Below are 115,343 nucleotides of genomic sequence, written 5' to 3'. Positions count from 1 at the left end.
CTGCACGGGTGCTAAGGTGGCGCACCAGCCGTTTGCCGAAAACCCCTGTGCCGCCAATGACCAGAATGTTTTTCAAGCTCATAGCACAAACCTGTCGCGCTGTTCTGCAGTGGGGGCGATGCAGGTCTTTGATTTGCCAAAAATCCTATACCGGTTGCGCGCAATGAGGCCATAGGCGGCGTCCCGTAGGGGTTTAGGGACAAAGCGCAGGGCAGGGGCCAGCCGCGCGATCCCGTTCAAATGGCGTGCCAGTGCAATCACAGCGTCCGAAGCCTCAAGCGCGCGGCCCTGTTCAATAAACAAAAAAACTGGTTGGATCATCAGGGTCTATCCCGTGCCTGAGAGCCAACGCGCGGCCCGCCTCTGATTGAATGGCGATAAACCGGATCTGTGGCGCTTTCTCATGCCGAAGCGTGTATTGAACCCCGCGGCCGCACAAAACGCAGTGGCTATCAAATACCCAGATCGGACCGGCCTGTGTGTCCATCATTGTTTCGCATCCTCGAATACGGCATCCTGAGACAGGATATTTCCAAGTATTTTGTGGTCCAAGCGCATGGAAAAGCGGAACTTGCCCGCGCCCAGATCGTGGTGGCCAATCACCAGCGCGCCGGGGGCGACCAGACGCGGAATACGCAGATGGCGGCCGAAAACGGAAAGGAAATAATGATCGCTTTTGAACAAAAGGGCGCTGGCCTCGACGCTGACTTTCAGAGCCATACCAATACCAAAACCGATATATTCCTCTAATCCGGTCGGACCGGCAAAGCGCTTCGAGCTATGGATCATCTGCGGAAACCCCGAGGCGCGGCCGTATTGCCGTATCCAGAATTGGCCGTTGCCAGCGACATCTTCGGTCACAATCACCACCGCGGGCTTGCCCAGGCAACTGAGGTCATAGGGCAGTGGTGCCCCGATCAGCCGCGCAGCATGGGCCAACAGCCTGCCTGCCGGATTCATCTTCATTTGGGTGACCACGCCCCTATATACGACGCTGCCACCGCGATGCACCCGTTTGCCAAACCGGCGGCGGATCGCAGGCGGAAGTTTGGCCCAGTTTTTGCGGCCCAGCAGCTTGCTGAAGCGGTGATCTTCCAGCGGAAGGTCGGGGTGGGGGATGTTTTGAAATTGCATTGGATCTTACCCGAAAAGAAAACATGAGGAGCGACGCGGCTGCGTCCTATTCCGATTTCTTTCCGGTGACCGTGAGGCGCGACAGCACTTTGCGGATCATCGAGAATCTATTTATGCCATTTATTTCTGTCATAACAGAAATAAATGGCATAAGAGGATCTAGGTCAAGAGAATACTGTGTTAGTCCGGTAATACCGCTTGGATTTGTTGTTGTGGGGCATGGCAAATGAGGCGTGCGCTGGCGGGTTTGGGTCTTTAGTCAGCGGTGCTGCGGTCATCGAACGGCCGAATGGAAATCCGCGATAATGCGATTGTGTGATACTTAAGTTTGCATTGCGCACAAGTATTGGGCATTTTGATCGGTATGGATTTTTTACACGTCACTCACAGCAATTTTTTGATTGTGATGGCCTGTGTTGTCGCACTGGTTGCGGGCTTCACTGGCTTATCGCTCACACGCGATTTGGCCAGCAAACCAGTGTTCCAAAAGAAAGCGTCAGTGGCGCTGGCCTCGATTGCGTTGGGCGGTGGTATCTGGGCGATGCATTTTGTCGCGATGCTGGGACTGCAGATGCCGATTATGTTTTATTACGATGCGGCGATTACGCTGGTCTCGGCGCTGACGGCAATTCTGTTGGTGGGGGCGGCGTTGATATTGCTGCATTTCGCCGAACGCACGCCAAGGATCATTACGCTGGCTGGTGTTATCGTCGGTGTGGGTATTTTGGTGATGCATTATATCGGCATGGCGGGGCTCGAGCTGTGCCGGGCGGTCTATACGGCTGCGGGGGTGGGGTTTTCCTCTGTTGCCGCGATTGCCCTATGTGTGCTGGCGTTTTGGGTAACTTATGCAAACCGTACAAAGCGCAACATCGTGCTGGGCACCTTCTGCTTCGCGGTGGCGGTTTCGTCGGTGCATTTCCTTGCCATGGCGGGCACCAATTTCGTGGCCACACCGAACGTACCGGATTTCGGCCCCACCATGAGCAACGAGACATTGGCGCTGGGCGTTATTTTCTTCAGCTTCATGATTTTCGGCGCCTGCCTATGGGTCAGCGTAACCTACCTTGTGGCGCCCGCTACGTCCCGACCCGTGCAAGAGGTCGAGGTGCAGCCGACACAGGCCCAGCCGGTCACCGGATTGCAGATCCCCTGTGAGCGGGATGGCGCAAAAGTCTTTGTCCGCTCCGACGATGTTTTTTTCCTGCGCGCTGATGGGCATTACACTCAGGTCTTCACAGCGGAAGGGCAACTGTTCTGCGCATGGCCTGTGACCGAAGCCTCCAAACGGCTGCTACCGGCCGGATTTTTGCAAACCCACCGCAGTTATCTGGTCAACCCGCACCACATCGCGCGGTTCGAACGGACAAAGGACAAGGGCCAATGCATCTTTGAGGGACGTGATATCCCCGCAGCGCCCGTCAGCCGTGCCAAGCTGAAGCCGATACAGGATGCGCTGGCGGCGCAGGTCGGCGCAATTCGTGCGTGATGGGGCGCATTTCGTGCAAATTAACTGTGTTTCATTGATTTTCTGATGCCATCGCATGCAGCCGTATGCAGCATTCTTTCCAAGAAGACATTGGCTTTGAGGGAGGAAGAAGCAGATGATTCCAGTCGAATTCGACTATTACCGACCCAAGGATATGGCAGGTGTATTGTCACTCCTTGAGGAACATGGCGATGACGCGCGTGTTATGGCGGGCGGGCACAGCCTGATCCCCATGATGAAGCTGCGCATGGCAGGTGTCCCGCATTTGATCGACCTGCAAGACGTGGGCGGACTGTCTGACATCGAGATCACGGGCGACACTATCAAGCTGGGCGCGCTGGTAACACAGGCAGACATTATTGATCACGTAGAGCTGGCCAAAACGGCCCCGATCCTACGCGAAGCGGCGTTGCAAATTGCGGATCCGCAAGTGCGTTATATGGGGACCATCGGCGGTAATGTTGCAAACGGTGATCCGGGCAATGACATGCCGGGCCTGATGCAGTGCCTTGATGCCACCTTTACCCTGATCGGCCCTGATGGTGAGCGCCAAGTGGCGGCGCGCGACTTTTATGAAGCGGCCTATATGACCGACCGCGAAGATGACGAGGTCCTGACCGCCATCAGTTTTGCACGGCCCCAAGGTGGCTATGCTTATGAAAAGCAAAAGCGCAAAATCGGTGACTATGCCACCGCTGCGGCCGCTGTGCAGATCGTAAAGCAGGACGGTAAATGCAGCAGTGTCTCGATCGCGATGACCAACCTGAGCGATACCCCGATTTATTCCGAAGACGCGGGCGAAGCACTGGTCGGTACTTCCGTTGATAAGGCGGCATTGAAAGCGGCGGTCGCAGCCATGCTGGGTGATATTGACCCTTCCGAGGATAACCGCGGACCTGTCGCATTCAAGAAACACGTGGCGGGCGTGATCCTGAGCCGCGCCATCGAGCGTGCGTGGTCGCGGGCCTAACCGGCTCCCGATTATCCGCCCGACAAGGCGCAATACCCCTCTAGTAGCGAAACGGCCGGGTCCTGACCCGCCCCGAGTAGCGAAGCGATAGGCAAATAAGGAAACGACCATGTCAAAGAAACATCACGTCACATTGACAGTGAACGGCAAACAAGAGGAGTTCCTTGCGGAACCGCGCGAACTTCTCATCTACACGCTGCGCGAGCGGCTCAATATCACCGGACCGCACATCGGCTGCGAAACCACGCATTGCGGGGCCTGCACCGTTACCATCGACGGCAAGTCGGTGAAGTCCTGCACCATGTTCGCGGTTCAGGCCGAAGGAACAGAGATCACAACCATCGAAGGTATCGGCACCCCTGACGAGCTGCACCCGCTGCAGGCCGCATTCAAGGAACACCACGGCCTTCAGTGCGGTTATTGCACACCGGGTATGATCACCCGCGCGACCAAGCTGCTCGAAGAGAACCCGAACCCGACGGAAGAAGAAATCCGCTTTGGTATGGCTGGCAACATCTGCCGCTGCACGGGCTATCAGAACATTGTTAAATCCATTCAGGCCGCGGCGTCGGAAATGAATGCAGCCAAGGAGGCCGCAGAATGAAGGACGAAATTACACGCGAAGAACGGGTCGATAACCTCAAAGGTATGGGGTGTTCACGCAAGCGGGTCGAAGATGCGCGCTTTACCCAAGGCAAAGGCAACTACGTTGATGACGTAAAGCTTGATGGTATGCTGTTTGGCGACTTTGTGCGCTCTCCCTATGCTCATGCGCGCATCAAAAGCATCAATTCCGAGGCCGCGCTGAAGGTTCCTGGTGTGATCGCGGTTCTGACCGCTGATGATCTGCGCCCCTTGAACCTGCACTGGATGCCGACACTGGCTGGTGACAAACAGATGGTGCTGGCAGACGGCAAGGTTCTGTACCAAGGTCAAGAAGTTGCATTTGTTGTGGCCGAAGATCGCTATGCGGCTGCAGACGGCATGGACGCTGTTGAAGTCGAATACGAAGAGCTGCCCGTCATCGTCAGCCCCTTTGAGGCGCTGGAAACGGATGTTGTTCTGCGCGAGGATCTGGTGGCCGAAGACGGCTCGATCCCTGATGGGGCCCACGGCCCACGCAAACACCCCAACCACATCTTCACATGGGAAGCGGGCGACCGCGCGCCCACTGAAGAAGTCATAGAGAACGCCGAAGTCGTTGCCGAAGAAAAGATGTACTACCACCGCACGCATCCGTGCCCCTTGGAAACATGCGGATCGGTTGCCTCCATGGACAAGGTCAACGGCAAGCTGACGCTTTGGGGCACCTTCCAAGCGCCCCATGCGATCCGTACCATCGTTTCGCTGATCTCTGGCCTTGAAGAGCACAACATCCGTGTGATCAGCCCCGACATCGGCGGCGGATTTGGTAACAAGGTCGGCGCTTATCCGGGGTATGTCTGTACCGTTGTGGCCTCTATCGTGACGGGCAAACCTGTCAAATGGATCGAAGACCGCATGGACAACCTGATGACCACCGCTTTTGCGCGTGATTATCACATGACCGGCAAAATCGCGGCGACCAAAGAGGGTAAAATCACCGGTCTGCACTGTCATGTGACAGCCGACCACGGTGGCTTTGACGCCTGCGCGGACCCGACCAAGTTCCCCGCTGGTTTCATGAACATCTGTACCGGTTCCTACGACATCCCGACCGCCTATCTAGAGGTCGACGGCGTTTACACCAACAAGGCACCGGGGGGCGTTTCTTATCGTTGTTCCTTCCGTGTGACCGAAGCTGTGTATTTCATCGAGCGCATGATCGAAGTGCTCGCGATCAAGTTGAACATGGATGCAGCCGAGCTGCGCCGGATCAACTTTATCAAGAAAGAGCAGTTTCCCTATAAGGCCGCGCTTGGTTGGGAATACGACTCAGGGGACTATCACACCGCATGGGACAAGGCGCTCAAGGCCGTCGATTATGACGGGCTCCGCGCCGAACAGGCCCAGCGTGTGGAGGACTTCAAAGCAGGTAAGACCCGCTCCATCATGGGCATCGGTCTGAGCTTTTTTACCGAGATCGTTGGCGCGGGTCCGGTCAAAAACTGTGACATCCTTGGTATGGGTATGTTCGACAGCTGTGAAATCCGTATCCACCCGACGGGATCGGCTATCGCACGACTGGGCACAATCTCCCAAGGGCAGGGGCATGCGACAACCTTTGCGCAGATCCTTGCGACAGAGATCGGCCTGTCTGCGGATAGCATCACGATCGAGGAAGGTGACACCGACACGGCACCTTACGGTCTGGGCACCTATGGCTCACGATCCACACCGGTTGCCGGTGCTGCGGCTGCTATGGTTGGGCGCAAAATCCGTGCCAAGGCACAGATGATCGCGGCCTATCTGCTCGAAGTACACGACAGCGACGTGGAATTCGATGTGGACCGCTTTGTCGTCAAAGGCGCGCCTGAGCGCTTCAAGACGATGAAAGAGATCGCCTATGCATCCTACAACCAGCCTATTCCGGGTCTGGAGCCGGGCTTGGAAGCGGTCAGCTATTACGATCCGCCAAACATGACCTACCCCTTTGGCGCATATGTCTGCGTCATGGACATCGACGTGGACACGGGCGTCACAGATATCCGCCGCTTCTATGCGCTGGATGACTGCGGCACGCGGATCAACCCGATGATCATTGAAGGGCAGATCCATGGCGGTCTGACCGAAGCACTTGCTGTCGCCTTGGGCCAAGAGATTGCCTATGACGAGCTGGGTAATGTGAAGACGGGTACATTGATGGATTTCTTCCTGCCGACGGCATGGGAAGTCCCCAATTACGAGACCGACTACACTGTCACTCCCTCACCGCACCATCCCATCGGTGCAAAGGGTGTCGGCGAAAGCCCCCATGTGGGCGGTGTGCCTTGTTTCTCGAATGCGGTGCAGGATGCCTTCCGCCCGTTCGGTAACACGCACACTGATATGCCGCATGATCACTGGCGTATTTGGCGCACGGCCAACCAGCTTGGCATGCACGACTAGTCGCAACTGGCGGGGTGCGTACACGCACGCATCCCGCAAGGATATATTTTATGACCTGGACTGACTTACAAACCGCTTTGGCGGAACAGGGCTATGTTGCCTCTGATGATCTGGCTGTTGCTTTGCAATTGGCGCTGTCGCTTGGCCGTCCCCTCCTGCTTGAAGGCGCTGCCGGTGTCGGCAAAACCGAGATCGCGCGCACGCTGTCTGTGGTCAAAGACACCCGATTGTTGCGCCTGCAATGCTACGAAGGGCTGGATGCTGCGCAAGCGATTTATGAGTGGAACTACCAGCGCCAACTGTTGACCATCCGCGCCGCCGCCGAAGATGGTGAAACCGGAAAAACCGTCGAAGACCGCATCTTCTCGCGTGATTTCCTGCTCGAGCGCCCGCTTCTGGCGGCCATCACCCAAAAAATGCCGCCCGTGCTGCTTATTGATGAAATCGACCGTGCAGACGAGGAATTCGAAGCCTACCTGCTTGAAATCCTATCGGATTTTCAGGTCTCCATCCCCGAGCTGGGGACAATCAAGGCCGTGACCCGCCCGATGGTGATCCTCACTTCAAACGGCACGCGCGATCTGTCGGATGCCCTGCGCCGCCGCTGCCTGTATACTTACGTGGAATATCCCGACCGCGAGACCGAGCTTGCCATTCTCAAGGCCCGCTGCCCGCAAATCGAGGCCCGCTTGGGCGATCAGATCGTGGGCTTTGTGCAGAAGTTGCGCGAAGAGGAACTGGAGAAAGTGCCCGGCATCGCCGAGATGCTCGACTTTGCCGCTGCTCTTATGGGGCTTGGCATTGCCGATCTCACCGCCGATCCGGCTGTGCTGCAATCAACGCTCACAACTTTGCTGAAAACCCAAAGCGATCAGGCCCAGATCACACGGGATGTGGCCGCGCGTATCGCAGGTAAAGCCGCATGAGCCGCGTGACGAAATTCGCAAGCCGCGACGCGGGTCCCGCCGCGCGGATTGTGGGTTTCATCGCGCATCTGCGCGAGAACGGGCTGCGCCTTGGTGTGGCTGAGGCGGATCTGGCCATGGCAGCCCTTGCCGAGGTAGAGGCCATCCGCCCCGACGACAGTCGCCGCGCCCTACGCGCCGTTTGTACGGGCTGTAAAGAAGAAGCCGAGCGTTTCGACGATTTATTCAACAGCTACTGGATGGACATGGGCCGCGTGCGGCAAAAATCTGTGCCCAGCCAGTCAAACCCGGCCAGGGACAGCATCCATTCTTCCCGCGATGCCAAGGGCGAAGACGCTGCGGCCTCCGGCTCCAGCACGGCCCCCGATGACACGGGCGGGGAGGCAGAAAGCGATGGCACCGGCAAACTTATCGCCAGTGAACAATGCAATCTGGCGCAAAAGGACCTGCGCGATCTGGTCCGCCCAGAGGAAATCGCGCAAGCCGAAGACGTGGCCCGCCGGATCGGGGCTGCCCTGCGCGACAAACGCTCGCGCCGCCGCATTGCTGCGCGCAAAGGGGACCGCCTGCATTTCCGCAAGACCATCCGTCAAAGCTTGGCCACAGGCGGAGAGCCTCTGCGCCTGCTGCGTAAAAACCGCCCCGACCGCACCCGCAAGATCGTGGCGCTTTGCGATGTTTCCGGCTCCATGACGGTCTATGCCCAAGTATTTCTGGCCTTTCTCGCGGGGCTGATGCGTGCGGATACGGCAGCGGATGCCTACCTGTTTCACACCCGTCTTGTGCGCATCACCGAAGCCCTGCGCGACAAAGATGCCATGCGGGCCATCGGACGTATGTCTTTGATGGCAGACGGTTTTGGCGGCGGCTCCAAGATCGGGCCATCGCTGATGCGCTTTGCGGAAACCTACGCCAAACGCTTCGTGGATGGGCGCAGTGTCGTGATGATCCTGTCGGACGGTTATGACACCGAAGATCCACAGATGATCGCGCAGGCCTTGGAAAAGCTCAAGAAACGTGGCTGCAAGGTGATCTGGCTCAACCCGCTCAAAGGGTGGAAAGATTACGCGCCTGTGGCGGCTGGCATGGCCGCGGCCTTGCCACATCTTGATCTGTTTTCGGCGGCAAACACCCTCGGCGATCTCGCCGGACTTGAGAAGGAGCTGGCCAGCCTATGACCCCAGCAGAAGTTCTTTCCACCGATCTGGCCGAAGCCGCGCAAGAACTGCGCGCGCGGGATGAAGCCTTTGCCTTTGCCACCATCGTGCGGACAGCCGGATCTACGGCGGCCAAACCGGGTGCCAAGGCTTTGCTGGGCGCGGATGGGACGATTGTGAACGGCTGGTTGGGCGGTGGCTGTACCCGCGGGGCGGTCAAACGCGCAGCGATGCAGGCCCTGCGGGACGGCACGCCACAGCTTATCTCGGTCGCTCCCGAAGACCTGCTGGCCGAACGCGGCGTGTCCGCCGGAGACGAGGTGGATGGCACCACATTCGCGCGCAATGGCTGCCCGTCTCGTGGCACCGTCGACATCTTTATTGAGCCGTGCCTGCCCACGCCTCAGCTGGTGGTGATGGGCGCATCCCCCGTGGCCGAAGCCATTCGCACGCTGGCCTCGCCTTTTCGTTTTGCGATGACGCATACCCCCGATCAGGACCGGCCTGACCGGCAAAGCTTTGTCATCATTGCCACGCAGGGGCAGGGGGATCTGGACGCGCTCAAGGCCGCTTTGACCTGCAATTCCACCTTTGTCGCCTTTGTCGGCAGCCGTCGCAAATACGCGACCCTTGCAGAAAAGCTGGCGGCGGCGGGGTTTGATCAAGCCGCGATCGACAGCGTGAAAGCTCCCGCAGGGATCGACCTTGGTGCGGTGACGCCCGAGGAAATCGCCCTGTCGATCCTTGCCCAATTGGTGCAGGTCCGCCGCGCCGCAGTAAAGCAATCCGATGGTTGAGGTCTGCGCCATTCTCCTTGCTGCCGGTCTCTCGCGCCGGATGGGCGACCGCAACAAGCTGTTGTTGCCTGTCGCAGGTGTGCGGATGATCCGGCGCATGGTCGATACCTACCGCGCAGCGATCAACGGGCCCGTGATTGTGGTCACAGGGCATGAGGCCGAGGCCGTGGCAGCCGCACTTGAGGGGAGCGAGGCGAAATTGGTCTTTAACCCCGATTTTGCCCAAGGTCAGCCCACCTCGGTGGCCTGCGGTCTGCGCCATGCACCAGAGGGCTATGACATTCTGATTGGCCTTGGCGATCAGCCGTTTTTGACAGGCGATGATCTGAACACCTTGATCGCAGCCCATGCCGCCGCAGACCCTACGCGCATCTCGATCCCGATGATGCAAACACAGCGCGGCAATCCGATCCTTGTTCCCTCATCGCTCAAGGACCGCCTGCTGGCCGATCCGCGCGCGCCGGGATGTAAAAAATTCACCCGTGAGAACCCCGATCACGTCCAGTTTCTCACAATAGCTGCGCAAGGCTTTTACGCCGACATCGACACGCCCGAGGCTTACCGCGCACTCACATCAACCTTGGAGACTTCGACATGAAAACGCTCAGACGGATCACGAACGGTTTGCGTCGCAAGATGACGTTGACCCCTGAACAAGCCGAACAGCTTGCCACCATTAAATTCCCCTGTTGTTAAAAAGGAAACACCCATGGAACTTTCAGACGAAATCATCATCAATGCCCCCAAAGAGCGCGTTTACGCGGCGCTAAATGACCCCGAAGTCCTGCGCCAGTGCATTCCGGGCTGTGAAGAGCTGATCAAACATTCCGATACAGATCTCGAAGCCAAGGTTGTGTTGAAAGTCGGTCCCGTTAAGGCAAAATTCGGCGGCGAGGTGCAGTTGGATACCTCAGGTGCGCCCGATGCCTTCTCTCTCACGGGGCAGGGCAATGGCGGTGCCGCGGGCCACGCCAAGGGCGGTGCGGATGTGACGCTGACGGCGGACGGACCGGATAAAACCATCCTGCGTTATGAGGCCAAGGCCGAAATCGGCGGTAAGCTGGCCCAGTTGGGCGGCCGCCTGATCCAGAGCACGGCGAAAAAACTGGCTGGCAAATTCTTCAAGTCTTTTGCCGAAGTGGTTGATGCAGACGTTGCTGCCTGACAGTCTCACCTATGCCGAGCACGCCTCGGATATCATCGAAAAGGCGGCCGCTCTGATCGGAGCGGCCCGACCTTTTGCTTTGGTCACCTCCCTGTCGATTGAGGGTGGCGCCGCACGCAACGTCGGATCGCTTGCCTTGGTCGAACAGGGCGGGGCCATGACGGGGTATCTGTCGAACGGCTGTATTGACCGCGACATCCAGCTACATGCCATGGATGCGCTTGAGACGGGGCAGCAAAAACTGATCCGCTATGGCGACGGGTCGCGCTATGCCGACCTGAAGCTGCCCTGCGGTGGCGCGCTGACCGTGCTGATTGATCCTGCGCCGGACACGAAAGCAATCGTGCAAGCACAAGCACAGTTTACAGCGCGGCAGCCCGCGACATTGACGTTTCGCCCTGACGGGCAGGACGTGGACCATAGTTTTACCTATACTCCGCGTCACCGTCTGGTTTTGGCCGGACGCGGTGCGATCTTTCGCTCTATGGCGCAGATCGGCCATGCGATGGATTTCGACATCCGCCTGCTTTCCCCCGATGTCGAAGACCTCAAAGCCGTTGGGCATCTGTCCAGTGCCGCAGCGCTTCACCTGACCACTCCGGTCGCAGTGCCCCGATTGGATATGCTGGATGCGGGCGCTGCCTTTTTGACGCTATTCCACGACCATGATTGGGAGCCATACCTGTTGGCCGCCGCGCTCGAGACACCCGCGCATTTCATCGGCAGCCTTGGCAGCAGGCGTACCCATGCGCTGCGATGCGCAGCCTTGGAGGAAATGGGGATTGCGCCAGCGTCGTTGGACCGGTTGCACGGGCCAATCGGACTGGTGCCTTCGCTGCGCGATGCCTCCTCGATTGCCGCTTCGACGTTGGCGCAAATCATCGCGGTTTTCCAACACAGCGGATAGCCGCTGCCGTCCCTGTCTATCCTGAAAACTGCCGCGCGCTTATTCGTTGGACCGATTGTGCCAATGTTGTTAATATCCCCTTAGGTTGTATCGGGACAGATGCGAAAGAAACGCTGCCCGATCATACTGTTCCGCAACAGTTCTGAACATGGGGATAATCATGAAATTAATCATTGGCCTTGATGGCCAAAGCACGGGCGAAAAAGCGCTCGACTTTGCTAAAACCGTTGCCGCGACCAGCTCGGGATGTGAGCTGATTGTAGTCTATGTTATTGAATGGTCTCCGTTTTCTTTCCATTCGGCAGAAGAGAATGCAAGACGTCACAAACGCCGTGAAGAAGAGATTCAGATCGCCAGAGAGCGCGTATTGGAACCTGCATTGGCGTCATTGGCCAAAGAGGGGCTCACAGCGCGCGGTATTGTACGCCACGGCGATGTTGCCGACACAATCGACAATATTGCCCATGCTGAAGGTGCCACACAGATCATTGTGGCGCGGACCGGTACAGGCGGGTTGAGCAAACATATCTTTGGCAGCTCAACCGCAAATCTCGTGATGAACGCCCGCGTTCCAGTCACTGTCGTCGCATAAGGAGCGCAAAATGACCCGAGTTTATTCCATCATCTGCGCGACGCTGGCCTTTATGGCTGTTGCGCTGCCCGCACAGGCCCAAGAGGCCGCTGCATCACTTGATGAGCGTGTTAATGCAGCCTTTGCCGGCGCTACCGGCTGGTTTGTGAACTTTATTTTTATGTCGATCCCGGGCACGAATTTCCCTTGGATCGTGATGTGGCTTGTTATCGGTGCCACCGTATTTACCATCTATTTCAGCGTCGTTCAGTTCCGCTTTTTCGGCCATGCCATCAGTCTGGTAAAAGGCGACTATTCCGATCCCGAAGACGCTGGCGAAGTCAGCCACTTTCAGGCGCTGGCCACGGCGCTTTCGGGCACTGTGGGCCTTGGTAATATCGCAGGCGTTGCGGTGGCTGTGGGCATCGGCGGGCCGGGGGCTACATTCTGGATGATCCTCGCAGGGCTTCTGGGCATGGCGTCCAAATTCACCGAATGCACATTGGGTGTGAAATATCGCAACGAAAATCCCGACGGCTCTGTGTCCGGTGGCCCGATGTATTACATCGCTAAGGGCTTTGACGAGCTGGGTCTGCCGGGCGGTAAAATCCTTGCGGTGCTGTTCTCGATCTTTTGTATCCTTGGTGCCTTCGGCGGTGGCAATATGTTCCAAGCGAACCAAGCCCACGCACAAATCACCCAGATCACTGGCGATTTTCCGGGCTGGATTACCGGCGTCATCTTTGCAGGTGTCGTGTTTGCGGTAATCGTTGGCGGTATCAAATCCATCGCGCGTGTCACCGAAAAGATCGTACCTTTCATGGGGATACTCTATGTCGGTGCGGCTCTTGTTGTGTTGATCGTTAACTACAACCTGATCGGTTGGGCCTTTGGCCAGATCTTTGCGGGTGCCTTTACCGGGCTTGGCGTTGCCGGTGGTCTGGTCGGAGCGCTGATCCAGGGCTTCAAACGCGCGGCCTTCTCGAATGAGGCGGGCGTCGGCTCTGCTGCCATTGCCCACTCGGCGGTTAAAACCAGCGAACCGATCACCGAAGGCTTTGTGTCCCTGCTTGAGCCGCTGATCGACACAGTGGTGATCTGTACCATGACCGCATTGGTTATTGTGATCTCGCAACAGCTGATCATCGACCCTGCGACAGGCAACTATGTCCTCAACGAAGCAGGCACAGCTATCGCAACTGTGGGCGATGCCAGCGGCGTTGCACTGACTTCTGCGGCATTCGGATCGGCCATCGGCTGGTTCCCTTATGTGCTGGCTCTGGCGGTGATCCTGTTTGCTTTCTCGACGATGATCTCGTGGTCCTATTACGGGCTCAAGGCATGGACCTTCCTGTTTGGCGAAGGCAAAATGACTGAGCTGGTGTTCAAGGTCATATTTTGCATCTTCATCGTTATCGGTGCGGCAGCAAGCCTGGGCCCTGTTATCGACTTCTCCGATGCGGCGATCTTTGCCATGGCGGTGGTCAACATCTTCTGCCTCTATTTCCTGATGAAAGTCGTCAAGGCCGAGCTGGCATCCTACAGCGCGCGCCTGAAATCAGGCGAGATCAAAAAGTTCACGCATTAAAACGCGGATAATATGAAATGCGAAAGGCCACCGTATCTACGGTGGCCTTTTTCATTCGGAATAGGGCGGGAAGCCTAGCGTTTGAAGGGCTCGATCCGGTCGGCAGACAGCGAATAGCCGATATCGGCCAATTGGGTCGAGGTAGAGGCCGTGCCGAACATGCCCACAACATTGACCGCCTCGAACATGCCAGAGCTCTCGTAAGGGTCAGCAGTGGTCACAAACACCAATTGGTTCGCAGGGGGCGGCGGCACATGTACGCAGGCCCCGACAAAGGGCACCAGAATGAAGGCGGTCACACCTGTGCCGGAATAATCAATCGGCACGATATAGCCCGGAATACGCACAACCTCACCGTTCCAGTCATTGCGCACCCCGCTGGAAGGGGGCTGGCGCACGGACATTGCCATGGTCTCGTCATGGGGCATCAGCGCTTCGATACCGGGCGGCGCAGCGACCTCGCCTTCGGGGATCAGATCGGTCCAGTTCAGATCGATATAGTCCTTGGCCCAGGCGAGGCGCGGGGCCAGACCCGTTGCGCCCAGCAGGGCAATCAGATGCCGCCTGTTTACCATTCGTAGACCTCCATCTCATCTGCGGTAAGCACATAGCCGGTTTCGGCCACCTCGGTGGTCTGGACTTCGTGGCGCATCTGGCCGGTGACCCAAACAGGTGCCCACAGGTCGTTCGAGGGCCATGGGTTTTTCGATGTCACAAATACCAGTTGGTTCGCGGGTGGCGGCGGTGTGTGCAAGCAGGCCCCGACATAGGGCACCAACACAAAGGCGGTTACCCCTGCGGTCGATTGCTCCATCGGGATGATAAAGCCGGGCATTTTGATATAGGCCCCGTTCAGGGTCGGGTTCAGTTTGGTCGCGTTGTCGTCAAACACCGGCAGCCAGATATCGTTGCGCTCATCCATGTAACCTTCGCCGATAATTTCGGAGTAGGGGACACCAGCGGGAATCAGATCGTCCCAACCGATTTCTTTAGCGCCGCGGGCAAAGACAGCCTGCGGAAGCGCCGCACCAGCGGCGGCAGTGGTAATCAAGTGGCGGCGTGAGATGTGCATCTACTGAACCTTTCGATCTATATGCGGACCATCATACCATCAGCCAGCGACATGCGGTAGGCTCTGACCGCAGGCACCATGCTCACAATTACGCCAGCGGCGACCACGCCCAACAACACCCAAAGCTCGCGCAGGGTCGGCGGCTCAATCGGCAGCCACAGACCAAAGGCGCTGTCGATCAGCGGTTGGCCCAGCCATAAAGCAACATAAACAACGCCTAGCCCCAGCACCGCACCAATGGCCGCCATCAGCGCAGCCTCCAGCACCAACAGCCCAACGATCACCCGCGGCCGTGCGCCCATGGCCCTGAAAATAGCCATCTCGCGCCGCCGTTCGTTCAGGCTTGAGAAGATGGTCGCCATCATTCCGATCAACGCAGTAACGACCACCATGGCCGAAACGCCGATCAGGGCCGTCTCGGCGATGCCCACGATCTGCCACAGCTCTTGCAGCGCCACACCGGGCAGAATGGCCAACAGCGGCTCTTGCGGATAATCATTGATCGCCCGTTGAAGGCCGAATACCTGAAGCCGGCTTTTCACCCCAACCAGCGCCGCAGTCACGGCTTGGGGCTGTAAATCCATCTGCCTGATGACATCAGGCGGGGTCGACTGGCCCGGAATTTGCGCACCACTGCGCCAATCCACATGGATCGCCTCAATCGCCTCAAGGCTGACGATCACCGTGCGGTCTACCGGCGTGCCGGTCTTTTCAAGTATCCCTGACACGCGGAACGGCTGGTCTTTATGCTCGGTAAATGAGGCCAGCCCATGCGCCACGACAATCGGATCCCCGACGCTATAGCCAAGCGTTTCGGCCACATCCGCGCCGATCACGGTATCGAACAAATCCTCCATGACAGCGCCCTCGCGCACCGCCAGCGATTGCCCAGAGCGGTATTTGTAACGCTCGAAAAAGGCGGGCGTGGTGCCCATGACGCGAAATTGCCGGTGACTATCGCCTAGCGAGATCGGCACGATCCAGTCAACATCAGGCCGCGCGGCAATGTCCTGATAGCTTTCCCACGTCATGTTGTTGGTGGCATTGCCGATACGAAACACCGAATACAAAAGCAATTGCACCGAACCGGACCGCGCGCCCACAATCAAATCAGTACCCGAAATCGTGTCGGCAAAACTGGCCTTGGCCCCGGTGCGTATCTTTTCCACGCCCAGAAACAGGGAGACCGACAACGCAATTGCCAGAATGGTCATTCCCACCGTAAGCGCACGCGCCAGTAAAGACGAAAAGGCCAGCCGCGCGATCATGCTGCGGCTCCTAGGGGTTGCGCAATATCTGTCATTTCGATCACGCGGTCAAATTGTCCGGCCAGCCGCGCATCATGGCTGACCATCAGCAAGGTGGTGCCATGGGCACGTGACTGGTTAAACAACAGCTCCAGAAACGTCGATTGGCTGGCGGCATCCAATGACGAAGTCGGCTCATCCGCGATGATGAGCGGTGGTGTCCCGATTAACGCACGCGCGGCGGCCACGCGCTGTTGTTGACCAACGCTCAGCGCGCCTGCGCGGGCCGAGGTGACCCCCTCGGGCAGGCTCAATGCGCGGCACAGCCTCTCGACCTCGAGATTGGCATCAGCCACTCGCTTGCGGCGCTGTGGGGCAAATTGCAGCGGCAACATGATATTATCGCGCACGCTGGCAAACGGCAGCAGGTTGAATTGCTGGAATATCAACCCGATCTGTTCGGCGCGAAACCTGTCGCGCTTTCCGGCCGATAGGGCCGCAATATCGTCACCGGCCACACAAACTCGCCCTGCCTGCGCGATGATCGTGCCGCAGATCAACGACAGCAGCGTGGACTTGCCCGACCCGCTTTCGCCCAACAACAAAACCGTCTCGGCCGGTGCAAGGTTCAACTCGGGCACATGCAGCCCGAATGTGTTTTGCCCCGGCCAACGGTAGCGCACATCGCGAAGTTCCAGAATGGCAGGTGTTGAGACCATGACAGTATTACAAATCGTCGCTTAAATCCAGAAACGGCGCGTCACGTGTCACCTCATAGGCATGCGCGCCACTCGCAGAGGCGACCTGTACATTGACCTTCACAGAGTTCGGGAAGGCGTCGAAATAGGCAAATGTGATGTTCGTTGCAGCCTGCGGTGCGGTGCAGGTCAACAGATACTCGGCGGCAAATTCGGTATGGCTTGTTTCTGCCGCATGCTCGTCGTGCCCGTGCTCATCCTCATGTGCATCGTGATCGTGGTCATCGTGCCCGTGTTCATCCTTATGGGCGTCATGATCGTGGTCGTCGTGCCCGTGTTCATCTTTATGGGCATCGTGATCATGCTCGTCATGACCGCCTTCACTCTCAAGCGCGGCACTGGCCTGTGTCACTTCACATCCAGCGGCCTGCGGTATCACAAAAAGCTGTAGGGGTTGGGTGAGCGAGGCAATCGCATCTTCGACTTTCGCTGTGTCTTCGGCGCTTTGGGCTGCATATTCAAAACCGACAATATCAGCACCCGGCGCATGCAGCGCCATAGCGATCTGACCTGCGTCAATGGCAATGTCCAATTGCCCTACACCGTGCTCATGGGCACCTAGATGCCGTGTTTCCTGGGCCGCAAGAGGCGTGGCGACAACAGCGCAAGCTGCGAGGATAGGGGTGAATTTCATCAATCGGATCCTTCGAAAACATGGGGCATGGATCGCACGGGTTTCCCGCTGCGGGTAGGTAGGTTACACGGGGTTAGATAACTGCCAAAGCGGGGGGCATGTAAAGTGCGAATGCCGCGGCCGGGAATACATCTTTGTAATCAAGCGCCACGCCTGCCGCCCCCCAAAGCTCAGCCGTGCTGCTGCGCTTTGTCAAAGCTCTCGCCAGCCGTGGCAACCCCGGGAACAATCTCTACGGCGATATCTTCAGCGAATAGCGCCCGTGTGTCGATATCGCTGCGTGGATCACCATTGCCCAGATATACCACGCGCGCGCCGTCTTGGGCGGCTGTAATCAATGTTTGCATGGTTTTTGCACGGGGCCAGCTTTCGCATCCGGCCTGATCGCCGACTAAAACCCGTGCGGCATCGCGCCGCGCGAGTTCCAGCACCTCGGTGTCAACGGAAGGCTCGTAATAGATAACATCCGCTTCCTGAAGGCGTTGTACACCACGCAAAGTGATCAGATCCTTGCCGCCGGGGCCTGCCCCTACCACAGCGATACTGCCACCGGCCTGCTGTCCGAATTCACCTGTGGCGATGGCCTGTTTGATCATCTGTGCCGCCTCACGTAAAGCGCCGCGCGCATGGGTCCGGCGCGGGGCGTCCGCAAACACCCAACGCCACAAATCCCGCCGCAGACGCGGGCCCAGCCGCATGGCTGCACTGTCACGCAAGCGACCCGCCAAGGCGGCCAAATCGCCAAGGTTCGGCTCAAGCACCTGTTCGAGTTGCGTTTTGATCTGACGCGCCAACACCGGTGCGGTCCCTTCGGTGCCGATGGCCACAACCACCGGATCACGGTCCACAATGGACGGGGTGATCACGTCACATAACGCCGGTTGATCCACCACATTCACATTCACCGCTGTGCATTTGGCCAAAGCATGAAGTGCCGCATCCGCGGCCGGACATCCCGTGGCGATAAATACCAACGCCGTATCTGCAAAATCATCTGCAACAATGGCACCGCGCTGATGCGTAATCCGCCCTGATGCGGCCAGCGCGGACAACTCGCTGTCGAGTGTGTCGGCATGCACTACAATCTGTGCTTGGGTCTTGAGCAGCAGCCGCGTCTTCTGGGCGGCCTGTTCACCCCCGCCGGCAATGACAACGCGCCGGCCTGCCATCTGGATAAACATCGGAAAGGTTTTCATGCATCCATCTCCACGACCTGAGCGCGGGCGGCCCAAAGCTGCTGCGCGCGCACTTGGGCTTGCGCCATGGTCATCGTCGGGTCAACTGTCCAAAGCGCAAGCGCTGCGGTGCCTGTCACGGTGGCCTCGGCAAAGGGATCTTGCAGCTGTCCTTCCCAAAGGGCAACCGGATCAACAACATCATCGACATCATGCAAACGCCGCGTCTCTGCTAAGATCGCGGGGGCTGTTTGCTGTATATGCAGGCCTTCGCGCAGGCCAAAACAGATGATGTCCTTGGACGGATGCCGCTCGAACTCGCCGCCGCCGCCTTTGATGATACTTAGGGTCTTTTGCCCCAACATTTCGGCGGCTTGCGCTTGGAGGCTGCGGTAGGACGGGTGGAACACACCCTGCACCGTGGCAGGGGCCTGTGACGGATTCCACATGCGCAACACGGTATTGAAACACGATCGCAGGCCAAGAACCGCGCGCAAATCCAATAGCTCAAAGGCGGTCTGGCTTAGCGCGGCAAGCGGGTCATAGCGGACCTGCGGCCCTACAAGCGCGCGGATGTCTTGCGTGCTGAGCTTTGCGTTTTGATAGGCGTTATGCCCGTGCATCGAAATGCGCACACCGCTTTGGGCCACCAACCGCGCGGCCAACAGATACAGCGGCGCACCACGGCTGCGCCCTGCGGCATAGCTGGGCCAGTCCAGATCGGCAGGTGGCAACGCGCCCTCTACATGGTCCCGCAGCGCGGCGGTAAAGCCGGCGATCTCCTGAGGTTCTTCGCCGCGCAACCGCAATACCATCAACAATGCGCCCACGGCCTCAGAGGCGGCGCGGCCCTCAAGGATGACGGTCATGGCCTCATGCGCTTCATTCAGGCTCAGCGCCCGTGCACGCCCCTTACCTTGGGCCACGATACGGACAAATGGCGCAAGCGTCATTCTGCTGCCACAGGCAGGCTGTTTTGTGCCAGTAGGCGGGCGAGTTCGGGTTTGCACGAGCCGCAATTCGTGCCGGCGTATGTAATGTCACCCAGTGCAGGCACCGTGCGTGCCCCCGCGTTAATCGCATCCATAAGCGTATTTTGCCCCACATTGAAACAGGCGCAGACAATCGTGCCGGGATCGGGTTGATCCTGCCCCATGCGCCCGGCCAATGCGGCCAGCGGCGCGGTTTGAGTCCCAATATGGCTGATTGCGGCACTGCGTGACAAGACGACAGGTTCTTTCGCGGTGTAGAAAACGGCGCGGATGGTGCCGCCTTCGGTCAGCGCAATGCGCAGCGTACCCCCGGCAGTATCGTTGAAAACAGAGGCTTCGGCGTCGGGCAGTCCTGCCATACTGCGCGCAAAGGCGACCCAATCGCATGGTGCGTCGATGCCGGCTGTTTCTGCCTGCCACCCTGTCGCGGTGCGGGCAATGGCGCCATAGGACGTTTGCGGGCTTGGTTTTTGTTCGCAGGCCATGAACCCGTACCATTTGGCCGCAAATAAACGGACCTCGGCCTGTCCACGCTTAAGCGCAGGTTGGCCGGAAAATGGATCAGTCACTGGCGGCACAAGACTGTTGATCACCCCGCCGCGCGCTGTCTGGCGGGTCCAGTGGATCGGAGCAAAAAGATGCCCCAGCGCCACGCGATCGGTGACCACGGCCCGCAAGATCGCCTGTCCAAAGTGGTTATCCACCTCCACAAGATCACCGTGAACCACGCCAAGCCCGGCGGCATCCTCTGGATGAAGCTCCAGATAAGGCTCAGCCAGATGCGCACCCAATTTAGGTGATTTCCCCGTGCGCGACATCGTGTGCCACTGGTCGCGGTTGCGACCGGTGTTGAGGGTCAGACCGCTCTGCGCGAGGGCAGGTGCCTGCACTGGCAGCATCCGTGCTTTGCCATCGGCGTGATAAAACTGACCATCGGCAAAGAAGCGTTTGTCGTTCTGCGGCCATTGCGTTGGCACCAGAGAGGCGTAATCCGCATCCGCAAAAATGCTCAGATCCAGATCGCGCCCAAAGGGCCGCACAGCCGCATCAAGGGCTATATATTCCGCAAAGACATCAGCAGGGCTGGTGTAGTCAAACGCCTCGGCAAATCCCATGCGCGCGGCAACATCGCTGATGATCCGCCAGTCGGGCCGCACAGAGCCGGGTTTCGGCAAAAACGCCCGTTGGCGTGACACGCGCCGCTCGGAGTTGGTGACTGTGCCGTCTTTCTCGCCCCAACCGGCCGCTGGCAACAACACATCGGCCAGATCGCCCGTATCCGTGCGCGCCATAATGTCTGAGACCGCAACAAAGGGTACGTTTTTGATCGCTTGCGCCACTTTATCCGCATCCGGCATCGACACGGCCGGATTGGTCGACATCACCCACAGGGCTTTGATCTTGCCCGAGGCACAAGCCTCAAACAGATCAACAGCCTTCAACCCCGCTTGGGTGCAAATTGAAGGGCTGTTCCAGAATGTTTGCACAGCTTCGCGGTGGGCGGCATCTTCAATATCCAGATGGTTGGCCAACATATTTGCCAACCCGCCAACTTCACGGCCTCCCATCGCATTGGGCTGACCTGTGGCGGAAAACGGTCCCGCACCGGGCTTGCCGATACGGCCAGTGCCCAGATGGCAATTGATAATCGAAGCGACCTTGTCAGTGCCACAAGCGGATTGATTCACCCCTTGGGAATAAACCGTCACAACCTTCGGTGTGTCGGCCCAGAGGCGGTAAAACTGTGTGATATCAGCAGGGTTGGCCCCGGATTCCAAAGGATCACTTGCGCGCGCGGCCTCAAGTGCTGCGACAAAGCCGCTGACATGGGCGGCCATATAGTCTGTATCCAAATGCCCGTGATTGGCCAGATAGGTGAGCAACCCGTTAAACAGCGCCACATCTCCGTCCGGTACAATGCGCAGATGCATGTCCGCCAGATCGCAGGTCGCTGTGCGGCGCGGGTCAACGTTGATCACCCGCATTTCGGGCCGTGCTTCTTTTGCAGCTGCGATGCGCTGGTAGAGGACCGGATGGCACCATGCGAGGTTCGACCCCACCAGCACAATCACATCGGCCTCTTCAAGATCGGCGTAAGTGCCCGGCACCGTATCCGTGCCAAAGGCCCGCTTGTGCCCCGCCACAGAGGAAGCCATGCACAGGCGTGAGTTCGTGTCGATATTGGCCGCGCCGATGAAACCCTTCATCAGCTTGTTGGCCACATAGTAATCCTCGGTCAGCAATTGCCCCGAGGCATAAAACGCCACGCTTTCAGGCCCGTGATCGCGGATCGCATCGCTAAAAGCCGTTGCAACAGCATCAAGGGCACTGTTCCAATCGGCCTGTTTCCCATCGACCTGAGGGTGCAGTAACCGCCCCTCCAGATCAATGGTTTCGCCCAACGCGGACCCTTTGGAGCACAACCGGCCAAAGTTGGCGGGGTGCTCGGGATCGCCTTTAATCGTGCCATCCGCTCCGGCGAGTACGCCACAGCCAACGCCGCAATAGGGGCAGGTGGTCCGCGTGAGGCTCATGCCGCTGTCCGCGCGGCAAGGAAATCCGCGTCCAGCTCGATCCGGCCTGCGACAACGCGGGCGGGGTAGGTGGCAACCTGACCTTCATCTGCGCCTTGAGCCTGTCCCGTCTCAAGGGAAAACACCCAATTGTGCAAGGGACAGGTCACAGACGTCCCATGGACGATGCCCTCTGCCAAGGGCCCGCCCTTGTGGGGGCAGGAATTGTTGAGCGCATAAACCTCGTCACCCGCTGTGCGGAACACGGCGACACATCCCTGCGCTGTCTTGACCACCCGCGCACCGCGCTGAGGGACATCTTCTAATGCGGCAATATCTACCCAGCTGCTCATTCTGCGGCCTCCATGCTCAAATTTGCGAGTGGTTTGTAGCTTTCGGATTTGTCGTCGATATGAGCGGCCCATGGATCATGGCGATAGATACTCTGGCTCAGCTCGAACCGCTCAACCAATGCGGCGCGCTCTTCGAGGTCATCGACCGTACGTTCCTTGATCCAATCCAGCCCGACCTTGCCCATCCATTTATAGACCCGATCCAGATACTTGGCGTTCTCGCGGTAAAGCTGTGTCACCGCCTTGATCACCTCAATGGCTTCATCCTCGGTGGGCACCTGCACCAGCGCTTCGGTCTCTTTGAGGTCCATGCCAGCGGCACCGCCGATGCTGATCTGGTAGCCGCTGTCGACGCAGATGATGCCAATGTCTTTGCAGGTCGATTCCGCGCAGTTGCGCGGGCAGCCCGACACAGCCAGCTTCAGCTTATGCGGCGTCCATGACCCATGCAGGGTTTTCTCAAGCTTGATGCCAAGGCCGGTGCTGTCTTGGGTGCCAAAGCGGCAGTGATCCGTGCCCACACAGGTCTTCACCGTGCGCAGACCTTTGGAATAAGCATAGCCCGATACCATGCCAGCGTCATTGAGGTCTTTCCAGATGTCGGGCAGATCCTCACCCTTCACGCCCAGCAAATCGATGCGCTGGCCGCCGGTGACTTTGACGGTTGGCACCATGTATTTGTCGGCAGCATCGGCAATCGCGCGCAGCTCGTTCGGGGTGGTGATCCCGCCCCACATACGCGGCACAACCGAAAATGTGCCATCTTTCTGGATGTTTGCGTGCTTGCGCTCGTTGATGAAACGGCTTTGCGGATCATCCTGATAGTCCAGCGGCCAATCGGCCAGCAGATAAAAGTTGAGCGCGGGGCGGCAGACGTGACACCCTTCATGGGTCTTCCAACCACACTCCTGCCAGACCGCAGGCATCGAGGTCAGACGCTGTGATTTAATCATGCGCCGCACGTCTTCATGGGTCATATCGGTGCAGCCACAAATGCCGGCGGCAGCAGGCAGCACAAAATCATCGCCCAGCGTGACGGCCAGAACCTGCTCCACCAAACCTGTGCAGGTCCCGCAAGAAGCCGAGGCTTTGGTTGTCGCTTTTATCGCTGCAAGGTCCGTGGAACCGGCTGCAATCGCGTCTTCGATCTGTCCTTTGCAAATGCCGTTACAGCCACAAATCTCCGCATCACGCGGTAAGGCTGCAACGGCTGCGAGCGGGTCCAAGGGGGTGCCCCCCTGATAAGCAGGGCCAAAGATCAACGTATCGCGCATGTCCGAGATGTCGGTCTTGTCGCGGATCAGGCCAAAGAACCAGTTGCTGTCGGCGGTATCGCCGTACATCACCGCGCCAATGACCACGTTGTTTTCGATCACCAAACGGCGGTAAACGCCACGTGCCGGATCGCGGAACACGATATCTTCGCGCCCTTCGCCATCGGCAAAATCACCCGCGCTGAACAAATCACAGCCTGTGACTTTCAACTTGGTCGACAGTTCTTTTTGAACAAATGTGGCTTCCTCGCCCAGCAATGTCTGCGCAGCTACTTTCGCCTGATCATACAAAGGTGCCACAAGGCCAAATATCGCGCCGTTATGCTCAACACATTCGCCCACAGCAAGGATGTCGGGATCGGAGGTGAGCATCTGATCATCCACATGGATGCCGCGCCCCACGGCCAAACCGGCCTCAGCGGCCAGCGCCACATTGGGGCGGATGCCCACGGCCATGACCAACAGATCACAGGGCAGTTCGGTCCCGTCATCCAGCAAAAGCGCGCGCACATGGCCGTCTTTGCCCAGAATTTCCTTGGAGTTGGCGGAACATTTGACCGTGATGCCCTTATCCACCAGCGCCTTGCGCAGCAAATACCCCGCAGCCTCATCCAGCTGACGCTCCATCAGATGGCCCATGATATGCACCACGGTCACGTCAACACCGCGCGCCGCCATACCCGCGGCCGCCTCAAGCCCCAGCAGGCCGCCACCAATGACAACACATTTATTGTCCGGCCCAAGGCCCATCATGCGCTCGGTGTCTTCCAGATCACGGTAGGCAATCACACCTTCCAGATCATGACCGGGCAGGGGGATGATAAACGGGTTGGAGCCCGTGCCAAACATCAGCTTGTCATAGCTCAAGACATCACCATTCTCGGCGGTGACCGTCTTGGCTTCGCGGTCAATTTTGGCAATCTTTTCACCAAAGCGGCAGGTGATACCGTTCTCGGCATACCACTGCGCTGTATGGGTCTCGATCTCGGCATAGGTTTTGTCACCGGCCAGAACAGGCGACAGCATGATGCGGTTATAGTTGCCGCGCGGTTCAGCATTGAACAGCGTGACGTCATAGGCGTCCGGCGCTTTGTCCAGCAATGTCTCCAGCGCGCGACCGGTGGCCATACCCGCGCCAATAATGACTAGTTTCTGTTTCATTGTTTTGCCTTTGGATAAGCTGCATCAATCATGACCGCGGACAAAATGCCGTAGGCCGTGATCCAGCTTTCTTTCAATTCTGTTGTGAATGCCGCGCCCAACCCCTGCGCAAGGGCATAGATCAGCGCCTCGCCCACAGGGGTGTAATCTTCCGGCTGTACGCCATAATCGACATGACGAACCGCAAGCGATTGCGCGACGGGCACAATGCGGTCCAGTTCATCCAAACCGACCACCACAGCGCCCAATGTTGCCATCAACTTGGCTCCCTGAGCCGTCATATCGCCCTTGAAATAGGGGCGGACCTGCGGCGCGATCTCAAACAGCCGCGCATAGAAAATGGCGGCAGCTTTATCGCGGATCGGGCTGACCTGATCAAAGCTTTGCTGGATCAATGTGATCTGGCGGGGCGAGAGCTGGCTCATTCTGCTGCAATCGGTTTGGGCTTGGGTTTGGGCTTTGCGCCATGCTCGTATTCCTCAAGGAAATCGAGCACCTCTTGCCGGTAGGTATAATAATCAGGATGCTCCAACAGCGCCTTGCGTGTGCGTGGGCGCGGCAGTTTCACATCCGTGATTTTACCAATTGTCGCTTGCGGGCCGTTGGTCATCATCACCACACGGTCAGCCAGCAAAATCGCTTCATCCACGTCATGGGTCACACATACGGCGGTGACTTTGGTGCGTGACCACACTTCCATCAACACTTCTTGCAGCTCCCACCGCGTGAGACTGTCCAACATGCCAAAAGGCTCATCCAACAGCAGCAGCTTGGGCGACAAAGCAAAGGCCCGCGCAATACCAACCCGCTGTTTCATCCCGTTGGACATCGAGGCCGCACCCTTATCCATGCTATCGGCCAGACCCACACGCTCTAGGTAGTATTCCACCACGTCCTGACGCTCGGCCTGGCTGGCTTTGGGATAAACCTTGTCCACACCAATCGCGACGTTCTCTTTGGCGGTCAGCCACGGGAACAGGTTGGGCGATTGGAACACAACCGCACGCTCGGGGTCTGCCCCCTCCACGTTCCAGCCATCCAGCTTGATCGCGCCCTTGGAGATCGGGTTCAGCCCGGCCGCCATCGTCAGCACCGTGGATTTACCACAGCCCGAGTGACCAATAAGCGAGATAAACTCACCCTTGTTGACCTTGAGATCAAAGTCTTCGACCACGGTCAGCGGCCCTTTGGGCGTGGGGTAGACCTTGTGCAATTGTGAAAACGTCAGATAACGCTCTTCGATCGGGCTTTTTTGCGCATCCGCGACAACCTTTGGCACCGAATGGATCGGCGTGACGGTTGGCAAGGCTTTGCTTTCCTCAACCTTCGCCTCAATGCCCACATCCATCAGGTATTTCGTGACCTGGGCGCGCAGGGCTTTGAAGACATCGTCATTGTTCATGGCCATCCGGTCACGCGGGCGCGGGATTTTCACGTCGATCGGATCGGCCAATGTCCCGTCAGGGTTCAAGGGCACAATACGGTCGGCCAGCAAAATCGCCTCATCCACGTCATTGGTGATCAGGATACAGGTCTTTTTGTCTTCTTCCCAAATCTCGAGGATCTCATCCGCCAGATTGGCCCGCGTCAAAGCATCCAGCGCCGACAAAGGCTCATCGAGCAGCAGCATCTCGGGGTTCATCGCCAATGCGCGCGCAACAGATACCCGTTGGCGCATCCCGCCCGACAGCTCGGCCGGGCGGCGCCCGATGGCATGGGGCAGCCCCACCATCGAGACATAGTGATTGATCTTGGCTTCGCGCTCGGCCTTGGACAGCTTGGGGTACACCGCATCTACGGCCAAGCCGACATTGCCACCCACCGTCAGCCACGGCATGAGCGAATAGCTCTGAAAGATCAGCCCGCGCTCTGGGCCTGGCTCGGTGATGGGTTTGCCGCGGTAGGTCAATGTCCCGCTGTCAGGCATCTCCAAACCCGCGATCAGGTTCATCAGCGTGGATTTCCCTGTGCCGGAAAACCCGAGGATGGCAAGGAATTCGCCCTCTTTGACTTCAAGGTTGATGTCTTTGAGGACTTCGGAACGATCCGTGCCGACACCAAAACCCTTATTCACGTCTTTGATAGAAAGAATGCTCATACCGATTACCTATTCGACGAGAAGGTGAACATGGACTGAAGCGCATACATCACGCGGTCCAACAAAAAGCCGATGATCCCGATGGTGAAGACCGCCACCATGATCTTGGCCAAGGACTGGCTGGAGCCGTTTTGGAATTCATCCCAGACGAATTTGCCCAAACCGGGGTTCTGTGCCAGCATTTCCGCAGCAATCAGAACCATCCAGCCCACACCAAGGCTCAGGCGCAGACCGGTAAAGATCAGCGGCAGCGCGGAAGGCAGCACCAGTTTGGTGATCTTGGTCCATGTGTTCATCTTCAGAACGCGGCTTACGCTCACCAGATCTTTGTCGATGCTTGCAACCCCGAGGGAGGTGTTGATCAACGTGGGCCAAAGCGAACACAGCGTAACCGTGATGGCGGAAATCAGGAACGACTTGGAAAACATGCCGTCATTGCTGGCATAAAGCGCCGAGACGATCATGGTCACAATCGGCAACCACGCAAGCGGCGAGACAGGTTTGAAAATCTGGATCAGCGGGTTCAGCGCGGCATTGGCCGTCTTGGACAGGCCCGCAGCGATGCCCAGCGGGATCGCAATGAAGGCAGCAATCAAAAAGCCGAAGAAGACGGTTTTGATCGAGGTCCAGATTTGCGCGTAATAGGTGGGGCGGCCCGTATAGACGCGCTCTTTGACACGGTCTTCTTGGCCGTCTGCAATCAGCTTGGCGTTGCGGGCGTCTTGGCGCTCATAAAAGGCGGCTTCTTTTTCGCGCTCGCGCACGGCGTCGGCATTCAGGCTTTTGGCCTGCTCCCAAACCTGCGCAGGGCCGGGAACCGCGCCCAGTGATGTTTGAACCTTGGGGGCCAATGTGCCCCATGCCATCAGGAAAATGGCAATCGCCAAAAGAGGCACGCCCAGCAGGCGCCAAATCTCGCCGACCTGCGCACGCGGGTTATCCCCTGCGGCGGCTTTCAGGATCGGGGTTAACCATGCAAGGCCAAGCACCTGAAACCAGCTGTCGGCCTTGTTGATGCGGGTGAACAAACGGGCGCGTTTTGCCTCGCGCTCGGCTGCGTTCAACTGTGATGGGTCAATAGCGGTCATGTCTGGGCCTCTCATGGCGGGTGAACAGTGCTGCGGTACAGCGATGTACATGCTGTGCACGGGCTGTGTACGGTGTGTGACTCTTGGTATGTCGTAAGTATTCCGCGCCGCAGCGTGCCTGCTTTTTGAGCAAAGGACAGTGCTGCGGCGCGGCGTTTAGGGAAGAAAGTTAGCCTTTGACTTCGTTGTTAACGATCGTCTGGTTCCCTTTCAGGCCGATTGGCAGGCTGTCGAGGTAGGCATTCGGGGTGCGACCGTCAAAGCCGATGCCGTCAATGATGTCGGCGGCTGGTGTCGGTGCCTTGAAGCCGTCGCTATCCATCGGGAAGTCGGCTGCATCGGCCAAGTCTTCATCAACCAACAGTTTGGCTGCCTCAACATAGATGTCAGGGCGGTAGACGGATTTAGCGGTCTCGATGAACCATTCGTCGGACTTGGGCTCTGCAATCTGGCCCCAGCGGCGCATCTGGCTCAGGTACCAGATCGCGTCGGAGTAGAAGGGGTAGGTTGCGTGGTGACGGAAGAACACGTTGAAGTCAGGCGCTGGGCGACGGTCGCCTTTTTCGAACTCGAAGAAACCGGTCATGGAGTTCGCGATCACATCTGCATCGGCTCCCACATACTCGGAGCGCGACAGGATTTCGACGGCTTCTTCGCGGTTGGCGTTGTCGTTTTCATCCAGCCACATGGCGGCACGGATCAGTGCTTTTGTCAGAGCCAGTGTCGTGTTGGGGTTTTCATCCGCGAATTCCTTGGTGATGCCAAAGACCTTCTCGGGGTTGTTCTTCCACATGTCATAGTCGGTGATCACCGGCACGCCGATGCCTTTGAAAACCGCCTGCTGGTTCCATGGCTCACCTACGGCGTAGCCATAGATTGTGCCGGCTTCCATCGTGGCGGGCATTTGTGGCGGAGGCGTCACGGAAAGGAAAACATCCGCGCCAATTGTGCCTGTTACATCTTCAGGAGAGTAGTAACCGGGCTGCAAACCACCCGCTGCCAGCCAATACCGTATCTCGTAATTGTGGGTGGAAACAGGGAATACCATGCCCATGTTGAAGGGTAGGCCCTCGTCTTTATATTCTTCTACAACAGGCAGCAGTGCTTCGGCGCTGATGGGGTGCTGTGGACGGCCGTCTTCCATCTTGGGAACATTTGGCTTCATCTTATCCCAGATCTCGTTCGAGACCGTGATGGCGTTGCCGTTGAGGTCCATCGAGAAAGGCGTGATGATATGCGCTTCGGTGCCATAGCCGATTGTCGCGGCCAGTGGTTGACCCGCAAGCATATGCGCGCCGTCCAGTTGGCCGTCGATAACGCCGTCCAGCAGAACTTTCCAGTTTGCCTGCGCCTCAAGGGTCACAAATAGGCCTTCGTCCTCGAAATAGCCGTTCTCATAGGCCACAGCCAGCGGGGCCATGTCGGTGAGTTTAATGAAACCGAATGTCAGCTCGTCTTTTTCAAGATCAAGCAATTCAGCGTATGAGGCCGTGGCCATCAGGCTGGTGGCCGCAAGGGCAAAGGAGAATTTTGAAATCATCAGTTGTGTCCTGTTGGTTAGAATGGGCAGGGCCCGCAAAACGAAAAAAGCCACACGTAAGCATCACGGAAAGTTCCATGTTTCTTACGAGCGGCTTTGCTCTCGGGAGGTTTCCGCCGTCATTGGCGGAATGAACTCGGGCAGCAGCGCCCGAGGTGTTGCATTGATGTTTTATGAAGCGTCGGACGAAATCAAATAATTTCCGCACTGCCGCATGGATTGCGGCGCCCGCATGGCAGGTTTGCCCATTTATTCACCGCTAGGTGCGGTGAAATCGAAGGTTCTGCCGTCAAAGAAAGCATCTGGCGCAAGAATCATCTCGCCGCGAGAGGAGGCAACCGCCGTCGGCTCGGCGATGGCACCTTCGACTTTTTCGGAGGCACCGGGCAGGTCGGTGCCGATAGGGCCAAGGTATGCGCGGTACAGATCGCTGCGGAAACATTGCTTAGCCTGCGCGATGCCTGCCTCATCCGCACCCAGCTGTGCCGCGATCCACGCCGCCTGACTGCGCCATGGGAAGGAAGCCGCATGGTTGTGGAACATCAAGAAACGCTCGACCACCGTCGGGGCACCGCCTTGCGCCAAGGTCAGCACGCCGGTCACCGCAGGTTCGATCACCTCGGGTGACAGGTTGAGGTGTTCGCTGCGGCCCAGAATTTCGACGGCTAATGGTTTGTTTTTGTCCATATCCAACCAGCGCGCCGCTTGGGATATAGCGCGCATCAGGCGGCGCACGGAATCGGGGTTCTCTTCAACCCAGTCATGGCGCGCGGCCAGTACCTTTTCGGGGGCAAAGCCCCAGACATGCCGCCCCGCCATCGCGATGGTGCCTGCATTGCGCCCGACAATGGCGCTGCCCCATGGTTCTCCGACCCAAAAGGCATCAACGTGCCCTTGGGCCACCGCATCGGCCATACGCGGTGGGGGAACTGTGATAATTTCGACCTGCAGATCAGGCGCAGAGGCGGTCCAATAAGACAGCAACAACCGGTGCATAGAATAGGGAAACGGCACGCCCACACGCAGCGGTCGGGGACCATTGGCGCAAAGCGCGCGCAGCAGGGCCTGCGGGTCGCCAAAAGGCACAGGGCCCAGATCCGCGGCCAGCCGCGTAGAGACACCAAAGACTGTCCCGTTTGCGGAAAGCCCCATCAGGCTGTCGATCTGCGCAGGCAAACCACCAAGCCCCAGCGACATAGCCACGGGCAGGGGCGACAACATTTGCGCTGCGTCCAGATGCCCCAGTGCAAGCATATCGCGCAGTGCCGACCATGACGGCTGACGGATCAGGTTCAAATCTAACCCTTCTTCGGAAGCAAACCCCAACTCGCGCGCGATGATCAGTGGCGCGCAATCAACTAGCGGGACATAGCCGCAATTCAGAACGGTATGGCTCATGACAGCAAATCCGATGCGGTAACCAAAGCCTGGGCCACGTCAATTACCTTGCGCCCCTGATCCATCGCAGTCTTGCGCAACAATTTATATGCGTCATCTTCGGTCACGTCGCGGCGACGCATCAAAATACCCTTGGCGCGGTCGATGGTTTTGCGATCCTCCAGCGCCTGTTTGGCCGCTTCCAGTTCTGATTGCATCTGACGCGTTATCTGGAACCGCGCGATGGCGGTTTCGATCACCGATTTGATACGGTTCATCTGCAACCCGTCGACAACATAGGCGCTGACCCCTGCGGCAAGGGCGGCCTGCGTCAGGTCCCGATCGGTTTGATCCACAAACATCGCAACGGCGCGTGCTTTGGTGTCGGACACGGCCCCGATATGTTCAAGCGTGTCGCGGTCAGGGTTGGCCATATCGATCAAAACAATATCGGGCGCATGTTCGGCGATGGACCGTTCCAGCCCGGACACTTGCGCAATCGCGTGTACATCGCTCCACCCTGCGTCCAGCAACGCGTCGGTGATGTTCTTTGCGCGGGTGCTATCTGCTTCAACAACAAGGATACGAAGATCTTTTCTCATGCCACCGAGGTATACGGCCCAAAGCGCAACGGCTATCTTTTGGGCGCTCAAAACCACACGTAATTTCAAGAACGTCCATTCTTTAGGCATTTGTGGTGCGGTAGGATCGGTTGCGCCGGTGGCAAGGCCACGAGCGGTGTTCAGCAGACGGGATTTTGTGCCGGCGCAGGGAGTGTTTGCGTGCAAGGCCACGACCGCTATGGTGCCACCAACACAAAGCTGCAAAATGCAGTGCCCTTGGGAGGGGGTCGTTATATGCCAGTGCTGGATGAGGACCGGTTGTTTCCGGTGGACGGCCATGTGCGCGGGATTGCCCGCAGGCTTTATCATGAGGTCAGGCACCTGCCGATCATCAGCCCTCATGGCCACACTGATCCGCGCTGGTTTGCGGAAAACGAGGCCTTCCCCGATCCTGCGCAATTGTTTGTCACGCCGGATCATTATGTCTTTCGCATGTTGCATTCGCAGGGCATCCCGCTGGAGGCATTGGGCGTGCCGCGCAGTGATGGCGGCGCGGTAGAGAGCGATCCCCGCAAGATCTGGCGTTTGTTCGCGCAGAACTATCATCTATTCCGTGCGACCCCTTCGCAGCTTTGGCTGGATCATGCGTTTGAAAATGTCTTTGGTGTCACTGAACGGCTGAGCCTTGAGACAGCCGACAGTATCTATGACCAGATTAACCTGCAGCTAACCCAAGAGGAGTTCCTCCCGCGCGCCTTGTTTGAGCGGTTCGGGATTGAGGCGCTCTCAACCACCGAGAGCGCGTTGGATGATCTGCGCTGGCACAAGATGGTCCGCGCCAGCGGTTGGGGCGGGCGGGTGATCACCACCTACCGGCCTGATGCGGTGATTGATCCTGAATTTGAAGGGTTTGCCGAAAATCTGCGCCTCTTCGGAGAACTGACGGGAGAGGACACGAGCACATGGGACGGCTATCTAGCCGCTCACCGCAACCGTCGTGCGTATTTCCGCGATGTAGGAGGTGCCACAGCCAGCGATCACGGCCACCCGAGCGCCCGCACCGAAGACCTCCCTCCCGAGGCCGCCGCCGCGCTGTTTGATAAAATGCGTACAGGGACTTTTAGCCCTGAGGAGGCAGATGCCTTTCGCGGTCAAATGCTGACCGAGATGGCGCGGATGAGCCTTGAGGATGGGCTGGTGTTGCAAATCCACGCAGGCTCAACCCGCAACCACGCAGGCGACGTGGCTGCGCAGTTTGGTCGGGACAAAGGGTTCGATATTCCCGCGCGCACGGATTATGTGCACGCATTGCGCCCGTTGTTGAATGCGGTGGGGCGCGCGCAGGGGCTGACGGTGATTGTCTTCACGCTGGATGAAAGCAGCTATGCCCGTGAGCTGGCCCCGCTGGCGGGTGTCTACCCCGCGCTCAAACTGGGGCCGCCATGGTGGTTCCATGACAGTTATGAAGGCATGATGCGGTTTCGCGAAATGACGACCGAGACGGCGGGCTTTTATAATACTGTCGGCTTTAATGACGACACGCGGGCGTTCTGTTCGATACCTGCACGCCATGATGTGGCACGGCGGGTGGATTGCGCCTATCTTGCGGGGCTGGTTGCTACGGGCCGGCTGGATGCGCGCGATGCGCCTGAGGTTGCTTATGATCTGTCTTACGGCTTGGCCAAAAAGGCGTATCGGTTATGACGCGTCCGGCGACGGGTATTGTGCATCTGGGATTGGGCGCATTCTTTCGCGCCTTTGGCTGTGTCTATGTAGCTGATGCGATGGCGGCCTCTGGCGGGGATTGGGGCATTCTGGGTGCCTGCCTGCGCCGTCCTGATACCCGCGATGCGCTGCGCGCGCGGGAGTGGGCCTATAACTGTGTAAGCCTTGCGCCCGACCGTGAAGAGCTGCGCGATATTACGGTGCTGAATGATGTGCTGGTCGCCCCCGAAAATCCGCAGGCGTTGTTGGCGGCGGTGGCCGATCCGCAGGTTAAGATTGTTTCGCTCACGGTGACGGAAAAAGGCTATTGCCATGATCCGGCTACGGGGGCGCTGAATTTTAATCACCCTGACATTCAGCATGATCTGGAAAATCCGCTGCCAGTCTCTGCGCTGGGCTATCTTTTGCGGGGGCTGCAAATGCGCCGCGCGGCGGGCCATGCGCCCTTTACGGTGCTGTGCTGTGATAACCTGCCAGACAATGGCACGCTGCTGCGTGGTTTACTGTTGCAAATGGCCAAGCGGCTGGACCCGCCCCTTGCGGGCTGGATCGAAACCGAAGGGCGTTTCCCCTGCACAATGGTCGACCGGATCACCCCTGCGACCACACAGGCAGATGTGGCGCGGATCAGCGCAGAGCTTGGGTATGAGGAGGCGGCCCCTGTGCTGCATGAACCTTTCGCCCAATGGGTGATCGAGGATGATTTTGTTGGCGGGCAACGGCCGGATTTTGCCGCCGCAGGGGCGGAGATGGTGCAAAGCGTGACCGCCCATGAACACATGAAGCTGCGCATGCTCAATGGTGCCCATTCCGCGCTGGCCTATCTGGGCTATCTGGCGGGACATGAAAGCATCGCCGCTACCGTCGCCGATCCGGCCTTTGCGCGGTACCTGCGCGCGTTATGGGCAGAGATTATGCCAACGGTGCAGCCTCCCGAGGGTGTCGACCTTGAGACTTACGCAGATGCGTTGTTCGCGCGTTTTGCCAATTCGGCCATTCATCACCGCACATGGCAAATCGCGATGGACGGCAGTCAAAAACTGCCGCAGCGATTGTTGGGCACGCTCGAAGACAGGTTGGCGGCAGGGCAGGATGCGCCTGCGCTGATGCTCGCTGTGGCGGCATGGATACGCTACGCGAACGGCATGGATGAGACCGGCACGCCGATTGATCTGCGTGATCCGATGGCTGCACGTTTCCAAGAAATCGCCGCGCAGGGGCTCACGCCTGAGCAGACCGTGGCTGCTTTCCTCGCCCTGCGCGAGGTCTTCCCCGAAAATTTGGCTGCGCAACTGCGCGGTCCCGTCTGCGATGCAGCCCGCCGCCTTTGGGCGATAGGGGCATCCCGGACATTACAGGAGAGTTTCCCATGATCGAGAGTTGGCGCTGGTACGGCGCGCTGGATGACATCACCTTGCCCGAGATTGCACAGACCGGTGCAAAGGGCATTGTCACAGCGCTGCATGAAATCCCTTACGGTGAGGTCTGGGGCGCTGAGGCCATTGCTGCGCGTAATGCGCAGGTGAAGGCCGCAGGTTTCGAGTGGGTCGTGGTAGAGAGCTTGCCGATCCATGAAGATATTAAGAAGGGCACAGGCGATCTTGACCGGCTGTTTGGCACCTACCGGCAGTCTATGGCCAATCTGGCGGCAGAGGGGATCAAGACGATCTGCTATAACTTCATGCCGCTGCTGGATTGGACCCGTACCGATCTGGCAGCACCGGTTGCAGGCGGGGCGACTTGCCTGCGGTTCGAAGCCGTGCGCATGGCGGCGTTCGAAGTGCATATGTTGGGCCGTGAGGCCGCCTGCGATGATTATCCTACTGAGGTGTTGGAAAAAGCCGCTCTGTGGTTTCGGAACTCAACCGATGCGGACCGTAGTGAGCTGTTGAATGCGGTTATGGCGGGTATGCCCGGTGCCTTTGATCGCTATGACATAGAAGGTCTGCGCGGCGCGCTGGCCCGTTATGAAGGTGTCGACCGTGATGCTTTGCGGGCGAACTACAAACGGTTTCTGGATGAGGTCATCCCCACAGCGGAAGAGCTGGGGATGCGTCTTTGTGTGCATCCCGATGATCCGCCGCGTGATATTCTGGGGCTGCCACGCATCGTCTCAAATGGGGATGATCTCGATTGGGTTTTGGCCGCTCATGATAGCCCGGCCAATGGCATCACGCTTTGTGCAGGCTCGCTTGGGGCCAATCCGGTGAATGATGTCCCCGCAATTGCCGCCCGTGTGGCTGAACGCATCCACTTTGCGCATCTGCGCAATGTCCGCAAAGACCCCGATGGCTCATTCGAGGAGGCAGAGCATCTGGAGGGGGATACGGATATGGTCGCGCTGGTTTCTGTCTTGCTGCAAGAGCAAGAGCGCCGCCGTGCGCAGGGGCGCGAAGACCACACAATCGCCTTCCGTCCCGATCATGGCCACCACATGCTGAGCGATCATGCACGCAAGCTGATCCCCGGATATCCGTTGATTGGCCGTTTGCGGGGGCTTGCCGAGATACGCGGTGTCATTAAAGCGCTGGGCGGTTGAAAGGGCGCAAGAAAAAGGCGGCGCTAAACCTCGATAGGGGCCGCCTGACGCCAGCAGTTTAATGAAATATTAAAATTCGCTTGTCGTTTGTAGTAATATTGTCCCTTGAGAAACGCTCGGGTGTGCTAAGGTAGGGGGACGCAATATACGTGAACCGCTTTGAAAATTGGCCTGAAAACATATTTAGCAAGTGTGACTGTGCTGGTGTCCGGCCTGCCAATACTTGTTTTTCTGATGTGGCCCTACTCGTTCTTTTATAATCAAAAGTATGAGGCGGTAGAAGAAAGCCATCTTTTGATGGCGCAGGGCATCGCGACATCTCTTGAACATTACAGCAGCGATCTGGTCGCCGCGATGGAGACTTTTTCGGCCGATATCGTCGAGGGGCGTGCCATTGGTGCACGGCCTATCTTCGAGAACCTTCATTTTTACCGCGTATGCGTTGTGCGCAAAACGGATGGCTTGGTGATCTCGACCTATTTGGGGAATGAAGCCCAATGTGGTATGCGTGTGTCGGCACAAGAACTGGCCACTTTCGAACAGATCACCTCCGACAGTTCTGTTGGATATGGGGGCATTACAGCCTCCGATGGTCCGCCGCTGATGACGGTGATTGCGGATGCCGGCGATTTCTTTGTTCAGGCGGCGGTGCAGACGACGATGTTCCGCGAGCTACAAGAGAATGTCCGGTTCGGCGAGAACGGGCATGCGGTTATCACCGATCACCGTGGCCATATCATCGCTCATCCCTCGACGGATTGGATGGACGAGGGGAAACTGGTCGCCAACCTTCCGATTGTCGAGGCGATGATGCAGCAGATGACAGGCGTCATGACCTTCTCGTCGCCCTATTACGGTGAGGAAATGATTGCGGGCTACACCTTTGCCCGGGGGGCGAATTGGGGCGTCATGGTGGTTCAGCCGGTGTCGGAATTCGGGGCCGTTGAAGCGAGGTTCATGCGCGAGGTCGTGCTGATTTTACTGCTCGGCTTTCTGGGGTCATTATGCGTGGCTTTCTATATGGCACGTGGGACCGAAGCGCGGATCAAGAAAATCCAGAACGTCGTGACCGCCATCGCAAACGGCTTTGACGGAATGCCCTTCGAGGAGCGTAAACGTGGTTTGAACATCAAAGAATTCCAATCCATGGAGACGGGCATAACAACCATGTTCCGCAAGATCAGCGCCAGCGAAACCCGTTATCGCGACTTGTTCGAGAACGTCCCGATTGCCAGCCGCGAAGAGGATCTGTCGGACTTCAAGCAACGTGTGGATGCCTTGGGGATCACGGATGTCGAGATAATGGAAAAATATCTGGATGCGCATCCGGAGTTTATTGTTGGATGTGGAAAATCCATCAAAGTCATAGATGCGAACGCCGCCTCTTTGGCGCTTCATGCTGCCAGCGACATCAGCGAGCTGAACGATATCTTGAAAACAGATTTCAAGGCCGAGTCGCAGAATTTCATTCGGCAGCTGATCATCGCCGCAGTACAGGGAGAGACACGCGGCACAATCGAGACCTCGATCACCGCTATTTCCGGTGAGGTACGGCATCTCATTGCTACGTGGTGCATCCTGTCAGGATATGAGGGAGACTGGTCAAGAAGCCTGATGACCTCGATTGATGTGACCGAACAGCTGGAAGCGGAACGCGCATTGCGCCACGCCCATAAGATGGAGGCGTTGGGGCAGCTCACAGGCGGCATTGCCCATGATTTCAATAACCTTCTCACCGTGATGGGGGGTAATGCAGAGCTGTTGGCGCTTGATCCTTCGCATGAAAGCGATCTGGTCGAACCGATCCAGAACGCCGTAAATCGGGGGGCCGAGTTAACGCAGCGTTTGTTGGCTTTTTCGCGCAAGCAAACCCTTCAACCGCAGTCTATCAATATGCTCGCATTAGCGTCAGAGATGGGAAAAATCCTGCGCCGCACGCTTGGGCCGAATATTGATACCCGCATTCTGGCCAATAAGGATGATCTGTACGCCCATGCCGACCCGGGGCAGGTTGAGGCCGCACTGCTTAACCTTGCGATTAACGCGCGCGATGCGATGCCCAACGGAGGCCTGATAGAGCTGGCGTTTGATCTGGCCCGGCCCGAGGACCTCGAGGGGCTTGAGCTGGAATCTGGCGATTATATCGTTTGCTCTGTTACCGACACCGGTGAAGGCATGTCCGAAGAAACACTAAGCCACGCATTCGAGCCGTTTTTCACCACCAAAGGTGTCGGCAAAGGTAGCGGTTTAGGCTTGTCTATGGTTTACGGCTTTGCCTGCCAGTCGGGCGGCACTGCAACGATAGAAAGCAGTCTTGGACATGGTTCAACGATCCGGATGTTCCTGCCACGGACCGTTGATGCATCGGTTTGTACCGCAAGAGAGATAGAGAGCCCGGCAAATCCGGAGGCAGATGGTTTGCGGGTTCTCGTGCTGGAAGACGATGACGAGGTGATGAAATACCTTGATAAGATGCTGCGCGGCTTTGGTCATCACCCGCTGCGTGCGTCCTCTATTGCTGCTGCGTGGGAAATTGTTGATGCGGGGACCGCGTTTGATCTGTTGCTGTCTGATGTGTTGCTGTCAGGGCCGCAGAAGGGCACCGATTTTGCCAAAGAACTACGCCTGCGCAGTCCGGATTGTCCTGTGATCTTTATCTCGGGTTACCCGAATGCGGACCATATCGAAGGCTGTGATCAAAAGACCGAATGGCTGGCCAAGCCGTTTTCAGGTCGCGAGCTTGCCGAGATGATCATGCGGCTTTGCCCTCATTGATGCCTTTGTTCCTGTGCTTGCGTCAGCTTTTTTGGCTGCGTGCGACCGGGATTATAGTCTGATCAATCAGGGCTAACAGGTCTCCGAAATATCCGGCGCTGCGTGCGGGGCGCGTCGGATCGGATGTCAGCGCAAGGGTGAGTGCCAGATCAGGGAACACACAGATGATTTGCCCGCCATATCCGCGTGCCAGCGCATAATCGGTCTGACCGGCTCGGCCCAGAAACCAGCCATACCCGTACCCCAGACCCGAAAAAACAGACCGCGTGGCCGGTTGGAACGATGCGCGGACCCATGCCTCACTGAGCACTTGGGTGTCGCCGATACGTCCGTCGTTGCGGTACAGCTCGCCAAATCGGGCCATGGCAGAAAGCGTGAGCGCCATCTCGTTGCCGCCCAGATATCGGCCCTGTGGATCACGGGTCCATGCGGGTATGTCGATGCCCAGTGGTTGCCCAAGGCGGCTACGAGCAAGCGACAACAGGCTTTGCCCTGATACATGGGATAAAACCGCACCCAAGACATGTGTGGTTCCCGTAGAATAGAGCATCCCCGCGCCGGGCTTGGCCACCATGGGGCGGGAGAGGGCGTCGGCCACCCAGTTGCTGCTGCTCACCCAGCTGCCGTAGTTCGCCCCTGAAGTGCGCTCCAGCCCCGCCTGCATCGTGATCAGGTTTCTGATGGTGATCGCGGCGACCTCCGGATCGGCACCTGAGGGGATCAGCTCTGGCGCGGTCTCTCCCAGTGTTATGTCCAAAGAGGCGATCTCGCCCCGCGCCAATGCGGTGCCGGTCAAGGCAGCGACGATTGATTTGGACACGGATTTGATCGGCACAGCACGGTCAAGTGTGGGTCCTCTGAACCGTTCAGAGAGGACCTTGCTGCCGTTTTGCAAGATCATCAGGGCATGGCATTGGTCCAGACTGCGGGCATGATCCGCCACCGCCTGCCAGGGCGAGGCCTGCGCCAAAGCGGGGCGGGCTAGAAAGGCGGCACTTGTCGCGATAAAGGCGCGGCGTTCGAGATCAGGCATGAGGCATCCGGTTTGTTTGTGAAAAACATATAGTGCCAAAGCGGGATGGCCACTCAAATCAATGTAATCACTTTGCGGGTGTTGTGTAGCTGACGCTACGAAATGAGGTAAATGCGCCGCCGGTAGGGAACGAGTTTGCTCAGTATACGTTTGCATCAGCAGCGGCAGGGCACAGACAAGCAATCCGCCGCGAAGAAATAACATCAAAGGCATAGCACATGAAAATTCTGATGGTTCTGACCTCGCACGACAAACTGGGCGACACGGGCAACAAAACGGGCTTCTGGCTCGAAGAGTTTGCGGCACCCTATTACGTGTTCAAAGACGCTGGTGCAGATGTCACGCTTGCCTCTCCGCTAGGAGGGCAGCCACCGCTGGACCCCTCCAGTGATGCAGAAGATGCGCAAACCGAGGCAACCAAGCGCTTCAAGGCCGATAACGCCGCGCAGAAAGAGCTGGCCAACACGGTCGTTCTGGACAGCGTCGATGCGGAAGGGTTTGACGCCATCTTTTATCCCGGTGGTCATGGGCCGCTCTGGGATCTGGCAGAGGATGCAGCAAGTATCGCCCTGATCGAAACCTTCGCCGGCAGCAGCCGTCCTGTGGGGGCTGTGTGCCACGCGCCGGCCGTGCTCAAGCACCCCAAGGGCGCAGATGGCAAGCCGTTGGTGTCCGGCAAAACGGTGACCGGTTTCACCAACACCGAAGAAGAGGCCGTTGGGCTGACGCAGGTGGTCCCCTTTCTGGTCGAAGACATGTTGAAGGCGAATGGAGGCGATTATCAAAAGAGTGATGATTGGGCGTCATTTGTGGTGGTGGATGGCAAGCTGGTCACGGGGCAAAATCCCGCCTCGTCCGAGGCCGCGGCAAGAAAATTACTGACACTGATCTAACCGCAGGAAAAATCGAAGACCAAAGAGGGGCAAATGGCATGATGGCTGTTTGCCCCTTTTTTTCGGTCTTGCGCCAGGTGCTGTGTCCGCGACACGGCCCGCAAATGTCGCGTGGCTGTTGGTGCTGTTGCTGCTGCAAAAGACGCGGCGAATCGGGCGTGTTTTTGGTGGCTTTTAGGTGAAATTTACCTGAATTTTTCGCTTCATTTTAGTTGAGTTGCACGGGTCCTCCCGTGACAAAAAGGCGGCCGATGGCAACGCCGCCGCAATCTATGCTGGCCCTCGCCATATTGTGCCAGGTCTTGCCACATTGCAGCCGCGCGTCCGTACGACCTTGGTATGAGGCCCGTCATTTTATCGTTTGAATAAAGGGCTATGCGACCATTGGTGGATGGTGGATTACGATTTGTTCATTCATCTTTGGTCTCATCAGCGGATCATTCCGGTCCCTTCATTTTCGAAAGATATCACACCATGAAAACGACATTCACACGCTCCGCCATCCGCTTTGTCGCGAAAACTTTTGCCAAAGACGAAGATGGTGCCACCGCAATCGAATACGGCCTGTTTGCGGCCCTGATTGGTGCCGTCATTGTTGGCACTGTTGCCACGCTGGGCGGTCAGACAAACGCAGGTTTTGCGGAAATCAGTGGTGAGCTTACGGACGCGGGTATTACTGCTGAGGAATAGATTGCTCCATCAAGACCGGTGCAGTTCTTTTGGGCTGCACCCGTCACCTTCTCCCTCCATGCCTAGGACACAACTCATGCCATTTGATGCCTCAACCCCGACCAGTGTTGCCGCCTATATGTGCTCTGATGAGGGGGCTGCGATTGCCCGCAGTGTTCTGGCGCAAAGCGGCGATGCATCGCAGATGGTTCATGGCGGCGGGCTTACCGGTGCGGCGCGTCTGGGACCTGACGCATTGCACGCGCGTATGGTATTGGCCGAAATCGGCAACACCCCGATTGAAATGGCCTGCGAATGCGTGGCCGAGATTTGTCGCAGCGGTGCGGATTTGATTGTCCTCGGGGGGCAGACTGATCTGGCAACCTACCGCCGTTTGCGCGATGCCGGTGCTAGGGAGTATTTTAACTTTCCCGTCACTGCAGAGGATATCCTTGCAGCGCAAAAGGCGGCACCTTCTCCTGCTTTGAAGCTGGTGCCGCAGGTCGAAGCACCGGCACCGGCAAAATCCCCCTCGATCGCCATCATGGGATCAAACGGCGGTGTGGGGGCAAGCCTGCTGGCGCAAAATCTCGCGTTCTTTGGTTCTGCGGCGAAGGGGCCGGATCGCCGTGTGGCGCTTTTGGATGCGGATGTGCAATTCGGCACACAGGCCATTGATCTGGATCGGGACGGTACCGCAGGTCTGTTTGAGGCGCTGATGGCACCTGACCGTATTGACGAGACGTTCATCAACGCCACGATGGATCACATCACTCCGCGCCTGTCGCTTTATTCGAACCAGATCGGGGCAGGGCAGGATGCCGCGTCTTTTGAGCCGGGTCTGGGCCGCCTGATTGCGCCGCTGTGCACAAGCTTCGATGTGGTCCTGACGGATTTGCCACGAGGCCAGCTGCTTGGGCGGCCCGAGCTGGCGGATGCCATTGATACGCTTGTCCTGCTTATCCCCGCAGGTTTTTCAGGTGTGAATGCAGCAAGCCGTTTGATCAACCGTGTCCAGACGCAGAATCCGGGTTTGCGTATTGTGCCTGTTCTGTCCGATTTGCGGCGCGATGCCGGTCTGTCTGCAAAAGACATCAAGACGATTATCGGTATGGATGTGGCCGCCACCCTGCCGCGCTGTGACACTGTGATGACCCGCGCGCATCGCGCCGCCAAACCCGTTGTCCAGCATCAGCCGCGCGGTGCCTATGCCAAGGCTGTCGGCCAAATCTGGCAAGCCGCAATCACAACCCCTGATCCCGAAACGGCGACATCCAAACCGCTGTTGCGGAGATTGTTTGGATGAACATCCCGCTGCCGAAATCTTCACTTGAAGATGCATTGCCACTTGTTTTGTCCGTGGCGGGGCGGATCGATGCCGAAGGTCTCTCGGCGGCGGAGCGGGCGAATGTGGCCATCACCCATTTGATGGAGACATCTGATGTTGTCTGGCCGATGTCGCTACAGCGCGACATCCTTGCCCGTGCAACAGCAGCGTTGCAAAGGGCGCAGCCGCGCAGCGCGCCGCAACCTGCGGTTCGTGCTGTCGCACCCGTCGCCCCGCCTGCGGAACCGGTTGCAAAGGCTACAGCGCCGCGCGAGATATCAAACAGCTTGATGACGCTGGCCAATGAGGTTGTGCAGGCGCTGTCCGAAATCCTCGATTTCTCCGATCTTGCGGCGCTGACCCGTGCCGAGCAGGAAAAGCAGATCAACGAGGCGATTATCGCCCTGTCCGAAGAACGCAAAATGCACCTCAACGGGCGGGAGGTATCGGATCTGGTGGTGGCTGTCTTGGCCGATATGCTGGGCCTTGGCCCGCTTGAGGCGCTGCTGGCAGATGACCGCGTGACCGATATTATGGTGAACGGGCCGCATCAGGTCTATGTGGAACGCGGTGGCAAGCTTGAGCTTACCGGTGTGAAATTTCGCGATAATGCGCATGTTTTCGCTGTGGCGAGCCGGATTGTCGCGGCTGTTGGCCGCCGCATTGATGAATCCCAGCCGATGGTTGATGCCCGCCTTAAGGATGGCAGCCGTGTCAACGTTGCGGTGCCGCCGCTGGCCATTGATGGTCCTACCATCACCATCCGTAAATTCCCTAAGAACCCTGTCAAACTTGACGCCTTGGTGGAAGGCGGCAGCATGACCGCACAAATGGCCGCGTTTCTGGGATTGGCCGCCTATCTGCGTTTGAATATTCTGGTGTCGGGCGGGACGGGTTCGGGGAAAACCACGCTGATGAACGCGATGTCACAGTTCATCCCCGAGGGAGAGCGGCTTGTCACGATCGAGGACGCTGCAGAGCTGCGGTTTCAGCAACCTCATGTTGTCCGGTTCGAGACGCGCCCGCCGAATGTAGAAGGCACCGGCGAAGTCACCATGCGGACCTTGGTGCGCAACGCGCTGCGGATGCGGCCGGACCGTATCATTATTGGTGAAATCCGTGGGGACGAGGTGCTTGATCTGTTGCAAGCGATGAACACCGGCCACGATGGGTCGATGAGCACACTACACGCGAATTCACCACGTGAGGCATTGACCCGGGTGGAGAGCATGGCAGCACTTGCCGGTTTTGCGCCGGGAGCGGGGGTTGTGCGCCGTCAACTTGCCGATGCGGTGCATCTGGTGGTGCAGGTGTCGCGCATGCGTGACGGCAAGCGCCGGATCACCTCCATTTCCGAGATCGCAGGGCTTGCCGGAGATACGATCACTTTGCAGGACCTTTTTGTGTTCGAAGCCGACGCGTCGAGCACCCGCACACAGATCAATGGCGGTTTCCGCTCTACCGGTTTCAAACCCAAATTCGCCAGCCGCGCCGCCGATTATGGTGTCGCCGATGACCTGAATACCATTTTGGGGATATCGGTGTGAATTATAGTTTGGTTCTGTTCGCGGTTTTGTCGGTCGTCTTTCTCGGGGCGGTTTTGTGGCTTGTGGTGCTTGCTGATCGCCAGCGCCGCCGCCACATTGCGCGGCTGCACCGTTTGCGCCCCGACGCGGGCGTTGTGATGCCGGCACCGCGGCGATCTTCGTTCGAGAAACCTGCACAAAACGGCATTGTACGTCTTATCGAAGCCGAGCTGGCGCAAACCAACCTGCGGGTGAGTGTGAATGAGCTTGTGGTGCAGGTCTCCGTTGGGGTGCTTGGGCTATATGGGGTGTCTGTCTTGCTGTTGGGCTTGTCGCCTTTGCTCGCTGTGCTGGTTGCTGTGCTGTTACCTCTGACGCTTGCAGCTTTGGTCTTGCGCATCGCTAAGGCGCGCTACCGCGCCACGTTCACCGAAAATCTGCCTGAGGCCCTGGACGTTTTTGCACGTGGCCTGCGTGCAGGGCGCCCTGTGTCAAACTCTCTCTCGATTGTGGTTGAAAGCAGCGAAGGGGCCATTTTGCGCGAATTCTCCCGTTGTCATAACGAGATTTGCATGGGGACGAGCCTGCCGGAAAGCCTTGCAAGGCTTTCGGCGCGTATCCAGACACCGGAAGTGAGCTTTTTTGCTGTAGCAACCGCGCTTCAGGCCGAAACTGGTGGCAATCTGATCGAGACGATGGAGGGACTTGCCAACCAATTGCGCGCGCGGCGCCAGCTGCGCAAGAAGGCTCGCGCGCTTACGTCCGAAGTTCGTGCGAGCACGATTATCCTCGCGTCTTTGCCCTTTGTTGTGTTGCTTGCCATCGGGGTGCTGAATGCCGGCTACCTTGAGCCGCTTTATAACGACCCGCGCGGCCGTATCATGGCTGCCGCAGCCGTCACCAGTATCGGGGTGGGCATCTTTATGATGACCCGCATGGGCAAGCTTGATGTCTGACGTTCTGGTGCATTCTACTTACTGGCTGGCCTTTGGGGGCCTCGCGCTGACATTGTGCGGTTTCGGTGCGCTGCTCCATCTTGAACGGCAGCGCAGTGTTCTGGCCGGCCGGCTGCTTCGTGCCGCGGGCAAGGGACAATCACGGGCAAGCAGGGCACGGGATCAGGCGCAGTCGGGCAGCCTTGCCTATTGGTTCGGTCGTTTGCGCAGCCTGATGGCACTCATGGGCGAGCGGCTTTCGGTGATTTCGGGTGGCGAGGCCCGGGAGACAGCGGCGCTGTTGTCTTCGGCTGGATACCGTAGCCGCGATGCCTTGTTGATTTATGCATTTCTAAAAACCGTGCTGCCGGTGGCTGCTGTGATGTTCGGGGTTGTATGGCTGTTTCTGACACAATCCTTCGGCATCACCATGGTCATACCTGCAGCGAAAGTCATCGCCGTTGCACTAGGCCTGTCCAAAGCTGTGGATTGGGTTGTGAATGACAAACGCAAAAAGCGACTTGCGCTGATCCGGGGTGGCTTTCCTGATATGCTTGAACTGCTGGTCATCTCTTCGGAGGCGGGGCTAGGCCCGCAACCGGCGCTACAGCGCGTGGCGGTTGAACTGACCCCGACCAGTCCTGAACTTGCCCGCGAAATCCTGCAAATGGTTTCTGAAATGCGTATGACCAATGACCGTCGTGGCGCCTATGAAAAACTGAAAACCCGTGTGCCGCTGCCGGAAATCGGCATTTTCACACAGACGCTGGACCAGTCGGACACCTATGGCACGCCTTTCTCGCGGGCCATGCGGACCTTGATCGAAGAACAGCGCGCAAACCGTCTTATGGCTGTCGAGGAAAAAGCTGCGCGGCTTCCCGTTCTGATGACGGTTCCGCTGATTTTTTGCATTATGCCTGCTGTGTTTGTTGTGCTGATCGGTCCTGCCGTGCTCAGCGTGTTTGACAACATCATCAAGGGAGGTTGATCCATGGCCCGCCTGAACCTTGCCCGCTTTTACCGCTCTGAAACCGGTGCTGTCGCAGTGGAATTTGTCCTTATTGCGCCGATTTTATTCGCGCTTTTGTTCGGCATTATTACGCTTGGTTATTTCATGGGGGTTAGCCATTCGGTGAATGAGGTCGCCGCCGGTGCTGCGCGTGCATCTGTTGCAGGGCTCGATCAGACCGAGCGTGAGGCATTGGCCGATGCCTATATCCGCGAAGCGCACAGGCGCTATCCTTTGTTGGACCAAGATGCGATCACCGAAACACTCACCTACGAAGGAGCCAGCCCGGCAGGGATCAGTGTTGCTGTGACATATGATATCGACGGCTCCTTGCTTGACATTGCGAACGGGTTTCTGGGTCTCGGCCTGACCGCGATCAAACGGAGCGCCTATGTCGCCTATTAACCGGTTGAACAGCTTTGCCAATGAAGATGACGGCGCAGTCGCGGTCATTGTCTCTTTGTTGTTGGTGGTATTGCTTGGCTTTACGGCCTTGGGCGTAGATGTTGTTTCGCTGTACCGCGACCGGGCGCATTTACAAACAGTAAGCGATCTTGCCGCGGTGAGTGCGGTTGCCGTGACGGATACAGCCAGCGACCGTGCTGAATACGTCCTGTCGCGCAACGGGGAGCCGGCAGAATCCCTGCAACTTCTCGAAACGGGGCGTTTCCTGCGCAATCCCGAAATTGCGCCAGAGGACCGTTTCACCGTTCTGCCCGAAGGGACGGCGGGCATTAATGCGGTGCGGGTGGTTCTTGAACATGATGCGCCCTTGCATTTTGGCCGCGTCATTTCTGACAAAACACATGTTGCCCTAGACCGGACTGCATTGGCCAGCCACACGGTCAGCGCCAGCTTTGCGCTCGATAGTCATATCCTGACCCTCGACATCAGCAATCTGATCAACAGTCTAACCTCCACTTTCGGAGCCTCCGCGACGATCGACCTTGGTGCCGCGCAGGCCATCGCGGATGTTTCAGTGAATTTGGGCGACTATCTGGAGATACTGGATGCCGCTACTGGCGGGGCGGGTCGCAATCCTGCTGATATCTTGAATGACACGGTCTCGGGAGAAGAGCTGGTTTCGGCGCTGCAGGGATTACTGCCAGCCGGACTTGAGACTGCATTGAACGGGGTGCGCAGCGCATCGTCGGGCACCCAGATCGAGGTCGCATCGTTGATCGGCGGGATCGATACCGACCTTGGTTTGACCGTGACCGGCTTTTTATCGGAAATCGAGGTGTCGGCGCTCGATATTATACGCACGCTGGTTGTGGCCGACGGCGTCGGGCAGACATTTGATCTGGACGCGGAGGTAGATGTCGCCGATGTGCTTTCTGTCCAAACGAGCCTAACAGCAGGAGAGCCTGCCGCGCGCTCGGCGGTGTACACGCTGGGCGAAGAGGGCGCGCAACTGCACCGTGCCGCTGTCCGTTTGAAAAGTGACGTGGCCCTGAGCCCCGATTTACTCGGTAATCTGGGCGTGGGGGTATCGGTGGCCGAAGTAAACCTGCCTCTTTATGTCGAAGTCGCCGGTGCCACGGCCACGCTTGATACGTTGGCCTGTGACAGGGCGTCGGCACAAAATCTCGCTGCGAGCTTTACCACGGCTGCAACTCCGCTGGATCCAACGAACGGAACATCGGTCGCCGCGCTGTACCTTGGCGCGCTGCCTGAGGATATCGGTGGTGATGCGATCAATCCCGCAGATCTGGATTTTGCGGATATTCTGAAAGTCGATATCAGCGTTGAACTGCTTTTTTTGCCCGACATTAGTTTGCCGGGCATCACGATCCAGGCCCGTTCCAATGTCGCGGTTGGCCAATCGCAAGAGGATACCGTGACCTTTACACTGGATGATGTTGAACGCGGCAACACGGTCAAATCATTCGGGTCGGGCACTATGCTATCTTCCGCTGTAAGCGGCCTGTTGTCGCCGGACAATACTACAGTCCGTGTGAAGCTAAGCGATCAAGGTCTGATCTCGGTGCTTGTTGAGCCTGTGATTGCGACGCTGTTGGCGATCTTGCCCGACAGGCTGCTGTCAGGTCTCGCTGCACCGTTGGATGCGGTGCTGGATCAAACGCTAAACGCTGCGGGGCTGTCTTTGGGTGTGGGGGAGCTGACACTGATCGGCCATCATTGCGAAGCGATCCAGTTGGTCAGGTGAGCAAATATGGTTCTGTATGACCCGCCATGGAATATGGGCTGCCAAATGTGGCGCAAATCGCCTGTCATCGCCGGGATGCTGCGTAAGATCACGCAGCCGAGCTATTGCGCCCGACAACAGAAAGCGCATCGCGCGTATTGCGCCGAGCCTTTATCGGTTCAGCGTCCTGAGCCATTGAACAGACTTCATCTGTCACAAAGGCAATCAGTTGATAGCGTGAACCAAGGCCCGTTTTCTGATAAATTCGACCCAACTGGGACTTCACCGTCGTAATGGCACAGCCACGCATTTCGGCAACTTCGCTGTTGGAGAAACCTTTGACCACAAAAATTGCAACGTCTGCTTCTGCCTGGGACAGACCCCATTTCGCGGCATGGCGCAGGATAACTGTTTCTTTCGCCGCCGGTTCATCCGTCGCAAAAGGCACGCTGTCGTTCTGCCGGCTCTCAAGATGCTTGCGCAATTGGACATAGCCCACATACATTACGGCGGCGGTCAGAGCGTAAAACAATGCAAATAGCCCTGAAACCAAAGCAAAATTGGCTTCGCTAGCCGGTAAGACAAGCTGTATGGTTAAGAAGGTCTTCAGAGCTGCAACGCAACCCACCAAGCAACCTCCCGTGATCCAGAATTTCGACATCGTTTACTCCAATGTGTGATCGTTACGCAGTGCTTATACTTAGCACCTATTTGGGCGGAATTAAGGTGGTTGCTTGAAATTATTCAAAAGTTAAGTAATTGTCTTTGGTTGTGCTGGCAATGCATTACGTGGGGGTCATTTGTGCAAAAGGCGGCATCATGTATCCTTGGGGCTGTTTGCCGAATTGCTGAGTGGTTGACGTTTTAAACCTGATGGCTACCCGCTGTGCGCGCGGGCAATGCCATGCCGGCGAGACCCATGGCAAAAGCCGCGCCATATATCAAACTGGAAGCTCCCAAAAACCACGCTTTTCTTGCGGCGGAAAATAGAGGGACTATGGTCAAATCGCTGATAAATGTGGGGGTGAATTCGGCGATTAGATGCCTAATGCCAGCAAGCTCGCTGACAAAAAGCGCGCGAAAGCTAATATCTATGCTGCGCAGGCCCGCGCAGTATCTACTGCAAACCCATGCAATCCAAAGGCTTCAACAGGAAAGAAAACACAATGACACGTATGACGGCCAAAGACTTTGATCAGGAACTCCTCGATCTTTATGATTTCTATGCCCACGGTAAAATTACCAAACGTGAATTTTTGGACCGTGCCGGTAAATTTGCAGTGGCAGGCGTGACCGCGACGGCGCTTTTGGGCATGCTCAGCCCTAACTATGCCATGGCTGAACAGGTATCATTTAATGACCCCGATATTGTTGCCGATTACATTACATACCCCTCCCCGAATGGTACGGGTGACGTGCGCGGCTATCTGGTGCGTCCGGCAAATAGCACAGGTCCGCTGCCGGCTGTGCTGGTGATTCACGAAAATCGCGGTCTGAACCGCTATATCGAAGATGTCGCGCGTCGCTTGGCCAAGGCGGGTTTTATGGCGCTGGCACCTGACGGGTTGACCTCTGTGGGGGGCTATCCGGGCAATGATGCTGACGGGCGCGATTTGCAGCGTACGGTCGATGGCACCGAATTGATGAATGATTTCTTCGCCGGTTTCGAGCATCTGCTCAACCGCGATGACAGCACCGGTAAAGTTGGCGCAGTAGGCTTTTGCTATGGTGGCGGCGTGGTCAGTGCAATCGCGGTGGCCTATCCCGAGCTTGCTGCCGGTGTGCCATTCTATGGCCGCCAACCTGCGGCCGCGGACGTGCCAAAAATTCAGGCTCCGCTGATGGTGCAAATGGGTGAGCTGGACGAGCGGATCAATGCAGGTTGGCCTGATTTCGAAGCCGCTCTGAAAGCCAATGGTAAAACCTATGAGGGCTATATTTATGAGGGAGCCAACCACGGTTTCCACAATGATAGCACCCCGCGCTATGACGAGGCCAAGGCCGAACTGGCCTGGGAGCGCACTATTGGCTGGTTCAATAAGTACCTGACCTGAACCCATGGCGGGTGCGAACTCACACGAGCCGCACCCGTCCTTGCACGATATTTTGAAAATGCCCCTATGCCGCCGATATAGGCGGTAAGGCTTTTATTGTATTACAAATAATCACTTGGCCGTGAGAGGAAGATCACGAAGCCGTCAACGGCATTCATAACGCTTGGTCTTCGGCATAGTTGGGCGGCAGTATCAGAGTAATTTACTCGCTTTATCCGATCAACCAATCTGAAAGCCAAAATCATTATGTCCTCCCCCCTGACTGTTAAAAATCTCGCAATCGCCGGCCTTATCGGCGAGCTCTCGTTCGAAGCCTACGCATGGCTGGTCTCGCCGCTGATTTTCGGTGTTACGCTGGAGCCCGCAAAGCTTGTGACCGGCCTGACAAAGATGGCAACGGGCGTTTTGCTGCCCTATTGGGGCGCGTTCGCGATCCACTTCCTCATCGGAGCCTTTGGTTTTGCAATCTTTGTCGCGCTGACCCATCTGGTTACACGGACCAAACTGATCTGGTCGGGCGTAATCGCGGGCGTTGTTTTGTGGTTTATTGCTCAAGGCATCCTTGCTCCCGTGCTGGGGCGTGAGTTCATGATGGGCTTTGGCAGCTATACTCAATCATCCTTTGTCGGGCACGTTGGCATGTCGGCGCTGATTGCCTTTGTTCTGGTAAAGCTGCACGCGGCGATGCCCCGAACGGCAGCGCTCCAAAGCTGACACAGCGCTTTTGCGCAGGCGGGGCCAGCATGGGCCCCGCCGTTTGTATGCGTTTCTTCCACTTGTAAATTCCACATTCCCTCAAAACCGAAAAGCCGAGGATTATCATGTCTGTAACTGATCTTAACCGCCGCCAGCTTCTGGGCACTTCAGCCGCTATCGTCGCGACATCTGCACTGCCTGCGCAGGCCGAAAGCCATGACCACTCGGGCGGGGATTTTGAACTGACCGAGCTTCGGGATGGTATCTGGCGCACGCGGGACGAGCGGCACACAGGGCTGCTGATTGACACGGACGATGGTATTTTGTTGTTCGACACGCTGAACCTTCCTTTTGCAAAGTGGCTGAACGGGCAAATTGCCGAGCGGTTCAACAAGCCCGTCAAATGGGTGGTCTATTCCCACAACCACGCCGATCACGTCTCGGGTGGGCAGGCGTTTGAGGGGCACAACCCGCGCTACATCTCCCACAGTCTTGCCCGCGAAAGCATGGCGCGGATGAGGGTCGACACCCGCCTGCCGGACGAAACATTCGAACAGCGTTTCGATATCCTTCTGGGTGGTCGCAAGATCGAGCTACGTTATCACGGCCCCAACGACGGGCGCGGTTCTATCAGCCTGCTGGTCCCGGAAAATCGCGTGATTTCGGCAATCGACTGGTTGCTTATTGGCCGGATGCCTTACCGCGATCTGGCCCGCTATGATGTCGAAGGCATGATCCGGTCGCTGCATGAGATTGATCAACTGGATTGGGATCTTGCCTCACCGGGGCACGCAGATGTGGGCGACAAGGAGGGCATGCGCATCGTGCGCCGCTACCTCGAAGCTGTGCGTGACGGGGTTGTGGCCGGTATCAACGATGAGACGGCTATCGACGATCTGGTGCCCGCTCTGCGTGCAGATCTGGCGGCTGTGCCCGAATTTTCCAATCTTGCGCAGTTTGATAACTGGGTTGAGTTGAACATCCGCGGAATCCATGCCCAAATCGCGCGGGTCGAAGGGCATATGGACGGGTAAAACCGTACTCTCGGTCTACACATCGCAGGATAAAGCTTTGCCTGTTTGTGCAAATCGGCAAAGCTTTTCGTCGTAAATGGGTTTGTTTACGAGCGACGAAAAAAAATTCGACGGAAATAGGCTGCCGTCGCGTTATAATGCCATGCTTCTGCGTTTGAATAAACGGCTACACAAAGGATTACGGTCTTGAGACATCTGATAACAGCATTGTTCGCCCTTGCCCTATTGGGAGGGGCCTATGTGTTGAGTTTTGGTGTGCCGGGGCAGGTCGCGCAGGCCCTGCCGTTTCTGGCGACACCGGAGCCGGATGGCGGTGATAGCCGCTCGGCCAGGGGGCGCCCCGGTGCGGGGCGCACAACCTCTGTGGTGCTGCAATCGCTGGAATACGAGCCATATAAGGCGACAATCCAGACCATCGGCAGTGCCGCATCATGGCGCACGGCAAATGTGCTGGCCGAAACTTCGGGACGTGTGACCGAGGTCTTGTTGACACCGAATAAACGCGTCTCCGAAGGGGATGTTCTGGTACGTCTTGATGACCGGACCGAAAAGCTCGATCTCGAGGTGGCGCAGGCAGAGATGGAACAGGCGCAATCGGTTGTCGACCGGAACGCACGTTTGCGGGCGGATGGCAATTTCACCGTCACCGAGGTCGCAATCACCGAGGCCAATCTGGCACTGACGCAGGCCAAAGGCGATGTCGGGCGGGCCGAAGTGGCCTTGGATCGCCGCACAATCCGCGCGCCATTTGATGGCCGGCTAGGTCTGCACGAAGTCGAGGTCGGAAACCTGTTGGATAGCGGCGATATGATTGTCCGCGTGGACGACAGTGATACGTTGCTGGTCGAATTTGCGCTGCCCGAACGCGCGATCAGCATGCTTGAGCTGGGTCGCAAGGTTCTGGCCAGCACGCCAACCTATGCAGGACGCGTTTTCGAGGCTGAAATCACCGCCTTTGATAACCGCATCGACAGCACCACGCGCACCATTTCTGTTGAGGCGCGCATCGATAATTCGGACGGGCTTTTGTGGTCAGGTATGACTGTGGTTGTCCGGTTGCTGAGCGAAACCGATCCCATGCCCGTTCTGCCCGCGACCGCGCTGAACTGGACCCGTGATGGGGCCGGCATCTGGGTCGTCAAGGACGGCAAAGCCGAACGCCGCCCCGTTACGGTACGCTTCCGTCAGGGCGGGCAGGTATGGGTAGACACCGATGTGGCCGAAGGCGACACGGTTGTGGTCGAAGGAGCGTCCAAACTGCGCCCCGGAGCCGTCGTGGAGGATGTAGGCAACCAATCTGATGCAGAGGGCCCTATTCGGGCCACAAAATCGGTTCCGGTGGCCGCCGCTGAAACCGACGAGGACCCGGCATGAGCCTTGAAAAAGCACTCGGCAAAACCGGATTTGCCCATCTTTTTGTCCGCCGTCCCATCCTTGGCATTGTGGTCAACCTGCTGATTGTCATTTCGGGTATCGCGGCACTCTCCGCTGTGACGGTGCGCGAGATGCCGGATGTCGACCAGCCGGTTATCTCGATCCGCACCGATTATGACGGGGCTGTGCCTGCCACGGTGGATCAGGAAATCACGCTAGTCCTCGAAGAGGCGCTGACCTCGCTCGAAGGGCTGTCCTATATGGAATCCAGCTCGAGTGCGGGCGAAAGTTCGATCACTATCGAGCTGTCACAGAATACAGATGTAAACATCGCCGCGAATGAAGCGCGAGAGATCGTTTCGGAAACATTGAGTGATCTGCCCGAGGACATCGACGACCCCGTTGTTACCCGCAACGACAGTGACAGCGATCCTATCATGCGCCTCGCGCTGCTGGGCGATGTCAGCTTTGCCGAGCTGACCCGGGTGGCCGAGGGGCAGGTATGGGACCGTTTGTCCACCATTGACGGGATCGCCGAAGTCACAGTGCGCGGCGACCGGGCGGAAGAGTTCCGCGTGACCGTCAATATGCCCACCCTTACGGGCCTTGGCCTGACCGTGGATGACGTCACCGAAGCGCTCACTGTGCTGCGCGATAATACCCCGTTGGGTGAACTCGAAACCCAGAACCAGACCTTGGCCCTACGCGTGAGTAACGGCAACGTGGATGTGGCGGCCATAGAACAGACACCGATCAACGCCAACACACGCATTGCCGATGTGGCCGTGGTGCAGGTGTTGCCCGAAGATGCGGATGTCTTTGTCCGCGTGAACGGCCAGCCTGCCGTGGGCCTTGATGTCTCGCGTCAATCGTTGGGCAACACTTTGGAGATTTCAAAGGCAGTCAACGCTGCTGTGCTGGAGCTGCGCGAGCAGTTGCCCGAAGGCATGGATATTATTGTGGCCTCGGATGATGGCATCTTTATCGAAGGATCGCTGAGCGAAGTGATCAACTCGATCGCGTTGGCTACGCTGATCGTGATCGCGGTGATCTTTGTTTTCTTGCGCTCGCCGCGTGCCACATTGATCCCGACACTGACCATTCCGGTGGCCTTTTGCGGCACGCTTGCGGCCATCTGGGCCACGGGTTTTTCCGTGAACACCATCAGCCTGCTGGCGCTGGTGCTTGCCACGGGCATGGTGGTTGATGATGCGATTGTTGTGATCGAAAATATCGTACGCAAGCGGCGCGAAGGGCTTGGCGCTTTTGCTGCCGCGGCGGAGGGCACAAACGAGGTGTTTTTTGCCGTTATTTCGACCACCGCCACATTGGCCGCGGTGTTTATCCCTATTTCCTTCCTGCCGGGGCAGGCGGGCAGTGTATTTTCCGAATTCGGTTTTGTGCTTGCCTTTGCGGTGACGATCTCTTCGATCACGGCGCTAACGCTTGCTCCTGTTCTTGCTGCGCTTCTTGATACGTCCAAAGGTATGCCCGAAGACGCCGCCGAAGATCAGCCGCCGGGGCGTTTTATGCGCGGCTTTGATGGGCTTGTCGATCTGGCGATCCGCAACCCGCTGGCGACATTGGGCATCGCGGGGGCGTTTGTCATCGCTGCAGCAGGGGCGGCGATTAATCTGCCGTCTGCCATCACCCCGCCCGAAGACCGTGGCGTGTTCCTGATTCAGGCGATTGGCCCGCTGGACACCACAAGCGAATACCTCGACGGTCAGGCCGCCCAGATCGAAGACATCCTCACCCCGTTCCGCGAAGCAGGCGAGATCGCCGCGATCCAGTCCATCATCGGCATTCGGGGCGGCAACAACGCCTTTGTCATCGCCCGCCTGCCTGAATGGCAGAACCGCGCGCGCAGCCAACAGGAAATTCTTGCCGACATCACCAACGATCTGGCAAAGGTTCCGGGCGTGCAGGTCCGCGCCCGCTCGCCCAACAGCCTCAACATTCGGGGGGCGGGGCAGGGGCTGACCTTTGCTGTTACGGGGACCAACCTCAACCTGATGAACGATAGTGCGGATGCGTTGATCGGGGCGATGCGGCAAAACAATATCTTTGTGAACCCGCAACTGTCCAACGCGGCTGTGAATGCCCAGCTTGAGCTGACCGTGGACAAAGAGCTCGCCAACAGCCTTGGCCTTTCCGAAGCAGGCATCACCGAAACTGTGGGTGCGTTGCTGCAAGGGGTCGTGCCGGTTGCGATTTTCGAAAACGATGAGGAAGTCGACGTGAACGTTGTCCCCGGTGGGGCACCGCTGGATGATCCTTCGGATCTTGAAAATATCTCCCTGCGCCTGGACGGGGGTACCTATGTGCCGCTTTCGGCGGTGGCCACGCTTACGCCGGTGGTCAGCCCTGCGCAGCTTGAACGCAAAGGCGGCGCGCTTGCCGTATCGCTACAGGCGAACCTTGCTCCGGGTGTTGATCTGGGCACTGCCGTTGCCGCAGTCGAAGAGCTGGCCCGCGAGATGCTGCCCGATGGCACCGGCATCGAATTTACTGGCGAGGCGGCGACCCTCAATGATGGTAAGTCCAGCGTGCTGGTCGTTTTTGCAGTGGCGCTGATCATTGTTCTTCTGGTTCTGGCCGCGCAATTCGAAAGCTTTGCAAGCGCGGTTGTGATCATGCTTACCGTGCCCTTCGGCCTTGCCGCTGCGCTATTTGCGATCGCTCTCACGGGTGGGTCGCTCAATTACTACAGCCAGATCGGTCTGGTGTTGCTGATCGGTGTGATGGCGAAAAACGGTATCCTGATTGTCGAGTTCGCCAACCAGCTGCGCGAACGTGGCCAAGATATCGACAGCGCCATCCGCGACGCCATGCGCCTGCGTTTGCGTCCGGTGATGATGACAATGGTTTCGACCGTTCTGGGCGGGCTTCCCTTGATCATCTCAACGGGTGCCGGTGCCGAAGCGCGCGAAGCTGTTGGCTGGGTGATTGTGGGCGGGCTTGGCTTTGCCACCGTGTTTACGCTTTTCCTGACGCCGGTGTTCTACCGCTGGATTGCTGTCTGGGGGGCTGCGCCGGGGTCTTCCGCACGCCGTCTGGAACGTGAGCTAGGGGGGGCACCCGATATCGTCAAAGCCTAACCCGCCGTTCGGGCGGCCGCGGCTATCAACATCTCGGATGCTCGCTGCAAGTCCGCTTGCAGCTGCGCCCTCAAAGGTGCCGGCGTATCGCTTCGCAAAATAGCGGCGGGGTGGAGCGTGATAAGCACGGGAAGCCCTTCGAGGGATTGCTCGACCCGCCCGCAGCGCGCCATTAACGCCGCGCTATTGCCCGTCAATGCCTGCGCCGCCGCGCTCCCCATTGCGACAATCAGCATTGGTTGCACTTGGGCAATCTCTTGGTCCAGCCAGTATCGGCAGGCCGTGATTTCGCTGCGGTTCGGGCTTTGGTGGATACGCCGTTTGCCGCGTGGAATATATTTGAAGTGTTTGACCGCATTGGTCACATAGACCGCGTCGCGCACCAATCCTGCCGCGGCGGCGATGTCGTCAAATAACTGCCCCGCCGGCCCAACAAACGGCTGACCGGTCAGGTCCTCGCGGTCACCGGGTTGTTCGCCCACGATCATCAATGGCGCGTCTTTTGGCCCCTTTCCCATGACCGCTTGCGTGGCCTTTGCGCCGATGGGACAGCGTGTGCAGCTATGCACCTCATCTATGGGTGCCCGTGCAGGCAGACGCTCCAATATCCGCTGTGATCGGGGTGAGGGCAGGCGCGGAGCCTCCCGCTGCATCTGTGCCACCCGCGCCTGCGCGCCCGCGATCAGGTCAGGGATCAGATCGGCCTCTGGCAGATTCTTCCAATATTTCTTGGGCATCTCCGATTGCATGGCTTTGATTTTCAGCCGAGCAGGATTGAAAATATTGGCGTAATAGGTCCGCCAAAGTTCCTCGGTTTCGTCACTCAGATCAAGCCGCTCCGAAACGACCGCCTCAAGCGTGAGCGTGCCAACCTCACATCGCATCGTCACCTCAGGCGTGACAATCACCCAATCCATGTCGCCAAAGCGGCGGGTGAAAAAGCTACCGATTAGCTCCTCGATCCGGTGATCCGGCTCGAACCAGCTGATGAACTGCCGGCGGTTTGCGCCGTGTGGCGTCACGTCCCGAAACCGCACAAAGGCCTTCATCTTGTGCATGTCGCGACGGATGTTCTTGGCCCATGCTTCTAGTTGCTGCATCTGTGCATCCGCCCGATTTCCCAGCAATTGCGGCTCATTCCGGCAGCGCAGCAAAACGCGGTAAAGAAGATCCAGCGCGCCGGATGCACGGCTTGAACAGATCAGCTTGGCCAGCGGCACAAACGCTTTGGGCACTGTGATCTGTCGCGCAGCGGGCAGCGTGGTGGATCCGCCAAACAGGCTTGGCGCTTCTCCTTCTCTTTGCCACTCGATCGCGTCGGCAGGCACATCATTGCTCGCCAGCGCCCGCGCGGCGCTACGCCACGCGTCAAACGTGCCAAGGCGTGGCAGCTCAACGCGGTATATCACAGCAGGCTCAGCTGTTCGGGGGGCGGCGCAAAACGTGCGCGTAGATTGGCCGCATCTGTCAAACCGCCGGGTGACCAGTCACGCGTGACGATGAACGGCTTGGCCTTGTTGATCAGCGCACCGATCCGTTTGAGGTCACCAAACCCCAAGGCCCCGTTGCGCCGCGCCGACAGGATCCGCGCGACGGACTTCGTCCCGAACCCCGGCACCCGCAGCAACATATCGCGCCCTGCACGGTTCACATCCACAGGAAAGCTGGCACGATTTGCCAATGCCCACGCCAGCTTGGGATCAATCTCGAGGTCCAGCATCCCGCTCGTGGTCGAGCCGGCAATCTCCTCCGCCTGATAGCCGTAAAACCGCAACAGCCAATCGGCCTGATACAAACGGTGCTCGCGGACGAGCGGCGGTTTGATCAGCGGCAGCGCCGCCGCACTGTCAGGAATGGGAGAGAAAGCCGAATAATACACCCGCTTGAGCTTGTAGGTGCTGTAGAGCCGTGTGGAGCTTTCCAGAATCGTTGCATCATTTGCCCCGTCCGCCCCGACAATCAACTGTGTGCTTTGCCCTGCCGGTGCAAATTTGGCGGCGCGCCGCCCGGTGTGGGTGCGCTCTTTGGCGGCCTGTTTGCGCAGCTCGACCCGCCCCATCGCACGGCGGATTTCATGGGGGTTCTTTTCGGGTGCGTAATCCTTGATCCCCTGATCGGTGGGCAGTTCGATATTCATCGACAAACGATCCGCCAACAATCCTGCCTCCTCAATCAACTCAGGCGAGGCATCAGGGATGGTCTTGAGATGGATATAGCCGCGAAAATGATGCTCGTGGCGCAGGCTGCGCGCGATCCGCACCATGTCACCCATCGTGTCGTCAGGGCTTTTGATGATGCCCGAGGACAAAAACAGCCCCTCGATATAATTGCGCCGGTAGAATTCAGCCGTCAGATGCACAACCTCTTCGACCGAGAACCGCGCACGCGGCACCTGCGAGGACACGCGATTGATGCAATAGGCGCAATCATAGATACAGAAATTGGTCATCAGGATTTTAAGCAGGCTGATGCACCGCCCATCCGGCGCATAGGCATGGCAAATGCCCGACCCTTCGGTACTACCCAGCCCGGCCCCATCCGCCGAATTGCGCTTGCTTGTCCCTGATGAGGCACAGCTTGCATCATATTTCGCAGCATCGCTCAGCAGAGCGAGCTTTTCTTTGAGGTTCATTTTTGCCATATGTTCTTGTAATGTTCTTTTGCAGGGGCTGGCAAGCGCTCTAATGCCGCTGTTATCTTTGCGATCGGCGGAACCACGCCGGTTGTTGTGCGTTGATCCGTATGATCAAACATATAATCACCGCCGCCGCCCTTTCTCTGCCCATCCACAGCCCATGCAGAAAAGGTGGGCGAGGTCGACGTTGACTGGCTGGGCAACGATCTGATTATCGAAGCACTCGCTGATCCCGAAGTAGAGGGCGTGACCTGCCACATCACCTATTTCGAGCGTGGCATCATCGACCGTTTGCAAAAGGGCAATTGGTTCGAAGACCCGTCGAATTCATCCATTTCTTGCCGTCAGACCGGTCCGATCACGCTGGGCGACATTGACCGCAGTGACGAGGGCGAAGACGTATTTTCCGAGCGCCGCTCGATCATTTTCAAATCCATCAAGGTCAAACGCATCTTTGATGAACAGAACCAGACACTGATCTACATCAGCCACGCGCGCGATGTGCAAAACGGCTCTGCCAAAATGTCGATGTCCACCGTGCCGCTTTATCAACCCTGATCCATCGGCAAAGCCCCGCGCGCGATGTGTGCGGGATATTGCCACTTTCCGCCAATCAGATAGCATGTGCGCAAATATAAACCTGAAATCGGGGCAGTAACATGCAATTCTCACGGCGGACTTTTGGAATGGGCCTTGGTGCCTTGGCTCTTGCGGGCTGTAGCGGAGGGACAAGCACCTCTGCCAGCACATTCGGGGGAGCATTGCCGCCCGATCTGCTGCCTGCTCCCAACCCGGCCTATGATGCATGGGTCGCCAGTTTTCGCAGCCGCGCGCCCTCCAGCGGCATCTCGCAGGCAACACTGAATACGGCCTTTCGCGGCACCGGCTATCTTCCCGGCTGCGTCAAACGTGACCGCAACCAGACCGAATTCAAACGCAGCCTCGAGGATTACCTCTCTATCGCCACCTCGGATGAGCGGGTGAGCAAAGGCCGCGCCGCTTTCGCGCGTCACCGCAGCACGCTGAACACGCTTGAACAGCAATACGGTGTGGATGCAGAAATCATCTGCGCGATCTGGGGGCTTGAGAGCTTCTTTGGCGAACGGCGCGGCAATGTGCCGGTCGTCTCGGCGACCTCGACCCTTGCTTTTGACGGCAGACGCGGCGCGTTTTTTGAAAAGCAGCTCATCGCGGCGCTTAAAATCGTACAGAACGGGGATATTTCGGCCAGCCGCATGACAGGGTCATGGGCCGGTGCAATGGGCCATACCCAATTCATTCCTACGTCTTACGAAGCCTTCGCTGTGGATTTCACAGGCGACGGGCGGCGCGATATCTGGTCCGATGACCCGACAGATTCGCTGGCCTCCACAGCGGCATATCTCAAACGTAACGGTTGGGTGCGCGGCACCCGTTGGGGCGGTGAGGTGGGCAATGGCGCGCCGCAAGGGGATATCATCCAGCCTCAGGCCGGTGGACCGCGTTTCGCCGTGACCCGCAACTTTACCGTGATCAAACGCTATAATAACTCGGACGCCTACGCCATCGGCGTGGGCCATCTGGCTGACCGTATCGGCGGCGCAGGACCGCTGCGCAGCAGTTTCCCACCGGATGCAAACGGCCTGACCAAAGATGATCGCATCACATTGCAACAACGCCTGACGGCCAAAGGCTTTGACACCGGCGGCGCGGATGGCGTGATCGGCCCCAACTCCGAGAAAGCAATCAGTGCCTATCAGGCCAGTGTCGGACTGCCTGTGACTGGTAAGCCATCCCAAGCCCTGCTTGGCCAATTGCGCTGACCATCGCTGGCGCATTCCGGCGGATGTCCCGATATTTGCCGGAATGCGCCAACGCAGCGCTTTGCGCCGGATGTCTTGAAATCGGAGCCAACCCGCTTTGGTATAGCGCCCGGATCAGCAATAGCTGGCTGGCTGTCCGCTAAGGCCACCTGTCTAGACATGCTGTGAGGGAGGATTGAACTCCCGCACTCAGCGTCTTCCCGCAGGGATGCGCGTCAGTCGGGCCATCGTGGCGCGCTGTGCTGTCCGAATATCCGTAGGGGGAGGGATGGTGCTGTGAGGGAGGATTGAACTCCCGCACTCAGCGTCTTCCCGCAGAGATGCGCGTCAGTCGGGCCATCGCGGCGCGCTGTGCTATCCGAGTATCCGTAGGGGGAGGGATGGTGCTGTGAGGGAGGATTGAACTCCCGACCTCGTCATTACCAATGACGCGCTCTACCACTGAGCTACCACAGCGTTGGTGTCGCGCTGAGTAGCTGGAAAAACAACATCGCGCAAGCCTATTTTGATACCTAATCTGGACCCTTTGTTCACACTGGGCTAGATAAGCCCCATGGCAGAGCAAACGCCCTCTCAAACGCCGGCCCAAAAGGCCAAGGCAGCCGAAGCCGCGCGCAAGCAGGAACGGCTGCGCGCAGCGTTGAAAGCCAATATGGCGCGGCGAAAAACACAGGCGCGTGCACGCAATGCGCCCGATACAGGCAGCGCCGGCGCGGCGTCACAGAAGGAAACGTAAGGCATGGACGCAATTTTGGTACGAGGCGGTGGCGCGCTCAAAGGGTCAATCCCGATCGCAGGCGCGAAAAACGCGGCCTTGGCGCTGATGCCTGCAACGCTTCTTAGCGATGCGCCGCTGACGCTGACAAACGCGCCCCGCCTGTCTGATATTCGCACCATGACGCAGTTGTTGCAGTCTTTGGGCGCTGAAATCACGACCCTACAAGAAGGCCGCGTGATCTCGATGTCTTGCCACGGTGCGATCAACACACGCGCGGAATATGACATCGTGCGCAAAATGCGCGCTTCCAATCTGGTGCTTGGCCCGCTGCTTGCGCGCGAAGGCTATGCCGAGGTCTCGCTGCCTGGTGGCTGCGCCATTGGTGCGCGCCCCATGGATATTCACACGGACGGTCTGGCCAAAATGGGCGCAGATATCGACCTGCGCGATGGCTACCTTTATGCCAAAGCCGAAGGCGGCCGTCTCAAAGGCGCGGTGATCGACTTTCCTTTTGCCTCTGTCGGGGCGACTGAAAACATCATGATGGCCGCCACATTGGCCAAAGGCACCACCGTCATCAACAACGCTGCGCGCGAGCCTGAAATCGTCGACCTTGCCGATTGCCTGCGCCGCATGGGGGCACAGATCGAGGGCGATGGCACATCCTCCATTACCATTCAGGGCGTTGACCGCCTTGGCGCTGCTACCCATCCCGTTGTCACCGACCGGATCGAACTGGGCACCTATATGCTCGCCCCTGCCATTTGTGGCGGTGAGGTTGAGCTGCTGGGGGGCCGCATCGACCTTGTTGGCGCATTTTGCGAAAAACTCGACGCCGCAGGTATTGATGTGGCCGAGACAGCCAATGGCCTCAAGGTTAAGCGCCGCAATGACCGCGTGAAGGCTGTGGATGTTACCACCGAACCTTTCCCCGGCTTCCCCACCGATCTTCAGGCCCAGATGATGGCCCTGCTGTGTACGGCTGAGGGAACCTCGACACTCGAAGAGAAGATCTTTGAGAACCGTTTCATGCACGCGCCTGAGCTGATTCGCATGGGGGCCAAGGTTGACGTGCACGGCGGCAAAGCCATCGTGACCGGCGTAGATAAACTCAAAGGCGCGCCCGTGATGGCGACCGATCTGCGCGCCTCTGTGTCACTGATCCTTGCGGGTATGGCCGCCGAAGGAGAGACGAAAGTCTCCCGCGTGTACCACCTTGACCGCGGCTATGAGCATGTCGTGACAAAGCTCTCGGGCGTTGGTGCAAATATTGAGCGGATCAAAGACGAATGACCGAAGACGCAAAGTTCGAGGACGGCAAGGAAACACCGCTGAACCTTGGCGCGTTGGATGCCGATGACCTCGCGGTGATTGCCTCGCTGGCGCAGGACGCTGTGTTCCCCGCCTCCGAAATGCGCTGGCAGCGCCGCGAAGGCCGCTTTGCGCTGCTGCTCAACCGGATGCGCTGGGAGGAGGCCGGCTCCACCCGCGCGCCAGAGCGTGTGCAATCAGTGCTGATGTTCTCGAACGTGCTTGGTGTCGCCTCTCAGGGCGTGCCAAAAGGCGATGCCGATACGGTTCTCTCTTTGCTTGATGTCAGCTTTGAGGCGGGTGATGCCCCCTCTGGCCACATCATCCTGACGTTGGCCGGTGACGGGGCAATCCGCCTTGAGGTCGAAGCCCTCGAGGTCACGCTAAAGGATGTCACACGCCCCTATCTCGCCCCTTCCAAAAAGCGCCCCAGCCATCCGAACTGAGCGCTTTGCCGCACCCCGCTTGAGGCCGCCTCCGTTCTCCGCTAACCCGTGGCCACACCCACAGGAGCTTTGCCATGCCCGTATTTCTTGACGCCGCTGATCCCGATTTCGAACAGGGTTTTACCACGCTGCTCAATGCCAAGCGCGAAGACAGTCCCGATGTGGACGCCGTTGTGGCGGATATCATCGCCGATGTGCGCAGCCGCGGTGATGCGGCGGTCATTGACCTGACCGCGAAATTTGACCGCATCACGCTGACGCCGGACAGCTTGCGTATCACAGCGGATGAAATTACCGCCGCCGTGGCCCAAGTCAGTGACGAAGATAAAGCCGCGCTCGAACTCGCCGCCAGCCGCATCCGCGCTTATCACAGCCGGCAACTGCCAACGGATGAACAATGGACAGATGAGACAGGCGCGACCTTGGGCTGGCGTTGGTCTGCTGTCAGTGCGGCGGGGCTCTATGTGCCGGGGGGGCTGGCCAGCTATCCCAGCTCGGTCCTGATGAACGCGATCCCCGCCAAGGTCGCGGGGGTAGGGCGGCTTGCCATGGTTGTTCCTACGCCGGATGGGGTTCTAAACCCGCTGGTGCTGCTGGCGGCGCAAATCTCTGGGGTGGATGAAGTCTACCGCATTGGCGGCGCGCAAGCCGTTGCGGCGCTGGCCTATGGCACGGATACCATCGCGCCCGTGGATAAAATCACCGGCCCCGGCAATGCATTTGTCGCTGCTGCCAAACGTCGCGTGTTTGGCAAGGTCGGCATCGATATGATCGCGGGACCATCCGAGATCCTCGTGGTGGCAGATGGCGACAATGATCCCGATTGGATCGCCCTCGACCTTCTGTCACAGGCCGAACACGATGAAAGCGCGCAATCCCTGCTGATCACCACCGACGCCGCTTTTGGCCGCGCCGTGGCCGAGGCCGTCGAGAAACGTCTCGAAACCCTGCAACGCGCCGCCATCGCAGGCCCGTCGTGGCGCGACTTCGGCGCGATTATCACCGTGCCTGACCTTGCGACTGCCGCAGCACTCACCGACCGGATCGCGCCTGAACACCTTGAGCTCTGCGTGGCCGATCCCCACGCCCTGAGCGCGCAAATCACCCATGCCGGCGCGATCTTCCTTGGGCAATGGACGCCCGAAGCCATCGGTGATTACGTCGGCGGCCCCAATCACGTCCTGCCCACGGCCCGCTCTGCCCGCTTTTCCTCTGGCCTGTCGGTGCTCGACTTTATGAAGCGCACCACGCTGGCGCATATGACGCCCGAAGCCCTGCGCGCCATTGGCCCCGCAGCCGAACGTCTGGCCAGTTCCGAAAGCCTTGAGGCGCATGGCCTGTCCGTGACCGCACGGTTGGACAAACTGAACCGCTAAGCGCCGCAACGTTACAATAAAGGGACGCTGCGGCTGGCGTAGCGTTCCATTGCCAGAACGGGGCACGTGGCGTATTCAGGTAACAACCTGCATTGAAAAGGATGCGCCAGATGTCACGCATCACCCATATCGTCCTTGATGACGCCAACATGCCGCCGCCCACGCCCGAGATCGAGCAAGAGCGCCGCGTGGCTATGTTCGACCTTCTCGAAGACAACAGCTTTGCACTGCCCGCCCGCGATGATCGTCCCGCACCCGAGGGGCCATATCACCTTGGCCTGTCGATCCGCGACAAGCGGCTAGTGTTCGACGTCACCACCGAAACCGCCGAAAAAGCCGCAGAGTTTCACCTCTCGCTTGGCCCGTTCCGGCAGGTGGTCAAGGATTACTTCCAGATCTGCGAAAGCTATTTTGACGCTGTCAAAAAACTGCCCCCCGCCCAGATTGAAACCATCGACATGGCCCGCCGTGGCATCCACATGGAAGGCAGTCGCGTGCTCCAAGAGCGGTTGGAGGGTAAGGCAGAGATCGACATTGACACGGCACGGCGCCTGTTTACCCTCATCTGCGTCCTGCACTTCGGAGGCTAGCGCGTGACCCAAGAGCTCCCCCAATCCGTGCTCTTTTGTTGCGATCACAATGCTGTCCGCTCGCCCATGGCCGAAGGCTTTATGAAGAAATTCTACGGCACAGATGTCTATGTCCAATCGGTTGGCGTGAAGAACGACCTTGAAATCGACGGGTTTTCCATCGCGGTCTGTCAGGAAATGGGAGTTGAGCTATCGCGCCACCGCTCGCGCAGCTTTGACGAGATGGAGGAATGGGGCGATGATCTGAGCTCCTTTGATCTGGTCATCTCCCTTTCGCCCGCCTCTCAGCGCCGCGCGCTTGAACTTACCCGTTTCTATCATCTGGATGTAGAGTATTGGCCCATCCTCGATCCGACCGGATTGGGCGAGGGGCGCGAGGCCAAACTGACCCAGTTCCGCGCCGCCCGTGATCAGATCATCGGCCGCCTCAAGGACCGTTTTGGCCTACCCACACGCGCGGCCTGATGCGTGTAACCCCGACAGGAGCCCGCCCATGAACGCAACCGTGCAAGCCTATTTCGATGCTTTCAACAAAGGGGATATCGAGGCCATGCTGGCCTGCGTCAGCGATGATGTCGCCCACCACGTCAATGAAGGTAACATCCGCATTGGCAAAGCCGCCTTTGCCGAATTTTGCGCCCACATGAGCCGCTGTTATGCGGAGAACCTCACGGATATGGTGATCTTCGAGGCCCAAGGTGGCACACGCGCAGCGGCGGAATATACCGTCAACGGCACTTATCTTGAGACGGATGCGGGTCTGCCCCAGGCTACTGGCCAGACCTACAAGATTCCCGCAGGGTCGTTCTTTAGCCTTGAGGATGGTAAGATCACCCGCGTCACCACACGCTACAACCTGTCCGACTGGACCGCGCAAGTCGCATGATTACCCGCGCGCTGACGGGAGAGGCCTTGGCCGCCGCACTCGATGATGTAGCGCGCCTGCGCATTTCTGTATTTGCGGAATGGCCCTATTTATATGACGGTGACCTCGCCTATGAAAGGCAGTATCTGCAAAGCTACCGTGAGGCGCAGGGCGCTGTTGTGGTCGGTGCATTTGACGGTGCGCGGCTTGTGGGGGCCAGCACCGGTACTCCGCTACAAAGCCATGCAGATGAATTTTCCAAGGCATTTGCAGATACCGGCATTGACCTGAACGACGTGTTTTATTGCGCCGAAAGCGTCCTGTTGCCCGAATATCGCGGGCAGGGGATCGGCCACCGTTTCTTTGACCTACGCGAAGCTGACGCCGGCGCCGCGGGTTTTTCCAAATGCTGTTTTTGCGCCGTGATGCGCGCCTCTGACCACCCCGCACGGCCCCTCGATTATCGCCCGTTGGACGGGTTCTGGCGTGCGCGCGGCTATGTACCGCTTGCGGGGGTGGTTGCGCGATTTCACTGGCGCGATATCGGCGAGGCGCAACAAAGCGCCAAGCCGCTTCAGTTCTGGATCAAAAACCTCTGAGGTTTGATCAGGAGCAAACCCGCGAAGCGGTGTTCCCAAAAGCTTTCCAGGTTGCCCAGAAATCATTGTCCGACGCGCGGTCCGACTGTCGCCATTCCTGCACCTTATGGGGGTCTTTGAACGCTTTGACGCCGCGGCGTTTTTCAGCCGTGGACAGCTCGCGGTCGGCAACCGCCTGAATGCAGCCACAGCGCTGTGCGCTTGCGGCTTTGCGTCCCTGTGCAACGCAGGCGCGCTGCAATGGGCCTGTCGCAAACAGCTGGGTTGGCGCAATGACGCCGCGCGTTGTGTAGGTTCTTGTGCCGCCACTACATGCAGCAACCGTTGTCAGCGCCACAAGCGCCAAAATGGTGGGTTTCATCTCATCTGCCTTTGTCTCAAAAACCGCGAGTGGGGTTTTCCCCTTTGGTGCGGCGTTATCTGCTCTGCGAAGCAGTATGCACGAGTTTGGGGCAGGGGGCAATAAAACCATCGTGATCAGCGAAAAATACCGCCGCTCAACCGAGGTGGATCAACGTCCCTTCATGACGCTTCATAATCGGATAGCCGCATGGCGGCTCCGTTTCGGAAACCTGTTTGGCCAATTCGGGGAATAGCGCAATCAGCTCTGCATAAGCATCTCTGGCCACATCCTTGAGGGCCTGCGCCCCGGGGTGAAAGCTCTCGCTCCATGCGCCGTTTGTCTCGATCACCGCATGGCGGTCAAGTAGCAGATGATGATATTGGACCGCGCCGCCACGCTGTAGGCGCACAGTGGTATCATTCAGCAGATGAACTGCCGGAATCAGCACCTCATCCTCGCCAAACAACAACTCTGCCTGCCAGCCGGTTACAAGCATCCGGTGTTGTTGGGATACCATCAAGGGCGCGGTATTACCCAAGGCGCCTGTCTCAAACCTGACGGGGGTGCAATTGCCCCGCGCGGCAAAGCGTCTTGCGCCGGTCCATTGCACCGCCCGCACCCCGTGATCGCGCGTCACCACAAGATCACCGGCAACGATATCCTCAACCGCGCGCTGCCCGTCAGGCGTGCGGATCATCGTGCCGCTTACCACGCAGATCGGCGTGGCATAATCCTCCGCGGCAAACGATGGCCCCTCAAAGGTCGACACAACCTGCAGCGGCACGCCCACGGGCGGGAACTCTCCTGCTTCGCCAATAAACGCGAGGCCCTCTACCGAGCCAAAGACGGGGCTGTCTTGGTTGAAGTTAAAACCGACGACCTGCCAGGTGTTGGTTCCATCGGTAAGCACCAGCCCGTATTCCGCCTCAACAACGGTATTGTCGGGATATGTCGTGCCCGCAATTGTCTGATCCCCGAACAGGCGCTGGCTGCTGTCACTATCCTGAAAATTGGCGTCATCATCCGATATCTCGACCGCTTCCCATGCGTTGCTGTCCAGCGTGATGAAAAGATCCTGAAGATGGCTGCCATTGCCCTGCGTAACCCCGTCCAACTGCCCGCCACCACTGATCGTGATCAGGCTCTCGTCTAGGAAATATATACTGTAATCTGCGGGCATAGGGTTTTGGCCTTTTGAGTCGAGGCCTGAATAGCGCGGCAGTTGGAAAGATTTATGGGGAATTAAAGGCAATTTATAGACAGCTAACGCCGCTGGCTTCCCGTTCCTGCCCGTGGTGAAGGGACCAAACCCGCAGCTGCGCCCGCTTGTTGCAGCATCTTGCCGTGCGCGGTGCGGGCCAAATCAGACCGGTCCGCAGGATCGTCGCGCGCAGCATTCGCACGGCGGCTGGCGACCTGCTACATCATCTACCTTGACCGCCCTTCAAAACCGCACCATATCCGTTCTATGACACCACTTTCACATATCCGCAATTTCTCCATCGTCGCCCACATTGACCATGGTAAATCCACCCTCGCTGACCGTCTCATCCAAGAGACGCAGACGGTCGCCGCGCGCGATATGAAGGCGCAGCTGCTCGATAACATGGATATCGAACGCGAACGGGGCATCACCATCAAAGCCCAGACCGTGCGGATCAACTATCTGGCGAAAAACGGCGAGGAATACGTTCTCAACCTGATCGACACCCCCGGTCACGTGGATTTCGCCTATGAGGTCTCCCGCTCCATGCGCGCGGTCGAAGGCTCGCTGCTGGTGGTCGACAGCACCCAAGGCGTTGAGGCCCAGACGTTGGCCAACGTCTATCACGCCATCGACGCCGACCATGAAATCGTGCCCGTCCTGAACAAGATCGACCTGCCCGCCACCGATTGTGACCGCGTGGCCGAACAGATCGAAGACGTCATCGGCATTGATGCCTCCGGCGCCATCCGCGTCTCCGCCAAAACCGGCGAAGGTATCATCGAAACGCTCGAGGCCATCGTCGAACACCTCCCCGCCCCCAAAGGCACGCTGGATGCGCCGCTCAAGGCGATGCTGGTGGATTCGTGGTACGACAGCTACCTCGGCGTGATCGTTCTGGTCCGCATCATGGATGGTCAGCTCAAAAAGGGCGATAAGATCACGATGATGCAAAACGGCTCGGTGCACCACGTGGACCGCATCGGCGTCTTCCGCCCTGCCATGACTGAAATCGACGTGCTTGGCCCCGGTGAAATCGGCTTCCTGACCGCCTCGATCAAGCAGGTCCGCGATACCCGCGTCGGCGATACGATCACCCATGAGAAGAAAGGCTGTGCCGAGGCGCTGCCGGGCTTCAAACCCTCACAACCCGTTGTCTTCTGTGGCCTCTTCCCCGTGGATGCCGCCCAATTCGAAGACCTGCGCGACAGCATCGAAAAACTCGCCCTCAACGACGCAAGCTTCAGCTACGAGATGGAAACCTCCGCCGCCCTTGGCTTTGGCTTCCGCTGCGGCTTCCTTGGCCTGTTGCACCTTGAGGTGATCCGCGACCGGATCGAGCGGGAATATGACATCGACCTCATCACCACCGCGCCCTCCGTGATCTACCACGTGCACATGCGCGATGGCTCGATGGAGCAATTGCACAACCCCGCCGACATGCCCGACCTCACCTTTGTCGACCACTTGGAAGAGCCGCGGATCAAAGCAACCATCCTCGTCCCAGACGAATATCTGGGCGATGTGCTGAAACTCTGCCAGGATCGCCGCGGCATCCAAGAAGACCTCACCTACGCCGGCTCCCGCGCGATGGTGGTCTATGATCTGCCGCTCAACGAAGTGGTATTCGACTTCTACGACCGCCTGAAATCGGTGACCAAAGGCTACGCGAGCTTTGACTACGCCATGATCGGCTACCGCGAAGACGCGCTGGTGAAAATGAGCATCCTCGTCAACGACGAACCCGTCGACGCGCTGAGCACAATGGTCCACCGCGACCGCGCTGAGATGCGGGGCCGCGCGATGGTCGAAAAACTAAAAGACCTGATCCCCCGCCACATGTTCAAAATCCCGATCCAAGCGGCGATTGGCGGCAAGGTGATTGCACGTGAAACATTGTCCGCCATGCGCAAAGACGTGACGGCCAAATGTTACGGCGGCGACGCATCGCGTAAACGCAAGCTGCTGGATAAGCAGAAAGCGGGTAAGAAGAAGATGCGCCAGTTCGGTAAGGTGGATATTCCGCAGGAAGCTTTCATCAGCGCACTGAAAATGGATGGCTAAGCAACAAAAAACCCGTCAGCTTTCAGCTGAAGGGTTTTTGTTGACGGTGGGAGGCAGCGTATTGCAAAGCAATGCGCGTTCCCACTGGGTGCGGACGGAGAGCCAAGGTTGAGATTTACATAACTTTATCCCACTGGACACGCTAGGGTTGAGTTAATATCCTCCTGAGAAAGTTACATGGCTCAGGTTGATACTTAAGTGACTAAATATACTCTATTTATCGACGAAACTGGCGACGCTGGTATTGATAAAGTGCGAAAAGGTGTTGACGGAAAAGGTGCATCTCCGATTTTGGTTATTGCAGGGTGCCTCATTCCTGACAATCGAGCGGTAGAATTGAAATCGGTTCTCCAAGAAATTCGTTCCGCTACATCTAAAGCTAATTTACATTGTACTGAAATGGGCCATTTTGCTGTAGCAAAATATGCTAGAATGGTAAGTGAAAAAGCTGGTATTCTTTGCTTCGCGTTTGTTTCTACCAAATCGACGATGGGAAGTTATAAAGATCAAATATCTGGCAAGGGCCAAGATCAGAAATATTATAATAAGTGTGTTTCCTATTTTTTAGAACGTGTAGGGCATTTCATGCGGCTAAATAGTATTTCTGGGGAAGATCTCAAAATTGTTTTCGAAGAAAGGCGGGCTCACGATTACGCCAAGCTAAAGAACTATTTGCGGACTATAAAACGAAACCCACACGACAAGAGGCTTGGTTTCTATCTTGGGCCTATCTTACCGGATTGTATCGAAAGTAAAGCGAAACCAGACGAAGAATTACTTTGTTATCCTGATTTGGTCGCATTTTCAGTCGCAGCCGCAATAAACGCGTCAGCTGCAAATTTGGGTGTGCCAGAACAGCGGTATCTTCGAGAACTTAAAAACAGATTTTTTAAAGAGGCAGAGACAGGAGTCATTGGTGAATTTGGACTTAAATTGTTCAAGCGATATGAGTTAGACCTTGATAGATCGACCTCTGACTTCTTTGAGAAGTGGCATTCTAGCGAAGTAGAGCCAAACTTGCATGATGGCGGTAAATATTGATCAATTGCCAAACCCCCAAGGGATTTGGCAGCGCCCGAACCGCCCCCCACGGGGCGGGCGCTTCACGCCCACCCCTCGGTTCGTGCGCGGTGCTAATATTACATGACACGCACAACCCAACCGCTTTCCATTTGCCCACCTCCCAAACACCGCATACACCACACCCCATGACATGCCCCCTTTGCACCACCGATGCCCCGCTCACCGACACGCCCGTCTCCGGCGGCCCCGCTGACGCATCCGTTGCGCTTTGCGCGCTCTGCACCGATCCGCAGACCCCGCCGGATCATTTCCGCCCCATCGCCTCGACCATGTGGTCCGAGGACCCCGCGCTGCAAGTCGTCGCCGCCCGCACGCTCAAGCGCCTCGATACCGATTGGGCCCGCGATCTGCTTGATCAGCTCTACCTCGACGAGGAGACGCAAATCTGGGCCGATAACGTCGCCCCGCAGAGCAATCACCGCGACAGCAACGGTGTGGCGCTTTCTGCTGGCGATACCGTGGTGTTGATCAAGGACCTCAACGTCAAAGGTGCGGGCTTCACGGCCAAGCGGGGCACAGCGGTGCACCGGATTACCCTTGTCCCCGACAATGACGCGCATATCGAAGGCCGCGTCGAGGGCCAGCGCATCGTCATCCTGACCGAATTCGTGAAAAAGCGCTAAGCACCGCCCGTATGTACGCGCGGTGTACGTCCGGTGCACAATGTGTGACTCAGGATTTTAGGGCGCAGGGGCCAGATGCGCGGCAAGCGCGGCGGGCACCGCGCCGCCGTCCAAAAGCACCTGCAAAACCTCTGCGCTAAACTCCCAGACATCTTCTGTATGTACGAGATGATGCGTGAGCAGGCCCAGCGGTTCGGTCGCATCCGTGCGCCCTGTGCGCCGGTCGCGCAGGGTCTGAACGATCCCCGCGATCAGCGTCTCGGGCTCGGCTAACCCTCTGTGTCCCTTCCAGAAAATAGGGTCGATATGGGTGTTGATCAGCGCCACGCCCTCAGCGGCCAGCGGGGCTTTGCGCGGCCCGTAAGTAGACAGCCCCGCGTAGCCTGCGGCTTTCAGCTGGGCGATGGTGCTCGCGTCAATCCGGTTCCAGGGTGGCACAAACACCGGCAACAGTGCCTCTCCGAACTCGGCCTGCATCACGGCCATCGCCTGCACCAGCTCCCCCGCCGCCTCTTTGCGCGGCTGCCCGAACTCGGCATCCTTAACCCCTTGAGGAGAATGGCTAATATGCGTCCACCCATGCACCATCGGCACGCCGGTGGCCATTGCAGGCAGCAAGGATTTCTCGAGCCTCCCCGGGATCACCGCCACATGCACAGCGACCCCCAGATCCTCTGACAAGCGCAGAAGCCGTGACAGGGCAGGCGTCTCTGCCACCGCATCATCATCGCGCCACCACACAGGCAGGGGCAATCCCTCCCGCCGCCAAAGGCCAAGCTCTGCAAGCAAAGGGGACCAGTCAATTTTCATTGGGTTCTCCGCAGGTTATGCGTGATCGTGACCGTGCGCTCGGCACCGCTGAAACCATATGCGCTAGCGTCCCGCAGCGGCGCTGCAATGACCCGTGACAATGCCTCACACAGGCTATCCGGCGTGAGCTCGGCTCGGGTGAGCTGTGCAATGCCGCTGCGTTTGGCAAGAGCAGAGGCGCGCAGGCCCTGCTCGACTTCGTTGCCCTCGTCAAAAGGAATAAACACCGCCGGAGTTCCCGCCTGCAGAATATCCAGCGCTGTATTATACCCACAAAGCGAAACCGACGCCGCAGCATGGTAGAGCATCTGCCGGAAGTCGGGCCGCGCAGCTTCAATAGTGACGTTCTGCGGGCTGCGCGCCCGTAGCTTTGCAACCCGCTCAGGCGGGGGCGTGCCGCCGATCAAAAGCCGCAAGGGATGCGGGGTTTTCGCTGCGGCATCAACCGCAGCGTCATAGACATGCTGCCCGACATCGCCACCGCCCGCGCTCACGATGATCTCACCCGCGCCTGCCGCTTGCGGATGTGGCCCCGCCGCAGGAGGGCTGACAAAACCCGTGTAATGAAGCAGAGGGCGCAGGGTGTCCGTCACCGGCCAACTCACCTCCAGAGGGGTGAGTTCGGGATCAGAGTGCACCAGCACGGCGTCGTAAAACGCGCTGAGGGTGTCATCGGCGAATTGGACCTTCTTTGGCTTGGAAGGGGGAGCGAGAATATCCCGAATGGAAGCGCAGATAAGAGGGCGCGCGGGGCGGGCTTTGGCGGCCTCCAGCAGTGCACGGAATTCGTCACGCAGGATGCGGCGACCAAAGGGGAATAGCTCGGTTATGAGAATGTCAGGCGCAAAGCTGTGCAGCTCAGCAAGAAGCGCTGCTTGCCGCTTTCCCAAAAGATCGCTGCTTGCGGGGGCGTTATCCGTGTCCAGAAGCCGTGTGAAATCGACACCGTCCGAGCGCAGAGGTGGCAATTGCACCAGCCGTACATCACCACGGTCCAGCACAGGGGCGAGCATGCCGCCAGAAACAACTGAGACCTCGTCACCGGCTGTCTGATAGGCCCGTGCGAGGGTTAAGGCACGGGCCAGATGGCCAGTGCCAAGTAGATGTGTGACGACGATCATAACTTTCATGAAGATCGGCTTTCCAAGCGGATAGGGTCGGGTTGTAGGCGCCATGTATCGCCGTCGATTTCGATGATGAACAGGCGGTTGCGCTTGACGGCGAAAGGGGCGGGGCCGTCGAAATTCCAGCCGCTTGCATGGGCCATGAGCACACGCATGATGCCAATGTGGCAGACGGCTACAGTATCACCCGTGAGTTCCTGCACCCAAGGTAGCAGGCGATCCCGCATTGCGCGTGGACTTTCGCCACCCGGCGGGGTGTAGTCCCAGCCCCAAGTCTCGATGTCGCGGTGGTCACAATTGGGATCGGCGTGCAATTCCAGCGCGATACGCCCCTCCCAATCGCCCCAGTTCATCTCGGTCAATGCGGCATCGGTGAAGGGCGTGCGATCCGCGACAAGCTGCGCTGTCTCGAATGCGCGGGAAAGGGGGCTGGACCAGAGGGCTGCGCTGTCCCAAGGGGCAGGCAGGCGTTGGGCTGCGAGCTGTGCGCGGGCCTCTTCGTCCAGCCCAATATCGGTCCGCCCCTGCACGCGGCCTGCGCGGTTCCATGGGGTGTGGCCGTGGCGTAAAAGGGCAAGTCGGATCATGGGGCACCTGCAAGGGTAAGGCCCGCGCGCAGGGTTTGCGCCGCGGCGGGGAGTAAATGATGGCGCGCGATGTGATCGCGGATATCGCTCGGGTCGGGCATGGTATTACGGGCAAAAGCCGCGAGGCCTGCGGCACCGGCATCAACCAAAGGGTAGTAGTTCGGGTATAGCACATCGCGCACACCGGGGCGGTTTTGTGCGATCACTGGCAATCCGTGGGCCTGGGCCTCCAGATATACCATGCCAAATGCCTCATCCACGCCGGGCCAGATGAATGCCCCGGCTGAGCGGTAGGCCTGTGCCAACCCATTGCCATCTAGCGCGCCGAGGAACTGCACGCGGTCGCCGTAGGGGGCCATCATTGCCTCGATCTGCGGGCGGTCGGGGCCATCCCCTGCGATGCTCAGGCGGGTCGTGTTCGGCAGTAGGGCCATTGTCTGCGCGATGAGCGCGTAAGAGGCGCGCTTTGCTGCCGCGCGCATCATGCCAACGGCCAGCAATCCGGCACCAGTGGCGCGCGGCGGCAGTTCTGACTGAGGTAGGAAGGGGCGTAGATGCACCAGCTGCTGGCCTGCGGGGGCATAGGCGGACAGGGCTTCGTGGTCGCGCTCGGTGAGATAAAAGATCACATCGGCTGCGTCGCTTGCGGCTTCGGCGCGGCGGGCAAAGCTGTCCCACGGGCCATCAAGGCGTTTGCGCGCGCGGGTTGCCTCGATCAGCAGATAGGGGATGCCAAGCGCTTGGGCCACAGCGGGGCCAATCAGATCGGGGGCCTTATAGTAATTGTGATAGGTAACCCACGCCTGCCAGCGTGCAGCGCGGCCCTGTGCGATGATATCGGGCAGGGCTGCCTTGGCTTCATGGATCAGCTGCGTTTGGTGTTTGGCATCGCCTTTGCTGTCACGGCTGCGAAGGGATGACGCCAAATCAACCTGCGCGCCCGCGTGCTCGAGCGCGGCCTTCAAGGCCCGTGCCATTGTGCGATCACCCGAGGGCACAGGGTGTTCGGGCGGCTTGAGCGGGGCGTAGAAGGCCAGCCGCATTAGGCCGGCTTCAGGATGCCGCGCAGGCGCTTGGCCAGATGGGTGATGCCGGGGGCCATGGTGAACTCTGCGTGCAGCCGCGCATGGGCAGCTTTGGCAAGCTGCGGCCCAAGCGCCGGATCGCGGGCGATTTGTTGCATGCCTTGGGCAAAGGCCTGGGCCGTGTCTTCGGCCAGCAGGCCATGGGTGCCTGTGGTAATGAATTCGGGGATCGCCGAGACAGGTGTCGAGAGGATGGGCAAAAGCTGGCTTGCGGCTTCCATCAGTACATTGGGCAGGCCGTCGCGGTCGCCGTCAGCGGCGATGCGCGAGGGCAGCACAAAAAGATCGGCAGCGCGCATTGCTGCAATGACATCGGGTTGGTCACAGGCACCGCGCCAAGTGATCCTATCGGCGACACCTGTGGCCTGTGCGCGCTCACGCATCACGCTATCCAATGCGCCACCGCCGATATGGGTCCATTCCCACGCCAAATCATCCGGCAGCAGGGCCAGTGCATCGATTAACGTATCAAAGCCCTTCTTTTCGACCAGACGGCCCACCGACATCATGCGCAGAGGCGCATTTGCATCGCGCAGGGGGCGCTCGGGCGCGTCAGGAAAGCGCGCCAGATCCAGCCCGTGATAGACCAGATCAACGCGGGTCGGCGTATCGGCCAGCGCTTGCAGATGTTCTGCACCAAAGCGGGTGCAGGTTGCGCCAAAGGCCGCGCCATGGCTTTGCGCGGACAGCTTTTCGCGCAGTTCCCATTCAGGAGAGGTCCAGATGTCTTTGGCATGGGCCGAAAAAGACCAAGGCAGGCCACGTAGGATAGCGGCATAGCGCGCAACCGAAGAGGGCGTGTGCAAGAAATGGGCATATAGCGCCTCCAGCCCATCACCGGCTTCATGAGCCAGCACGCAGGCCTGACCCCAGCGGCGGCGGCGGTTGGCGGTGTCGTCCCGTGCAACATCGCGGGCAAAGGCTTCGGCGGCGGCGTCAAAGCCGGGCAGGGCGGTGACAGCCCCCATCGCGTCATGCACGCGGCGCGGCTCTTGGTGCAGATATTCCGGCAGATAGCGCACTTGGGCTTGCAGGCGGTCATGCAGGGGGTGGGTTTTGGTATCAGTCGGGTGGCGCAGGGACCACAGCTCGAAATCAATGCCGGCCTCTTCCAGCGCAACAAGTTCTTGGGCGATGAAGGTCTCGGACAGGCGCGGCCAGCCCTTCACAAGGATGGCAAGAGGGGGCGTGGAGGGCATAATCGGTCAGTCCTTTCGGGCCATAAGTGCGCGGCCGCGTTTTACGACAACATCAAGCCCGTCGAGCAAGCCATCGGCACCGGCCTGTGAGGGTTTCTTTTGATCGGGTAGGGCGCGGATGGCTTGGATCATCGCCTCGACGGTCATCCCGTCGCGCCCATCATCAAGCATGCGCACAAGGCCCAGTTCTTCGGCGCGGCTGGCGCGAATCCATTGTTCAAGCCGGGGCACGGTGCGCGGCACGATCACTGCGCGGCGGTCAAAACTGAGCACTTCGCAAAAGGTGTTATAACCGCCCATGCAGACCACGCCCTGCGCTTTGGCAAAAAGCGCCTCGATCCGGCTGTCAAAGCCGGTGGCGGTGACACGCCCGCCCAGCTTTTCCACCCGCGCATCCATCGCATCGCGCACATCGCCAGACAGAAACGGGCCGTAAACCAGCATTGCGGGCGGTCCAAGCGTCGGATCAGTCTCATAGGCGTCCAGAACAAGGCTGACCATCGCGGCCCCGTCACCGCCGCCGCCCGGCGTGATCAGGATATAGGGTTCATCTGTCACCTCGGCAGGGTCGGTCATTTCGCGGCGCAGATAGCCTGTGTAATGCATTCGCGCGCGGCTTTGTGCGCTAAGCGGGAGGCCCTTTGTCGGGTCATAGATGCTCTCGACGCCGTAAACCCAAAATTCATCGTAATAGGTTTCGGCGGCATGAACGGCGCCTTTGCGCTCCCATTCGGCGGCCAGTACGTGGGGTTCATCCAGCACATCGCGCAGACCCAGCACAACACTGCAATTGCTATTCTCCTGAAGCCACTTCAAGGTCGGCAGCAATTCACCGCGAAAGCCTGTGGGTTCTTTATCCACAATCAAAAGATCGGGGCGATATTGTTCGACCGCGGATTGGATCAGGCCAGCGCGCAGATTGGTGGTGGCGTCAATATTGAGCCCGAGGGTCGAACTGACATAAGAGCCGTCGGGCAATTTGGTCACACCGGGCAGGCGGATGTGGTCAACGCGTTCGGGAAAGGTGAACCGCCCCGCAACCGGAGATCCGGTGAGAATGATCGCCGAGGCCTCGGGGTCGCCGGCCGTTAGGGCGGTGGCCAAGGCGCGCGAGCGGCGCAAGTGGCCCAATCCGAAAGTGTCGTGACTGTACAGCATAATCCGCCGCGAAGGCGCGCGAGCGTTGGCTTGGTCGATGGTAGGTTGCTGCATTCCGTGTCTTTCCGTCTTTCGGCTGGCGCGTGGCCTTGGGGAATTTGCCCGATGTCCCGAATAATCTCTAGCCGTCCTATAGCATGGGGGCGGGTTTGCCAAAGGCGTCGAGGTTTTTTAGGCCTGTTCAGGGGCTGCGCGATGCGATGAAGCCACGATCTTGCAACCACAGGTGTGCTATTCGTCGGGTTCGGGCGGTTTTGCTAGAAATGGGGAGGCATAATTGGGGGCCTGTTTGCCCCGATGATGGGGATCAAAGACCGGAAGAAACGGTAGATCGCCGGTGCCAAGCCTGAATTGAATGCTGTGTACAAATCAGGATGCCACAAATTGCCAGCTGATAGCCCCAAGGCCTGTACGCAGAATTGCAATTTGACCCTCAAAGCCATAGGCTGGCTGTGCTGTAATCCCGTCTTCGGCGGATTTTGTGGACAGGGAGTGCCTAAATGATCTACCGCCGTTTTTTGCTGTGTTTGATGGTCGCTATCGGGATGATAATTGCGATGCCATCGGCGCAGGTTCAGGCGCAGGGTGTCACTACTCTTTTGACGCAAGCCGAGACAGCGCAAGACGACACCAGCGTTCAAAGCGATCTGGCAGAGGCGTTGAATGCGGCCGCGCAAGCCGGTGTGGGTATTGTTGTAATCGATTCCGAAGGACAGCTTGTCTCGCAACCGTCGGCTGAGGTCCTCGAAGAGGTAGCCATCCCCTCTGATGCGGAAGGGTCGCGTTTGATGAAAGCGCAAGTGGGGGCAGATTTGGTTCGTGACGCATTGATCGAACGTTTGAGCCAACTGCCTATCGCGATAAACGAAGTCCTTTATATCCTGCGCAGCGCATCGCCGGATGGTACGCTTTATGCCTTTGTTCAGGCGCTGGTTTTCAGCCTTGCTGTGTTCGGCGTCGGGGCCTTGTTCGAATATTACGTGTTCGGATACCGCGTGGTGCGCGGTTTTATGGCGCGGCGTGTGCGGGAAAATCCGGTCGGCTATAGCGAAAAACTGCCCTTTCTGGTGCAGCGGTTTTTCTTTGGCTTGGTGGGGATAATGATCTCGATGGCGGTGGCTTATGTGCTGGGGCTGCTGATTTTCCCGCCGCTGACGGATAGTGCGATGCAGTTCACGGTGACGTTGATCAACATCGGTTATTTCTCCTGTCGCGTCACAGCCACTTTGTGGCGGATGATCCTGTCGCCCTACCTGCCACAATACCGCATTCCGCATTTTTCGGATCGCTGTGCCAGACGTTTGCACCGCTGGATGTGGATCATGGGCAGTTTTGCCATCTGTGGCATTCTGTTCGGAATCTGGATTGCCGAGCTGGGCCTGACTTACGAGATCTACGCGCTGGTTGCGTCAATCCTGTCCGGTGCGGTCGTGGTTCTCAATATCATTCTGGTCATGGTAAACCGGAGTTCCATATCGAATGCCTTGCGTCAGGGTAAGGGGGTCGAAGAAGTCAGCCTGTTGGTCCGCGTGCTGAGCCGCGCATGGGCACCGGCGGTGATTATCTATGTGGTTATTGCCTGGCTTGTGCTGACGATCAATCTGGTGCTTGGCACGCCGGGGCCCATTCCGTTGATTGCCGGGGCCTATGTGATCCTGATCTCGATTATCGTCGTGTACGGTGTGGTCAATTATGTGATCGAGCGTGGCTTTGCCCGCGCGCGCGTGATGCGTGCGATCCGTGAGAAACAAGCGCAGATGGAAGCCGCCGAACAAGAGCGGTTGGAAGCCGAGGCGCGTGACCGCATGGTCATGCAAGAGGATGGGCCGGATCCGGATGCGGATGAGGAAAGCGCCCTTGAAGCGGATAAGCCCGCAGGACCACTGGCCCAGCGGATCGAACCCGCACTGGCAGCATCGAATACCGCTGATCTGAGCGCGCAAGAACGCGAGACACTGATGGAAGACGCGGCGCAGGCGCACCCTGTGCGGGTCTTGAACTCGTTTGAGGCACTTGCGCGGCGGGTCGCAGGGATTCTGGCTTTTGTGGCGGGGGCCTATGCCTTTTTCTACATTTGGGACAATGACAGCGCGCGCATGGTTGAATCCGTGCTGGAGCAGTTGTTGGACATCATCATCATTATTTTCATCGGGTATGTTGTGTACCATGCCTTCCGCATCTGGATTGATACAAAGATTGCAGAGGAATCCGGGTATGAGGTTGAAGAGGCCGAGCTGGGCGATGAAGGCAGCGCGGATTCCTCGGCTTCGCGTTTGGCGACCTTGTTGCCCTTGTTCCGCAATTTCACCTTGATCGTGGTGGTGGTAACGATCGCCCTGATTGTTCTGATGGAAGTCGGAATTAACGTGGGCCCTCTGTTCGCCGGTGCCGGTATCGTCGGTGTGGCCGTCGGGTTTGGTTCTCAGGCATTGGTGCGCGATATCTTTGCCGGTGCCTTTTTCCTGTTTGATGATGCTTTCCGGAAGGGCGAGTATCTGGATGTGGGCGGGGTCAAAGGCACGGTCGAGAAGATTTCTGTGCGGTCATTCCAGCTTCGGCACCATTTGGGGGCGCTGCATACGATCCCGTTCGGTGAGTTGCAGGTGATGACCAATTACAGCCGTGACTAGGTGATTATGAAGCTGCCGTTGCGGGTGACCTATGACACGGACGTGGAAAAGGTGCGCAAGTTGATCAAAAAGCTGGGAGTTGCCTTGCTGGATGATCCGGTGATCGGGGCAAACTTTATCGCGCCACTCAAGTCACAAGGCGTGATCGAAATGCAGGACAGCGCGATGATCATTCGCGTCAAGTTTATGACCAAACCGGGCGATCAATGGCTGGTGCGTAAGCGGGTCTATGAAGAGATCCGCGAGTTGTTTGAACGCGAAGGTATCAAGTTTGCCCACCGTGAGGTGACGGTACGGCTAGCCGACGGTAAGGCAGAGGATTTGACTGAAGAGCAAAAGCGCAAGGTGGCTGCTGCTGCACATGCGTCGATCGAAGAGGAAGAGGCCGAAGAGACGGGCGGGGATGACCGATAGGCCAGCGCCTATGAGGCTTTTGAAAGGTGAGAGCTGTGGCGGGCATTGAGCCCGCGACACCTCTGCGAGAGGCTCTGCCTCTCGCGCTCTCCGGAGTATTTTCGGCTAGAAGAAATAGGCGGCACGATGCCTGTGCGTAATGGGATCAGGAGCGGTATGGGTCAAGGGAAGCCCGCAGGCCATCGCCGAGGAAGTTGAAAGCCAGCACCACCACGATGATGGGCAGCATAGGGATGGCTGTCCAAGGGTATATTTCGATGCTGGCGAGGTTTTGGGCGTCGTTAAGCATCACGCCCCATGAGACAGCCGGGGCGCGCAGGCCAAGCCCGAGGAAGCTGAGAGCTGTTTCGCCGAGGATCATGGCGGGGATAGAAAGCGTGGCACTGGCAATCAGGTGAGACATGAAGTTGGGCAACAGGTGCCTGCGGATAACGCGTGATGGCTTTGCCCCCATCATTTCTGCGGCACGCACATATTCTTCTTCGCGCAGGCTGAGAAATTTCGAGCGCACGGCACGGGCCAAGCCTGGCCAGTCAAGAATGCCCAGAATGATCGAGATGATGAAGAAGACCGAGACCGGCCCCCAGTTCGAAGGCACGGCAGCGGAAAGGGCGAGCCAGAGTGGCAATTCGGGCAAGGAGCGCAGGATTTCAATTGCGCGGTTGATGGTCCAATCCGTTTTTCCGCCGAAATATCCTGCGAGCGCGCCGAAGAATATGCCGAGGATGAAGCTGACGGTGATGCCGATGATGCCAACGGTCAGCGACAGCTGGGCACCGTAAAGGATGCGGCTGAATACATCGCGGCCAAGCCTGTCAGAGCCCCACAGGAATACGGTTGCCCCTTGGGGGGGGCAGAACAGGTGGGTGTCGGAGGGGATGAACCCTGCGATTTTGTAGTCACTGCCTTTGCAGAAAAACTGGAGCGGCATGGGGGTGGATTTGTCCACACTGTAGGTCCAGCGATAGTTTTCAAGGTCTGCCACAGCAGTGGTGGCATAGACATAAGGGCCAATAAAGTCGCCCTCATGCCACAGGTTCACGGATTGCGGTGGGTGGTAGAGGTAATCTGCGCTTCGCTCGTTTGCGGTGTAGGGGGACACAAAGCCGGCCACAGGCAGGATGAGGTAGCAAAACAGCAAGAACAGGCCCGAGATCAGCCCGAGTTTATGGCGGCGGAATTTACGCCAGATCAGGACTGCGGCGGGGGCGTCAAAATCGGCACGCTCTGGCGCAGATAGGTCGTTCTCTTCGCTCCATGGGGTAGGATCGACATAGCGTTTCTCGGGTATCATGCTCATTTCCTGCGGCCTCCCAAGCGGATGCGTGGGTCAAGGAGCATCAGAAGAACATCGGAGATCATCGTTCCGATCAAGGTTAACAGGGCTACGAACATCAACACGAAGGCTGCCAGAAACTGGTCTTGAGATTTCAGCGCGGTGAGTAGGGATGGCCCGATGGTTTGCAGGCCCAGCACAACGGACACCAAAACCGAGCCGGAGATCATCGCGGGCAGCAGGTTGCCGATGTCCGCTACGAAGGGGTTGAACGCCATGCGGAGGGGGTATTTGCGTAACATGGCGCTTGGCTTCATCCCTTTGGCAATAGCGGTTTCCACATAGGGTTTGCTGAGCTCGTCGAGCATATTGGCCCGCAGGCGTTGCATCATGGCGGCGGCACCGGATGTGCCGATGACGAATGTCGGAATGATGAGGTGAACAAGGATGGATTTCACCTTCTCCCATGACATGGGGTCTCCCTCGAATTCAGGGCTCATGAGGCCCCCGATAGGTAGACCAAAGTGTTTGTGCCCGTAGTAAAACAGGATCAATGCCAGCAGGAAATTCGGCGTGGCGAGGCCCAGATAGCCGACAAAGCCTGCGCTGTAGTCTACCCAGGTTTCTGATTTTGCGGCAGCCAGAACACCCAAAGGCAAAGCAACGGCGTAGACGAAAAGCACGGCTGCGAGGTTCAGCAAAACGGTGAGCCATAGCGCATCGCCGACAATCTCGGCCACAGGGCGGTCGAATTCGAAGGACCAGCCAAAATTGCCTTGGATCAACCCATAAAACCCTTCCGGACCGGGCATGAAGCCGACCCAGATCATATATTGTTCCCATAGGGGGCGGTCGAGGGAATACTCCACACGCAAAAATTCGGCTTTGGCAACGCTTGCGGCCTGTCCCGTCGCGCGCAGCTCTGCGATCTGGTTACTGAGGTAGTCGCCGGGCGGCAGGTTGATGATCACAAACACAAGTATCGACACCACCCAAAGTGTCAGCAACATCGTGCAAAATCGCAGTAAAGCGTAGCGGAGTATCATTATCATCTGCTGACCTGCATAAAGGCGTCGTCGAAATAGAACTCGTCTATGTGGTGTATCCCGAAATGCGCGCCGGGGTCATAGGCCCAGATGCCATGTTCAGGAACATTGCGCAAACGGCGTGACACGACAACGGGTTGCGGCGCGCCGGATAGAATGCCAATGCCGAATTGCTCTTGGGCGTGGATATCTAGCATTTCATCCCAGATGCGGGCGCGCGCGGTGGCATCGCCGGTTTCGCTCCAGTCATAGGAAAGCTGGAGAAGGCGTTTGGGTCCGGGCATATCGGGCGGCTCGCCGGCCTGACCTTTGGTTTGGTAATATTGCCCCCACATGGGCCATGCAAAAAACTCTTGTGCGGTCGGGGCGAGGTAGGCGGGTGATGTTGCTGCGGTGGGCAGGCCGTTGTCCCAACCGTACCATACACCGGCCATGCTGCGTCCGGCATAGATGCGGTTGCGCAGGATGTCGCGGTCAAGCGGGCGCATGATCAGCCGAATGCCAAGATCGCGCCATGTATCTGTAATGATGGACAGTGCGTTTTCTTCTTCCTGACGCTCGCCTGCTGTTTCTACGACAAACTCCATGGGGCGACCGTCGGGCAATTTGCGCAGCCCGTTGGGGGTTCTTTCGGTCAGGCCCATTTCGTCGAGCAATTGGTTGGCCATGTCCAGATCGAGATCGGACCATGCGCTAAGATCGTTGGGGTCAAACAGCGGGCTGCTGGGCAGGGCCGTCATCCCGCCTTCATGGGCAAGCCCGAAATACAGGGCGCGGTTGATCATGCGCCGGTCAATGCCGAGGCTAAGCGCGCGGCGGAAGCGCACATCGCGCATGACATCGCGCCATACCGGATCGGCAAAGTTCAGGTTCGGATAAATGGCGATCTGGCTGGCGGCTCCGTTGCCCCAGAGAAAAGTGCGATAGTTGCCGCCTTCTTCTTCGCCTTTCTTGAGGATCGCCACGTCTCGAAAGCTGAGACCGCGTGCTTGCAGATCGACTTCGCCAGCGTTGGCCTTTGCCGCGACAAGGCCGCCTCCGACCACAGTCATTTGCACAACATCAATATAAGGCAGTTGGGTGCCCGCCATGTCAATGCGATGGAAATAGGGGTTGCGCACAAACAGGTTGCGCGATGTCGGCCGCCCTGATGCATTGAGCCATGGCTGCAGCGTCGGCTGATCGGGGTTGTCGAACTTGTACATATTATCGCGCTTGTTATGTAGCGCAGCCCAGCTTTTGACGCGGGCATAGTCGATTTCTTCCTGAAGCTCTTCGGGGTCGGCGAAATCGGCGTGGAACTGTTTGAGGTAATGTGCCGGGCGGTAGATGAAAGGCGGGCTCGCCTGTGCGAGCAGGGGCAGGAATTTGGAATTGGGTGAGGACCATTCAAATACAACTGTATAAGCGTCGGGGAATGTGACCTTGCCCATCTCACCGCTGACAATCATCCATTCGGGTGGACCGGAAGGGGTAACGAACCGGTTGTTGGCGATGCTTTCCCACCAATATTTGAAATCGGCCGAGGTGAACGGCGCGCCGTCCGACCAGCGGTGACCACGGCGCAGATGGAGTGTAAACCGCATGTCGTTCTCGACGGTGATATCACGTAAAATATCCGGTTTGAGATCGTAATTCTCGTCATATCCGACCAGCCGCGCATAGCCATAGATAACCATTTGCCGAATGTCTTTTGTGCGGGTGACCAGGGTGCGCAACGTTCCCCCCTGTATACCCAATGTGCGGCCTTTGGCTTCGAGATCGACGACCAGCGGCTCAAGCGGGATGCGTTCGGCAGCGGGCGGCAGGTCGCCCTTTGTCACCTCGGCAGCCCAGAAACTGCTTTCCTGTACGGGCGGTGCGGTGGCGTGTTGGGCAAATAAAGGCGCTGCACATAATATCGCGGCGGCAGTCCATGAAATGAGTTTATGCATGACAACGCACCATATGTCCGGGCTCCAGTTCACGCAATGCCGGAGCAGACTGACCCTCAAAGCGGAACATCTCGGCCCAATCGGCAGGGCTGCCTGCGCCCTTGGCCACGAGATCAAGGTCGATGGGGCGGTTGATGTTCGGTGTCGGCTGCGCGGCGATGAGCGCTTTTGTGTAGGGGTGTTGGGGGTTGTAAAACAGCGTATCTGGTGAGGCCTGTTCGACAATGACACCTGCGCGCATAACGGCCACTTCATCGGCGATGCGCGCCACCACGGCCAAGTCGTGGCTGATGAAAAGATAGCTGAGGCCGGCGTGGTCGCGGATATCTTCGAGCAGGGTCAGGATCTGGTCTTGTACCGAAACATCGAGCGCTGATGTCGGTTCGTCACAGACCAGCAGTTTAGGGTCGAGTGTCAGCGCCCGGGCAATTGAAAGCCGCTGGCGCTGGCCACCGGAAAACGCATGTGGGTAGCGGGGCAGCATATCGGGGCTTAACCCGACAAGGCGCAGCATTTCGGCGGCTTTGTCGCGTCGGTCGGCGGCGGTGCCGATGCCGTGGATCTCGGCAGGTTCGGTCAGGGCCTGCTGCACGCGCATGCGCGGTGACAGGGAGGAGTAAGGATCTTGAAACACCATCTGCGCTTCGCGCTGAAAGCAGCGGCGTTGGTTGGTGTTCATACTGTGCACCTGAATAGAGTCGCGCCCGGTGCCGGGGCAAAACAATACTTCGCCGCCTGGATCAGGCATGGTCGCGCCCAATGCGACCCGTGCGCAGGTCGTCTTGCCCGAGCCGCTTTCGCCCACCACGGCCAATGTCTTGCCGCGTGGTAGTTTCAGATCAACATCGCGGCAGGCAGTGACGACTTGGGGGGAACGCCAATTGCCGCTGCGCAGGGTGAAGCTTTTGGTGACGTTGCGTATGTCGAGGATCAGATCGTCATAATCAGGGGTGCAAGCCGGGGCCGCGGTTTCGGGGATGATAGGGGCCGCGGCGAACAGTTTTTTGGTATAGCCATGTTTGGGGGTGCCCAATACCTGTTGCGCGCTGCCGCGCTCCATCACGCGGCCCTTGTTCATGACAACCACTCTGTCGGCCATATTGGCCACAACGCCCAGATCATGTGTGACCAATATCACGGCCATCCCTGTTTCTGCCTGCAACTCTTTGATCAGCCCTAGCACCTGCGCCTGAGTGGTTACATCCAGAGCGGTCGTTGGTTCATCGGCGATCAGCAGGTCGGGTTTTGATACCATTGCCATGGCGATCATCGCGCGTTGGCGCATGCCGCCCGACATTTCGAAAGGATAGCTTGACCATGCCCGATCAGGATCGGGGAAACCGACACGTTCGAATTGCGCAAGCACGCGGTCCTTCGCCTGTTTTGCGCTGATTTTTTCGTGCAGATGCAAAACTTCGGCGACCTGATTGCCCAACTTGTGCAGCGGCGAAAGCGACCGCATGGGCTCTTGGAATATCATGGAAATCCGGTTGCCGCGCAGGTTGCGTAATCGGCGATCCGATACGCTGACCATGTCGCATCGTTGATCGCCGTGGTCGTACAGGATTTGTCCGCTGCGCAATTGCGCAGCCTCGGGCAGGATGCGCAGGATCGAGCGGCAAGTGAGTGTTTTGCCCGATCCGCTTTCTCCGACAAGGGCAAGTGTTTCGCCGCAATCGACAGAAAATGACACATCTTCCACCACAGGCGGTGCCTTGGCAAAGCCAATGGTCAATGATGTCACATCCAATAGCGGCATTTGTCTTCCTCATCCATTGAATGGTAGTGAACCTTATAATTTCCTTGCCGTCCAGCGCTGTTGCTTTTGGCGGGATAAATGGCATCTGTGTGAGGTCGCATGACATTTGTGCGCCCGCGCCTATCTTCTTAACTACCACTTATAAATGAAAGCATTACACAATGACCCGCCTTGATTTATTTATTGCCCGCATGGTTTCGCAGCGCGCGTGCATTGACCACGCTGTAGCTCTGACTGCGGATATGCAGGGGCCTGTATTCGAGTTGGGGCTGGGAAATGGCCGTACTTTTGACCATATTCGCGCGAAGGTGAAGAAACGTGATATCTACGTGTTCGAGCGGGCAGTTGCTTCGAACCCTGCCAGCACGCCAACCGAGGATCAGCTGGTATTAGGGGATGTGTTCGAAACATTGCCCATGATGCTGGCCAAGCATGGTCCGGTCGTGAGCTTTGCCCATGCCGATCTTGGCGGGCATAATCTCGAAAAGAACGACGAATTTGCGCGGGCCATCTCGCCAGCGATCGAAACGGTGATGGCCCCGGGGGGGATCATGGTGGCGAGCGATGCCATGTATTTCGATAGATTGGTTGAACTCCCGCTCCCCGAAGGGGCCGTGGAGGGGCGGACCTTTATCTATCAGTGCCCGCTTTGACACAGTAGAAATGATCCTGAACAGGCCGATGCGACCCTTAGGCATCGTGGTGGCCACAGGCTTGCCCGCGGCGCTGGCGGGCAAGTCGTTCAAACATTAGATGGTCGAGGCTTTTGCGGATCGTATACCTTAGACGTAGACGCCTGCCACGGCTTCGCGGATGGCGCGGATGTTGGTGCCATAGGAGCTAGGGTCGCTGACGGACCCGCCACGGAACACGGCAGAGCCTGCGACAAGCACATCGGCACCGGCATTCGCAACGATCGGAGCTGTGACAGGGTCCACGCCGCCGTCGATTTCAATATGCACTGGGCGGTCGCCGATCATGTTGCGCAGGGTTTTGATCTTGGCGCTCATATCAATGAATTTCTGTCCGCCGAAACCGGGGTTTACGGTCATGACACAAACCAGATCGGTGAGGTCCAGCAGATGGGCGATGGCCTCGGCCGGTGTGCCGGGGTTAAGCGCGACGCCCGCCCGGGCACCTGTGGCGCGGATGGCTTGCAGGGTGCGGTGGATATGCGGGCCTGCCTCAACGTGGGCGGTGATCACGTCGGCACCGGCTTTTGCGAAATCCTCGATATAGGAATCCACGGGCGAGATCATCAGGTGCACGTCCATCACGCCTTTGATGTGCGGGCGAATGGCGGCACAGGTGGCTGCACCAAAGGTGATATTGGGCACGAAATGCCCGTCCATGACATCCACGTGGATCCAATCGGCCCCTTGGGCCTCAACGGCCTCACATTCCGCACCGAAATTGGCAAAGTCGGCGGCAAGGATAGATGGGGCAATTTTGATGGAGTGGTCGAAGGGCAAGGGGGAAGACATATGCTGGCAGCCTTTGATGGGAAGGGTTGCGATGCTGATACCCCGTGGTCAGGCGCAGGGCAACATTCATAGGGGGATAGGGCCGGATCGGTCATTTAGGACATAACTATTGACCTATATAAAGTTTCATGATTTTTCCGCCTCACGCAACTTTCGGGAGGAAATGACATGGATTGGCAGCAGATATTTGCGACGCGCAATAGCCGCATGGCCGCGAGCGAAATTCGCGAGCTTCTTAAGCTGTTGGACCAGCCTGATATTATCTCGTTTGCGGGGGGCATCCCTGATCCCGACCTGTTTCCGGCGCAGGCTTTCCAGCAGGCGTTTGCTGATGCTCTGAGCCCCGAGAATCAGGCCACTGCTTTGCAATACTCGGTCTCCGAGGGATATCCGCCGCTGCGTGACTGGATTGTGGGGCAAATGACGGCGTTGGGCATCCCGTGCACGCGCGATAACATTCTGATCACCTCCGGCTCGCAACAAGCGCTCGACTACTTGGGTAAGCTGCTGCTGAGCCCGGGTGACACCGCTTTGGTCGGCTGGCCCACGTATCTGGGGGCGCTGGGCGCGTTCAACGCTTATGAGCCGCGCTATGACCGGCTTGATCCCGAAACCAACCGCTCGGCCGAGGATTATGCGCAAGCGGCCGGTGAGGGCCGCGTGAAGTTCGCCTATATGTCTGTGGATTTTGCCAATCCGACGGGCCGTACGCTGGATGCCGGTATGCGCGAGCGGGTGATTGATCTGGCGGATGAGCTGGATATCGCGGTGATCGAGGACGCGGCGTATCAATCGCTGCGCTTTGAGGGAGAGGCGCTGTCGCCGGTACTGGCACGTGAAATTGCGCGCAGAGGTGATATCAACGCCTGCCGCACGCTGTATTGCGGCAGCTTCTCGAAAACGCTGGCACCGGGGCTGCGCGTGGGCTGGGTCTGTGGCGCGAAAGAGGTGATCTCGCAAATGGTGCTGCTCAAACAGGCGGCGGATTTGCACAGCTCGACCATCAACCAAATGGCGATTGAACGCGTGGCGACAGCGCAATTTGACAGCCATGTCGCCAAGATCAAGGAGGCCTACCGCGGACGGCGCGATGCAATGCTGCGCGCACTTGAGGCGCATATGCCTGCAGGGGTGACATGGACGCGCCCCGAAGGTGGTATGTTCATCTGGCTGGAGCTTCCCAAATCGCTCGACGCGGCAGCGCTTCTGGCATCCTCATTGCGTAGCGAACGGGTGGCATTTGTGCCAGGTCATGCGTTTTTTGCCGATGGGTCGGGGAGCAATACAATGCGCCTGAGCTTTAGCCGAACAGATGATGTGATGATCGACGAAGGCATTGCGCGGCTGGGTCGGCTGATTGCTGCCGCGCTGTAACGGATGGCGATTGAACAGGCCTGCGCGGCATCATAAACAGGGGCTATGAAAGCAGTTGCCTCTTTGTGTCTGATGCTGGCCGCCACCCCTTTGGCGGCACATCCGCATATCTTTGTGAATACAGGGTTGGCGTTCATCGTGGATGGGCAAAATCGCTTGACGCATGTGCGCGTGACATGGGAGTATGATGAGCTTTACTCCCTGCTGGTGACCGAAGACATGGGGATTGATGAAGACTATGATGGTGTGCTTGACGCTGAGGATACCGCGAAGCTGACGGGCTTTGATATGCAGTGGGTCGAAGGGTATAACGGCGATCTGGTCGGGAGCTGGACAGGCCAGCCATTGACGTTATCAGGGCCGAGCGCCCCCACCGCAGTGATGCACGACGGCAAGATTATCACCACCCATTTGAGGGAAGTCGAAGAGACGCCTGATTTGGCCCAGTCTGTCGAATTCCGGCCCTATGACGGTACGTATTACACCGCATATGAGGTGGGTCTGCCGGTGACGATTGAGGGTGGCGATACCTGCGAGGTGACGCTGGACGAGCCGGATATTGAGGGCGCATTGGCGATGACGCAGGCCGAGCTTTCTGCGATCCCTCAGGATTTTGACATGGAAACGGCGGGCTTGGGCGATATCGGCGCGCGTTTTGCAACCAAGGTTGAGCTGTCATGCGCTGGGCAATAGCTGCTGGATTGATGTTGGCCTGTGCGGTTGTTGCAGGGCTGTGGTTTACAGGCGGGTTCGAGCAGTTGTTGCAATGGGCCGCTGGTCAACAACGCGCATTCCAGAACGGTATCGCACGTACGCTGCGTGGCTTGCGCGCGGGAGAGGCAGGGGCCTATACGCTGCTGCTGGGCAGTTGTTTTGCCTATGGGTTCTTCCACGCGATTGGACCGGGTCATGGTAAGTTGCTGGTGGGCGGATATGGGGTGGCGCGACAGGTGCCAATGCTGCGCCTGTCTGTTATCGCCCTGATCTCGAGCCTCGGGCAGGCGGTGACCGCGGTAGTCCTTGCCTATGGCGGGCTGTGGCTCTTGGGGCTGACACGCGATGTGATGATCGGGACCGCCGAGGCGTGGCTGGCACCGTTAAGTTATATGATGATTGCAGCCGTGGGGCTGTGGTTAATGTTGCGGGGGGTAAGGCGGTTGCGCAGCACGCGGCAGGGCGATGGGCATGATCACCATCACAGCTCCCTTGGTGAAGGTGAAGTCTGTGGGAGCTGTGGCCACCGGCATGGTCCTTCGCTGGCAGAGACTGTACAGGCCAACAGCTTGCGCAATGCGTTGGCGTTGATTGCGGGGATTGCTGTGCGCCCTTGTACCGGTGCGCTTTTTGTCCTGATCATTACATGGCAGATGGGGATCGCCAGCGCAGGGATCGCAGGGGCTTTTGCTATGGCGTTGGGTACGGCCTCTGTGACGGTGGCGGTTGGCATTGCAGCCAGTGGTTTCCGGGGAGCGCTGCTGCGCAGTATTGCAGGCGCGTCTTCGCTGCTTTGGGTCATGCCAATGATCGAAATTGCTGCGGGGCTCACTGTTCTGGCGCTTTCGGGGGCTTTGTTGCTCCGCGCGATTTGATGCGGGGTTTTCCGCGCAAGAAGTAAACCTTTTCAGGGTTGGCCGCTTGCGTATTTATCAGCCGTTAACTTTTGGCGCGTATCTTCACATAGCAATCAGCGATGTGGAGAATTTTTTGAAACGGCTCGCGTCCATTTTTTCGCGCGACACGAAAGTCCGTGTTTCTTCTAAAACGTGGAAACGTGTTGGCCGGCTGCTGGTCCTGACCTTTCTGGCGCTGACTTTTGTGCTTTACCATTATGCAGCTCGCTTCGACCGGCTTGCGGCAGAAGCATCCTTCGAAAAAATGACGCATATCAGCGAAGATCACCTGCGCTTTCAGCTGCGAACCTATGAGCAGAAGCTCGCCGGAGCTGCGGCTTTTGCGGGTCTTCAGCCGGTGTCGGATAAGGTCGAAATTGATAATTATACCAGCCGCCTAGGTCGCAGGCGCAAAACACCGGAACTCATAGATTTATGGGTGGTGCAGGGCGCGAATATCGCGCCGAGCTATCTGGAAACCTTGCAGGCTGCGCAGGCGATTGAATCCCCTGTAATGAGTCCGCTGCTTCACGATGAGGAAGCCGGTGCCGCAATGGGCGCGCATTTTATCCTCGTTCAATGGTTGGACGGCATCGGGAAAAACGCGCGTTGGATTGTCGGGGGGATTTCTGCGGAAGTTGTTTGGTCTTCCATGACGGAAGGGTTCGATGGGGACCTCAGGATGCGCGTGGTTGACGTGACTGATGCGGAAAATCCGATCCAGTTGTTTGGCCACGATGCCAATGATGGGCCGGACGGTTTGATATCGTCAGAACATGTGTTGCCGCTATATGGGCGTATCTGGCAGGTCACCTATAACAGCACCCCGCATTTTGACAAATCCTATGCAAGTATTCTACCGACTGCCCTTTTGGCAGTTGGTTTATTTCTATCCGGTGTCATGGCCCTGGTTGTCGGGAATGCCGCTCGCTACGAAAATGTTCTTAAAACAGCGGCTGCACTGCGGGAGCGGCAATTGGATGCCCGTTTGCAGGAAAATCGCGCGCTGATAGAGACAAGTGTTTCCGTGGTTTTTATGCTGGATGAAAAGGATGAGATTACTTTTGCGAATGAAGCAGCAGCAGCTTTGTTTTGCGTTTCATCCAAGGATTTTGTCGGGCAGAAGTTCGAAAGATTTGTAACGCTTCATGCGGATACGTCGGAACGCGACATATGCAACGCAACAGGACGCATGGATTGCGGTTCAACCCTGATGCTGGATGTGCAAACCAATAAATGGCGCACGGCCGAAGGCAGATATCAGACGACTGTCCTGATCCGTGATGTTAGCGATCAATTCAACAGCCGCCGTCAAATTGAAGCTGTTCACCGTCGCTATGACATTGCTTTGACCGGTAGCGGAATTGGTATTTTCGAAATTGACCTTGTGAGCGGTGCCGCCGTGATGTCGGAAACCTGGCATAAAATTATGGGCGTCGAAGGTGGTCAGGAGGGTTTTGATCATCGCCGTGATTTTCTGGCTCGGGTGCATCCGGATGATCTGCCCGAGCTGTTGACTGCAGACCAAAAATGTATCGCGGGTGAAACGGCGCGTAGCTCTTGTGAGTATCGTGTGCGGTTTAGTGAGGGGTGGCGCTGGATGTATTCCGATGCGGTCCCCAGTGAATTCAATGATGACGGTTGGGCTACCCGGCTGATCGGAACGCAATCGGACATCACTGACTTGCGCCATGCACGCAATGCGCTCGAAGTGAGCGAGGCGCGATTCCGGATGGTGCTGGAGGATGCGCCGGTTGGCATGGCTGTTATGGATGCAGAAGGGAGGTTCATCGAAGTGAACGCGGCCCTGTCGCGGCTGTGCGGCCATGACGCAGAGTTCATGAAATCGGATATGCGCCTATCACAACTGTTGTCGCGCAGAAGTTTCGTCGAGCTGTCGCGTGACGTGCGCGCGTTATTGCGGTCAGGGGGCGTTGAAACCTACCATAGTCAAGTTCGGGTTCAAACGTTGAGCAAGGAAGAATGTTGGGGGCTGTTTCACCTGAGTTGGACCTATGACAAAAATCGCGATCAATATGTCTATATTGCGCAGATCACAGATATTACCCAACAAAAGCGCGTTGAGCAGATCAAGACCGAATTTATCGCGACCGTCAGTCACGAGTTGCGGACACCGCTGACATCGATCAAAGGTGCGCTTGGATTGCTGGAGGCTACGGCCGCTAGTAGCTTGCCGGATACCGCGGTGCGTCTGCTCGAAATTGCACGTGTCAACGCGGACCGGTTGACGGTGCTGGTCAACAATATCCTCGACCTTGAGAAAATCTCTTCGGGTGAGGTTTCGTTTGAAACAGCTCCCACGCCGCTGCACGCCTTGATTGAGGATGCGCTTGAGCATGGAACCGAGGAAGTCGGGCAAGGTGAGCGGGATCGGGTCAAGATCGAGGGCGATCCGTCGGCTATGATCTTTGCTGATGCCGGGCGTATTCGGCAGGTCATTGTCAATTTGCTGTCGAACGCCTGCAAGTTCTCGGACCCTGACACAGAGGTGTTGGTCCGTTTTGAGGTTGAGGGCGACATGGTTCGCGTCGCATTTGAGAATACCGGTCCCCCAATTCCGGAGCGGTTTCAATCGCAGCTGTTTGATGCCTTCACGCAGGTGGATGCCTCGGATACGCGTAGCAAGGGGGGCACGGGATTAGGGTTGAGTATTGCCCGTGAAATCATCCGTCGTTCGGGCGGGGAAATCGGTTTCACGCAAAAGGCCGAACGTAAAACCGTGTTCTGGTTTACCTGTCCCGTGGCGGTCTCCGACGATGATATCGAAGCGGATGAGTTTTGCGCCTTTGCGCCTAATCCCCTGTGTAATCTGAAGGTCCTGCATATCGAAGCAGACGGTGATTTTTGTGATGTCATTGCAGCAGGATTCGCCGGCGTGGCAGATGTCACCTCGGCGCACACTCTTGTCGAGGCCCGCCAAGTTCTGGAGGCGGAGGAGTGGGATGCCATTATTGTTGACCTGACCCTGCCGGACGGCACTATCTTCAATCTTCTGGATAGAATTTGCGAAAGCCACCCCTGTGCGCAGATCGTCAGCCTAAGCTCTGAGACCCCGACGTCGCAGGATGGCCGTATCTCATCACGCTTGATCAAGTCGCAAGTCGACGTGGGAGACATCGCACAGCTGGTAGCTGACAAGGTCAGCAAGGCCACACCATCCCAGAGCAGGGCGGCAGGATGATGTTTGAACAATTCAAACCGGGGTCAATCCGAGGAGGCCAAACAAGACTTCTGCCTATCCTTATCAGACCCTCGATAGGGGAATGTAATCAGTGAATGTCGAGGTGAAAAAGCTGGCACCCGTTTTGGCTGCTGTCGTGTTGGGAGTGGTTTTCTATTGGGGGGTGGCCCATTTCTTTCCGATGGGGTTCGCTCCGGCTGTGGCCGTGACGGGGGGGATGATTGTTGTGGCTATTGTATCAGCCAAAGTCGCTACCCAAAAAACAGGCATATCGGAGCAAGCTGAAGCACTCGCGGCGCTTGAAGATGAAGTGTGGATCATAGACCGTACCACCGACAATATTTTGTATCGCAACAGGGCAGCGGCCGCGCGGGGCGCTATTGGCTCTACGGATGATATCGTAGCTTTGGATCAGCGCTATATTCTCCGAGATCTGCTTTCGGGTAGCGCCGCCCCACAGCTCTGTACTTTATATAACGAAGGAAAAATTTTTCGACCCTCCATTGTGTGTCTGGGACCGCGACAGGTCATGTTGGTTCTGCACGACATTACGCAGGAGGTCGCGGAGCAGCAGGTCAAGAGCGATTTCATCTCAACGGTCAGTCACGAACTGCGCTCGCCGCTCACTTCCATAAAGGGGGCTATGGGGCTTTTGTTGTCAAATGCAGCTGGCCGACTGCCTGACCCGGCACGCGAATTGCTTGAAATTTCGCATAGGAATGCGGACCGATTGGTCGTGATTTTGAATGATATACTGGATCTGCAAAAGATTGTTGACGAAGGTTTAGGGTTTGAAAAAGTGCCCGTCGATGCCGGGGCATTGGTCCACGAAGCAATCGCGGCGTCTTCGATGTTCTCGCAGCGCTTTGATCTAAAGGTTGAAGTTGTCGGGGCCCAAAGGCCCGTTGTGCTCAATAGTGACCCCAACAGAATTATGCAGGTATTAGGGAATTTACTGACCAACGCTGCTAAATTTTCCCGTCCACATAGCACAGTTGAAGTCACCATAGAGGATAAGGCACGGACAGTGTCATTCCATGTTCAGGATCAGGGAGAGGGGATTAGGCTTGAGGATCAGAGCAAGATTTTTGAACGCTTCGCTGATCTTGAAAATTCGGACAGGCAGAGAAAAGGCGGCTCTGGTCTGGGGTTGAGCATCTGTAAAGCAATTGTCGATAGACTGGGGGGGAGTATCGGTTTTGAGAGCACGCCGGGTGTCGGAACGACGTTTAGTTTTCACCTGCCCAAAGGGGGAGCGGTCGTGGTGGGAGGTCACAACAAGACCGAGAAGCGTGATGTTGGATAGAGCACCCATGGAGAGCGCGGATGTTTAAACTACTACATGTCGAGGACGACGCGGATATCCGCCAGATTGCAAAGCTTTCGCTCGAGCTTTCGGGTGAGTTCGAGGTTGTTCAATGCAACAGCGGGCCAGAGGCTCTTGCGCAACTGGAAAGTTTTAGCCCTGACATCATTTTACTGGATATGATGATGCCGGGTATGACGGGCAAAGAGGCATTGCTGCACATAAGAGAAATACCCGCCTTTGCACAGACTCCCGCTGTCTTTATGACGGCGCGTGCACAGAAACCAGAGCTTGAAGAATTGCGCGCCATCGGAGCCGCGGATGTGATCAGCAAGCCATTTGATCCTATGACCTTGGCTGCGCAAATCAAACGAGCAATGACATCCGTCTGCCCGACACCGACTAAAGAGGGCTAGGCCTCGCTGCCCAGCGCGTCGCAGGCCTCCACAAAAGTATCAATGCGCCAGATGATTTCACCCGGGCATATTGCCAGGTCGGCATAGTCACCTTCCAAATGGGCAATGATCTGCGCCTCGCATTGCTGCGCGACAGCACCCAGATCGGGGAAGCCGACAGTACCGGCCGTGCCCGCAATCTGGTGCAGGATGTTGCGAGCTTCTTCAAGATTACTGTTGATCAACTCGACAGTTTCACCATCCCATGCCGCAAGGGCGTGTTGGGCAATGCTTGTTTTGCGGTCGTGCAAAAGCTCAAGAAACCGGTGCTTGATGCGGTCCATACCGGGCATTTGATGGGCGAGTGCGCTCATGCTGATTTTCCTGTCATAAAGAAGTCCGTCTTTAGCCGCTCGTGTTCAGCGGCGGCATCTTCGGCCGAAGCCTGAGCGTTGCTAAGAGCGTTTAAAATTTGATCGCCCGATTTCCAAACCAGCCGGATTGCTTTCCCTGCGCTGACACGTGGATGCAGCTCGACACCGGCGTTGCACATGATTTGCGCCCGGCTGAGGTTGAGGTTTACGGTGTCGGTCAGTCGGGACATGTCGGGCCGCCATCCGCTCTCCGTGATGCATAAAAAGATGCCGTTGCCGGCATAGGTCATCAAAAACTGACGCCCGGTGAGGCAATCTGAGACGGTCTCTGCGACGTCCTCGATGAGGAACTTGAATTCAGCCGGAGACAGCTGGTCACAAAAGACGTCAGGCGTGCGCAGGGCGAGGGCAAATACTGTTGAGCCAAACAGCGAGTTGCGCGACAGTTGCACAACGTAATTCTCCATCGCAGTGCAGCTGATGACATTGTCGATGTCATTGAGCGCGAATGGGGTATGCACATCAATATTTTCTGATGCATTTGCTTGCTTGTTCAGTGCATTGGCGACAAACAGCTTGCCAGTCTTCGCCGGGCGGCCCCCCACGACCAACTGCTCTACCATATTGATGCGGGCCTTGAGCTCGATCAGATCAAATGGTTTGGTGGCATAATCGGTGGCACCGGCGGCAAAGGCTTTGTCAATATAACGCTTTTCGGACATCGCGGTGAGCATCACGATCGGCGCGGTTTTGTATTGTTCAATGCGACGGATCTGACTGGTGAGGGCAATACCGTCCATCCCCGGCATCTGGATATCAAAGAGGAAGCAGTCAAAAGGATCAGCGGCATTTTCCGTAACCGTGGAAATGGCGTCTTGGGCGCTTGTCACAGTTGTTAGCTCGTGCTCGCCAATGGCCAGTAAAAATTGCTCCAAAAGCTCAAGGATAATAGGATCGTCGTCTGCTGCCAGAATTTTCATGTCGCGCCTCCAGAGGTGGTCTTTTCTAGAGCCTTTGATGGTGCTTAAAGATGGCGAAAATAGGACAAATTCATAGCCCTGCGGGGGAGTGATTTGGCGGTTTTTATGTATTTCTTCGTGAAGGGCTTTTTGTTAAGGATATTTTAACTAAGTTATTGATTTTTCGTTAACTTAAAGGGGTGTCTTTGGCGGATAGGTACTTTTCGATATAGGTGCTTTTCGGGCGTTCGATATGGATTCGATTCAGGGCAATCAGAGTGGCCCGATCTCCGTCTGAAAGTGCCTGAATCATTTTGTGGTGTTCCTTGTGGGCATGGGCAAGATACCCGGGCTTTTTAAAGCTGTTGGTTCGGATGGGGTCGGTACGGCGCGCTTGCACCTGGATGGCGTTGCAAAGTTCTTGGTTACCGCAGCAACTGAAGACTGTTCTGTGGAACTGGTTGTTGAGGTGAAACACCTCTTCGAGGTCGCAACGCGCTATGGCATTGGTTTGGGCTTCATTTAGGATAAGCAGCCGGGTAATGATTTCAGGAGCAACGGGAAAGCGGATGTCGTTTACTGCGGCTTCCTGCAGGATGTTGCGTAGTTTATATATTTCAATGACTTGCTTGTAGTCATAGCTGCAGACATGTGCGCCTTTATTTGCTTGCCTTACGGCCAGTCCACAGCGTGTCAGCGTGTCGATGGCGTATCTGACGCGGTGGCGTGACTGTTCAAAGCGGGCCATCAGGTCATCTTCGATAAGGCGCTCTCCGGGGCGTAGCCTGTTGAAAATGATATCCATTTCCAATTCTTTCGCCACGGTGTCTTTAGCGTTTCGTTCCAGCGGTGTGGCTTGAGTCAGGGGCAAGGGGCATGTGCTCAGTTAGAGTATAATATTTGACATATCATAAGCAGTGATGAGGGGGATTCGCACCCCGAAATGTTCGGGAGGTGGCGCTGGACGTGCCTGACGGAGGCATATGCGCTCAGGCCGCTGAAATAGGATGCTGATTGTCGAGAGGCGGGAGGCCAGCCGGTGTTTTGTGGTGCAGCTATTGGAGTTGACCCTTCGCCGCTCACAGCCCAATGCTGTCACATCCGGCCTTGCGGCCAGAGTGAGGGAAGTCCGAGCAGGATTATCGACTGTTTAGATCTGGGTTTTCTGCGGGAACAAAATGGGAGCGGGTATTATGACGTGCATAAGGGTTGTCTTTGATCTGGACGGAACGCTGATTGATAGCGCGCCTGATATCTGCGCTGTTGCAAATGGTCTGTTAAAGCCGTTGGGCGCGCAGATCACGCTGGCTCAGACGCACCAGTTTATCGGCAATGGGGTGAGTGTGTTTATCCAGCGTATGTTGGCGGCTTTGGGACTGCCATCTGATCAGCACGACGTGCTTTTACCGCAGTTTAAACAGGCCTATCTGACGGCTTTTACCCGTACGCAGCCCTACCCGGGTGTTCTGAAGGCTTTGGCGCAATTGCAGGGTGCTGGGCATGGAGTGGGTATTTGTACAAACAAACCTCTGGCCCCTACCCACGCCGTGCTGGATCATTTGCAGCTGGCCCCGTATTTCGAGACTGTCTGGGGTGGGGATAGTTTGGCGGTGCACAAACCGGATCCCGCACCATTGCAAGCGGCGCTGGGTTCGCTGGGCAGCGGGCCGTGCATCTATGTGGGAGACAGCGAGGTTGACGCGGAAACGGCGCAATCAGCGCAAGTGCCGTTTCTTCTTTATACGGAAGGCTACCGGAAGACGCCGGTCAGTGCGATTCCGCATACAGCAGCCTTCGACAATTTCGACGTGCTTGCCGCGTTGGTCACGCGATATGCTGTATCGCGGTGAAGCCTTCGAAAACAGGTGTGCCTTCATGGAGCTTCGCGGTGTCCTTGGCCCCCTTGTGAGAGGCACGGAACGCGTCGCTTTTGGTCCAGCCGCGAAAGGCGTCCTCTGACTCCCAGACGGTATGGGAGGCATAGACAATCCGCCCGTCCACTTCGGCCCCTTTGAGCATGTGGAACGCGACAAAACCTTGCATGGATTTTAGATTGCTCTCGCGGTTCAGCCACAGATCCTCAAACGCCTTGGCGTTTTGCGTGGTGACGGTAAAGCGGTTCATGGCCAGATACATCGCACTCTCCTTTGGTGTGGTGGAGCATTCTTAACATCCATCCGGCGAAAGTAGATGGGGTAATATGTCCCCCCGCGCACAGCTGTGCGCAGGGGGACAGGGTGGAATTACTTCCAGCCTACAGTGTCAAAGATACGCTGCGCCGCTGGCAGGTTGGTAGCCACTGCCGACAGGTCAACCGAGTCAGCCTTGAACTCACCCAATTTCGCAACGCTTTCGCTCAGCGGGGCGCTTTCTACAGTCGGGAATTCGTCGTTGCCCGATGAGAAATAGTGCTGTGCTTGATCCGATGTCAGATACTCCAGGAACTTGATCGCGTTCTCGCGGTGTGGAGCATGTGCTGCGACGCCGCCACCGGACAGGTTCATATGCGCGCCTTCGGCATCCTGCGCAGGGAAGATCCAGCCGATTTGCTCGATGTCGCTGCTCACACCAGAGACATCTTTGCGCATGGCGCGGGCAAAGTAATAGGTGTTGGCAACCGAGATGTCGCATTCACCCGAAACAATGCCGCGCAGCTGGTCGGTGTCGCCGCCTTGGGGGTCACGTGCGAAGTTATCGACCATGCCTTGAGCCCATGCGGTCGCTGCTTCTTCGCCGTGGTTTTCAATGACCGATGCCAAAAGCGTTTGGGAATAAACGTTGGAGGACGAACGGTGGCAGACCATCCCTTTGTATTCGGGGTTCGCCAGCGACAGGTAATCCATGGGCGGATTCGCTACGTCGTTTTTGTCGTAAAAGATGATGCGCGCACGCTGGGAAAAGCCGAACCATTCGTTATCGACATCCTGCAGGTTTGACGGGATGCGCGATTCCAGCACGTCACTGTCAACGCTTTGCAATACGCCGGCATCTTTGGCCCGTGAAAGACGCGAAGTGTCCACTGTCAGCAGAACGTCCGCAGGGGAGTTTACGCCTTCGGCTTGCATACGTGCGATCAGTTCGTCCGCTTTACCTTCGATGCGGTTCACAGTGATGCCCGTGGCTTCGGTAAAGTCGCTATAAAGCCGTTCGTCCGTGTCATAGTGGCGCGATGAGTAGAGGTTCAGCTCACCCTCCGCATGAGCGGCGAGCGTACCGGCAGTCATCGCGACAGCGGCAAGGACAAAAGTGGAGGAGGTCAGGCTGGCCATGATTTTTCCTTCTTGGCTTATTTCCGATTGAATTACTCAATTACCGATTTCCTAGTGAATTGCAATATTCTTTACTGTTTTAGTCGGAATTTTACCAAGTGCCTGATCCCGTCGTGATGTCAGAGCCCGCCGAGGTGTGACTTTTGTCGCGCTTGGCCTTGGATTTGGTTTCGCATAGATTGTTGCAAAGCGGACAAGAGGTGCTCACCGTGAAAGGATTTCCCGATTTGCCGCCGATCTGGTGGTTGGGCAGTATTGCATTGATCTATCTGGGGCACTGGTTGCTGCCGGGGCTTCATGTGACGTGGGCGCTGCTTTGGCTGGTCTCATGGGCGCTTTTGCTGTTGGCGTTGGCGCTTCTTGGCTGGTCTGCCATCTGGTTCTGGCGCAAAAAGACCCCGATCGAGCCGCACCACCGTCCGAAGACATTGATCGTCGAGGGGCCTTACAGGCTGTCGCGCAATCCGATTTATCTGGCGATGGTGATGCTGACGCTATCCTCGGCCTTGGGGCATGGCTCGATGATCGGGCTGATCGCGGCCGCGGGGCTGTGGTGGGTGCTTGACCGCCGCTTTGCTCGGCCCGAAGAGGCGCTGTTGCGTGATACATTTGGTGTCGAAGCCGAGGACTATATCCGCGAGACCAAGCGGTGGATTTGATTTGCCACAGGTGCAGACTGGCGGCGGCTGCATCGAACATCTTTCATAGGGCGGCCGATTGCGGGTGACTTATTTGAGGGACAAGCCAACAAGGCAACCGCCGATTGACGCGGTAATCACGTGGGTCGATGGCAATAATCCGAACCATCGCGCCAATCGCGCGCGCTACATGGCGCAAAGCGGTGCCGCGCTGGGAGAGAACGCAACGAATCCGCACCGCTGGGAATCCAGTGACGAAATCACCTATTGTCTCTCGTCTATCCACCGCCATGCGCCGTGGATCGGTACGATCTGGATTGTGGTCGATCACGATCCGCCGGATCTGGGCCGCCTTCCAGATGCGCTTTGCGCTAAGCTGCGGATCGTCACCCATGCCGAGCTATTCGCGGGCTATGCCCATGTGCTGCCGACGTTCAATTCGCTGGCAATTGAAAGCATGCTGTGGCGCATTGACGGCTTGGCCGAGCGGTTTGTGTATTTCAACGACGATGTGTTTCTAACGGCACCTATTTTGCCCGAGGATGTGTTTCAGGGCAGCGCTCCTGTTTTGCGTGGCAAATGGGTGGATTACACAGGTCTGCTGGATGACCCCGCGGCGGGCGATGATCCGGCACTGTTCAACCATTTTATGCATATAAACGGGGCAGCTTTGTGCGGCTATAATCCGCAACGGCTGTTTGCCTGCGCCCATGTGGCCCACCCGCTGCGGCGCAGTGTCATGGCGCAGCTCTTCAAAGATCACAGGCCGGCGTTCGAGGCCAATATTGCCCACAGGTTTCGCGATCTTGGGCAATTCTTGCCGCAAGGGGCGCATACACATGCCTGTCTTGCCTTGGGGGAGTTTTCCCTGTGTGCGCAGCAAGATTACCTTCATATAAAAAGCGGTCAGGGCGCGGGCGGCGACCCCGCGACCTTGCGCATGTTGCTGGGCGTTGAGGCAATGGCGGGCATCAAGTTTCTTTGCGTTAACGATCTGCCACAGCTTGAAGCCTTGTTGCCGGATGCCCGCGCGCTAATCGGCGGTGCCATCGGATGTGGCCTGCTTTAGGTTGTTTGGAATTCGTCAAAGGCTTCCAACGCCTTGGCCCCATAGGCAATCGACGGGCCGCCGCCCATGTAGGCGATCATTTCCAAGGCCTCGCACAGCTCTGCGCGGGTGGTGCCAAGGCGGACCAATGATTTCACGTGAAACCCTATGCAGCTGTCACAGCGGGTGGAGATGGCAATGCCAAGGGCAATCAGCTCTTTGGTTTTCTCATCCAGCGCGCCGTTGCGTTTGGCGGCTTTGCCCATGCTGTTGAAGCCTTCAAACATTTTGGGCGTTTGCACCTGCAATGCGCCCATACGTTTCATTGTGTCGTCCAGAAAATTGGTCCAGCTCATGTTGCTCTCCTTAAACTTTAACGGCTTTCATCGGCGCCCATTTTTCGTTCAAGCCAACGCACGAAAAAGCTGATGACAAGGACCAGCACGAGGTATTCGAGGATCAACAGGCTATAGATCTCAAGGGGGCGGTATTCGGTGACGACCAGCTCATTGGCGCGGCGGGTCAGTTCCTGCATCCCGATCACCGAGGCAAAAGCGCTCATTTTGACGATATAGATGAACTGGTTTGCGAGCGGGGGCAGGATGCGCCGGATCGCTTGGGGCAGGATGACATAGCGCATGGTCTGGGTGTAGGTCAGGCCGATGGTTTTGGCCGCTTCGCTCTGGCCCTTTGCGATGCTTTGGATGCCAGAACGGTAAATTTCGGCCGTAAAGGCGGAATCGGAAATCGCAAGCGTTATGACGGCCCCCCAGAAAGCATCAATGCTGACCGAGATGCCCATGGATTTCAGTACGACAGGCAGGCCGTAAAACACCCAGAACAGCATCGGCAGCAGGGGAATGGCGCGCACGAATTCGATGTAGATACGGCTGGGCAGCCTGATCCAGCGATTGGACGACATGCCCGGCAGGGCGACCAACAGGCCGATCACCATCGACAGACCAGCGGCAATCACCGACAGTAGGATCGTTGCGCCAAAGCCGTTGAGCAGAAAGGTGATGTTGGACATGCCTTTCGGCGTGGTGGGGTCGATGACGTACCAGCCCCAGTTGCCTGCTGTGTCGCAACCGGCGAGCAGTATCAGCGCCGCCAAGGCGGCGATATTTCTCATGCGCGCGCTCAATGTTTTAAAATCTGGTTGATAAAGCTACGGCAGCGTTCGGTTTTTGGGGCCTCAAAGAATTCTTCGGGGGTGCCTGTTTCGACAATTGCGCCGTGGTCCATGAACACCATCTTGTCCGCAGCGCGGCGGGCAAATCCCATTTCGTGGGTGACCACGATCATTGTCATCCCGCTTTCTGCCAGATCGACAATCACGTCGAGCACCTCTGCGATCATTTCGGGGTCGAGCGCCGAAGTCGGTTCGTCAAACAGCATGATCTTGGGCTCCATACAAAGCGAGCGCGCGATGGCGACACGTTGCTGTTGCCCGCCCGACAGCGCGCCGGGCTTTTTGTGCGCTTGTTCTGGAATCCGAACGCGCTCAAGGTACTTCATCGCTCGCGCTTCGGCATTATGGCGGCTCAGGCCGCGTGCTTTCATCGGGCCAAGGGTGAGGTTTTGTAAAATGGTGAGGTGGGGGAAAAGGTTGAACTGTTGGAACACCATGCCGACCTCGGCGCGGATCGCCTCGATCGAGGCCTTGCCGCCCAACATCGTGCCATCCACGTTGATGGTGCCGCTGTCATGGGTTTCAAGGGAGTTCACACAGCGGATAAGTGTGGATTTCCCAGACCCTGATGGCCCGCAAACGACGACCCGCTCGCCATGTGCCACGGTCAACTCTACATCGCGCAGCGCGTGATAGCTGTCATACCATTTGTTGAGGCCTTTAATCTGGATGGCGTTCACACCACCACCGGCACGTTGTTCTGCCATCGGCCTCTCCTTGCTGCGCGACAAACTTAGGGCGAGTGTTGTCCAATAGGCAACCTGCATTTAGGGTGGTGGCAATGACAATAAGACCCCTTGCAGGTGCAGGGGGTGATCCACAGGGGAAAACCATGAAACTTCTGAAAAAGCTTGGCCTTGCTGCGGGGTTTGCCGCCACGGTCTGTGCCGGTGCCGCCAATGCACAATCGGCATTGAATGATATCCTGAATGGCGGGGTGCTTAAGGTTGGTACTACGGGTGATTGGAACCCGATGTCTGTGCGCGATCCTGCGACCAATTCTTATGTTGGCTATGATATTGATGTGATGACCCAGCTGGCCGCCGATCTCGGTGTCGAGCTCGAGATGGTGCCGACAGACTGGAAAACGCTGGTGAATGGTGTCGTGGCGGGCAATTACCACATGACGGGTTCTGCTTCGATCAGCCCTTCGCGTATGAAAGCGGCAGGGTATTCGGACAGCTATATCGCGGTCGAAATGTTCCCCTTCACGACCGATGACAAACTGGCCGGCTTTGACGGTTGGGATTCTGTGAACCAGCAGGGCGTCAAAGTGGCCACCACGCTGGGCACTTCGTTTGAGAAGATGGTCAAGGAGTGGTTCACCGATGCAGAGATTGTCGTGGTCGAAGCACCGGCGCGCGGCTTTCAAGAGGTGCTGTCGGGCCGTGCAGATGTGTTCGTCACCTCGAACATCGAAGGTGCGACCCTGTTGGAGAAATTTCCGAACCTTCGTCAGATCGAAGTGAGCGAGGCGCGCGCGCCGACACCCATCGCGATGCTGTTGCCGCAGGCGGATCAGGTCTGGATCAACTACATCAACAGCTGGATCGAGCTGAAAAAGGCTCAAGGTTTCTTTGCGGAAGTTGGCGTTAAGTGGGGCCTGTAGCGCACCGCTGGCATTTATCTGGAAAGGGCACTGTTACGGTGCCCTTTTTCGTTTTGGGGTGGGCCGCATCCGCGACAAGGGCTCTGAGGATCATGTCGTGGCATTGGTCAGAGGGCGAAGGTGCGGTTCCTGATCCATCTTTGTTGTGCTGCCAGGGAGAAACATAACATGCTGATCCGCAAAACGCAGGCCTTGGGTGCCTCAAGAATAGGCATTAAGAACTTGTTCGCCAAACAATTGAGCTTTTTGTCGAGAGCCTCCTTGTGGCCCGCGGCGCAGGGCGTGAGATTGTAAATATGATAGCCCCTGTACCTCTTGTTGTTTTCTCTGACCTTGATGGCACTCTTTTAGATCATGACAGTTATAGCTGGGCCGCAGCCAGACCTGCGATTGCCGCGTTGGCGGAAATCGGTGCCGTGCTGGTATTGGCAAGCAGTAAAACCGCCCCCGAGATCGAAGCGTTGCAGCAGCAGATGGGTGTGCAGGGGCAGCCTGCGATTGTCGAAAATGGCGCAGGGCTGATCGGAATGGGAGCGCAGGCAACGGCCGATTACCCCGCCCTGCGCCAAGCGATTGAGGATGTGCCGGATCGGGCGCTTTTTGAAGGGTTCGGTGACATGGATGCAGTGGGGGTTGCGGCCGCGACGGGGTTGGACCCGCAGGCAGCCGTGCTGGCGCGCAAACGTTCTTTTTCTGAGCCGGGCGTTTGGCATGGCACGCCACAGCAAGAAGCCGCATTCATCAGCGCGCTCGCCGCGCGCGGCATTGCGGCGCGGCGGGGAGGGCGGTTCCTTACCCTATCCTTTGGCAGGACGAAGGCCGACGGGATGGCTGACATTATGGCGCATATAGGGCCTGCGCCGACAATGGCGCTTGGCGATGCGCCAAATGACACCGAAATGTTGGAGGCCGCAGAGAACGGCGTGATCATCCACAACCCTCACAGCGCGCCCCTGCCACGACTGGCGGGGGAGGCGACGGGCCGGATAAGCCGTACGCTGGATGCAGGTCCAATTGGCTGGAACCAAGCAGTTCTCGCCCGAGTTGAATTACTGAATTGTAGCAAGGATTGAATTTGAATGGTTGATTTTCACCAGAACGGCAATATCGCAACGATGCACAATCTGCGCACGCGCGGCTTGGAAGACATGACCTATGAGCTTGAGACATTTGCCCAGACGCGAAAGATGTCGCTGATCCTGCCCTGCCTGTATTCCGAGCTTGCGACCGATGCGATGCCAAATATTCTGGCTGAGCTGTCCAAGGTGACTTACCTGCACCGGATCATCATCGGGCTGGATCGGGCAAATGCCGATGAGTACCGCCATGCGCGCAAATTCTTTGAAGGGTTGAACCAGAACCACATCGTGATCTGGAACGACAGCCCGCGTATGAAGGCGCTTGGTGCGCGGCTTGAGGAAATGGGGCTGGCTCCGACCGAGGCGGGCAAGGGCAAAAACGTCTGGAGCGCGCTTGGCTATCTGATCGGTTGTCAGGACACATCCGTCATGGCGATCCATGATTGCGATATCCTGACCTATACCAATGAAATGCTGGCGCGGTTGATCTATCCCGTGGCCAACCCGAGCTTTCCGTATCAGGTGGCCAAAGGCTATTACGCCCGCATCGGGAATGAGAAACTGAATGGCCGCGTCACCCGTCTGTTGGTCAGCCCGCTGCTGATCGCGCTTAAGCGCGTTGTAGGGGATCGCGATTACATCGACTATCTGCGCAGCTTCCGCTATCCGCTGTCGGGTGAATTCGCCATGCGCAGCTCTATCCTGCCGGACCTGCGGATCCCGTCCGATTGGGGGCTGGAGATTGGCGTGCTCTCAGAGGCATGGCGCAATCTGGCACCTAAAGCCGTCTGTCAGGTCGAGATCGCGGATGCCTATGACCATAAACATCAGGAACTAAGCCCCGAAGATGCGGCAAGCGGCCTAAACCGCATGTCGACGGATATCTGCAAGGCCATCTTCCGCAAGCTGGCCGCCGATGGCACTGTCTTTACCAACAACGTCTTCCGCACGCTCAAAGCCACCTATTATCGCAGTGCGCTGGACCTGTTAGAGGCCTATTACACAGATGCGCAGATGAACGGCCTCAAGGTTGATCGTCATTCCGAGGAAGCCTCGATCGAGTTGTTCGCGGAAAGCATCATGCGGGCGGGCCAGACATTTCTGGAAAACCCGCATGAGACGCCGTTTATCCCGACATGGAACCGTGTGAATGCTGCTGATCCCAGCTTCCTACGCGACATGCATGAGGCCGCCGCCGCAGATGCGGCGGAGTATTCTTAAGCCTCATTCACGATCCAGCGGCATTGGTAGGGGGCAAGCGTCACGGTGTCCCCTGCGATTTCCTCACCGGACAGCAGGTCAACCCATCTTTCGTCGCCAATAAGGTTGAGCCGCAAAGCAGGCAGCTCGACTGTTTCAGCGCTGACGTTATGCAAGGCAAACAGGGATTGGTTTCGGTCAATGCTCTGCCGCCAGATGCCGAACACGCGATCATCTTCCAGATGCAGCGTGAATTGTGTGGCGTTGGGATGCAGGGCGGCTTGTTCCTGACGGATGCTTAATCGTTCGCGTAGTTGATCCATGACTTGGGCCTGTGGCGTGTCAGGCTGGGCCAAACGGGCGCGCAGATCGTTATAGTCCCAACGATGCCGGTTGATCGCGCGGTTCATGCCGCGCTTGGCTACGCTGTCATGGTCATTGGGGGTGGCCAGCAACGAATGGATATAGAAGGCCGGTATCCCTTCAAGCGACATCACGATTGTCTGGGAGCAGATGAACCGCGCAATGTGATGCGCGTCCGGCCCTTCGACGGTTTCGGACATGGCCTCAAAGAATGTGGTGTTCAGCTCATAGGGGGATTCACCGCCATCCGGCAGCGTCCGCATGGACACCAGACCGCCGATGCGTTTGACCACTTTGATCACCGCGGCCTGATCTTCATCCGACAATAACCCCTCAGCAGGGCGCATCCCGATGCCGTCATGGCTGGCCGTAAAGTTGAGATAAGCACAGCCCAGCGGGGCAGGCGGCATGGCGCGCTGCCAAGTGATCAGATGCTTGGCCGTGCCGGTCATCATCGCATGCAGGATCAGCGGCGGCAGTGGGAAGTTATAGATAACATGGGCCTCATCCCGCTTGCCGAAATAGCTGAGGTTTTCGGCTTTGGGGACGTTGGTTTCGGTCAGCAAAATCACCGGCTCGGCTGCATAATCACACAGCAGGCGGATCAGCTTTACCACCGCATGGGTCTGGGGCAGGTGAACAGAGGGGCTGCCCACCTCTTTCCACAGAAACGCCACCGCATCGAGGCGGATGATCTGCACGCCATTTTCCACATGCAGGCGAATGATGCGCAAGAACTCCAGCAGCACCTCGGGGTTGCGGAAATCCACATCGATTTGGTCGTGGCTGAAGGTGCACCACACATGGCGCGGCCCGTCGCTGGTTTCGACCTCTTGCAACAGCGGGGTGGTGCGTGGGCGGACGACCATGCTCAGATCGTCCTCAGGAGAGGCCTCGAAAAAGAACTTGTCATATGGGGCTTGGCGCTGGCGGTAGGCGTTGAACCACGCGCCTTGGCTGGACACGTGGTTGAGCACCAAATCTGACATCAGCTTGAACCTGTCCGCGATGCGGTTGATATCGGCCCAATCCCCCAGTTGCGGATTGACCGAGCTGAAATCAGTCACTGCAAACCCGTCATCTGAGGTGAAGGGAAAGAAAGGCAGGATGTGAACGCCGTTGATCACACCTTTGAGGTAGCGGTTTAGAAAGTCGTTGAGCAAATCCAGCGGCTTATGCGCCCCGTCTTTGAGCGTGTTGCCATAGGTGATGACCAGCGCATCCCCTTGGGTCCACAAGGTATTGCCGGGCTTGCGCCGACGTTTGCGGCGATGTGTGCCCTCGGGCCAGAAGGCGTCAACAATACTGTCGCGCAATGCGGAAATATCGGCATCGGGGTAGATGCGCACGATATAGTCTTCGAGTGCGCGGTCAAAGGGAATGGGCTTTGCGGATGGGTTTGGTTTAGCGTTCATCGCTACACCCAAGCACATCTGCAAAGACAAGACAAACCCACGCCACATCTGGAACTGTGATCCATTCACGGTTTCACAAACTGCTGAAAAATGTGGCGCAATCAGAGGTCTGCACTGCATCAGATCAGCCACAGCTTGACTCAACAGCCAACGCTGGCGTGTAGCTAAACAACGACTAGCCAGCCCGCATTTGTCAGCCTTTATGCGAGACTTCCGGAAAGCCGTATAATGCGGCGGGATTGTCAGCCAGTATCTGTTGGCGAAGCCCCGCGTCGCATCCCCATTCTGCAAGTAGGTCCAAAAGTGCGCCATCATTCGGCATGGCACCGGTATGGCGCACATGCGGCCAATCCGATCCCCAAAGCAGGCGCGCAGGGTTGGCGGCAATCAGGGCGCGGGCCATGTCCGATACATCAGTATAGGGCAGCCTGTCCCGCGCGCTGATCCGGTAGGGGCCGGTTAGTTTGGCCCATGCTTTGCCCTGCTTGAACGCGTCCAGAAACCGTTGAAAGCCCGGATCAGACACCCCTTTGTGTGTCTTTGTGTAACCCAGATGACCAAACACCACAGGGACGTGAGAGGCCGCCAGCACCGCGCCGATGTCTTCAAAATTTTCAACATGGGCCAGAAACTCGATATGCCAGCCAAGGTCTCTGATCCGCGCGGTAAAGGCTAGTGCCTCGTCAATCGAAGCAAAGGTCATGCCGCCACTGTCGACGACATTGACGCGAATGCCGCGCGCGCCCTTGGCGTGAAATGTTTCAAGCTCGGCATCCGTCACATCGTTGGTCACGGATACAACCGCGCGCAGGCGTTCCGGATCGGATTGCGAGATGGCCAATGTGGCGGCGTTGTCCTCGGCATAGACGCTGGGCTGGATGACGACTGCGCGCTCAAGCCCCAAGGTTTCGGCAATGCGGGCGTAATCCGACATCTCCAGAGGTGGGGGCGTATAGCTGCGCGCAGCCACATAGCGATGCTCGTGCCCTGTGGGGAAGGCATGAAAATGTGTGTCGCAAGCACCGGTCGGCATGGTGAAAGACGGGGCCCGCGGAGCAGGGTCGGGGGCCATGCAAAATGGGGTTTCATCGTGCGGCTGTTGCATCCGGCATTCCTTATCGTCAGATTTGTACAATCGTTAGCATAGCGGCGGGCAATGGGGCAGGATTACTTGGCCTGCGCTGATATGCCTGAGTAAAACTGTCGGATTGACTTGTCCGATAAGAACGCTCAGGTTGCCGGCGATTGGCCTGCAAGGGGCTATTCACCCGACTCGCTGCATGAAAATCTCAGGATAGACTTCATGATCCGGTATGCTTTGCCCGACAGGTCCTGTGCTCTTGGTACGTCCGGAGCAGGCATGACTCTTGTCCTCATGAACGAGGGGTTTCTCATGTTCAGATGCCAGCGCGCGGTAATGCCGCAGGCAGAGCATGGGTGACGGGAGGTGACCAATTTGCTTAACCAAATGCGACCGCTTGAGGATATTGGGGGTTCGTATTTTGTGTAAGTCGCTGAAAATAAACTGTTTGATGGTCTTCCGGGCCGGATGCGGGTTTCCGGCGGGCATATGCGATGCGGGAAGGTAATGCGTCGGTCCTTTGCGACCTGGGATATTGACGCGGGGCAGGCATGAGAACACAAGACGCGGATTATAACGAGTGAGAGATATGCGTAATTTCGGGCCACGAGTATGGATAAGGCCAACCGGCTTTGCCGCGATGGTTTTTGCGCTTGGGACGTCGGCATTGGCCGATGGGGCACCCCATGCCGGTATCGGGGATCCGCATTTGAACGTGGTGCCCCGCACCGCCGAGGAAGCAGCGCGGATCGCCGCGATCACCGGGCCTGCCACAGATTTTACCGCTGCCCAGCGGTTCGAACAAAACCCCGCCGGTGCTGCGACCGTGCGCGCCACCGCCAATGGTGATGCGTTCTCACTGCCCTCTGGCAATATGCCTTTCGAGGGGGAGTTGGATTTCAGGCTTGGCGACGGGCTGTTTCGCAAGCTGTGGGTTTCATCACCGTCATCCACATTGGCCTCGGACGGGTTGGGGCCGCTGTATAATGCGCGTTCGTGCCAAAGTTGTCATATCAAGGATGGTCGTGGCCATCCGCCCGAAGGGCCGCAGGATACCGCCTTGTCTTTATTTCTGCGCGTTTCGATTCCCGGAGGGGAAGAAGACGCCATCGCCGAGATCGAGGATTACATAGCGACCTTGCCTGAGCCCACTTACGGATTGCAGATGCAGGATTTTGCGGTGCAAGGGTTCCGCGCGGAATACAAGCTGGGCGTGACCTATCAAGAAGAGGTGGTGACGCTGGCTGATGGCACCGAAGTCTCGCTGCGCCATCCGACCTACCGCGCCGAGAACCTTGGCTATGGGCCGCTGCATCCCGATGCAATGCTGTCGCCGCGCGTGGCACCGCAGATGATCGGACTTGGCTTGCTTGAGGCGATACCTGCGGCGGATATTCTGGCCAATGCGGACCCTGACGATCTGGATGGGGACGGTATTTCCGGGCGCGCGAATTTGGTATGGTCACATGAATACGATCAGGTGATGCTGGGCCGGTTCGGGCTTAAGGCGGGCAGCCCCACGATCCGTGAACAATCGGCGTCTGCCTTTGTCGGAGATATCGGCATCTCCAATCCGCTGTTCACCGCAGGAGCGGGCGAATGTACCGATTTGCAGACCGATTGTTTGGCTGCGATTCATGGGGATGGTGATGCCCGCGTTTTCGAGCTGGACCAGAACGGCCTTGATCTGGTCACCTTCTACAGCCGGAACCTTGCAGTGCCCGCGCGCCGTAATGTGAATGACGTGGATGTATTGCGGGGCAAGCAAGTGTTTCACGACAGCGGCTGTGCGGCATGTCATACGCCTAATTTCGTGACACATCGCCTTGAAGATCGCCCTGAGCAGAGCTTTCAACTGATCTGGCCACATAGTGATATGTTGTTGCACGACATGGGTGAGGGGCTGGCAGATCATCGACCCGAAGCGCGTGCCACCGGAACCGAATGGCGCACAGCACCTTTGTGGGGCATCGGGTTGACCAAAACCGTAAGCGACCACACATATTTTCTGCACGATGGCCGCGCGCGGTCTTTGTTGGAAGCCGTCCTTTGGCACGGGGGGGAGGCACAAGCAGCACGTATCAAAGTCGTCGAACTGCCCGCTGAGGACCGCGAGGCGTTGATCAAATATCTGGAGAGTCTATGAGACATTTTCTATTGGCCTGCACCCTGTGCGCTGTGCCTTTCGCTTCTCAAGCGCAAACCGAAATCGAAAGCATTACCAATGGCCATATTCTGCCGCGGTTCGAGGCGTTGGTCCAAAGCGCACGTGCGTTCGCAGACGTAGCTGTTGGCGATTGTGCGCCGACATCGCCAGCGTTGCGCGCTGCCTATGGTACCGCGTTTGATGCGTGGGTCGCGGCCAGCCACTTGCGATTTGGTCCCACAGAAGTAGATGACCGCGCTTTTGCGTTGGCGTTCTGGCCTGACAGCCGCGGGGCCACGCCGCGTGCATTAGCCGGATTGATCGCGGATGAAGACCCGATCGCAGCCAACGCGGCAAGCTATGCCGACATGTCAATCGCGGCGCGCGGCTTTTATGCGATGGAGTTTCTGCTGTTTGATGATGCGCTCAGCACAGCGGGCGACGCCGACTATCACTGCAAGTTGGTGCAAACGGTTGCCGCAGATATCGCTGCCACATCGGAAGCTATTCTCGACGACTGGCAAGGGGGCTATGCCGATGTCGTTCAATCACCTGGTCCTGACAGCGTCTACCGGAGCGAAGAAGAAGTCCTGCAGGAAATGCTGCGCGCATTGAGCACCGGTCTTGAGCTGACATCTGATGTGCGCCTTGGGCGGCCTTTGGGCACGTTCGACGCACCGCGACCCAAGCGGGCCGAAGCCTACCGGTCGGGGCGGTCGGAGGAGAATGTGGTTTTGTCGCTGACATCCCTGCGCGATCTGGCTGCGCGCATGTCGGCCGATGATGCCGCGCTAGCCGACAAGCTCGACGCCGAATTCGGCACGGTTCTGGAGCGGCTGGATACCTTGGATGATCCGGTTTTTGCCGGGGTGAGTGAACCACAGTCCCGCTTGCGGATCGAGGTCGTACAGCAAGGCGTAGATGCAATCCGCAATACCGTCACGCAAGAGCTTGGCCCGACATTGGGTGTGGCCGCGGGCTTTAACTCGTTGGATGGGGATTGATATCATGCGCACAGGACGGCGGCATTTTCTCGGGGGTCTGATTGCCACAGGCCTGATCCCCAAACCGACATGGGCAGACGCAGGATCACCTGCATTTCTGGCCGCTGCGGGGACTGCGCAAGGCGATTTTCTGCTTTGTGGTCTCCGTGCCGATCTGAGCATATCGTTCAAACTGCCTCTGCCGGCACGCGGCCACGCAGGTGCGGGCCACCCCAAGCGCCCCGAGGCCGTCGCCTTTGCGCGCAGGCCCGGGACTTTTGCTGTGGTTATCAATTGCGCCACAGGCCAACAGGTTGCCACGCTCACTGCGCCGGAGGGACGACACTTTTACGGCCACGGTACATTCTCGGCGGATGGGTCGACACTATATACTACGGAAAACGACTATGATGCGGGTCAGGGGCGTATCGGCCTTTGGGATGCTGCGAATGGCTATCGCCGGATGGGTGAATGGAACAGCGGCGGCGTAGGGCCCCATGATATCCGGCGTCTTCCGGGTAGTGATGTCCTGATTGTTGCCAATGGCGGGATCGACACGCACCCTGAAACAGGGCGTGTAAAGCTCAACATCCCGACAATGCGGCCAAACCTTACCTATATTGACCGCGGAACCGTGGTCGAGCAGGCGCGTCTGCCGGAAGAGATGCACAAGAATTCGATCCGCCATCTCGCGGTGAGTGACGCAGGTGACGTTGCCTTGGGGATGCAATGGGAGGGCGACGGCTCTCCCGAAGGATTGGTTGCTACCCACCGCAGGGGCGAGGCCATTCAATTAATGCAAGCCCCGCGTGATGATGTGCGTAGGATGAATGGCTATATCGGTAGCATGGCCTGTTCGGTTGATGGCACCAGTATTGCAGCCACATCACCAAGAGGGAATGAAGTGCAGCTGTTTGACGGGAAGACCGGCAAGCTTGTGCAAGCCAAAACGATCGAGGATGCCTGCGGGGTTGCAACGTCGGGTAGCCGGTTTGTCGTGACATCAGGAACCGGCGCGGTCGAGGTGTTGGCGAGTAAGAAGCGGACGAAACAACCCTTCATGTTCGACAACCATCTGGTCGCATTGGGTGCTGCGATCTAAAGCAACAACAGCTGATTAAATAGAACAGCGCCTCGCGCCCGTGAAACGACAATCACCGGGCGCGGGCATATTACTGCCGCTGCATTGTAGACCAGCAGTCGGTGGGCACGAACAACATATGATTTGCCGGACCAGATGCGGCAGTCCTGCTCTACACACACACTCTCTCTATCTACCACCATTAAGAAGAGCAGCACCGGCTGCGGGTATTTGGCGGGCGCATGTTTCGCGAGAATCTCACCACATGCCGGAACTAGACCGCTGCCCCCCAGCCCAATGATTCCGGTTTTTGTCTGGTGAGTCGTGAATTTGGTGTCGATTCTGCCTGAATTTATGACTTTGGGGTTTGGATTGGAGTGGAAAGTGGTGTTGTGGGGGTGGAAGTTGTTGGTTTGGTTTCGGGGTTGGTCCATAAAAA

General features: G+C 57.8%; 105 protein-coding genes, 1 tRNA gene and 1 pseudogene (1 of these 107 running past the window's edge). 59 read left to right on the top strand and 48 right to left on the bottom strand.

Features of this window, described 5'->3' with window-relative positions:
• From ABJM03_RS07250 to ABJM03_RS07240, 3 genes are all read right to left on the bottom strand, one after another.
• Positions 1-82 carry the beginning of a hypothetical protein gene (locus ABJM03_RS07250; protein ID WP_348416734.1) on the bottom strand. The gene continues 1,046 nt to the left of window position 1, outside the view, so only the first 82 of its 1,128 coding nucleotides appear in the window; the start codon lies at positions 80-82; its stop codon lies off the left edge, out of view.
• Positions 79-321, bottom strand: a complete 243-nt coding sequence (locus tag ABJM03_RS07245) for a DCC1-like thiol-disulfide oxidoreductase family protein (RefSeq protein ID WP_348416733.1) — start codon at positions 319-321, stop codon at positions 79-81. The genes ABJM03_RS07250 and ABJM03_RS07245 overlap by 4 nt, the downstream gene beginning before the upstream one ends.
• A gap of 165 nt (positions 322-486) precedes the next feature.
• Entirely contained in the window at positions 487-1,134 is a 648-nt protein-coding gene (locus ABJM03_RS07240) for a DUF4166 domain-containing protein (RefSeq protein WP_348416732.1), read from the bottom strand.
• A gap of 364 nt (positions 1,135-1,498) precedes the next feature.
• Between ABJM03_RS07240 and ABJM03_RS07235 the strand changes: the two genes are divergently transcribed.
• The 12 genes from ABJM03_RS07235 to ABJM03_RS07180 all read left to right on the top strand — a co-directional run bounded on the left by ABJM03_RS07235 (position 1,499) and on the right by ABJM03_RS07180 (position 13,731).
• On the top strand, positions 1,499-2,623 hold the full coding sequence (locus ABJM03_RS07235; protein WP_348416731.1) for an MHYT domain-containing protein: 1,125 nt from the start codon (positions 1,499-1,501) through the stop codon (positions 2,621-2,623).
• 115 nt (positions 2,624-2,738) lie between these two features.
• Positions 2,739-3,593: a xanthine dehydrogenase family protein subunit M gene (locus ABJM03_RS07230; RefSeq protein WP_348416730.1), complete on the top strand. Its 855-nt coding sequence runs from the start codon at positions 2,739-2,741 to the stop codon at positions 3,591-3,593.
• 109 nt (positions 3,594-3,702) lie between these two features.
• On the top strand, positions 3,703-4,197 hold the full coding sequence (locus tag ABJM03_RS07225) for a (2Fe-2S)-binding protein (protein ID WP_348416729.1): 495 nt from the start codon (positions 3,703-3,705) through the stop codon (positions 4,195-4,197).
• A complete protein-coding gene (locus tag ABJM03_RS07220; protein ID WP_348416728.1) occupies positions 4,194-6,620 on the top strand; it encodes an aerobic carbon-monoxide dehydrogenase large subunit in 2,427 nt (808 codons plus the stop codon). Before ABJM03_RS07225 ends, ABJM03_RS07220 begins: the two co-directional genes overlap by 4 nt.
• A 50-nt stretch (positions 6,621-6,670) precedes the next feature.
• Entirely contained in the window at positions 6,671-7,546 is an 876-nt protein-coding gene (locus tag ABJM03_RS07215) for a MoxR family ATPase (RefSeq protein ID WP_348416727.1), read from the top strand.
• Positions 7,543-8,724, top strand: a complete 1,182-nt coding sequence (locus tag ABJM03_RS07210) for a VWA domain-containing protein (protein ID WP_348416726.1) — start codon at positions 7,543-7,545, stop codon at positions 8,722-8,724. Before ABJM03_RS07215 ends, ABJM03_RS07210 begins: the two co-directional genes overlap by 4 nt.
• Positions 8,721-9,500, top strand: a complete 780-nt coding sequence (locus ABJM03_RS07205) for an XdhC family protein (protein WP_348416725.1) — start codon at positions 8,721-8,723, stop codon at positions 9,498-9,500. Before ABJM03_RS07210 ends, ABJM03_RS07205 begins: the two co-directional genes overlap by 4 nt.
• Entirely contained in the window at positions 9,493-10,098 is a 606-nt protein-coding gene (locus ABJM03_RS07200) for a nucleotidyltransferase family protein (RefSeq protein WP_348416724.1), read from the top strand. Before ABJM03_RS07205 ends, ABJM03_RS07200 begins: the two co-directional genes overlap by 8 nt.
• Before the next feature lie 111 nt (positions 10,099-10,209).
• Complete coding sequence (locus ABJM03_RS07195) at positions 10,210-10,665, top strand: carbon monoxide dehydrogenase subunit G (RefSeq protein WP_348416723.1); 456 nt, start codon at positions 10,210-10,212, stop codon at positions 10,663-10,665.
• Complete coding sequence (locus ABJM03_RS07190) at positions 10,646-11,572, top strand: XdhC family protein (protein WP_348416722.1); 927 nt, start codon at positions 10,646-10,648, stop codon at positions 11,570-11,572. The genes ABJM03_RS07195 and ABJM03_RS07190 overlap by 20 nt, the downstream gene beginning before the upstream one ends.
• Positions 11,573-11,732: 160 nt before the next feature.
• Positions 11,733-12,164, top strand: coding sequence for a universal stress protein (locus ABJM03_RS07185; RefSeq protein ID WP_348416721.1), 432 nt, complete (start codon positions 11,733-11,735; stop codon positions 12,162-12,164).
• Positions 12,165-12,174: 10 nt separating this feature from the next.
• The gene (locus ABJM03_RS07180) at positions 12,175-13,731 is read left to right on the top strand and encodes an alanine/glycine:cation symporter family protein (RefSeq protein ID WP_348416720.1); all 1,557 of its coding nucleotides are present in this window, start codon (positions 12,175-12,177) and stop codon (positions 13,729-13,731) included.
• 74 nt (positions 13,732-13,805) lie between these two features.
• Here ABJM03_RS07180 and ABJM03_RS07175 read toward each other — a convergent pair whose 3' ends face one another.
• The 16 genes from ABJM03_RS07175 to ABJM03_RS07100 form a co-directional block, all read right to left on the bottom strand.
• Positions 13,806-14,306 carry a DUF3299 domain-containing protein gene (locus tag ABJM03_RS07175; RefSeq protein ID WP_348416719.1) on the bottom strand — a complete coding sequence of 167 codons (501 nt, stop codon included), beginning with the start codon at positions 14,304-14,306 and terminating at the stop codon, positions 13,806-13,808.
• Complete coding sequence (locus ABJM03_RS07170) at positions 14,300-14,803, bottom strand: DUF3299 domain-containing protein (protein ID WP_348416718.1); 504 nt, start codon at positions 14,801-14,803, stop codon at positions 14,300-14,302. Before ABJM03_RS07170 ends, ABJM03_RS07175 begins: the two co-directional genes overlap by 7 nt.
• A 17-nt stretch (positions 14,804-14,820) precedes the next feature.
• A complete protein-coding gene (locus ABJM03_RS07165) occupies positions 14,821-16,071 on the bottom strand; it encodes an ABC transporter permease (protein ID WP_348416717.1) in 1,251 nt (416 codons plus the stop codon).
• Positions 16,068-16,769, bottom strand: a complete 702-nt coding sequence (locus tag ABJM03_RS07160) for an ABC transporter ATP-binding protein (protein WP_348416716.1) — start codon at positions 16,767-16,769, stop codon at positions 16,068-16,070. Before ABJM03_RS07160 ends, ABJM03_RS07165 begins: the two co-directional genes overlap by 4 nt.
• A 7-nt stretch (positions 16,770-16,776) precedes the next feature.
• On the bottom strand, positions 16,777-17,442 hold the full coding sequence (locus ABJM03_RS07155) for a DUF2796 domain-containing protein (RefSeq protein ID WP_348416715.1): 666 nt from the start codon (positions 17,440-17,442) through the stop codon (positions 16,777-16,779).
• Between the two features lie 170 nt (positions 17,443-17,612).
• Positions 17,613-18,638, bottom strand: a complete 1,026-nt coding sequence (locus tag ABJM03_RS07150) for an NAD(P)-dependent oxidoreductase (protein WP_348416714.1) — start codon at positions 18,636-18,638, stop codon at positions 17,613-17,615.
• Entirely contained in the window at positions 18,635-19,570 is a 936-nt protein-coding gene (locus ABJM03_RS07145) for a glycosyl transferase family 3 (protein ID WP_348416713.1), read from the bottom strand. The genes ABJM03_RS07150 and ABJM03_RS07145 overlap by 4 nt, the downstream gene beginning before the upstream one ends.
• Positions 19,567-22,143: a molybdopterin-dependent oxidoreductase gene (locus ABJM03_RS07140; protein ID WP_348416712.1), complete on the bottom strand. Its 2,577-nt coding sequence runs from the start codon at positions 22,141-22,143 to the stop codon at positions 19,567-19,569. Before ABJM03_RS07140 ends, ABJM03_RS07145 begins: the two co-directional genes overlap by 4 nt.
• Positions 22,140-22,475 carry a nitrite reductase small subunit NirD gene (nirD, locus tag ABJM03_RS07135; RefSeq protein ID WP_348416711.1) on the bottom strand — a complete coding sequence of 112 codons (336 nt, stop codon included), beginning with the start codon at positions 22,473-22,475 and terminating at the stop codon, positions 22,140-22,142. The genes ABJM03_RS07140 and nirD overlap by 4 nt, the downstream gene beginning before the upstream one ends.
• A complete protein-coding gene (nirB, locus tag ABJM03_RS07130; RefSeq protein WP_348416710.1) occupies positions 22,472-24,910 on the bottom strand; it encodes a nitrite reductase large subunit NirB in 2,439 nt (812 codons plus the stop codon). Before nirB ends, nirD begins: the two co-directional genes overlap by 4 nt.
• Entirely contained in the window at positions 24,907-25,335 is a 429-nt protein-coding gene (locus ABJM03_RS07125; protein WP_348416709.1) for a globin family protein, read from the bottom strand. Before ABJM03_RS07125 ends, nirB begins: the two co-directional genes overlap by 4 nt.
• Positions 25,332-27,008 carry an ABC transporter ATP-binding protein gene (locus ABJM03_RS07120; protein WP_348416708.1) on the bottom strand — a complete coding sequence of 559 codons (1,677 nt, stop codon included), beginning with the start codon at positions 27,006-27,008 and terminating at the stop codon, positions 25,332-25,334. The genes ABJM03_RS07125 and ABJM03_RS07120 overlap by 4 nt, the downstream gene beginning before the upstream one ends.
• A gap of 5 nt (positions 27,009-27,013) precedes the next feature.
• Entirely contained in the window at positions 27,014-28,096 is a 1,083-nt protein-coding gene (locus ABJM03_RS07115) for an ABC transporter permease (RefSeq protein ID WP_348416707.1), read from the bottom strand.
• Positions 28,097-28,265: 169 nt separating this feature from the next.
• A complete protein-coding gene (locus ABJM03_RS07110; RefSeq protein ID WP_348416706.1) occupies positions 28,266-29,636 on the bottom strand; it encodes a CmpA/NrtA family ABC transporter substrate-binding protein in 1,371 nt (456 codons plus the stop codon).
• Positions 29,637-29,885: 249 nt separating this feature from the next.
• Positions 29,886-31,034 carry a CmpA/NrtA family ABC transporter substrate-binding protein gene (locus ABJM03_RS07105; protein ID WP_348416704.1) on the bottom strand — a complete coding sequence of 383 codons (1,149 nt, stop codon included), beginning with the start codon at positions 31,032-31,034 and terminating at the stop codon, positions 29,886-29,888.
• Positions 31,031-31,615, bottom strand: a complete 585-nt coding sequence (locus ABJM03_RS07100) for an ANTAR domain-containing protein (protein ID WP_348416703.1) — start codon at positions 31,613-31,615, stop codon at positions 31,031-31,033. Before ABJM03_RS07100 ends, ABJM03_RS07105 begins: the two co-directional genes overlap by 4 nt.
• Before the next feature lie 255 nt (positions 31,616-31,870).
• Here ABJM03_RS07100 and uxaC point away from each other — a divergent pair, with 255 nt between their 5' ends.
• The 4 genes from uxaC (at position 31,871) to ABJM03_RS07080 (ending at position 38,615) form a co-directional block, all read left to right on the top strand.
• Positions 31,871-33,280: a glucuronate isomerase gene (gene uxaC / locus ABJM03_RS07095; protein ID WP_348416811.1), complete on the top strand. Its 1,410-nt coding sequence runs from the start codon at positions 31,871-31,873 to the stop codon at positions 33,278-33,280.
• Positions 33,277-34,674 carry a mannitol dehydrogenase family protein gene (locus ABJM03_RS07090; protein ID WP_348416702.1) on the top strand — a complete coding sequence of 466 codons (1,398 nt, stop codon included), beginning with the start codon at positions 33,277-33,279 and terminating at the stop codon, positions 34,672-34,674. The genes uxaC and ABJM03_RS07090 overlap by 4 nt, the downstream gene beginning before the upstream one ends.
• Positions 34,671-35,840 (top strand): mannonate dehydratase, encoded by a 1,170-nt coding sequence (gene uxuA / locus ABJM03_RS07085; protein ID WP_348416701.1) that lies wholly within the window; start codon positions 34,671-34,673, stop codon positions 35,838-35,840. Before ABJM03_RS07090 ends, uxuA begins: the two co-directional genes overlap by 4 nt.
• 204 nt (positions 35,841-36,044) lie before the next feature.
• Positions 36,045-38,615, top strand: coding sequence for an ATP-binding protein (locus ABJM03_RS07080; protein WP_348416700.1), 2,571 nt, complete (start codon positions 36,045-36,047; stop codon positions 38,613-38,615).
• Between the two features lie 22 nt (positions 38,616-38,637).
• On the opposite strand, the gene ABJM03_RS07075 is transcribed toward ABJM03_RS07080, so the two are convergent.
• Positions 38,638-39,648 carry a serine hydrolase gene (locus ABJM03_RS07075; RefSeq protein ID WP_348416699.1) on the bottom strand — a complete coding sequence of 337 codons (1,011 nt, stop codon included), beginning with the start codon at positions 39,646-39,648 and terminating at the stop codon, positions 38,638-38,640.
• 218 nt (positions 39,649-39,866) lie between these two features.
• Here ABJM03_RS07075 and ABJM03_RS07070 point away from each other — a divergent pair, with 218 nt between their 5' ends.
• From ABJM03_RS07070 to ABJM03_RS07035, 8 genes are all read left to right on the top strand, one after another.
• Positions 39,867-40,541, top strand: coding sequence for a type 1 glutamine amidotransferase domain-containing protein (locus ABJM03_RS07070; RefSeq protein WP_348416698.1), 675 nt, complete (start codon positions 39,867-39,869; stop codon positions 40,539-40,541).
• Positions 40,542-41,015: 474 nt separating this feature from the next.
• Entirely contained in the window at positions 41,016-41,231 is a 216-nt protein-coding gene (locus ABJM03_RS07065; RefSeq protein ID WP_348416697.1) for a Flp family type IVb pilin, read from the top strand.
• Between the two features lie 76 nt (positions 41,232-41,307).
• Positions 41,308-42,516 (top strand): hypothetical protein, encoded by a 1,209-nt coding sequence (locus ABJM03_RS07060; protein ID WP_348416695.1) that lies wholly within the window; start codon positions 41,308-41,310, stop codon positions 42,514-42,516.
• Positions 42,513-44,084, top strand: coding sequence for a CpaF family protein (locus ABJM03_RS07055; RefSeq protein WP_348416694.1), 1,572 nt, complete (start codon positions 42,513-42,515; stop codon positions 44,082-44,084). Before ABJM03_RS07060 ends, ABJM03_RS07055 begins: the two co-directional genes overlap by 4 nt.
• Positions 44,081-45,019, top strand: coding sequence for a type II secretion system F family protein (locus ABJM03_RS07050; protein WP_348416693.1), 939 nt, complete (start codon positions 44,081-44,083; stop codon positions 45,017-45,019). The genes ABJM03_RS07055 and ABJM03_RS07050 overlap by 4 nt, the downstream gene beginning before the upstream one ends.
• Positions 45,012-45,986 (top strand): type II secretion system F family protein, encoded by a 975-nt coding sequence (locus ABJM03_RS07045; RefSeq protein ID WP_348416692.1) that lies wholly within the window; start codon positions 45,012-45,014, stop codon positions 45,984-45,986. Before ABJM03_RS07050 ends, ABJM03_RS07045 begins: the two co-directional genes overlap by 8 nt.
• 3 nt (positions 45,987-45,989) lie before the next feature.
• The gene (locus ABJM03_RS07040) at positions 45,990-46,412 is read left to right on the top strand and encodes a TadE/TadG family type IV pilus assembly protein (protein ID WP_348416691.1); all 423 of its coding nucleotides are present in this window, start codon (positions 45,990-45,992) and stop codon (positions 46,410-46,412) included.
• Entirely contained in the window at positions 46,399-48,177 is a 1,779-nt protein-coding gene (locus tag ABJM03_RS07035; RefSeq protein ID WP_348416690.1) for a pilus assembly protein TadG-related protein, read from the top strand. Before ABJM03_RS07040 ends, ABJM03_RS07035 begins: the two co-directional genes overlap by 14 nt.
• Positions 48,178-48,265: 88 nt before the next feature.
• Here the strand turns inward: ABJM03_RS07035 and ABJM03_RS07030 are convergent, their stop codons facing one another.
• Positions 48,266-48,817, bottom strand: a complete 552-nt coding sequence (locus ABJM03_RS07030) for a helix-turn-helix transcriptional regulator (protein ID WP_348416689.1) — start codon at positions 48,815-48,817, stop codon at positions 48,266-48,268.
• A gap of 505 nt (positions 48,818-49,322) precedes the next feature.
• On the opposite strand from ABJM03_RS07030, the gene yghX reads away from it, so the two are divergent.
• From yghX to ABJM03_RS07005, 5 genes are all read left to right on the top strand, one after another.
• Positions 49,323-50,210, top strand: coding sequence for a YghX family hydrolase (gene yghX, locus ABJM03_RS07025; protein WP_348416687.1), 888 nt, complete (start codon positions 49,323-49,325; stop codon positions 50,208-50,210).
• Positions 50,211-50,456: 246 nt separating this feature from the next.
• Positions 50,457-50,924, top strand: a complete 468-nt coding sequence (locus tag ABJM03_RS07020) for a hypothetical protein (RefSeq protein ID WP_348416686.1) — start codon at positions 50,457-50,459, stop codon at positions 50,922-50,924.
• 107 nt (positions 50,925-51,031) lie between these two features.
• Positions 51,032-51,940 carry an MBL fold metallo-hydrolase gene (locus tag ABJM03_RS07015; RefSeq protein ID WP_348416684.1) on the top strand — a complete coding sequence of 303 codons (909 nt, stop codon included), beginning with the start codon at positions 51,032-51,034 and terminating at the stop codon, positions 51,938-51,940.
• Positions 51,941-52,126: 186 nt separating this feature from the next.
• On the top strand, positions 52,127-53,314 hold the full coding sequence (locus ABJM03_RS07010; protein ID WP_348416682.1) for an efflux RND transporter periplasmic adaptor subunit: 1,188 nt from the start codon (positions 52,127-52,129) through the stop codon (positions 53,312-53,314).
• Entirely contained in the window at positions 53,311-56,415 is a 3,105-nt protein-coding gene (locus tag ABJM03_RS07005) for an efflux RND transporter permease subunit (protein WP_348416680.1), read from the top strand. Before ABJM03_RS07010 ends, ABJM03_RS07005 begins: the two co-directional genes overlap by 4 nt.
• On the opposite strand, the gene ABJM03_RS07000 is transcribed toward ABJM03_RS07005, so the two are convergent.
• Both ABJM03_RS07000 and ABJM03_RS06995 read right to left on the bottom strand, forming a co-directional pair.
• Complete coding sequence (locus ABJM03_RS07000) at positions 56,412-57,824, bottom strand: UdgX family uracil-DNA binding protein (RefSeq protein ID WP_348416678.1); 1,413 nt, start codon at positions 57,822-57,824, stop codon at positions 56,412-56,414. The genes ABJM03_RS07005 and ABJM03_RS07000 overlap by 4 nt on opposite strands.
• On the bottom strand, positions 57,821-59,056 hold the full coding sequence (locus ABJM03_RS06995; RefSeq protein ID WP_348416676.1) for a putative DNA modification/repair radical SAM protein: 1,236 nt from the start codon (positions 59,054-59,056) through the stop codon (positions 57,821-57,823). The genes ABJM03_RS07000 and ABJM03_RS06995 overlap by 4 nt, the downstream gene beginning before the upstream one ends.
• Before the next feature lie 165 nt (positions 59,057-59,221).
• On the opposite strand from ABJM03_RS06995, the gene ABJM03_RS06990 reads away from it, so the two are divergent.
• Together ABJM03_RS06990 and ABJM03_RS06985 are read left to right on the top strand one after the other, a co-directional pair.
• Complete coding sequence (locus ABJM03_RS06990) at positions 59,222-59,608, top strand: CreA family protein (RefSeq protein WP_348416675.1); 387 nt, start codon at positions 59,222-59,224, stop codon at positions 59,606-59,608.
• 101 nt (positions 59,609-59,709) lie between these two features.
• Positions 59,710-60,852 carry a lytic murein transglycosylase gene (locus ABJM03_RS06985; RefSeq protein WP_348416674.1) on the top strand — a complete coding sequence of 381 codons (1,143 nt, stop codon included), beginning with the start codon at positions 59,710-59,712 and terminating at the stop codon, positions 60,850-60,852.
• A 381-nt stretch (positions 60,853-61,233) separates the two neighbouring features.
• On the opposite strand, the gene ABJM03_RS06980 is transcribed toward ABJM03_RS06985, so the two are convergent.
• Positions 61,234-61,308: transfer RNA gene (locus ABJM03_RS06980), tRNA-Thr, on the bottom strand.
• A 97-nt stretch (positions 61,309-61,405) separates the two neighbouring features.
• Here ABJM03_RS06980 and ABJM03_RS06975 point away from each other — a divergent pair.
• From ABJM03_RS06975 to ABJM03_RS06940, 8 genes are all read left to right on the top strand, one after another.
• Positions 61,406-61,588, top strand: a complete 183-nt coding sequence (locus ABJM03_RS06975; RefSeq protein ID WP_348416673.1) for a hypothetical protein — start codon at positions 61,406-61,408, stop codon at positions 61,586-61,588.
• Between the two features lie 3 nt (positions 61,589-61,591).
• Positions 61,592-62,863 (top strand): UDP-N-acetylglucosamine 1-carboxyvinyltransferase, encoded by a 1,272-nt coding sequence (gene murA, locus ABJM03_RS06970; protein ID WP_348416672.1) that lies wholly within the window; start codon positions 61,592-61,594, stop codon positions 62,861-62,863.
• On the top strand, positions 62,860-63,327 hold the full coding sequence (locus ABJM03_RS06965) for a DUF2948 family protein (RefSeq protein ID WP_348416671.1): 468 nt from the start codon (positions 62,860-62,862) through the stop codon (positions 63,325-63,327). Before murA ends, ABJM03_RS06965 begins: the two co-directional genes overlap by 4 nt.
• A 74-nt stretch (positions 63,328-63,401) precedes the next feature.
• Complete coding sequence (hisD, locus tag ABJM03_RS06960) at positions 63,402-64,703, top strand: histidinol dehydrogenase (RefSeq protein WP_348416670.1); 1,302 nt, start codon at positions 63,402-63,404, stop codon at positions 64,701-64,703.
• Between the two features lie 110 nt (positions 64,704-64,813).
• Positions 64,814-65,293 carry a UPF0262 family protein gene (locus ABJM03_RS06955; protein WP_348416669.1) on the top strand — a complete coding sequence of 160 codons (480 nt, stop codon included), beginning with the start codon at positions 64,814-64,816 and terminating at the stop codon, positions 65,291-65,293.
• A gap of 3 nt (positions 65,294-65,296) precedes the next feature.
• Positions 65,297-65,758 (top strand): low molecular weight phosphatase family protein, encoded by a 462-nt coding sequence (locus tag ABJM03_RS06950; protein WP_348416668.1) that lies wholly within the window; start codon positions 65,297-65,299, stop codon positions 65,756-65,758.
• A 28-nt stretch (positions 65,759-65,786) separates the two neighbouring features.
• Complete coding sequence (locus tag ABJM03_RS06945) at positions 65,787-66,179, top strand: ketosteroid isomerase-related protein (protein WP_348416667.1); 393 nt, start codon at positions 65,787-65,789, stop codon at positions 66,177-66,179.
• Positions 66,176-66,757 carry a GNAT family N-acetyltransferase gene (locus tag ABJM03_RS06940; protein WP_348416666.1) on the top strand — a complete coding sequence of 194 codons (582 nt, stop codon included), beginning with the start codon at positions 66,176-66,178 and terminating at the stop codon, positions 66,755-66,757. The genes ABJM03_RS06945 and ABJM03_RS06940 overlap by 4 nt, the downstream gene beginning before the upstream one ends.
• A gap of 7 nt (positions 66,758-66,764) precedes the next feature.
• On the opposite strand, the gene ABJM03_RS06935 is transcribed toward ABJM03_RS06940, so the two are convergent.
• Both ABJM03_RS06935 and ABJM03_RS06930 read right to left on the bottom strand, forming a co-directional pair.
• Positions 66,765-67,118 (bottom strand): hypothetical protein, encoded by a 354-nt coding sequence (locus ABJM03_RS06935; protein WP_348416665.1) that lies wholly within the window; start codon positions 67,116-67,118, stop codon positions 66,765-66,767.
• Between the two features lie 136 nt (positions 67,119-67,254).
• Positions 67,255-68,280 carry a Hint domain-containing protein gene (locus ABJM03_RS06930; protein WP_348416664.1) on the bottom strand — a complete coding sequence of 342 codons (1,026 nt, stop codon included), beginning with the start codon at positions 68,278-68,280 and terminating at the stop codon, positions 67,255-67,257.
• Positions 68,281-68,568: 288 nt separating this feature from the next.
• Between ABJM03_RS06930 and lepA the strand changes: the two genes are divergently transcribed.
• The 3 genes from lepA (at position 68,569) to ABJM03_RS06915 (ending at position 72,074) form a co-directional block, all read left to right on the top strand.
• Positions 68,569-70,368 carry a translation elongation factor 4 gene (gene lepA, locus ABJM03_RS06925; protein ID WP_348416663.1) on the top strand — a complete coding sequence of 600 codons (1,800 nt, stop codon included), beginning with the start codon at positions 68,569-68,571 and terminating at the stop codon, positions 70,366-70,368.
• Between the two features lie 198 nt (positions 70,369-70,566).
• Entirely contained in the window at positions 70,567-71,409 is an 843-nt protein-coding gene (locus tag ABJM03_RS06920) for a DUF3800 domain-containing protein (RefSeq protein WP_348416662.1), read from the top strand.
• A 167-nt stretch (positions 71,410-71,576) separates the two neighbouring features.
• On the top strand, positions 71,577-72,074 hold the full coding sequence (locus ABJM03_RS06915; RefSeq protein ID WP_348416661.1) for an alkylphosphonate utilization protein: 498 nt from the start codon (positions 71,577-71,579) through the stop codon (positions 72,072-72,074).
• A 57-nt stretch (positions 72,075-72,131) separates the two neighbouring features.
• On the opposite strand, the gene ABJM03_RS06910 is transcribed toward ABJM03_RS06915, so the two are convergent.
• From ABJM03_RS06910 to ABJM03_RS06885, 6 genes are read right to left on the bottom strand one after another with little or no spacing between them, the layout of a single operon-like run.
• Positions 72,132-72,884, bottom strand: coding sequence for a polysaccharide deacetylase (locus tag ABJM03_RS06910; protein WP_348416660.1), 753 nt, complete (start codon positions 72,882-72,884; stop codon positions 72,132-72,134).
• Entirely contained in the window at positions 72,881-74,014 is a 1,134-nt protein-coding gene (locus ABJM03_RS06905) for a glycosyltransferase (protein WP_348416659.1), read from the bottom strand. The genes ABJM03_RS06910 and ABJM03_RS06905 overlap by 4 nt, the downstream gene beginning before the upstream one ends.
• On the bottom strand, positions 74,011-74,595 hold the full coding sequence (locus ABJM03_RS06900; protein WP_348416658.1) for a histidine phosphatase family protein: 585 nt from the start codon (positions 74,593-74,595) through the stop codon (positions 74,011-74,013). Before ABJM03_RS06900 ends, ABJM03_RS06905 begins: the two co-directional genes overlap by 4 nt.
• Positions 74,592-75,638: a glycosyltransferase family 4 protein gene (locus ABJM03_RS06895; protein WP_348416657.1), complete on the bottom strand. Its 1,047-nt coding sequence runs from the start codon at positions 75,636-75,638 to the stop codon at positions 74,592-74,594. The genes ABJM03_RS06900 and ABJM03_RS06895 overlap by 4 nt, the downstream gene beginning before the upstream one ends.
• Positions 75,638-76,879, bottom strand: a complete 1,242-nt coding sequence (locus tag ABJM03_RS06890; RefSeq protein ID WP_348416656.1) for a glycosyltransferase family 4 protein — start codon at positions 76,877-76,879, stop codon at positions 75,638-75,640. Before ABJM03_RS06890 ends, ABJM03_RS06895 begins: the two co-directional genes overlap by 1 nt.
• A gap of 6 nt (positions 76,880-76,885) precedes the next feature.
• Positions 76,886-78,091: a hypothetical protein gene (locus tag ABJM03_RS06885; RefSeq protein WP_348416655.1), complete on the bottom strand. Its 1,206-nt coding sequence runs from the start codon at positions 78,089-78,091 to the stop codon at positions 76,886-76,888.
• 446 nt (positions 78,092-78,537) lie between these two features.
• Here ABJM03_RS06885 and ABJM03_RS06880 point away from each other — a divergent pair.
• A pseudogene (locus tag ABJM03_RS06880) lies at positions 78,538-81,081 on the top strand (mechanosensitive ion channel family protein).
• A gap of 145 nt (positions 81,082-81,226) precedes the next feature.
• Here ABJM03_RS06880 and ABJM03_RS06875 read toward each other — a convergent pair.
• From ABJM03_RS06875 to ABJM03_RS06860, 4 genes are read right to left on the bottom strand one after another with little or no spacing between them, the layout of a single operon-like run.
• Positions 81,227-82,381, bottom strand: coding sequence for an ABC transporter permease (locus tag ABJM03_RS06875; RefSeq protein WP_348416654.1), 1,155 nt, complete (start codon positions 82,379-82,381; stop codon positions 81,227-81,229).
• A complete protein-coding gene (locus ABJM03_RS06870) occupies positions 82,378-83,406 on the bottom strand; it encodes an ABC transporter permease (RefSeq protein WP_348416810.1) in 1,029 nt (342 codons plus the stop codon). Before ABJM03_RS06870 ends, ABJM03_RS06875 begins: the two co-directional genes overlap by 4 nt.
• Entirely contained in the window at positions 83,406-85,337 is a 1,932-nt protein-coding gene (locus ABJM03_RS06865) for an ABC transporter substrate-binding protein (RefSeq protein WP_348416653.1), read from the bottom strand. The genes ABJM03_RS06870 and ABJM03_RS06865 overlap by 1 nt, the downstream gene beginning before the upstream one ends.
• Complete coding sequence (locus ABJM03_RS06860; protein WP_348416652.1) at positions 85,330-87,096, bottom strand: ABC transporter ATP-binding protein; 1,767 nt, start codon at positions 87,094-87,096, stop codon at positions 85,330-85,332. Before ABJM03_RS06860 ends, ABJM03_RS06865 begins: the two co-directional genes overlap by 8 nt.
• A 161-nt stretch (positions 87,097-87,257) precedes the next feature.
• Here ABJM03_RS06860 and ABJM03_RS06855 point away from each other — a divergent pair, with 161 nt between their 5' ends.
• A complete protein-coding gene (locus ABJM03_RS06855; protein ID WP_348416651.1) occupies positions 87,258-87,749 on the top strand; it encodes a class I SAM-dependent methyltransferase in 492 nt (163 codons plus the stop codon).
• Between the two features lie 129 nt (positions 87,750-87,878).
• Here the strand turns inward: ABJM03_RS06855 and rpe are convergent, their stop codons facing one another.
• Entirely contained in the window at positions 87,879-88,568 is a 690-nt protein-coding gene (rpe, locus tag ABJM03_RS06850; protein ID WP_348416809.1) for a ribulose-phosphate 3-epimerase, read from the bottom strand.
• A gap of 180 nt (positions 88,569-88,748) precedes the next feature.
• On the opposite strand from rpe, the gene ABJM03_RS06845 reads away from it, so the two are divergent.
• From ABJM03_RS06845 to ABJM03_RS06820, 6 genes are all read left to right on the top strand, one after another.
• Entirely contained in the window at positions 88,749-89,954 is a 1,206-nt protein-coding gene (locus tag ABJM03_RS06845; protein ID WP_348416650.1) for a PLP-dependent aminotransferase family protein, read from the top strand.
• Positions 89,955-89,999: 45 nt separating this feature from the next.
• Positions 90,000-90,647 carry a DUF1007 family protein gene (locus ABJM03_RS06840; protein WP_348416649.1) on the top strand — a complete coding sequence of 216 codons (648 nt, stop codon included), beginning with the start codon at positions 90,000-90,002 and terminating at the stop codon, positions 90,645-90,647.
• The gene (locus tag ABJM03_RS06835; RefSeq protein ID WP_348416648.1) at positions 90,632-91,543 is read left to right on the top strand and encodes a hypothetical protein; all 912 of its coding nucleotides are present in this window, start codon (positions 90,632-90,634) and stop codon (positions 91,541-91,543) included. Before ABJM03_RS06840 ends, ABJM03_RS06835 begins: the two co-directional genes overlap by 16 nt.
• A 115-nt stretch (positions 91,544-91,658) precedes the next feature.
• Complete coding sequence (locus ABJM03_RS06830; protein ID WP_348416647.1) at positions 91,659-94,766, top strand: ATP-binding protein; 3,108 nt, start codon at positions 91,659-91,661, stop codon at positions 94,764-94,766.
• A 91-nt stretch (positions 94,767-94,857) separates the two neighbouring features.
• Positions 94,858-96,072 (top strand): HAMP domain-containing sensor histidine kinase, encoded by a 1,215-nt coding sequence (locus ABJM03_RS06825; RefSeq protein ID WP_348416646.1) that lies wholly within the window; start codon positions 94,858-94,860, stop codon positions 96,070-96,072.
• Positions 96,073-96,092: 20 nt separating this feature from the next.
• Positions 96,093-96,488 carry a response regulator gene (locus ABJM03_RS06820; RefSeq protein WP_348416645.1) on the top strand — a complete coding sequence of 132 codons (396 nt, stop codon included), beginning with the start codon at positions 96,093-96,095 and terminating at the stop codon, positions 96,486-96,488.
• Here the strand turns inward: ABJM03_RS06820 and ABJM03_RS06815 are convergent.
• The 3 genes from ABJM03_RS06815 to ABJM03_RS06805 form a co-directional block, all read right to left on the bottom strand.
• Positions 96,485-96,841 (bottom strand): Hpt domain-containing protein, encoded by a 357-nt coding sequence (locus ABJM03_RS06815; RefSeq protein WP_348416644.1) that lies wholly within the window; start codon positions 96,839-96,841, stop codon positions 96,485-96,487. The two genes, ABJM03_RS06820 and ABJM03_RS06815, sit on opposite strands and share 4 nt — an antisense overlap.
• Positions 96,838-97,821: a response regulator gene (locus ABJM03_RS06810; protein WP_348416643.1), complete on the bottom strand. Its 984-nt coding sequence runs from the start codon at positions 97,819-97,821 to the stop codon at positions 96,838-96,840. The genes ABJM03_RS06815 and ABJM03_RS06810 overlap by 4 nt, the downstream gene beginning before the upstream one ends.
• A gap of 166 nt (positions 97,822-97,987) precedes the next feature.
• Positions 97,988-98,671, bottom strand: a complete 684-nt coding sequence (locus ABJM03_RS06805) for a GntR family transcriptional regulator (RefSeq protein ID WP_348416642.1) — start codon at positions 98,669-98,671, stop codon at positions 97,988-97,990.
• 322 nt (positions 98,672-98,993) lie between these two features.
• Between ABJM03_RS06805 and gph the strand changes: the two genes are divergently transcribed.
• Positions 98,994-99,650: a phosphoglycolate phosphatase gene (gph, locus tag ABJM03_RS06800; protein ID WP_348416641.1), complete on the top strand. Its 657-nt coding sequence runs from the start codon at positions 98,994-98,996 to the stop codon at positions 99,648-99,650.
• On the opposite strand, the gene ABJM03_RS06795 is transcribed toward gph, so the two are convergent.
• Both ABJM03_RS06795 and ABJM03_RS06790 read right to left on the bottom strand, forming a co-directional pair.
• Positions 99,625-99,936, bottom strand: a complete 312-nt coding sequence (locus tag ABJM03_RS06795; RefSeq protein ID WP_348416640.1) for an antibiotic biosynthesis monooxygenase — start codon at positions 99,934-99,936, stop codon at positions 99,625-99,627. The two genes, gph and ABJM03_RS06795, sit on opposite strands and share 26 nt — an antisense overlap.
• Positions 99,937-100,043: 107 nt before the next feature.
• Positions 100,044-101,024: a Fe(3+) ABC transporter substrate-binding protein gene (locus tag ABJM03_RS06790; RefSeq protein ID WP_348416808.1), complete on the bottom strand. Its 981-nt coding sequence runs from the start codon at positions 101,022-101,024 to the stop codon at positions 100,044-100,046.
• 254 nt (positions 101,025-101,278) lie between these two features.
• On the opposite strand from ABJM03_RS06790, the gene ABJM03_RS06785 reads away from it, so the two are divergent.
• Together ABJM03_RS06785 and ABJM03_RS06780 are read left to right on the top strand one after the other, a co-directional pair.
• On the top strand, positions 101,279-101,728 hold the full coding sequence (locus tag ABJM03_RS06785) for an isoprenylcysteine carboxylmethyltransferase family protein (protein ID WP_348416639.1): 450 nt from the start codon (positions 101,279-101,281) through the stop codon (positions 101,726-101,728).
• 73 nt (positions 101,729-101,801) lie between these two features.
• Positions 101,802-102,776: a Stealth CR1 domain-containing protein gene (locus ABJM03_RS06780; RefSeq protein ID WP_348416638.1), complete on the top strand. Its 975-nt coding sequence runs from the start codon at positions 101,802-101,804 to the stop codon at positions 102,774-102,776.
• On the opposite strand, the gene ABJM03_RS06775 is transcribed toward ABJM03_RS06780, so the two are convergent.
• The 3 genes from ABJM03_RS06775 to ABJM03_RS06765 are packed head-to-tail and all read right to left on the bottom strand — an operon-like array spanning position 102,773 to position 104,654.
• Entirely contained in the window at positions 102,773-103,081 is a 309-nt protein-coding gene (locus ABJM03_RS06775) for a carboxymuconolactone decarboxylase family protein (protein WP_348416807.1), read from the bottom strand. The two genes, ABJM03_RS06780 and ABJM03_RS06775, sit on opposite strands and share 4 nt — an antisense overlap.
• Positions 103,082-103,128: 47 nt before the next feature.
• On the bottom strand, positions 103,129-103,887 hold the full coding sequence (locus ABJM03_RS06770) for an amino acid ABC transporter permease (protein WP_348416637.1): 759 nt from the start codon (positions 103,885-103,887) through the stop codon (positions 103,129-103,131).
• Between the two features lie 8 nt (positions 103,888-103,895).
• Positions 103,896-104,654: an amino acid ABC transporter ATP-binding protein gene (locus tag ABJM03_RS06765; protein ID WP_348416636.1), complete on the bottom strand. Its 759-nt coding sequence runs from the start codon at positions 104,652-104,654 to the stop codon at positions 103,896-103,898.
• A 125-nt stretch (positions 104,655-104,779) separates the two neighbouring features.
• Here ABJM03_RS06765 and ABJM03_RS06760 point away from each other — a divergent pair, with 125 nt between their 5' ends.
• The 3 genes from ABJM03_RS06760 to ABJM03_RS06750 all read left to right on the top strand — a co-directional run bounded on the left by ABJM03_RS06760 (position 104,780) and on the right by ABJM03_RS06750 (position 107,856).
• On the top strand, positions 104,780-105,556 hold the full coding sequence (locus ABJM03_RS06760; RefSeq protein WP_348416635.1) for a transporter substrate-binding domain-containing protein: 777 nt from the start codon (positions 104,780-104,782) through the stop codon (positions 105,554-105,556).
• 296 nt (positions 105,557-105,852) lie between these two features.
• On the top strand, positions 105,853-106,629 hold the full coding sequence (locus tag ABJM03_RS06755) for an HAD hydrolase family protein (protein WP_348416634.1): 777 nt from the start codon (positions 105,853-105,855) through the stop codon (positions 106,627-106,629).
• Between the two features lie 6 nt (positions 106,630-106,635).
• Entirely contained in the window at positions 106,636-107,856 is a 1,221-nt protein-coding gene (locus ABJM03_RS06750; RefSeq protein WP_348416633.1) for a glycosyl transferase, read from the top strand.
• On the opposite strand, the gene ABJM03_RS06745 is transcribed toward ABJM03_RS06750, so the two are convergent.
• Positions 107,853-109,613 carry an alpha-amylase family glycosyl hydrolase gene (locus tag ABJM03_RS06745; RefSeq protein ID WP_348416632.1) on the bottom strand — a complete coding sequence of 587 codons (1,761 nt, stop codon included), beginning with the start codon at positions 109,611-109,613 and terminating at the stop codon, positions 107,853-107,855. The two genes, ABJM03_RS06750 and ABJM03_RS06745, sit on opposite strands and share 4 nt — an antisense overlap.
• 193 nt (positions 109,614-109,806) lie before the next feature.
• Complete coding sequence (locus tag ABJM03_RS06740; protein ID WP_348416631.1) at positions 109,807-110,718, bottom strand: amidohydrolase family protein; 912 nt, start codon at positions 110,716-110,718, stop codon at positions 109,807-109,809.
• Positions 110,719-111,334: 616 nt separating this feature from the next.
• Between ABJM03_RS06740 and ABJM03_RS06735 the strand changes: the two genes are divergently transcribed.
• The 3 genes from ABJM03_RS06735 to ABJM03_RS06725 are packed head-to-tail and all read left to right on the top strand — an operon-like array spanning position 111,335 to position 114,925.
• A complete protein-coding gene (locus tag ABJM03_RS06735) occupies positions 111,335-112,840 on the top strand; it encodes a di-heme oxidoredictase family protein (RefSeq protein ID WP_348416806.1) in 1,506 nt (501 codons plus the stop codon).
• Positions 112,837-113,844, top strand: coding sequence for an imelysin family protein (locus tag ABJM03_RS06730; protein WP_348416630.1), 1,008 nt, complete (start codon positions 112,837-112,839; stop codon positions 113,842-113,844). The genes ABJM03_RS06735 and ABJM03_RS06730 overlap by 4 nt, the downstream gene beginning before the upstream one ends.
• Before the next feature lie 4 nt (positions 113,845-113,848).
• Complete coding sequence (locus ABJM03_RS06725) at positions 113,849-114,925, top strand: DUF1513 domain-containing protein (RefSeq protein ID WP_348416629.1); 1,077 nt, start codon at positions 113,849-113,851, stop codon at positions 114,923-114,925.
• On the opposite strand, the gene ABJM03_RS06720 is transcribed toward ABJM03_RS06725, so the two are convergent.
• On the bottom strand, positions 114,922-115,343 hold a 422-nt coding region (locus ABJM03_RS06720; protein WP_348416628.1), incomplete at its 5' end, for a hypothetical protein. The two genes, ABJM03_RS06725 and ABJM03_RS06720, sit on opposite strands and share 4 nt — an antisense overlap.

The sequence above is a fragment of the Sulfitobacter sp. genome (genome assembly GCF_039977885.1).
GTDB lineage: Bacteria > Pseudomonadota > Alphaproteobacteria > Rhodobacterales > Rhodobacteraceae > Sulfitobacter.
Note: the sequence above shows the minus strand (reverse complement) of the source record. Positions and strands in the feature narration are given on the sequence as shown.

Excerpts from the sequence above, each read along its gene's own strand:
- ABJM03_RS06760 (WP_348416635.1), top strand. The coding sequence starts at position 104,780 with ATGAAACTTCTGAAAAAGCTTGGCCTTGCTGCGGGGTTTGCCGCCACG.
- ABJM03_RS06775 (WP_348416807.1), bottom strand. The coding sequence starts at position 103,081 with ATGAAACGTATGGGCGCATTGCAGGTGCAAACGCCCAAAATGTTTGAA.
- ABJM03_RS07155 (WP_348416715.1), bottom strand. The coding sequence starts at position 17,442 with ATGAAATTCACCCCTATCCTCGCAGCTTGCGCTGTTGTCGCCACGCCT.
- ABJM03_RS06745 (WP_348416632.1), bottom strand. The coding sequence starts at position 109,613 with ATGAACGCTAAACCAAACCCATCCGCAAAGCCCATTCCCTTTGACCGC.
- ABJM03_RS06995 (WP_348416676.1), bottom strand. The coding sequence starts at position 59,056 with ATGGCAAAAATGAACCTCAAAGAAAAGCTCGCTCTGCTGAGCGATGCT.
- ABJM03_RS06915 (WP_348416661.1), top strand. The coding sequence starts at position 71,577 with ATGACATGCCCCCTTTGCACCACCGATGCCCCGCTCACCGACACGCCC.
- ABJM03_RS06940 (WP_348416666.1), top strand. The coding sequence starts at position 66,176 with ATGATTACCCGCGCGCTGACGGGAGAGGCCTTGGCCGCCGCACTCGAT.
- ABJM03_RS06835 (WP_348416648.1), top strand. The coding sequence starts at position 90,632 with ATGCGCTGGGCAATAGCTGCTGGATTGATGTTGGCCTGTGCGGTTGTT.
- ABJM03_RS06865 (WP_348416653.1), bottom strand. The coding sequence starts at position 85,337 with ATGCATAAACTCATTTCATGGACTGCCGCCGCGATATTATGTGCAGCG.
- ABJM03_RS06875 (WP_348416654.1), bottom strand. The coding sequence starts at position 82,381 with ATGAGCATGATACCCGAGAAACGCTATGTCGATCCTACCCCATGGAGC.
- ABJM03_RS07230 (WP_348416730.1), top strand. The coding sequence starts at position 2,739 with ATGATTCCAGTCGAATTCGACTATTACCGACCCAAGGATATGGCAGGT.
- ABJM03_RS07185 (WP_348416721.1), top strand. The coding sequence starts at position 11,733 with ATGAAATTAATCATTGGCCTTGATGGCCAAAGCACGGGCGAAAAAGCG.
- ABJM03_RS06840 (WP_348416649.1), top strand. The coding sequence starts at position 90,000 with ATGAAAGCAGTTGCCTCTTTGTGTCTGATGCTGGCCGCCACCCCTTTG.
- ABJM03_RS07205 (WP_348416725.1), top strand. The coding sequence starts at position 8,721 with ATGACCCCAGCAGAAGTTCTTTCCACCGATCTGGCCGAAGCCGCGCAA.
- ABJM03_RS07005 (WP_348416680.1), top strand. The coding sequence starts at position 53,311 with ATGAGCCTTGAAAAAGCACTCGGCAAAACCGGATTTGCCCATCTTTTT.
- ABJM03_RS06985 (WP_348416674.1), top strand. The coding sequence starts at position 59,710 with ATGCAATTCTCACGGCGGACTTTTGGAATGGGCCTTGGTGCCTTGGCT.
- ABJM03_RS06855 (WP_348416651.1), top strand. The coding sequence starts at position 87,258 with ATGACCCGCCTTGATTTATTTATTGCCCGCATGGTTTCGCAGCGCGCG.
- ABJM03_RS07195 (WP_348416723.1), top strand. The coding sequence starts at position 10,210 with ATGGAACTTTCAGACGAAATCATCATCAATGCCCCCAAAGAGCGCGTT.
- ABJM03_RS06795 (WP_348416640.1), bottom strand. The coding sequence starts at position 99,936 with ATGTATCTGGCCATGAACCGCTTTACCGTCACCACGCAAAACGCCAAG.
- ABJM03_RS06930 (WP_348416664.1), bottom strand. The coding sequence starts at position 68,280 with ATGCCCGCAGATTACAGTATATATTTCCTAGACGAGAGCCTGATCACG.
- ABJM03_RS07160 (WP_348416716.1), bottom strand. The coding sequence starts at position 16,769 with ATGGTCTCAACACCTGCCATTCTGGAACTTCGCGATGTGCGCTACCGT.
- ABJM03_RS06910 (WP_348416660.1), bottom strand. The coding sequence starts at position 72,884 with ATGAAAATTGACTGGTCCCCTTTGCTTGCAGAGCTTGGCCTTTGGCGG.
- ABJM03_RS06885 (WP_348416655.1), bottom strand. The coding sequence starts at position 78,091 with ATGCAGCAACCTACCATCGACCAAGCCAACGCTCGCGCGCCTTCGCGG.
- ABJM03_RS06890 (WP_348416656.1), bottom strand. The coding sequence starts at position 76,879 with ATGCCCTCCACGCCCCCTCTTGCCATCCTTGTGAAGGGCTGGCCGCGC.
- ABJM03_RS06895 (WP_348416657.1), bottom strand. The coding sequence starts at position 75,638 with ATGCGGCTGGCCTTCTACGCCCCGCTCAAGCCGCCCGAACACCCTGTG.
- ABJM03_RS07165 (WP_348416717.1), bottom strand. The coding sequence starts at position 16,071 with ATGATCGCGCGGCTGGCCTTTTCGTCTTTACTGGCGCGTGCGCTTACG.
- ABJM03_RS06790 (WP_348416808.1), bottom strand. The coding sequence starts at position 101,024 with ATGACTGCCGGTACGCTCGCCGCTCATGCGGAGGGTGAGCTGAACCTC.
- ABJM03_RS07105 (WP_348416704.1), bottom strand. The coding sequence starts at position 31,034 with ATGAGCCATACCGTTCTGAATTGCGGCTATGTCCCGCTAGTTGATTGC.
- ABJM03_RS06730 (WP_348416630.1), top strand. The coding sequence starts at position 112,837 with ATGAGACATTTTCTATTGGCCTGCACCCTGTGCGCTGTGCCTTTCGCT.
- ABJM03_RS07175 (WP_348416719.1), bottom strand. The coding sequence starts at position 14,306 with ATGGTAAACAGGCGGCATCTGATTGCCCTGCTGGGCGCAACGGGTCTG.
- ABJM03_RS07150 (WP_348416714.1), bottom strand. The coding sequence starts at position 18,638 with ATGAAAACCTTTCCGATGTTTATCCAGATGGCAGGCCGGCGCGTTGTC.
- ABJM03_RS07145 (WP_348416713.1), bottom strand. The coding sequence starts at position 19,570 with ATGACGCTTGCGCCATTTGTCCGTATCGTGGCCCAAGGTAAGGGGCGT.
- ABJM03_RS06735 (WP_348416806.1), top strand. The coding sequence starts at position 111,335 with ATGGTTTTTGCGCTTGGGACGTCGGCATTGGCCGATGGGGCACCCCAT.
- lepA (WP_348416663.1), top strand. The coding sequence starts at position 68,569 with ATGACACCACTTTCACATATCCGCAATTTCTCCATCGTCGCCCACATT.
- ABJM03_RS06860 (WP_348416652.1), bottom strand. The coding sequence starts at position 87,096 with ATGCCGCTATTGGATGTGACATCATTGACCATTGGCTTTGCCAAGGCA.
- ABJM03_RS07140 (WP_348416712.1), bottom strand. The coding sequence starts at position 22,143 with ATGAGCCTCACGCGGACCACCTGCCCCTATTGCGGCGTTGGCTGTGGC.
- ABJM03_RS07090 (WP_348416702.1), top strand. The coding sequence starts at position 33,277 with ATGACGCGTCCGGCGACGGGTATTGTGCATCTGGGATTGGGCGCATTC.
- ABJM03_RS06900 (WP_348416658.1), bottom strand. The coding sequence starts at position 74,595 with ATGATCCGACTTGCCCTTTTACGCCACGGCCACACCCCATGGAACCGC.
- murA (WP_348416672.1), top strand. The coding sequence starts at position 61,592 with ATGGACGCAATTTTGGTACGAGGCGGTGGCGCGCTCAAAGGGTCAATC.
- uxaC (WP_348416811.1), top strand. The coding sequence starts at position 31,871 with ATGCCAGTGCTGGATGAGGACCGGTTGTTTCCGGTGGACGGCCATGTG.
- ABJM03_RS06755 (WP_348416634.1), top strand. The coding sequence starts at position 105,853 with ATGATAGCCCCTGTACCTCTTGTTGTTTTCTCTGACCTTGATGGCACT.
- ABJM03_RS07060 (WP_348416695.1), top strand. The coding sequence starts at position 41,308 with ATGCCATTTGATGCCTCAACCCCGACCAGTGTTGCCGCCTATATGTGC.
- ABJM03_RS07040 (WP_348416691.1), top strand. The coding sequence starts at position 45,990 with ATGGCCCGCCTGAACCTTGCCCGCTTTTACCGCTCTGAAACCGGTGCT.
- ABJM03_RS07240 (WP_348416732.1), bottom strand. The coding sequence starts at position 1,134 with ATGCAATTTCAAAACATCCCCCACCCCGACCTTCCGCTGGAAGATCAC.
- ABJM03_RS07190 (WP_348416722.1), top strand. The coding sequence starts at position 10,646 with ATGCAGACGTTGCTGCCTGACAGTCTCACCTATGCCGAGCACGCCTCG.
- ABJM03_RS06740 (WP_348416631.1), bottom strand. The coding sequence starts at position 110,718 with ATGCAACAGCCGCACGATGAAACCCCATTTTGCATGGCCCCCGACCCT.
- ABJM03_RS06845 (WP_348416650.1), top strand. The coding sequence starts at position 88,749 with ATGGATTGGCAGCAGATATTTGCGACGCGCAATAGCCGCATGGCCGCG.
- nirD (WP_348416711.1), bottom strand. The coding sequence starts at position 22,475 with ATGAGCAGCTGGGTAGATATTGCCGCATTAGAAGATGTCCCTCAGCGC.
- ABJM03_RS07030 (WP_348416689.1), bottom strand. The coding sequence starts at position 48,817 with ATGTCGAAATTCTGGATCACGGGAGGTTGCTTGGTGGGTTGCGTTGCA.
- ABJM03_RS06815 (WP_348416644.1), bottom strand. The coding sequence starts at position 96,841 with ATGAGCGCACTCGCCCATCAAATGCCCGGTATGGACCGCATCAAGCAC.
- ABJM03_RS07045 (WP_348416692.1), top strand. The coding sequence starts at position 45,012 with ATGTCTGACGTTCTGGTGCATTCTACTTACTGGCTGGCCTTTGGGGGC.
- yghX (WP_348416687.1), top strand. The coding sequence starts at position 49,323 with ATGACACGTATGACGGCCAAAGACTTTGATCAGGAACTCCTCGATCTT.
- ABJM03_RS06820 (WP_348416645.1), top strand. The coding sequence starts at position 96,093 with ATGTTTAAACTACTACATGTCGAGGACGACGCGGATATCCGCCAGATT.
- ABJM03_RS07245 (WP_348416733.1), bottom strand. The coding sequence starts at position 321 with ATGATCCAACCAGTTTTTTTGTTTATTGAACAGGGCCGCGCGCTTGAG.
- uxuA (WP_348416701.1), top strand. The coding sequence starts at position 34,671 with ATGATCGAGAGTTGGCGCTGGTACGGCGCGCTGGATGACATCACCTTG.
- ABJM03_RS06975 (WP_348416673.1), top strand. The coding sequence starts at position 61,406 with ATGGCAGAGCAAACGCCCTCTCAAACGCCGGCCCAAAAGGCCAAGGCA.
- hisD (WP_348416670.1), top strand. The coding sequence starts at position 63,402 with ATGCCCGTATTTCTTGACGCCGCTGATCCCGATTTCGAACAGGGTTTT.
- ABJM03_RS06765 (WP_348416636.1), bottom strand. The coding sequence starts at position 104,654 with ATGGCAGAACAACGTGCCGGTGGTGGTGTGAACGCCATCCAGATTAAA.
- nirB (WP_348416710.1), bottom strand. The coding sequence starts at position 24,910 with ATGAAACAGAAACTAGTCATTATTGGCGCGGGTATGGCCACCGGTCGC.
- ABJM03_RS06945 (WP_348416667.1), top strand. The coding sequence starts at position 65,787 with ATGAACGCAACCGTGCAAGCCTATTTCGATGCTTTCAACAAAGGGGAT.
- ABJM03_RS07200 (WP_348416724.1), top strand. The coding sequence starts at position 9,493 with ATGGTTGAGGTCTGCGCCATTCTCCTTGCTGCCGGTCTCTCGCGCCGG.
- ABJM03_RS07235 (WP_348416731.1), top strand. The coding sequence starts at position 1,499 with ATGGATTTTTTACACGTCACTCACAGCAATTTTTTGATTGTGATGGCC.
- ABJM03_RS07225 (WP_348416729.1), top strand. The coding sequence starts at position 3,703 with ATGTCAAAGAAACATCACGTCACATTGACAGTGAACGGCAAACAAGAG.
- ABJM03_RS07120 (WP_348416708.1), bottom strand. The coding sequence starts at position 27,008 with ATGAGCATTCTTTCTATCAAAGACGTGAATAAGGGTTTTGGTGTCGGC.
- ABJM03_RS07070 (WP_348416698.1), top strand. The coding sequence starts at position 39,867 with ATGAAAATTCTGATGGTTCTGACCTCGCACGACAAACTGGGCGACACG.
- gph (WP_348416641.1), top strand. The coding sequence starts at position 98,994 with ATGACGTGCATAAGGGTTGTCTTTGATCTGGACGGAACGCTGATTGAT.
- ABJM03_RS07055 (WP_348416694.1), top strand. The coding sequence starts at position 42,513 with ATGAACATCCCGCTGCCGAAATCTTCACTTGAAGATGCATTGCCACTT.
- ABJM03_RS07020 (WP_348416686.1), top strand. The coding sequence starts at position 50,457 with ATGTCCTCCCCCCTGACTGTTAAAAATCTCGCAATCGCCGGCCTTATC.
- ABJM03_RS07065 (WP_348416697.1), top strand. The coding sequence starts at position 41,016 with ATGAAAACGACATTCACACGCTCCGCCATCCGCTTTGTCGCGAAAACT.
- ABJM03_RS07075 (WP_348416699.1), bottom strand. The coding sequence starts at position 39,648 with ATGCCTGATCTCGAACGCCGCGCCTTTATCGCGACAAGTGCCGCCTTT.
- ABJM03_RS06905 (WP_348416659.1), bottom strand. The coding sequence starts at position 74,014 with ATGAAAGTTATGATCGTCGTCACACATCTACTTGGCACTGGCCATCTG.
- ABJM03_RS07180 (WP_348416720.1), top strand. The coding sequence starts at position 12,175 with ATGACCCGAGTTTATTCCATCATCTGCGCGACGCTGGCCTTTATGGCT.
- ABJM03_RS06955 (WP_348416669.1), top strand. The coding sequence starts at position 64,814 with ATGTCACGCATCACCCATATCGTCCTTGATGACGCCAACATGCCGCCG.
- ABJM03_RS06725 (WP_348416629.1), top strand. The coding sequence starts at position 113,849 with ATGCGCACAGGACGGCGGCATTTTCTCGGGGGTCTGATTGCCACAGGC.
- ABJM03_RS07035 (WP_348416690.1), top strand. The coding sequence starts at position 46,399 with ATGTCGCCTATTAACCGGTTGAACAGCTTTGCCAATGAAGATGACGGC.
- ABJM03_RS06965 (WP_348416671.1), top strand. The coding sequence starts at position 62,860 with ATGACCGAAGACGCAAAGTTCGAGGACGGCAAGGAAACACCGCTGAAC.
- ABJM03_RS07100 (WP_348416703.1), bottom strand. The coding sequence starts at position 31,615 with ATGAGAAAAGATCTTCGTATCCTTGTTGTTGAAGCAGATAGCACCCGC.
- ABJM03_RS07170 (WP_348416718.1), bottom strand. The coding sequence starts at position 14,803 with ATGCACATCTCACGCCGCCACTTGATTACCACTGCCGCCGCTGGTGCG.
- ABJM03_RS07015 (WP_348416684.1), top strand. The coding sequence starts at position 51,032 with ATGTCTGTAACTGATCTTAACCGCCGCCAGCTTCTGGGCACTTCAGCC.
- ABJM03_RS07110 (WP_348416706.1), bottom strand. The coding sequence starts at position 29,636 with ATGATTTCAAAATTCTCCTTTGCCCTTGCGGCCACCAGCCTGATGGCC.
- ABJM03_RS07115 (WP_348416707.1), bottom strand. The coding sequence starts at position 28,096 with ATGACCGCTATTGACCCATCACAGTTGAACGCAGCCGAGCGCGAGGCA.
- ABJM03_RS07215 (WP_348416727.1), top strand. The coding sequence starts at position 6,671 with ATGACCTGGACTGACTTACAAACCGCTTTGGCGGAACAGGGCTATGTT.
- ABJM03_RS06810 (WP_348416643.1), bottom strand. The coding sequence starts at position 97,821 with ATGAAAATTCTGGCAGCAGACGACGATCCTATTATCCTTGAGCTTTTG.
- ABJM03_RS07210 (WP_348416726.1), top strand. The coding sequence starts at position 7,543 with ATGAGCCGCGTGACGAAATTCGCAAGCCGCGACGCGGGTCCCGCCGCG.
- ABJM03_RS07125 (WP_348416709.1), bottom strand. The coding sequence starts at position 25,335 with ATGAGCCAGCTCTCGCCCCGCCAGATCACATTGATCCAGCAAAGCTTT.
- ABJM03_RS06750 (WP_348416633.1), top strand. The coding sequence starts at position 106,636 with ATGGTTGATTTTCACCAGAACGGCAATATCGCAACGATGCACAATCTG.
- ABJM03_RS06770 (WP_348416637.1), bottom strand. The coding sequence starts at position 103,887 with ATGAGAAATATCGCCGCCTTGGCGGCGCTGATACTGCTCGCCGGTTGC.
- ABJM03_RS06935 (WP_348416665.1), bottom strand. The coding sequence starts at position 67,118 with ATGAAACCCACCATTTTGGCGCTTGTGGCGCTGACAACGGTTGCTGCA.
- ABJM03_RS07220 (WP_348416728.1), top strand. The coding sequence starts at position 4,194 with ATGAAGGACGAAATTACACGCGAAGAACGGGTCGATAACCTCAAAGGT.